The sequence below is a fragment of the Gardnerella nova genome (assembly GCF_049244055.1).
Classification (GTDB): Bacteria; Actinomycetota; Actinomycetes; order Actinomycetales; family Bifidobacteriaceae; genus Bifidobacterium; species Bifidobacterium vaginale_H.
Window position 1 is genome coordinate 1,498,977 of the sequence record NZ_CP058369.1, and the last position, 115,343, is coordinate 1,614,319.

Annotated in this window: 102 protein-coding genes and 1 tRNA gene (2 of these 103 cut by a window edge); 79 read left to right on the top strand and 24 right to left on the bottom strand. The window is 45.1% G+C overall.

What is annotated here, in order from left to right; genetic code table 11:
• On the bottom strand, positions 1-103 hold the 5' end (the start) of the coding sequence (locus HXT56_RS05860) for an RNA degradosome polyphosphate kinase (protein WP_116712432.1). 2,135 nt of this gene lie to the left of the window's left edge; only the first 103 of its 2,238 coding nucleotides appear in the window; its start codon is at positions 101-103; its stop codon lies off the left edge, out of view.
• Between the two features lie 609 nt (positions 104-712).
• Between HXT56_RS05860 and HXT56_RS05865 the strand changes: the two genes are divergently transcribed.
• The 3 genes from HXT56_RS05865 to HXT56_RS05875 all read left to right on the top strand — a co-directional run bounded on the left by HXT56_RS05865 (position 713) and on the right by HXT56_RS05875 (position 3,454).
• Positions 713-1,444 carry an MIP/aquaporin family protein gene (locus HXT56_RS05865; protein WP_116712431.1) on the top strand — a complete coding sequence of 244 codons (732 nt, stop codon included), beginning with the start codon at positions 713-715 and terminating at the stop codon, positions 1,442-1,444.
• A gap of 124 nt (positions 1,445-1,568) precedes the next feature.
• Positions 1,569-2,618, top strand: coding sequence for a glutamyl-Q tRNA(Asp) synthetase (locus HXT56_RS05870; protein WP_116712430.1), 1,050 nt, complete (start codon positions 1,569-1,571; stop codon positions 2,616-2,618).
• Positions 2,619-2,653: 35 nt separating this feature from the next.
• Positions 2,654-3,454 (top strand): YggS family pyridoxal phosphate-dependent enzyme, encoded by an 801-nt coding sequence (locus tag HXT56_RS05875; protein WP_421778019.1) that lies wholly within the window; start codon positions 2,654-2,656, stop codon positions 3,452-3,454.
• A gap of 38 nt (positions 3,455-3,492) precedes the next feature.
• Here HXT56_RS05875 and HXT56_RS05880 read toward each other — a convergent pair whose 3' ends face one another.
• Complete coding sequence (locus tag HXT56_RS05880; RefSeq protein WP_421778020.1) at positions 3,493-4,308, bottom strand: fumarylacetoacetate hydrolase family protein; 816 nt, start codon at positions 4,306-4,308, stop codon at positions 3,493-3,495.
• Positions 4,309-4,623: 315 nt separating this feature from the next.
• Between HXT56_RS05880 and clpB the strand changes: the two genes are divergently transcribed.
• The 10 genes from clpB to HXT56_RS05930 all read left to right on the top strand — a co-directional run bounded on the left by clpB (position 4,624) and on the right by HXT56_RS05930 (position 16,185).
• Entirely contained in the window at positions 4,624-7,218 is a 2,595-nt protein-coding gene (gene clpB, locus HXT56_RS05885) for an ATP-dependent chaperone ClpB (RefSeq protein WP_421778021.1), read from the top strand.
• 296 nt (positions 7,219-7,514) lie between these two features.
• Positions 7,515-7,643: a hypothetical protein gene (locus tag HXT56_RS05890; protein WP_297643900.1), complete on the top strand. Its 129-nt coding sequence runs from the start codon at positions 7,515-7,517 to the stop codon at positions 7,641-7,643.
• Positions 7,644-7,690: 47 nt separating this feature from the next.
• Positions 7,691-8,458 (top strand): ABC transporter ATP-binding protein, encoded by a 768-nt coding sequence (locus HXT56_RS05895; RefSeq protein WP_004133980.1) that lies wholly within the window; start codon positions 7,691-7,693, stop codon positions 8,456-8,458.
• A 71-nt stretch (positions 8,459-8,529) separates the two neighbouring features.
• A complete protein-coding gene (locus HXT56_RS05900) occupies positions 8,530-10,086 on the top strand; it encodes a hypothetical protein (RefSeq protein ID WP_421778022.1) in 1,557 nt (518 codons plus the stop codon).
• The gene (locus HXT56_RS05905) at positions 10,076-10,807 is read left to right on the top strand and encodes a hypothetical protein (RefSeq protein WP_016637870.1); all 732 of its coding nucleotides are present in this window, start codon (positions 10,076-10,078) and stop codon (positions 10,805-10,807) included. Before HXT56_RS05900 ends, HXT56_RS05905 begins: the two co-directional genes overlap by 11 nt.
• A 54-nt stretch (positions 10,808-10,861) precedes the next feature.
• Positions 10,862-12,202, top strand: coding sequence for a DNA recombination protein RmuC (gene rmuC / locus HXT56_RS05910; protein WP_419398816.1), 1,341 nt, complete (start codon positions 10,862-10,864; stop codon positions 12,200-12,202).
• Positions 12,203-12,259: 57 nt separating this feature from the next.
• Positions 12,260-13,270 (top strand): hypothetical protein, encoded by a 1,011-nt coding sequence (locus tag HXT56_RS05915; RefSeq protein ID WP_421778023.1) that lies wholly within the window; start codon positions 12,260-12,262, stop codon positions 13,268-13,270.
• A gap of 64 nt (positions 13,271-13,334) precedes the next feature.
• Positions 13,335-14,141: a TrmH family RNA methyltransferase gene (locus tag HXT56_RS05920; protein ID WP_060785806.1), complete on the top strand. Its 807-nt coding sequence runs from the start codon at positions 13,335-13,337 to the stop codon at positions 14,139-14,141.
• Positions 14,142-14,224: 83 nt separating this feature from the next.
• The gene (locus HXT56_RS05925; protein WP_250309703.1) at positions 14,225-15,217 is read left to right on the top strand and encodes an ATP-binding cassette domain-containing protein; all 993 of its coding nucleotides are present in this window, start codon (positions 14,225-14,227) and stop codon (positions 15,215-15,217) included.
• On the top strand, positions 15,214-16,185 hold the full coding sequence (locus HXT56_RS05930) for an ABC transporter permease subunit (protein ID WP_421778024.1): 972 nt from the start codon (positions 15,214-15,216) through the stop codon (positions 16,183-16,185). The genes HXT56_RS05925 and HXT56_RS05930 overlap by 4 nt, the downstream gene beginning before the upstream one ends.
• Before the next feature lie 260 nt (positions 16,186-16,445).
• Here HXT56_RS05930 and vly read toward each other — a convergent pair whose 3' ends face one another.
• Positions 16,446-17,996 (bottom strand): cholesterol-dependent cytolysin vaginolysin, encoded by a 1,551-nt coding sequence (gene vly / locus HXT56_RS05935; RefSeq protein WP_421778025.1) that lies wholly within the window; start codon positions 17,994-17,996, stop codon positions 16,446-16,448.
• Between the two features lie 548 nt (positions 17,997-18,544).
• Between vly and gatC the strand changes: the two genes are divergently transcribed.
• From gatC to rho, 7 genes are all read left to right on the top strand, one after another.
• Complete coding sequence (gene gatC / locus HXT56_RS05940; RefSeq protein WP_391496148.1) at positions 18,545-18,841, top strand: Asp-tRNA(Asn)/Glu-tRNA(Gln) amidotransferase subunit GatC; 297 nt, start codon at positions 18,545-18,547, stop codon at positions 18,839-18,841.
• A gap of 3 nt (positions 18,842-18,844) precedes the next feature.
• Entirely contained in the window at positions 18,845-20,386 is a 1,542-nt protein-coding gene (gatA, locus tag HXT56_RS05945) for an Asp-tRNA(Asn)/Glu-tRNA(Gln) amidotransferase subunit GatA (RefSeq protein WP_421778026.1), read from the top strand.
• A gap of 33 nt (positions 20,387-20,419) precedes the next feature.
• Positions 20,420-21,919, top strand: coding sequence for an Asp-tRNA(Asn)/Glu-tRNA(Gln) amidotransferase subunit GatB (gene gatB / locus HXT56_RS05950; RefSeq protein ID WP_421778027.1), 1,500 nt, complete (start codon positions 20,420-20,422; stop codon positions 21,917-21,919).
• A gap of 202 nt (positions 21,920-22,121) precedes the next feature.
• Positions 22,122-23,030, top strand: coding sequence for a GNAT family N-acetyltransferase (locus HXT56_RS05955; protein WP_421778028.1), 909 nt, complete (start codon positions 22,122-22,124; stop codon positions 23,028-23,030).
• Entirely contained in the window at positions 23,027-23,341 is a 315-nt protein-coding gene (locus tag HXT56_RS05960; RefSeq protein WP_004105898.1) for a DUF2469 domain-containing protein, read from the top strand. Before HXT56_RS05955 ends, HXT56_RS05960 begins: the two co-directional genes overlap by 4 nt.
• Positions 23,342-23,431: 90 nt before the next feature.
• Positions 23,432-25,051, top strand: a complete 1,620-nt coding sequence (locus tag HXT56_RS05965; protein WP_116712131.1) for an NAD(P)/FAD-dependent oxidoreductase — start codon at positions 23,432-23,434, stop codon at positions 25,049-25,051.
• Between the two features lie 402 nt (positions 25,052-25,453).
• Complete coding sequence (gene rho, locus HXT56_RS05970; protein ID WP_421778029.1) at positions 25,454-27,412, top strand: transcription termination factor Rho; 1,959 nt, start codon at positions 25,454-25,456, stop codon at positions 27,410-27,412.
• Positions 27,413-27,620: 208 nt separating this feature from the next.
• Here rho and HXT56_RS05975 read toward each other — a convergent pair whose 3' ends face one another.
• Entirely contained in the window at positions 27,621-28,823 is a 1,203-nt protein-coding gene (locus HXT56_RS05975; protein WP_421778030.1) for a pyridoxal phosphate-dependent aminotransferase, read from the bottom strand.
• A 334-nt stretch (positions 28,824-29,157) separates the two neighbouring features.
• Here HXT56_RS05975 and HXT56_RS05980 point away from each other — a divergent pair, with 334 nt between their 5' ends.
• The 25 genes from HXT56_RS05980 (at position 29,158) to HXT56_RS06100 (ending at position 56,084) form a co-directional block, all read left to right on the top strand.
• A complete protein-coding gene (locus HXT56_RS05980; RefSeq protein ID WP_116712134.1) occupies positions 29,158-29,622 on the top strand; it encodes an Lrp/AsnC family transcriptional regulator in 465 nt (154 codons plus the stop codon).
• A gap of 21 nt (positions 29,623-29,643) precedes the next feature.
• Complete coding sequence (locus tag HXT56_RS05985) at positions 29,644-29,982, top strand: chorismate mutase (RefSeq protein WP_116712135.1); 339 nt, start codon at positions 29,644-29,646, stop codon at positions 29,980-29,982.
• A 208-nt stretch (positions 29,983-30,190) separates the two neighbouring features.
• Complete coding sequence (gene fbaA / locus HXT56_RS05990) at positions 30,191-31,246, top strand: class II fructose-bisphosphate aldolase (RefSeq protein WP_421778031.1); 1,056 nt, start codon at positions 30,191-30,193, stop codon at positions 31,244-31,246.
• A 117-nt stretch (positions 31,247-31,363) separates the two neighbouring features.
• Positions 31,364-32,665: an adenylosuccinate synthase gene (locus tag HXT56_RS05995; RefSeq protein WP_421778032.1), complete on the top strand. Its 1,302-nt coding sequence runs from the start codon at positions 31,364-31,366 to the stop codon at positions 32,663-32,665.
• A 126-nt stretch (positions 32,666-32,791) separates the two neighbouring features.
• Positions 32,792-33,295, top strand: coding sequence for a fluoride efflux transporter FluC (locus HXT56_RS06000; protein ID WP_116712138.1), 504 nt, complete (start codon positions 32,792-32,794; stop codon positions 33,293-33,295).
• On the top strand, positions 33,295-33,705 hold the full coding sequence (locus tag HXT56_RS06005; protein WP_116712139.1) for a fluoride efflux transporter FluC: 411 nt from the start codon (positions 33,295-33,297) through the stop codon (positions 33,703-33,705). Before HXT56_RS06000 ends, HXT56_RS06005 begins: the two co-directional genes overlap by 1 nt.
• An 18-nt stretch (positions 33,706-33,723) precedes the next feature.
• Positions 33,724-35,064: a ClC family H(+)/Cl(-) exchange transporter gene (locus tag HXT56_RS06010; RefSeq protein ID WP_421778033.1), complete on the top strand. Its 1,341-nt coding sequence runs from the start codon at positions 33,724-33,726 to the stop codon at positions 35,062-35,064.
• Positions 35,065-35,198: 134 nt separating this feature from the next.
• Entirely contained in the window at positions 35,199-36,425 is a 1,227-nt protein-coding gene (locus HXT56_RS06015; RefSeq protein ID WP_421778034.1) for an ATPase, read from the top strand.
• Positions 36,418-37,515, top strand: coding sequence for a CpaF family protein (locus HXT56_RS06020; protein WP_421778035.1), 1,098 nt, complete (start codon positions 36,418-36,420; stop codon positions 37,513-37,515). Before HXT56_RS06015 ends, HXT56_RS06020 begins: the two co-directional genes overlap by 8 nt.
• A 68-nt stretch (positions 37,516-37,583) precedes the next feature.
• Positions 37,584-38,174, top strand: coding sequence for a pilus assembly protein TadB (locus tag HXT56_RS06025; protein WP_421778036.1), 591 nt, complete (start codon positions 37,584-37,586; stop codon positions 38,172-38,174).
• Between the two features lie 48 nt (positions 38,175-38,222).
• Positions 38,223-38,828: a type II secretion system F family protein gene (locus HXT56_RS06030; protein ID WP_421778037.1), complete on the top strand. Its 606-nt coding sequence runs from the start codon at positions 38,223-38,225 to the stop codon at positions 38,826-38,828.
• Positions 38,829-39,024: 196 nt separating this feature from the next.
• A complete protein-coding gene (locus HXT56_RS06035) occupies positions 39,025-39,300 on the top strand; it encodes a DUF4244 domain-containing protein (protein ID WP_421778038.1) in 276 nt (91 codons plus the stop codon).
• Positions 39,301-39,336: 36 nt separating this feature from the next.
• The gene (locus HXT56_RS06040; protein ID WP_421778039.1) at positions 39,337-39,714 is read left to right on the top strand and encodes a TadE/TadG family type IV pilus assembly protein; all 378 of its coding nucleotides are present in this window, start codon (positions 39,337-39,339) and stop codon (positions 39,712-39,714) included.
• The gene (locus HXT56_RS06045; RefSeq protein ID WP_116712146.1) at positions 39,711-40,115 is read left to right on the top strand and encodes an Rv3654c family TadE-like protein; all 405 of its coding nucleotides are present in this window, start codon (positions 39,711-39,713) and stop codon (positions 40,113-40,115) included. The genes HXT56_RS06040 and HXT56_RS06045 overlap by 4 nt, the downstream gene beginning before the upstream one ends.
• Before the next feature lie 120 nt (positions 40,116-40,235).
• Positions 40,236-42,653, top strand: a complete 2,418-nt coding sequence (gene dnaX, locus HXT56_RS06050) for a DNA polymerase III subunit gamma/tau (protein ID WP_421778040.1) — start codon at positions 40,236-40,238, stop codon at positions 42,651-42,653.
• Positions 42,654-42,659: 6 nt separating this feature from the next.
• On the top strand, positions 42,660-43,268 hold the full coding sequence (gene recR / locus HXT56_RS06055) for a recombination mediator RecR (protein ID WP_116712148.1): 609 nt from the start codon (positions 42,660-42,662) through the stop codon (positions 43,266-43,268).
• A 146-nt stretch (positions 43,269-43,414) separates the two neighbouring features.
• Positions 43,415-44,179, top strand: coding sequence for an aspartate kinase (locus HXT56_RS06060; RefSeq protein ID WP_116712149.1), 765 nt, complete (start codon positions 43,415-43,417; stop codon positions 44,177-44,179).
• 110 nt (positions 44,180-44,289) lie between these two features.
• Positions 44,290-44,859 (top strand): ACT domain-containing protein, encoded by a 570-nt coding sequence (locus tag HXT56_RS06065; RefSeq protein ID WP_116712150.1) that lies wholly within the window; start codon positions 44,290-44,292, stop codon positions 44,857-44,859.
• A 93-nt stretch (positions 44,860-44,952) separates the two neighbouring features.
• Positions 44,953-46,020, top strand: coding sequence for an aspartate-semialdehyde dehydrogenase (locus HXT56_RS06070; RefSeq protein WP_116712151.1), 1,068 nt, complete (start codon positions 44,953-44,955; stop codon positions 46,018-46,020).
• Between the two features lie 64 nt (positions 46,021-46,084).
• Complete coding sequence (locus HXT56_RS06075; protein ID WP_116712152.1) at positions 46,085-46,705, top strand: DUF5701 family protein; 621 nt, start codon at positions 46,085-46,087, stop codon at positions 46,703-46,705.
• A gap of 141 nt (positions 46,706-46,846) precedes the next feature.
• Positions 46,847-47,548, top strand: a complete 702-nt coding sequence (locus HXT56_RS06080; protein WP_116712283.1) for an ABC transporter ATP-binding protein — start codon at positions 46,847-46,849, stop codon at positions 47,546-47,548.
• Between the two features lie 22 nt (positions 47,549-47,570).
• Complete coding sequence (locus HXT56_RS06085; RefSeq protein WP_421778506.1) at positions 47,571-50,393, top strand: FtsX-like permease family protein; 2,823 nt, start codon at positions 47,571-47,573, stop codon at positions 50,391-50,393.
• Positions 50,394-50,722: 329 nt separating this feature from the next.
• The gene (locus HXT56_RS06090; RefSeq protein WP_421778507.1) at positions 50,723-52,156 is read left to right on the top strand and encodes an amino acid permease; all 1,434 of its coding nucleotides are present in this window, start codon (positions 50,723-50,725) and stop codon (positions 52,154-52,156) included.
• Between the two features lie 96 nt (positions 52,157-52,252).
• On the top strand, positions 52,253-52,969 hold the full coding sequence (nucS, locus tag HXT56_RS06095; RefSeq protein WP_250309681.1) for an endonuclease NucS: 717 nt from the start codon (positions 52,253-52,255) through the stop codon (positions 52,967-52,969).
• 1,045 nt (positions 52,970-54,014) lie between these two features.
• A complete protein-coding gene (locus HXT56_RS06100) occupies positions 54,015-56,084 on the top strand; it encodes a hypothetical protein (RefSeq protein WP_421778041.1) in 2,070 nt (689 codons plus the stop codon).
• A 778-nt stretch (positions 56,085-56,862) separates the two neighbouring features.
• Here HXT56_RS06100 and HXT56_RS06105 read toward each other — a convergent pair.
• Positions 56,863-57,858, bottom strand: coding sequence for an FKBP-type peptidyl-prolyl cis-trans isomerase (locus tag HXT56_RS06105; protein ID WP_421778042.1), 996 nt, complete (start codon positions 57,856-57,858; stop codon positions 56,863-56,865).
• A gap of 78 nt (positions 57,859-57,936) precedes the next feature.
• Between HXT56_RS06105 and HXT56_RS06110 the strand changes: the two genes are divergently transcribed.
• The 3 genes from HXT56_RS06110 to HXT56_RS06120 all read left to right on the top strand — a co-directional run bounded on the left by HXT56_RS06110 (position 57,937) and on the right by HXT56_RS06120 (position 62,088).
• Positions 57,937-59,856, top strand: coding sequence for a hypothetical protein (locus HXT56_RS06110; protein ID WP_421778043.1), 1,920 nt, complete (start codon positions 57,937-57,939; stop codon positions 59,854-59,856).
• A complete protein-coding gene (locus HXT56_RS06115) occupies positions 59,856-60,911 on the top strand; it encodes a hypothetical protein (RefSeq protein WP_421778044.1) in 1,056 nt (351 codons plus the stop codon). The genes HXT56_RS06110 and HXT56_RS06115 overlap by 1 nt, the downstream gene beginning before the upstream one ends.
• Positions 60,912-61,050: 139 nt before the next feature.
• Positions 61,051-62,088 (top strand): co-chaperone YbbN, encoded by a 1,038-nt coding sequence (locus HXT56_RS06120; protein ID WP_421778045.1) that lies wholly within the window; start codon positions 61,051-61,053, stop codon positions 62,086-62,088.
• A 92-nt stretch (positions 62,089-62,180) separates the two neighbouring features.
• Here the strand turns inward: HXT56_RS06120 and HXT56_RS06125 are convergent.
• Positions 62,181-62,254 (bottom strand) — tRNA-Met (locus HXT56_RS06125).
• A 192-nt stretch (positions 62,255-62,446) separates the two neighbouring features.
• Between HXT56_RS06125 and HXT56_RS06130 the strand changes: the two genes are divergently transcribed.
• From HXT56_RS06130 to HXT56_RS06170, 9 genes are all read left to right on the top strand, one after another.
• Positions 62,447-63,478, top strand: coding sequence for a homoserine O-succinyltransferase (locus HXT56_RS06130; RefSeq protein ID WP_421778046.1), 1,032 nt, complete (start codon positions 62,447-62,449; stop codon positions 63,476-63,478).
• 371 nt (positions 63,479-63,849) lie between these two features.
• Positions 63,850-64,704 carry a F0F1 ATP synthase subunit A gene (gene atpB / locus HXT56_RS06135; RefSeq protein WP_421778047.1) on the top strand — a complete coding sequence of 285 codons (855 nt, stop codon included), beginning with the start codon at positions 63,850-63,852 and terminating at the stop codon, positions 64,702-64,704.
• 76 nt (positions 64,705-64,780) lie between these two features.
• On the top strand, positions 64,781-65,014 hold the full coding sequence (gene atpE, locus HXT56_RS06140; protein WP_004126223.1) for an ATP synthase F0 subunit C: 234 nt from the start codon (positions 64,781-64,783) through the stop codon (positions 65,012-65,014).
• 64 nt (positions 65,015-65,078) lie between these two features.
• Positions 65,079-65,621 carry a F0F1 ATP synthase subunit B gene (locus tag HXT56_RS06145; protein ID WP_116712160.1) on the top strand — a complete coding sequence of 181 codons (543 nt, stop codon included), beginning with the start codon at positions 65,079-65,081 and terminating at the stop codon, positions 65,619-65,621.
• A 108-nt stretch (positions 65,622-65,729) separates the two neighbouring features.
• Positions 65,730-66,311: a F0F1 ATP synthase subunit delta gene (locus HXT56_RS06150; protein WP_116712161.1), complete on the top strand. Its 582-nt coding sequence runs from the start codon at positions 65,730-65,732 to the stop codon at positions 66,309-66,311.
• 16 nt (positions 66,312-66,327) lie between these two features.
• Positions 66,328-67,989: a F0F1 ATP synthase subunit alpha gene (gene atpA / locus HXT56_RS06155; RefSeq protein ID WP_116712162.1), complete on the top strand. Its 1,662-nt coding sequence runs from the start codon at positions 66,328-66,330 to the stop codon at positions 67,987-67,989.
• A gap of 3 nt (positions 67,990-67,992) precedes the next feature.
• Positions 67,993-68,997, top strand: a complete 1,005-nt coding sequence (locus HXT56_RS06160; RefSeq protein WP_116712163.1) for a F0F1 ATP synthase subunit gamma — start codon at positions 67,993-67,995, stop codon at positions 68,995-68,997.
• A 6-nt stretch (positions 68,998-69,003) separates the two neighbouring features.
• Positions 69,004-70,491, top strand: coding sequence for a F0F1 ATP synthase subunit beta (atpD, locus tag HXT56_RS06165; RefSeq protein ID WP_116712164.1), 1,488 nt, complete (start codon positions 69,004-69,006; stop codon positions 70,489-70,491).
• A 2-nt stretch (positions 70,492-70,493) separates the two neighbouring features.
• Positions 70,494-70,808: a F0F1 ATP synthase subunit epsilon gene (locus tag HXT56_RS06170; protein ID WP_116712165.1), complete on the top strand. Its 315-nt coding sequence runs from the start codon at positions 70,494-70,496 to the stop codon at positions 70,806-70,808.
• Positions 70,809-71,077: 269 nt separating this feature from the next.
• On the opposite strand, the gene HXT56_RS06175 is transcribed toward HXT56_RS06170, so the two are convergent.
• Positions 71,078-72,361 (bottom strand): ATP-binding protein, encoded by a 1,284-nt coding sequence (locus HXT56_RS06175; protein ID WP_421778048.1) that lies wholly within the window; start codon positions 72,359-72,361, stop codon positions 71,078-71,080.
• A 333-nt stretch (positions 72,362-72,694) separates the two neighbouring features.
• Here HXT56_RS06175 and HXT56_RS06180 point away from each other — a divergent pair, with 333 nt between their 5' ends.
• The 10 genes from HXT56_RS06180 to HXT56_RS06225 all read left to right on the top strand — a co-directional run bounded on the left by HXT56_RS06180 (position 72,695) and on the right by HXT56_RS06225 (position 85,051).
• Complete coding sequence (locus HXT56_RS06180) at positions 72,695-73,747, top strand: hypothetical protein (protein ID WP_421778049.1); 1,053 nt, start codon at positions 72,695-72,697, stop codon at positions 73,745-73,747.
• A gap of 707 nt (positions 73,748-74,454) precedes the next feature.
• The gene (locus tag HXT56_RS06185; RefSeq protein ID WP_421778050.1) at positions 74,455-75,765 is read left to right on the top strand and encodes a Fic family protein; all 1,311 of its coding nucleotides are present in this window, start codon (positions 74,455-74,457) and stop codon (positions 75,763-75,765) included.
• Between the two features lie 8 nt (positions 75,766-75,773).
• Positions 75,774-76,802, top strand: a complete 1,029-nt coding sequence (locus HXT56_RS06190) for an FAD:protein FMN transferase (protein ID WP_421778051.1) — start codon at positions 75,774-75,776, stop codon at positions 76,800-76,802.
• A 222-nt stretch (positions 76,803-77,024) separates the two neighbouring features.
• The gene (locus HXT56_RS06195; protein ID WP_421778052.1) at positions 77,025-78,743 is read left to right on the top strand and encodes an FTR1 family iron permease; all 1,719 of its coding nucleotides are present in this window, start codon (positions 77,025-77,027) and stop codon (positions 78,741-78,743) included.
• A gap of 106 nt (positions 78,744-78,849) precedes the next feature.
• The gene (locus HXT56_RS06200) at positions 78,850-79,494 is read left to right on the top strand and encodes an iron transporter (RefSeq protein WP_421778053.1); all 645 of its coding nucleotides are present in this window, start codon (positions 78,850-78,852) and stop codon (positions 79,492-79,494) included.
• A gap of 88 nt (positions 79,495-79,582) precedes the next feature.
• The gene (locus HXT56_RS06205; RefSeq protein WP_421778054.1) at positions 79,583-80,854 is read left to right on the top strand and encodes a Fe-S-containing protein; all 1,272 of its coding nucleotides are present in this window, start codon (positions 79,583-79,585) and stop codon (positions 80,852-80,854) included.
• A gap of 12 nt (positions 80,855-80,866) precedes the next feature.
• The gene (locus HXT56_RS06210; protein WP_421778055.1) at positions 80,867-82,201 is read left to right on the top strand and encodes an ABC transporter permease; all 1,335 of its coding nucleotides are present in this window, start codon (positions 80,867-80,869) and stop codon (positions 82,199-82,201) included.
• Positions 82,191-83,474 carry an ABC transporter permease gene (locus HXT56_RS06215; RefSeq protein ID WP_250309858.1) on the top strand — a complete coding sequence of 428 codons (1,284 nt, stop codon included), beginning with the start codon at positions 82,191-82,193 and terminating at the stop codon, positions 83,472-83,474. Before HXT56_RS06210 ends, HXT56_RS06215 begins: the two co-directional genes overlap by 11 nt.
• A 62-nt stretch (positions 83,475-83,536) precedes the next feature.
• Positions 83,537-84,382: an ABC transporter ATP-binding protein gene (locus HXT56_RS06220; protein WP_421778056.1), complete on the top strand. Its 846-nt coding sequence runs from the start codon at positions 83,537-83,539 to the stop codon at positions 84,380-84,382.
• A 57-nt stretch (positions 84,383-84,439) separates the two neighbouring features.
• Entirely contained in the window at positions 84,440-85,051 is a 612-nt protein-coding gene (locus HXT56_RS06225; RefSeq protein ID WP_421778057.1) for an FMN-binding protein, read from the top strand.
• Between the two features lie 24 nt (positions 85,052-85,075).
• Here the strand turns inward: HXT56_RS06225 and HXT56_RS06230 are convergent, their stop codons facing one another.
• The gene (locus HXT56_RS06230; protein WP_421778058.1) at positions 85,076-85,312 is read right to left on the bottom strand and encodes a hypothetical protein; all 237 of its coding nucleotides are present in this window, start codon (positions 85,310-85,312) and stop codon (positions 85,076-85,078) included.
• A 236-nt stretch (positions 85,313-85,548) separates the two neighbouring features.
• Here HXT56_RS06230 and HXT56_RS06235 point away from each other — a divergent pair, with 236 nt between their 5' ends.
• On the top strand, positions 85,549-85,893 hold the full coding sequence (locus HXT56_RS06235; protein WP_250309855.1) for a hypothetical protein: 345 nt from the start codon (positions 85,549-85,551) through the stop codon (positions 85,891-85,893).
• 26 nt (positions 85,894-85,919) lie between these two features.
• Here HXT56_RS06235 and HXT56_RS06240 read toward each other — a convergent pair whose 3' ends face one another.
• Positions 85,920-86,423: a hypothetical protein gene (locus tag HXT56_RS06240; protein ID WP_421778059.1), complete on the bottom strand. Its 504-nt coding sequence runs from the start codon at positions 86,421-86,423 to the stop codon at positions 85,920-85,922.
• Between the two features lie 193 nt (positions 86,424-86,616).
• On the opposite strand from HXT56_RS06240, the gene HXT56_RS06245 reads away from it, so the two are divergent.
• Both HXT56_RS06245 and HXT56_RS06250 read left to right on the top strand, forming a co-directional pair.
• Positions 86,617-87,357, top strand: coding sequence for a response regulator transcription factor (locus tag HXT56_RS06245; RefSeq protein ID WP_421778060.1), 741 nt, complete (start codon positions 86,617-86,619; stop codon positions 87,355-87,357).
• Complete coding sequence (locus HXT56_RS06250) at positions 87,351-88,574, top strand: histidine kinase (protein WP_421778061.1); 1,224 nt, start codon at positions 87,351-87,353, stop codon at positions 88,572-88,574. Before HXT56_RS06245 ends, HXT56_RS06250 begins: the two co-directional genes overlap by 7 nt.
• Before the next feature lie 72 nt (positions 88,575-88,646).
• Here the strand turns inward: HXT56_RS06250 and HXT56_RS06255 are convergent, their stop codons facing one another.
• Both HXT56_RS06255 and HXT56_RS06260 read right to left on the bottom strand, forming a co-directional pair.
• On the bottom strand, positions 88,647-88,934 hold the full coding sequence (locus HXT56_RS06255; protein ID WP_004129679.1) for an addiction module antidote protein: 288 nt from the start codon (positions 88,932-88,934) through the stop codon (positions 88,647-88,649).
• Positions 88,928-89,239, bottom strand: coding sequence for a type II toxin-antitoxin system RelE/ParE family toxin (locus HXT56_RS06260; protein ID WP_060787096.1), 312 nt, complete (start codon positions 89,237-89,239; stop codon positions 88,928-88,930). The genes HXT56_RS06255 and HXT56_RS06260 overlap by 7 nt, the downstream gene beginning before the upstream one ends.
• Positions 89,240-89,556: 317 nt before the next feature.
• Between HXT56_RS06260 and HXT56_RS06265 the strand changes: the two genes are divergently transcribed.
• From HXT56_RS06265 to HXT56_RS06275, 3 genes are read left to right on the top strand one after another with little or no spacing between them, the layout of a single operon-like run.
• The gene (locus HXT56_RS06265; protein ID WP_421778062.1) at positions 89,557-90,018 is read left to right on the top strand and encodes a hypothetical protein; all 462 of its coding nucleotides are present in this window, start codon (positions 89,557-89,559) and stop codon (positions 90,016-90,018) included.
• 34 nt (positions 90,019-90,052) lie between these two features.
• A complete protein-coding gene (locus HXT56_RS06270; RefSeq protein ID WP_250309851.1) occupies positions 90,053-90,706 on the top strand; it encodes a response regulator transcription factor in 654 nt (217 codons plus the stop codon).
• Between the two features lie 34 nt (positions 90,707-90,740).
• Positions 90,741-91,913 (top strand): exodeoxyribonuclease V, encoded by a 1,173-nt coding sequence (locus tag HXT56_RS06275; protein WP_421778063.1) that lies wholly within the window; start codon positions 90,741-90,743, stop codon positions 91,911-91,913.
• A gap of 238 nt (positions 91,914-92,151) precedes the next feature.
• Here HXT56_RS06275 and HXT56_RS06280 read toward each other — a convergent pair whose 3' ends face one another.
• From HXT56_RS06280 to nrdH, 7 genes are all read right to left on the bottom strand, one after another.
• Positions 92,152-92,325, bottom strand: a complete 174-nt coding sequence (locus HXT56_RS06280) for a hypothetical protein (protein WP_004110365.1) — start codon at positions 92,323-92,325, stop codon at positions 92,152-92,154.
• A complete protein-coding gene (locus HXT56_RS06285) occupies positions 92,322-92,615 on the bottom strand; it encodes a DUF2089 family protein (RefSeq protein WP_004134118.1) in 294 nt (97 codons plus the stop codon). Before HXT56_RS06285 ends, HXT56_RS06280 begins: the two co-directional genes overlap by 4 nt.
• Positions 92,616-92,879: 264 nt before the next feature.
• Positions 92,880-94,331 (bottom strand): ATP-binding protein, encoded by a 1,452-nt coding sequence (locus HXT56_RS06290; RefSeq protein ID WP_421778064.1) that lies wholly within the window; start codon positions 94,329-94,331, stop codon positions 92,880-92,882.
• Between the two features lie 341 nt (positions 94,332-94,672).
• Positions 94,673-95,782, bottom strand: a complete 1,110-nt coding sequence (nrdF, locus tag HXT56_RS06295; RefSeq protein WP_081091176.1) for a class 1b ribonucleoside-diphosphate reductase subunit beta — start codon at positions 95,780-95,782, stop codon at positions 94,673-94,675.
• Between the two features lie 97 nt (positions 95,783-95,879).
• Positions 95,880-98,105 carry a class 1b ribonucleoside-diphosphate reductase subunit alpha gene (gene nrdE / locus HXT56_RS06300; RefSeq protein ID WP_421778065.1) on the bottom strand — a complete coding sequence of 742 codons (2,226 nt, stop codon included), beginning with the start codon at positions 98,103-98,105 and terminating at the stop codon, positions 95,880-95,882.
• 76 nt (positions 98,106-98,181) lie between these two features.
• On the bottom strand, positions 98,182-98,682 hold the full coding sequence (nrdI, locus tag HXT56_RS06305; protein ID WP_116712194.1) for a class Ib ribonucleoside-diphosphate reductase assembly flavoprotein NrdI: 501 nt from the start codon (positions 98,680-98,682) through the stop codon (positions 98,182-98,184).
• Complete coding sequence (gene nrdH, locus HXT56_RS06310; protein WP_116712195.1) at positions 98,675-98,947, bottom strand: glutaredoxin-like protein NrdH; 273 nt, start codon at positions 98,945-98,947, stop codon at positions 98,675-98,677. The genes nrdI and nrdH overlap by 8 nt, the downstream gene beginning before the upstream one ends.
• A 432-nt stretch (positions 98,948-99,379) precedes the next feature.
• On the opposite strand from nrdH, the gene gndA reads away from it, so the two are divergent.
• On the top strand, positions 99,380-100,834 hold the full coding sequence (gene gndA, locus HXT56_RS06315; RefSeq protein ID WP_421778066.1) for an NADP-dependent phosphogluconate dehydrogenase: 1,455 nt from the start codon (positions 99,380-99,382) through the stop codon (positions 100,832-100,834).
• 91 nt (positions 100,835-100,925) lie between these two features.
• On the opposite strand, the gene pgl is transcribed toward gndA, so the two are convergent.
• The 4 genes from pgl to HXT56_RS06335 all read right to left on the bottom strand — a co-directional run bounded on the left by pgl (position 100,926) and on the right by HXT56_RS06335 (position 107,098).
• Positions 100,926-101,759 (bottom strand): 6-phosphogluconolactonase, encoded by an 834-nt coding sequence (pgl, locus tag HXT56_RS06320; RefSeq protein ID WP_116712197.1) that lies wholly within the window; start codon positions 101,757-101,759, stop codon positions 100,926-100,928.
• A 54-nt stretch (positions 101,760-101,813) separates the two neighbouring features.
• Positions 101,814-102,755 (bottom strand): glucose-6-phosphate dehydrogenase assembly protein OpcA, encoded by a 942-nt coding sequence (locus HXT56_RS06325; RefSeq protein WP_116712198.1) that lies wholly within the window; start codon positions 102,753-102,755, stop codon positions 101,814-101,816.
• Positions 102,752-104,344, bottom strand: coding sequence for a glucose-6-phosphate dehydrogenase (gene zwf / locus HXT56_RS06330; protein ID WP_421778067.1), 1,593 nt, complete (start codon positions 104,342-104,344; stop codon positions 102,752-102,754). The genes HXT56_RS06325 and zwf overlap by 4 nt, the downstream gene beginning before the upstream one ends.
• A 264-nt stretch (positions 104,345-104,608) precedes the next feature.
• Positions 104,609-107,098, bottom strand: coding sequence for an acyltransferase family protein (locus HXT56_RS06335; protein ID WP_421778068.1), 2,490 nt, complete (start codon positions 107,096-107,098; stop codon positions 104,609-104,611).
• A 292-nt stretch (positions 107,099-107,390) separates the two neighbouring features.
• On the opposite strand from HXT56_RS06335, the gene HXT56_RS06340 reads away from it, so the two are divergent.
• A complete protein-coding gene (locus HXT56_RS06340) occupies positions 107,391-107,885 on the top strand; it encodes an inorganic diphosphatase (RefSeq protein WP_004105658.1) in 495 nt (164 codons plus the stop codon).
• A gap of 126 nt (positions 107,886-108,011) precedes the next feature.
• Here HXT56_RS06340 and HXT56_RS06345 read toward each other — a convergent pair whose 3' ends face one another.
• Positions 108,012-108,698, bottom strand: coding sequence for a beta-carotene 15,15'-monooxygenase (locus tag HXT56_RS06345; protein ID WP_116712290.1), 687 nt, complete (start codon positions 108,696-108,698; stop codon positions 108,012-108,014).
• 368 nt (positions 108,699-109,066) lie between these two features.
• Between HXT56_RS06345 and HXT56_RS06350 the strand changes: the two genes are divergently transcribed.
• From HXT56_RS06350 to valS, 4 genes are all read left to right on the top strand, one after another.
• Positions 109,067-109,888, top strand: a complete 822-nt coding sequence (locus tag HXT56_RS06350) for a winged helix-turn-helix transcriptional regulator (RefSeq protein WP_250309842.1) — start codon at positions 109,067-109,069, stop codon at positions 109,886-109,888.
• A 4-nt stretch (positions 109,889-109,892) separates the two neighbouring features.
• A complete protein-coding gene (gene nth / locus HXT56_RS06355) occupies positions 109,893-110,576 on the top strand; it encodes an endonuclease III (RefSeq protein ID WP_116712201.1) in 684 nt (227 codons plus the stop codon).
• 194 nt (positions 110,577-110,770) lie between these two features.
• Entirely contained in the window at positions 110,771-112,258 is a 1,488-nt protein-coding gene (locus tag HXT56_RS06360) for an ABC transporter substrate-binding protein (protein ID WP_349815767.1), read from the top strand.
• A gap of 61 nt (positions 112,259-112,319) precedes the next feature.
• Entirely contained in the window at positions 112,320-115,076 is a 2,757-nt protein-coding gene (gene valS, locus HXT56_RS06365) for a valine--tRNA ligase (protein WP_421778069.1), read from the top strand.
• Positions 115,077-115,185: 109 nt separating this feature from the next.
• On the opposite strand, the gene HXT56_RS06370 is transcribed toward valS, so the two are convergent.
• Positions 115,186-115,343, bottom strand: the 3' portion of a protein-coding gene (locus tag HXT56_RS06370; protein ID WP_012913788.1) for a type II toxin-antitoxin system RelE family toxin. The gene runs 109 nt beyond the window's last position; the window shows 158 of its 267 coding nt (coding positions 110-267); its start codon lies beyond the right edge, outside the window; the stop codon is at positions 115,186-115,188.

Below are 115,343 nucleotides of genomic sequence, written 5' to 3' on the forward strand. Positions count from 1 at the left end.
CCTCACGAGCTTCACGCTTTTCTGCCTTTTCATCTTCGGCGATGTGTTCTGCAATTTGACCTCGCAAAATCGCCTTTGAGGGAGCGTCAAAAATTTGTACCATACTCCGTAATTGTATGCGTTGTAAGGGAAGTGCGCGACTGAGTGTCGAAGCTTTCGACACGCCGACAATTATGCAATAAGAACGCAAGTGCACATGACAACCTTTGCATGTTCACAAAATAGTGCAAGAGACTTGATTTTTTGTGTGCAATTGAACAGTAGCAACAATATGTGAACAAAGGCTATTCTGTACTTTACTATTAAGCGAAAAGTGACGATAATAATAAGTACAAAAACAAATAGAGATAGCGGTAACCCACAAAAGTGTATGGATATGAAATCCGTGGACGTTGGACGGGACATTAAAGACTTTAACCGTTGCAACGAGGATGTTGTGCAGATGAATCCGCTGAAGTTGTTTTTGTAAACGAGAGGCTCGCCAAAGTGGCGGGCCTCTTTTGATGTGAGGGCGATTTTACTGCTCGTGCAGACTGTCGCGCGCATAAGGGAAACTATCAAAGAATAATTGTTGGAATTCATTTTCTTAGCTTCTTTGAAAATGAGAATATATTGTGTTCCATGCTGTGCTAATCGCAATTGCGAGTTGTGAATTTATTGACGCGTGATTACGTGTGTGGAGTTTGAAACAGGTAAGAAGGATCGAAGGACCATGCAACATTCGTTTATGGCAACGTTGGCTGCAGAATTTATCGGCACTGCTATTCTTATGATTTTCGGAAACGGTGCTGTAGCAAACGTTGAATTAAAAAATACTAAAGGACACCATGCCGGTTGGCTCAATATTGCCATGGGTTACGGTTTTGGTGTGATGTTCCCGGTGCTCATGTTTGGCGGAATTTCCGGCGCGCATATCAATCCTGCGATGACGATTGCGCAAGCTGTAAACGGCATGTTCCCATGGGAGAATGTAGCTCCTTATATTGTCGCTCAGCTTCTGGGTGCGTTGGTTGGCCAGCTTATTGTGTACGTAACTTATTTGCCGCATTACAACGAAACTGAGGAGCCAGAAGCAATTCTTGGCACTTTCTGCACTACGGATGCGTATAACAACAAAATTAACTACTTCCTTAACGAATTCTTCGGTACTCTTGTGCTTGTTCTGGCTGCACTTTGCTGCCTTACTTCTCCATGGGGTGAGAAGAATTTGGCCGGCGCTTCAATCGTTGTCGGCTTCGTTGTTTGGGGATTGGTGACTTCTATGGGTGGCCCAACTGGTCCTGCTTTGAACCCTGCACGTGATCTTATGCCGCGTTTGCTCCACGCAATTTTGCCAATTCCACACAAGGGTTCTTCTCGCTGGGGTGAAGCGTGGATTCCAGTTGTTGCTCCTACTGCTGGCGCAATCTTGGGCGTGCTTATGTATAAGGTCTTGTTTGCATAAAGCAGTTGCTTTGGATTGTGATTGATTGCGGTTTATTGCGATTGTAAGAAGCGCGTAATGCTAGTATGAATGCGTTACGCGCTTTTTATTTTGTAAGCTTGCGTTTATTAAGAAAGACGAAATCATGTTTTCTAAGTCACTTATTGCAATTGGGCGTTTTGCGCCGACTCCTTCCGGGCGTATGCATATTGGCAATATGGTAGCAATGTTGGCTGCGTGGCTCTCTGCAAAATCACAGGGCGGCCACATGCTTTTGCGTTTGGAAGATCTTGATATTGCGCGCATGCCGAAGGATGCTAGCGCGCGAGTTATTGACGATTTGAAGTGGGCTGGTCTTGATTGGGTTGGTGAGCCGACTTATCAGCATGAACGCACTGCAATTTACCAAGAAGCTCTTGAGACGCTAGAATCTTTGCAAGACGACGACGGAAATTCGTTGATTTACCCTTGCTTTTGCTCGCGTTCCGACATTCGCGCAATCGCAGCTCCGCAGGAAGGCGACGGTTTCATACGTTACCCGGGTACGTGCAGAAATCTTCGTAAAAACGCGCAAGGTTTGGCACAAATCGAAAAGCGTTTGCAAAATAATCAGCAACATTCTTTGCGGCTTGCTGTTCCTTCGGCTGATTCGAGGGAGGCAAATATTGATTTTGAAGACGCGATTTTTGGTGCGCAATCTTTTAATATTGATCGCGACTTGGGTGATATGGTGATTCGTCGCGCGGATGGCGTTTTTTCTTACCAGCTTGCGGTTGTTGTTGACGATGTTTTGAGCGGAGTAAATGATATTGTGCGCGGGCGTGATTTGCTTCGTTCGGCAGCGTTGCAGATTTGGATTGGTGAGCTGCTTGAAAAATCGGGATTTTTTGCGGCTCACGGTGTGCATTATGTGCGTCCGCAATTTGCGCACTTGCCGCTAATTGATAACGCTCAAGGCGAGCGGCTTGCAAAAAGTAAGCACTCGCTAGACGTTGGCGCGCTTCGAGAAGCTGGCTGGAGTGCCGAGCGCATGATCGGCTACTGCATGTATCTTTTGGGATACAAAAAGCCTGGGCAAAATCAGCCTGTAGATATGAGTGCTGCCGACGCGCTCGCGTTATTTAAAAGCCTTGACACGCCGTGGGATTCTGTTCGCGCAAACTTAGCCGACAAATCCGTGCCCTTCCTCGACTAAACTATGTAGTTAGGTTTGATAGATTGGGGCAATAAATGGCATATATGACGCAAAAAGATTTGGCGAATACTGAGGTCGATTGTGTTCGTGCGCGTCAAATTGCCGACGGCGTGCACAGCTTGCAAGACGCCATTGCTCAAGCCGAATCGCATTATGGTCGCAAAGCTGAATCGGTTATGTTGCTTGCCGCAACTAAAACGCGAGATGTTGGCGAAATTATGGCGGCGCTTCGTGCTGGAGTGCGAGTAATTGGGGAAAATCGCCCGCAAGAAATTGTTGCAAAAGCTGAAATTTTACGCGCGCAAGCTGCTAGAGAAGGTTTAAGCGTTGGTGTGAACGGCGAAATTCCACTCTATTTAATTGGTCAGCTGCAAAGCAATAAAATAAACAAAGTCTTGCCGCTTGCAAATGGGATTCAGTCGGTTGATGGCATTGAGCTTGCACAAAAAATATCTGCTCGCGCGCAAAATTTGGGACTTTGCGTAGATGTTATGCTGGAAGTGAACGTTTCGGGAGAAGCTACAAAATCCGGATGTGCGACAGAACGTGCGATTGACGAAGCGCTCGCTATATCTAGTCTTCCGGCGCTTAATTTGCACGGATTTATGACACTTGGAGCGCGTGTGGATGATGAAAAAATAGTGAGAAGCGGTTTTGCAAAATTGCGAGAAATTAGAGATTGTGTAAGTGAACAACTCGCGCAAGATCATGATGGAAACTCTGCAAAATTAGAGCTTTCGATGGGAATGTCCGGCGATTTTGCGTGGGCGATTGCCGAAGGCTCGACGATGGTTCGAATCGGTTCGGCAATCTTTGGCCCACGCGCATTCGTGTAGTTTTAAGTCAAAGTTTTAAGTCAAATTGATGATTTTAGTTACGCATGCACAATCACATTGCGCAGCGAACCGATGCCATCTACGTGTACAATCGCTTCGTCACCAGCGCGCAAAGTTCCAGCTGGGTACGGAGTTCCTGTCAAAATCACATCTCCTGGAAGAAGCGTTGAGAAGCTTGAAATCGCAGCAATTTGCTCAGGAATACTGTGAATAAGTCGAGCTGTAGTGCCGTCAGCTTCTGGCACATTTTCGCCATTAAGCGTAAATGAAATATGTGCATCGCGCCAATTTAGTTCGGTTGTAATCCAAGGTCCAAGTGGGCAAGAAGTGTCGAAGCCCTTTGCGCGCGTCCACATTGGGTCGCTTCCTGCGCAATCTCGTAAAGTTACGTCGTTTACGCACGTAAAACCAAAAACGTAATTCATTGCTGTGTCTGCAGTCACATTTTTGGCGATTTTGCCCATAACAACTGCCACTTCTGGCTCAAAATTCATGTCGTTTGAGCAAGCAGGAATCACAATCGGATCGTCCGGACCAATTACAGAAGTGCTCGGCTTTGTAAAAATCACCATATCTTCGGCAGTATGCGAAGAAGCCGCAGGAGAGGTAGCGCGCTCGTCGTCAGAGCGCGTATCGTAATTTTTTGCCAATCCGTAAACTTTCGAAGGAATAACAGGCACAAGCAAACGCACTCCATCAGCATCCAACGCGTAACGTTTACCAGTTGGCTTAACTCCTTGCGGGCTTAAAGGATGCCCTTCAAGCGCTACTAAATAATCTTTACCGTCGGTTTCGTCTTTTTGAACGAAAGCGTATTGCGGAACTTCATTATACGAAAAACGTGCAATTCTCATGCTTTTAAGATTACGACATATTTGCTACTTAATTAGAGACTATTTGCTACTTAATTAAACTTTGTCTGCTACTTAACTAAATTATTTGCGTAAATTATTTGCGATTGAAAATTCTTGAAAACAAAACTTGAGTCTAGTACACTCAAGTTTTAGGAATAAAGTTATAGGAAAATCTGTTATACGTATCAGATACATGAAAGTGAAAGCTCGTTAGAACTCGAAAGTATCGTCAAAAAGCTTGAAATTGCAATAAAAGTTGCAGTGATTTGACTTAACTGGAATGGTTTCTACAGCTTTCGTGGAAATGAGGTAGATATGGAACAAAAGTTTACAACCCTAGCGCAAGACGCATTAAGTGACGCTGTGCAAAGTGCAGCGGCTGCTGGCAACGCGCAAGTTGACACTTTGCATTTGGCGGATGCCTTACTTCGCCAAGAGCAGGGCGTTGTGCGCGCGCTTATTGCGCAGGCGGGGGCGGATGCGCAACAAATCGGTGCTGAAATTCGTAACGCATTAGTGGCATTGCCTTCATCTACTGGCTCAACTACAACTAAGCCAGACGCAAGTCGTCAGCTTTTGGCTGCGCTAAGCCAGGCAGAAAAAGAAATGCGTGCAATGTCAGACGAATACGTTTCTACGGAGCACATGCTTATCGGCATAGTTGCAAGCGCGCCGAATGCTGTTGCGGATATTTTCAAAAAGCATAATGTTTCTGCAGACGCGTTGCGAAAAGCTGTGCCAACTGTACGCGGAGGTGCGAAAGTGACCAGCCCAGACGCGGAAGGCAACTACAAAGCGCTCGAAAAGTATTCTGTTGATATGACTGCGCGCGCTCGCGAAGGAAAGCTCGACCCAGTAATTGGTCGCGATCAGGAGATTCGCCGCGTGATTCAGATTCTTTCTCGCCGCACGAAGAATAATCCTGTGCTAATTGGCGAGCCGGGCGTTGGTAAAACGGCAGTTGTAGAAGGATTGGCTCAGCGAATCGTTGCAGGGGATGTGCCTACAACTTTGCAAAACAAGCGTCTTATCAGTCTCGATTTGGCTTCGATGGTTGCAGGTTCGAAGTATCGCGGCGAGTTTGAGGAACGCTTAAAAGCAGTGTTGAAGGAAATCCAACAATCAGACGGTCAAATTATTACGTTTATTGACGAAATTCACACTGTTGTTGGCGCAGGATCTGCAGAAGGTTCAATGGATGCTGGCAATATGCTTAAGCCAATGCTTGCGCGCGGTGAGCTGCGTTTGGTTGGTGCAACTACGCTTAACGAGTATCGCGAACATATTGAAAAGGATTCGGCGCTTGAACGCAGATTCCAGCAAGTGTTTGTTGGCGAGCCTTCTGTTGAAGACACGGTGACGATTTTGCGTGGACTTAAGCAACGTTACGAAGCACACCACAAGGTGACGATTAGTGACGATGCAATCGTAGCCGCAGCAACGCTTTCAAACCGCTATATTACTGGCAGGCAGCTTCCAGATAAGGCGATTGATTTGGTGGATGAAGCGGCAGCTCACTTGCGTATGGAGCTTGATTCTCAGCCAGAAGAAATCGACGAATTACAGCGCAAGGTCACGCGTCTTGAAATGGAAGAAATGCAATTAAAGAAGGCGGAAGATGCTGCTGCACGCGAACGCTTAGAAAAGTTGCAGGAAGAATTAGCAAACTCGCGCGAAAAGCTTACTGGATTGAAAGCGCGTTGGGACGCGGAAAAGGCTGGCCATAACAAGGTTGGTGATTTGCGAGCGCAACTCGACGCTAAGCGCGTAGAAGCCGACAAATTCACGCGTGAAGGCAATTTGGAGCAAGCAAGCCGTATTTTGTATGGCGAAATTCCAAGCATTCAAAAAGCTTTGGAAGAAGCGGAATCGCAGGCTGCTAACGCTAAGAGTGAAGCGAAAGAGCCAATGGTTCCGGATCAGGTTGATGCTGATTCTATTGCAGGAGTTGTTAGCGAATGGACGGGCATTCCTGTTGGTCGCTTGATGCAAGGCGAAAATGAGAAGCTACTCAACATGGAAAAGGAGCTTTCTAAGCGTGTGGTTGGTCAAAGCGAAGCAATTCAGGCTATAGCGGATGCTGTACGCAGAAGCCGCGCTGGAATTGCAGACCCGAATCGCCCAACTGGTTCCTTCTTGTTCTTGGGTCCTACTGGCGTTGGTAAGACGGAGCTTGCTAAGGCTCTTGCCGACTTCCTGTTTGACGACGAGCGTGCAATGGTTCGCATTGATATGAGCGAGTACATGGAAAAGGCTTCTGTTTCGCGTCTAATCGGTGCTGCTCCTGGTTACATTGGCTATGAGGAAGGCGGCCAGCTTACTGAAGCTGTGCGTAGACGTCCGTATTCTGTAGTGCTTTTTGACGAAGTTGAGAAGGCGCATCTGGAAGTATTCGACGTTTTGTTGCAGGTTTTGGACGATGGTCGTTTGACTGACGGTCAGGGTAGAACGGTTGATTTTACGAATACGATTTTGATTATGACATCAAACTTGGGTTCGCAATTCCTTGTGCAAGAGGGCTTGGACGATGCTGCTAAACGCAAGGCTGTTATGAACGCTGTTCACGCTGAGTTTAAGCCAGAGTTCATTAACCGTTTGGATGAGCTTGTTATGTTCCATCCGTTGAGCCGCGAAGAGCTTGGTGGAATTGTGGATATTCAAGTTCGTCAAGTGGCTGCACGCTTGAGCGACCGCCGCATTAGCTTGGATGTGAGCGATTCTGCTCGCGCTTGGCTTGCAGAGCATGGCTATGATCCAGTTTATGGTGCTCGTCCGTTGCGTAGATTGGTTCAGACAGAAATTGGCGATCAGCTTGCGCGATTGCTGCTTTCCGGCAAGGTGCATGATGGCGCTCGCGTAGTTGCGGATTGTGCAGAGAGCGACGACCATGTAACTCTCAAGATTGCGTAATATATGCACTATTTAATGTAGTCAAATAATGTAGTCAAATAAAACAAAGCGTGCTGTTTATTGGATTATTTCCCAGTAGACAGCACGCTATTTTTGTATCTAAATAAAAAATATTTGTAGAATGAACTTGAAATAAAAAGGTGGAATTCCCCCTTAATTTTTCGAGTTATTGCTGATAATTGGCATTATAGGATATGCGTATCTTTTAAAATTTTAATTGGTTTTTGTAAAAATCTATTTTTTTTTTATGTTGAATTATTATAAAATACGTGTACGTATTCAAGGCTGAATACGTTATGAAGCAGATTGAAAATGGAGATACTAATTGGATAAAAGATGGCGTTGAATATTCTGGTGGCTGTATTTTTGGGTTTAATGATACTCCTAGTGGCAACCCTGTCACCATGGAAGTTGGAAGTAATTAGTCTAGTTGGTATAAATATCAAATTGCTATAACGTTAAGTGGTGAGATATGCAAGAATCATATACGGGCTCAGATGTGCAACTTGTTAATGTGAATTTTTCGTATGGGAAAAAACAAATTTTGCATAATCTTTCTATAGATTTATCTTTTGGTATATGTGGTCTTTTGGGGCCAAATGGTGCTGGGAAAACTACTCTGCTTAACGTTATAGCGACTATTTATGCTCCCTCTAGTGGGAAACTTTTTGTTCATGGCTTTGACGTAACTGATCGTGCGGAAAGGGCTAAAGCTCGGTCAAATATTGGTTATTTGCCACAATCATTTGAACTTATGAATGCATCGAGTGTGTTAAAAAATGTTCAATATGCCGCATGGGCGCGAGGTTTATCGTGGAGTGCTGCGTATCAAGCTGCTTGGAATGCTCTCAAACAGGTTGGCTTGGAAAAACAAGCACATCGCATAGTTGCAAAAATATCAGGAGGTCAGCGTCAGCGTGCTGGTATTGCTTGTGTGATTGCTAGTCAGCCTGCAGTACTAATACTTGATGAGCCTACTGTTGGTTTAGATCCTGAGCAGCGTATTGATATTCGTAATTTTCTTAAGTCTTATTCGCAAAAGCATACTGTTATTGTCAGTACGCATTTAGTAGAAGATTTAGCAGTAATTGCGGATCGGGTTATAGTTCTTAATGAAGGAATTATATTGCTTGATGGGAAAATGGATAATCTTCTTCAGTATGCTAATCGTGAAGATCTTATGGTAACTCCATGGGAATCAGGGTATAGGCATTTGCTATCTAAATTTCATAAAAATTAGTAGTAGCAGTAACTGGATATGTATAGTTTCTTATTTCGTTAATGTGGTAGTTAGTAGGGATGTGATTAAATATGCGTCAATATTCTAACTTTTTGACTGAATTCGGATTTTTTACGAAAAGTCATAAGAAGTGCACAATTATTTCACGTATTATGTCCCCATTATCTCTAATAAGCAGTTGTATTTTTAGCTTATTTTTGATTGCATATCCTGTTTTTTTGGGTGTGGCAAATTTTTTAGCGCATAATAATAATTATGCGCTTTGGTTAAGAATTGATGTCACGTGGATGCATTGTTTGTCTGATATTGTTGCTTGCATTTTTGGCGCATGGTGTTCATGTAAAGCTTGCTCGCCCAGATGTTTGGTTAATCCTGCGTGGTGTGCAGGAAAATCAGCCAGTCGTTACGCTATTCCTATACTAAAAGGCGCTATACTGTGCAGTTTGTTATATTGCGTAAGTATATTGCCAACAGTAATTCAGAGTGATGTAAATATTACAAATTTCCCGTATTTTCCACTATTATGTGGAGGCGTGACGCCAAGTGCATTTTTTGCAATTGGTTTTACTTTAGGAGTAATTATTGGCAATCGTTGGGCAATTGTATTCTCAGCTTTATTATCTTTTGCAATAATTTGGTGCTGTATTTATGGCGTCATTATAATGCGTAATGGCACCATACCTCAAGGAGATATTTTTCCTAGATATTGGGGTAGTAGTTTATACGCAATACTTCCAGTGTCGGATGCTGGTATTGGTGCTGAGCCTGGTTTGCGCATGAACCCATGGTTGGTGACTTTGCGCATATTCTTTGTGTGTGTTGTTATCGTTTCATGCATTCTTTGTTGCGCGCATATTAGATATTTTTGGCAAAAGGGATCTTATTGGCGCATAAAAGCAATAAGTATTTCTTTAATTATGCCAATAATATGTGCTTGTTGTATAGCTATGTGGGGTCCAAAACCTTGGATTCGCTCTGGACCTTTTGTGCCTCAGTGTACGACGTTTAAAGATACAGCTTTTTCTGTTTGTGTACATCCTGAAGAAGCTTATATTCGTAAACTTCGTGCTGTTAAACATTTGAAAACTGTTGCTTCTTGGTTTCCTAAGAATCAGAGAGATTCGCAAGGCAAAGGAATTGTGCTTGTGCTTGGAAATGCGTTTACTCCAACAAATACTGAAAAATCTTGGAATCTTACTAATAGTGGTTTAATAAAGTTACGTAATCTTAAAGCTACTGTTATTCAACAACAAACAGATACATTTGTTAGGCGTTCTGAGAAATATGGTGATATGACTGGTATCGCTCAAGAAGTGTTACAAAGATTTGTGCCTGCAAAATGTGCATCAAGTGCTATGAAAGAAGTATATGTAAAAAAGAATCTTGATTCAAACGCTTCTGTTACAGCATTTTTGCTTGCTCAGCTTCCTTCTCGTATAAGTAATGATGTGTATGGGGCATACGGATTTATTCCAGGTGAAGCAAACGATAAAGTGGCTATGAGTATTAATAATGCTGATGATGCTAAGCTGAAACAATTTGTAAAAAATCATGTTAAAGAACTTAATCAATGCCTCATAACTCCACAACAAGTCTTATCGGAACTTGGTGATAAGCATGAAAAATAATTTCCGCGCGTGGCTTGAAGGTAGGCATTATATTGTTGCAATCGTTGCAATTTTATTGTCCGTAGTCCTTCCCTCTTTAATGCTTGTTATATTCAGATCATTTGTAACGCAGTTGCCAGTTTATGTTGGTTATATGTGTTTGCCAGATTCTGCTAATGTGCATAATGCGGTAGAAGGTATAACGTTCCAATGTCAATCTGGTAGTAGTGTTGTTAATTTTGTTGTTCCTCTGTATGAAGTTATTGTAGTTGGGTTTATTACCGCGGCATTCGTTTGCCTTGCTCCGATTATGGTATCGTGGGAACGTTTCGTGATGAAAAGGCTGCGAATATATGCATTGAGTGCTGCTTTATTGTGTTTGTTTGTTTCATTCGGCGCTTCAGTGTTAATTGTTCGTATAATTGATTTGCAGTTATTGAGTACATTGCAGATGATTTTAGGTAATGCTTGGATTGATATTGTGCTCATAATGATTGGATTAGCCTGTTTTGGAAGGTTTTACGGCCTTGCATTTGGTGTCTTTTTAGCGGTGATGAATATTGCCACACAAGGTTTGCAAAGTAAAATTGGATTGATTTTGCGATGGTATCCTTCTGGAACTTTGCCTGTAATTCCTGGACAATCCATATTGTTATATGTCGTTGTTGTGCTTACTGTAATTGCAGTTTGCCTGTGGAGCGGCACGTGTGGACGTGGATTGCTTTATTTTGAACGTGCTTAAAAGGCGTGTTTAATTATGTTTTAAAAGTCAACTCAATAGTGTTTAATAGAACGTATGTTCGATAATATTGTGATGCTTGTTTTAATGGTGGTTGCTGTAGCAATAACCGCTGTTATTGTGTTGGCTATTGTTAAGCACAACTCTGGAACGCAAGGCACTAATGGCGTAAACCAGCGCGAATTTAACGAATTACGCTCGCAGTATGAACAAGCGCGCACTCAAGCGCAAGAAAATGGCAATCAGGCTATACGATATCGCACACAAGCAGAGCAGCTTGCTGAACGATTGAAATTTGTGGAGTCTGAGCTGTTAAAAGCACAGCAAGCAGAGCAATTGCGAGTGAATCGCGAAGAACAATTGCGTGCAGAGCGAGAAGAACGCGAACGATTAAATCGTGAAAAAACTTTGAAAGAGCAAGGTAAAGTCTTGGAAGCGCTTGCTCCAGTAAAAGACAATCTCGAAGCATTGAAGAATAAAGTTTCGCAGATTGAAGAAGGGCGTAAGCAAGAAATGGGCGTGCTGAGCACTCAGCTTAAAGGCTTAAGTGAGCAGCAAACAAGGCTTGACCGCGAAACAAGTTCGCTTTCTGCAGCATTGCGAAATAATAAGGTTCGCGGAGCTTGGGGCGAGGCTCAGCTAAAGAATATTGTGGAATCCGCAGGCTTGCTTGAGCATGTTGATTTTGATACGCAGGTTGTTGTAACTGGAGTAAATGGTGAACAGCAGAGGCCAGATATGGTTGTGCATCTGCCAGGAGGCAAAACAATTCCAGTTGATGCAAAAGTTCCGTATGCGGATTATCAGCGTGCTTGCGAAATCCCAGATAACGCAAGCGACGAAGAATTAGCTAGAAGGAGCGAGCTTCTAAAAGCGCACGCTAAGGCTTTGCGAGAACACGTTAGAGTATTAGGGGCTAAAGCATATTGGCAGGCTTTTGAAACAGCACCAGATTTTGTAGTTGCATTTATTCCAAACGAAGCATTGCTTCAGGCGGCTCTTGAAGCGGATCCAACGCTTATGGATGATGCTTTTGCGCAAAAAGTAGCACTTACTTCACCAGTTACTTTGTGGGCTGTGCTTAAGTCTGTTGCGTACGCATGGCAGCAGCAAAGTCTTACAGATGATGCAAAAGAACTTTTCGATTTATCTCGAGAATTGTACGATCGCTTTGCAGTTCTTGGAGAAAATGCTTCAAAACTTGGCGTATCCTTGGCAAGAACAGTTGCAGCTTACAATAAGTTTGCTTCTTCGCTTGAGTCGCGAGTGTTGGTAACAGCGCGTAAACTTCAGAAGTTAGACCAAAGTAAAGTTATTGCTTCAATAGATCTTATAGATTCTGATAAAGCTGATGTTAAAGAGCTGAGCGCTCCGGAAGTATCAGTAGAAGATCGTTAAGCATAAAAACATCAAAGCATCAAAAATTGAACAACTCTAAACGCTAAGGAGTGCAAAATGGCAGAATTACAAGAGGAACGTGCGGAACTTAAGCGCATGCTTTGTGCGGATATGAGTGCGAAACCATTTAGTGAACTGTTTTCTGTTACTTTTAATCAGCGCGGCTCCAAGTTGGTTGGTGATGTTCTTTTTGACGCAATTGAGAAAGCTGGGTATTCGTTAGAGCGCGATGTTGACGCTGTTGGTGCGTTAACTGCTGCTGCAGTTCCAATGGTTTTTGCGCTTATTCATGCTGCAGAACGTAAAGGAATTGCACTCGACGGCTTTGTTATGGATTTTGTTTTTCCTGCAACAAAAGGTCCGTCAGTTAAAGGCAAGCGAGTATTATTGCTTGACTCTTGGCTTTCTGAAAAATCGTATGTTCAAACTTCTTCGCTTGTGACTTTACGACACGGCAATGAATTAAGTCTTGATTTTGGCATTGTTAATCAGCAAGGCGCGCAAATTCTTGCTATAGTTGCATTAATTGGTGGTGTTGACGCCGACGAACAAGGCATGAGGCATCTTCAATTAGTAAATCCAATAAGTGAGGAGAGTACTAAAATGGCATTTGTTCAAGCTTTCGATGAAGAAGAATTACGTGCAGATGCAGATCACGAAGATTGCTGCAACGACAACTGCTGCGGTGGTCATTGTGAGGTTAAATGCACGGGTGATTGTGCTCATGATGGTTGCACTGAGCCTTGCTGCGAGGATAACTGCTGCGGTGGTCATTGTGAGGTTAAATGCACGGGTGATTGTGCTCATGATGGTTGCACTGAGCCTTGCTGCGAGGATAACTGCTGTGGTGGTCACTGCAAGGTAGAGTGCACGGGTGATTGTGCTCATGATGGTTGCACTGAGCCTTGCTGTGAAGATAACTGCTGTGGTGGTCACTGCAAGGTAGAGTGCACGGGTGATTGTGCTCATGATGGTTGCACTGAGCCTTGCTGCGAGGATAACTGCTGTGGTGGCCATTGCAAGTCAGGTTGCACAGGCGATTGCGCAACTGATGGCTGCCAAGACTAGTTGCAAAGACTAGCTGCCAAGCCTCAATCGCAAATTAATACTTTAATTGGAGCAAAACTTATACATGCACGAACCGAATCCAATTACTTTGGCTGCAAAAGCTTCCGATGAGCCAGAATTCCGACCTATAGGAGTTGGCCCATGGGAAGAAGAACATCCAGGTGAGCCTCGTCCAGATAATCCAGAATCGCCAAATTATGATGCGCGGTTTAGCACTGAATTACTAGACGAAGGCGACCAGCGTAACGTCCTAGACCGCTACCGGTACTGGAAAGTAGAAGCCATAAAAGCGGATCTCGATTCTAAAGGCCGTCACGAGTTTGAAGTAGCTGTAGAAAATTGGACTCACGATTTCAACATAGGCTCTATGGTCCGCACTGCAAACGCGTTTACTGCGAAAAAAGTGTATATCGTAGGGCCTCATAAATGGAATCGTAAAGGCTCGTTAATGACCGAGCTATACCAATACGTTGAATGCTGTCCAACTATTGAAACTCTAGTAACTAATTGGCGCGAAAACATGCTTAAAGAAGCAGAAGAAGCGCATCAACTTTTGCTTAAAGCACAAGCAGAAGGCAATAAAGAAGCCGAAAAAATCGCAAATATTAAGGAACAAGACGCTAAAAACGCGCGCGTTATAGCGCTCGACATTATTCCAGGCGCTGTTGCTATGGAAAACTACAAGTTCCCTAAACGTTGCCTTATGCTTTTTGGCGCGGAAGGTCCAGGTCTTTCTAAAAAAGCACTAGAGATGGCGGATGACGTTGTTTATATTTCGCAATTCGGCTCAGTGCGTTCGCTAAATGCAGGAGCTGCTGCGGCTGTTTCCATGCACGCGTGGATTGCGCAACATGCAGCACCAAATTGCTGAATATTAATTAAAATTCAACAGTCTGTACTCATAAACGCTTACATTTAATGTGTATTTTTTTTTATTTGTGATACTGTTAAGCTATGTTAGAATTCCAACATATTACAAAGCGTTTCGGCGCAAAAACAGCGCTTAACGACGTTTCTTTCGTCGCTGAAGACGGTAAAGTCACGGGCTTTTTAGGCCCTAATGGCGCTGGTAAATCTACTACCATGCGTTGCGCGTTAAATCTTATTCATGCCAATAGTGGTACTTCTCTTATTGACGGAAAACCTTACGCAAAAATCGCATCCCCAATGACAGAAGTTGGCGCAGTTCTTGACGCAAAGTCTGCTCACAGAGGTCGAACGGCGTACAATCACTTGTATTCACTCGCTTTAACTCACGGAATATCAAAAAAGCGCGTTGACGAAGTGATTGATATTACTGGTTTAACTAGCGTAAAAACCCGCAAAGCGGGATCCTTCTCGCTCGGTATGAGCCAGCGTCTTTCGATTGCGGCGGCGCTTTTAGCAGATCCGCACAATCTTATTTTGGACGAGCCAATTAACGGCTTGGATCCAGAAGGTGTTAAGTGGGTTCGCGAATTATGCAAGTATTACGCAAGCGAAGGCCGCGCAATACTACTTAGCTCGCACTTAATGAGCGAAGTTGCTCTTACTGCAGATAACCTTGTGATTATTGCGCACGGAGAAATTTTGGAGCGCACAACAGTACAAGATTTTGTTGACGCACATTCTCAACATGCTATACGTTTAGTGACACCTGAAGGTGAAAAACTAAAGTCTGTGCTTGTTCAGAATCATCCGGAATGCAAGATTGTGACTGATAACCGCACTCCTGAAGACGTTCAAGAAGGCGAGCTTTTTAGAATAACAGGTTGCGAACTCAACCAGATTGCGCACGAAATTGCGGATAATCAAATTTTGGTATATCAGCTAAATCAAGAGCACGCTTCGCTTGAGGAAGCATATTTGGCTCTTACGCACGGCCAGGAGCAGTACGTAACAAAAGCATTGCCAAATGCTACTGCTGCGACTGGAACGCAATATGTAGATGGAAGGAGCGCAAAATGAGTGGGCAAATTGAACAAGCTGTTGAATATCCGGCGAGCAATTCTTACAAAACAGGCCGCAGCATGAACGCTCAGCACTTACGCCTTACATTTATGCACACGCTTAAATCTGAAATTGTTAAGCTGCGCGGACTTGCATCAACATGGTGGTGCATGGCATTAACAGTTGTTTTGCCAGTAATTTTTAGTTTTATTATCGCGCTTGTGCAAAAAGCAATGTCTAAAGTTGACATTAAGAATGTGGCAAATCAAAGTAAATCAAGCGCTGCAATTACTGTTGGGCCGAGCAATAAAAGTGACCTTATTGCATCTCAAGAAAGCATTTTCCACTTGGTCATTAGCTTTGCTTCTATATCTTTGATTGTTTTGGCGATTTTTGCAGTGCTTGCTGTAACCGCGGAACATTCTACGACTTCAATTCAGGCTTCTCTTACGGCTGTACCTAAAAGGGGTGTGCTCTTTACGGCTAAGTTTATTGCTGTTGCAATCTACGTTTTTGTAGCCCAACTTATTGCAATGACAGTTTCTTTAGCTGCTGCAGAATTAGCTTTTATGGGAGATAACATTTCCGGATTATCTGGAAGCAACGTGTGGAAATTGCCTCTTACGCTGTTCCTTGGCTCTCCTGCAATTATGGTTGTTGTAGCAGCTATGGCCTACGGTTTTGGCATGATTTGCAAGTCAACTGCTGGCGGAATTATGTGCGTTATTGGAGCCGTGGTGATTCTGCAGACCATTGTTAGCATTATTATGCTTGCAAGCAATTTTGCGAAGTGGACTTCAATACTTATTCAGATTTTGCCAGGCAGTGCTGTAAGCCAATTCTTAGGAGCCTCCGCTAATTCTGGGCTGCAACTTCCACCAAACGCATATGTTTTCACATGGTGGCAGTCCGGTTTAGTGGTTCTTGCTTGGGGTGTAGTCATGTATGCAATTGGCCACGTTATTGAAAAGCACCGCGATATCTAAAATATTTAAAATATCTAAAATATTTAAATATTCTGCAAATAATATTTCGCAAATAAAATAAATAAAACAAATAAGACAAATAAAACAAGGGCTTTATCTCGTAACTGACTACAAGATAAAGCCCTTAATTGTATTCACTTATATTTAATTATCAATTATTTATTAAGTTATCTTTATTAAGTTATCTTTATTAAGTTATTTTTATTAAGTTATTTTATTAAGTTATTTTATTAAGTTATTTTTTGAAATTGTGATAAGTATCAATCGTTCTTCACAGTTTCAGCAACGCGAGGCCACAAGGTTGTGCCCCAGTTGCTAATAGTACGCTGACGAACTAGTGGCAAATCAGAACGGTCATATACTGTGCGCCATGGTTCCCAAACCAAACCAGTCTTTTCAACCAACTTGATTCGTAGATTGCGTACATTACCCTTGAACTGAATAGTTGTGTTGAAGTGAGCGGTGCGATACTTGCCGTTGCCTTCCCAAGCGCGAGAACGCACGTAAGGGGTGCCGTCAATTTCGGTGCCATACTCATCCCAGTAGATGTAGTAACGAGCTACGTAAGCTCCACGGTGATCCAAAGTCAAGTAGCCGTCGCGGTAGGAAGAAACCTTGGTTTCAACGTAATCGCTATTGGTTTGCAAAGTTGCTACTTCGTTATCCTTGACGAAGGAAGTGGTGTAAGCAATTGGAACTGCTGGGCTGGAGGTGCTCAAATTTGCGCCTTCCTGGATCAAAGCCTTCAACGTATCGATGTTGCCGGTAACAACCTTAGCTGCACCGTTTGCGCTGCCGCCGAGAATCACAGCAGTTACAGAAGTGTTCTGCAAAATGCGATGGAACTCGGTGTTTGGCTTGATTTCAACACCCTTGATTGCAGCTTCAACAGCAGCCTGGAAATCAGTGCTCTTGCTGCGGGTGTCGAACTTTACGTACATTGAACGGCCATAGGCTACGTTGGACACATATACTGGCGGACGCTTGCTGTCTATTCCGCGATTCTTCAAGCTTTCTGGCGTAGTGCAAGGTGCGAAGAAGTCGGCTGGGCTATCTGGAGCATCAACACTTACGGTGTAGTAGGTCTGCTTGAAGTTCACAATTTGAGTCTGCTTTTCGCCCTTGTGCACAGCATCGAAATCAATCTTCAGAGGAACGCCAATCTTGGCGAAATCGGCACCAAACTTTGCTTTGAGCTGGTTCATGCTTTGTGCGCTTGCAGAATCGTACTGCATGCGAGCTGCCACATGATGGCTTGAAGCATACTGTGCATTCCACTTAGAAACTAAGCTGTTCACTGCGGAAGTTACAGAGCTCTTAGTTGGGCGCTGAACAGTTACAGCACTTTCGCCGCCGTGGAAGCCTGGCAAATCAACGCTCAAGGTGATTGGGGCGCGGTTTGCGGAAATCAGGCTTGGCATATTGTCCATCAAATTCTGGTCAGCGCGGAACAGTGCACCTGGGTATACGCGATCATTATTGGCGGAAGTAACCGACAAATTTGAAGTTGTATTGGTGATGTTCTTCTTTTGGTGTTCGACGACGACGAATTCGCCGCCTTTGTCGAAGCTGTCGCTGGAGAACTTGTTGTCAATGGTTTCGCCATGACGGGCGAGAATGTTTGTTTTATCGTATTGCAAATCCCACAAATAATTATTCAGAGAATCCTTCTTGACTGCGCAAGATGTGGTTGGCTCAGAATCCTTAGCTGCAGGAGCGGCCATTGCTGGTGCTGCTAAGCATTGTGGGATAATAGTTGCGCCCGCGAGCAACAACATTGCTGCATTACGGTAGAACTTTGTGTTCTTCATATGTGTCCTTCAATTTTATATTTTTATGTTATTTTTTGATTATTATCTTGTAGTGAGATGCTGTATTTTTATGTGCTTCAGTGCATGATATGCTTCGCTGCATTAGGCTTCAGCTTCTCACATCACCCAATTATTACACACTTTCTTATTTTGCGATAATTGCATAAAATAATTTTTCATTTTTCAGACAAATGTTTAAATATCCTTGAAATATCAACAGTTTGTAATTACATCATTTTTAGACTTACGGCGTGTTGCGATGGTATGAAGTGCGAATTTTGTAATTTTATATACGTAATAATTTTGTGAAAGTACATGTAAAATGTATGTAATAATCTTCCTTTGCGTGGCGCGTATGCGGTACGCATTATTTTAACTATTCTTGCGCAAGTAGCGTTATATAAAATTTCCCCCAAAATATAAATTAGCAAACGTACATGCGCATTGTACTTAGTAAAAAATGTTGCTGCAATAATGCGTGTGAAGCTTTTATCCACATTGCTTTTTTCTACTAACGAAGGTCACGCATCACACATATAGTTGAGGTTATGCCTACATTCACACGCGAAGAAATTGAGCATTTGGGTGTTTTGTCCCAGATTGCTTTAAGCGACGAGGAAATTAGTCGCTTGCAAGGCGAATTAAACGTCATTGCAGAATCTATTAATAAGGTGCAGGAAGTCGCTGGCGAAGATGTGCCACCTACTGCAAATCCAGTACCTCTGGAAGCGTATTTGCGTCCAGATGAGCCTGCTACACCGTTGACTCAGGAAGAAGCGCTTTCTGGTGCGCCTAAGAGTGAGTCGGGCATGTTTGTAGCGCCTCGCATTTTGGGGGAGGAATAAAACATGACTAATACTCAGGATTTAGTGAAGCTTTCTGCTGCCGAGATGGCCAAGGCTGTAAAAGCTAAGGAAGTTTCTAGCCGCGAGCTGGTGGAAGCTCATTTGGCTGTAATTGAATCAGCTGAACCAGAAATCAAAGCATTCTTGCACGTTTCTGCAGATATTGCGCTTGAGCAAGCAGATGCTTTTGATAAAAAGAATGCTAATGGCGAGGCTGAAGGTTTACCTGAGCTTGCTGGTGTGCCAATTGCAATCAAGGACATGATTGTTACTAAGGGCATTCCTACTACTGCAGCTTCTAAGATTCTTGAAGGTTGGGTGCCGCCTTACGACGCTACTGTTATTGAAAAGCTCAAGGCAGCTGGCATGCCAATTCTTGGCAAGACTAATTTGGATGAGTTCGCTCAAGGTTCTTCTACTGAACATTCCGCGTACCAAACCACCTGCAATCCTTGGGATACTGAGCGCGTTCCAGGCGGTTCTGGCGGCGGTTCTGCGGCTGCTGTTGCCGCATTCGAAGCTCCTATTGCTTTGGGTACGGATACCGGCGGTTCCATTCGCCAGCCTGGTGCTTTAACTGGTACTGTTGGCGCAAAGCCAACTTACGGTGGTGTTAGCCGCTTTGGTGCAATCGCTATGGCAAGTTCCTTGGATCAGATTGGTCCTGTTTCTCGTACCGTTCTTGACTCTGCGCTTTTGCAGGAGATTATCGGCGGTAACGATAAGCGCGATTCTACTTCTATTCCAGCTCCTGTTCCTCCAATGGCTCAGGCAGCACGCGAAGGCGCTCGCCGTGATTTGAAGGGCGTAAAGGTTGGTCTTGTTAAGGAGCTTAGTGGCGACGGCTTCCAGCCAGGCGTTGAAGCGCGCTTTAATGAAGCTGTGCAGTTGCTTAAGGATATGGGCGCAGAGGTAACGGAAGTTTCCTGCCCTCATTTCCCTTACTCTTTGGCTGCATACTACATTATTATGCCTTCGGAAGTTAGCTCCAACTTGGCTCGCTACGACGGCATGCGCTACGGTTTGCGCGTAATGCCACCAGCAGATAAGCCTCAGACGGCTGCGAACATGATGGCTGCAACTCGTGAAGCTGGATTCGGCGACGAAGTAAAGCGCCGTATTATTCTCGGTACTTATGCTCTTTCCGCCGGCTACTATGACGCGTGGTATGGCTCTGCACAAAAGGTTCGTACGCTTATTATTCGCGACTTTGAAGAAGCGTTTAAGAAGGTAGATGTTCTTGTTTCCCCAACAAGCCCTACAACGGCGTTTAAGTTTGGTGAGAAGATGAACGATCCACTTGCTATGTACATGAACGATATTGCTACGATTCCTGCAAACATGGCTGGCGTTCCAGCTTTGAGCCTCCCAGCTGGCTTAAGCGACGATGGCTTGCCTGTAGGTATGCAGATTATTGCTCCGCAATGCCATGATGAGAAGATGTACAAGCCTGCAGCAGCGTTGGAAGCAGCGCTCGAAGAAAAGTGGGGCGGCCCAATTTGGAAGTCGCTTAAAGCTGGTTGGCTCGATTCATTGGCTAAGTAAAGTGAAGTAAAGCTTTAAGTAAGAAGGATTCTCATGGCTGAAAAACTTATGAAATATGCCGATGCTGTGGAGCAATTTGACCCAGTTTTCGGTTTGGAAACCCACGTTGAGTTGAGCACGCGCACTAAGCTGTTCTGCCCGGCGGAAGTATCGTTTGGTGGCGAACCAAATACGCAGCTAACTCCTGTGAGCCTTGGTTTGCCAGGTTCTTTGCCAGTGTTAAATAAGACTGCAGTTGATTACGCTATTAAGCTCGGTTTGGCGTTGCATTGCGAAATTGCTGAGTGGAGCCAGTTCGCTCGTAAGAACTACTTCTACCCAGATATGCCTCGCGACTACCAGATTTCCCAGTACGACAAGCCTACTAATGGCAACGGTTACTTGGATGTTGAGCTTGAAGATGGCACGGTATTCCGCGTGCCGATTGAACGCGCTCACATTGAGGATGACGCTGGTAAGAATACTCACGTTGGTGGCGCTGACGGCCGAATCGAAGGCGCAAATCACTCTTTGGTTGATTACAATCGCGCAGGTGTACCTTTGATTGAGATTGTAACTAAGCCAATTGAAGGTGCGGGCGCTCGCGCTCCAGAAATTGCCGGCGCTTACATGCGTGCTATTCGCGATATTGTTCGCGCTCTCAACATTTCCCACGCTCGTATGGAGCAGGGCAATATGCGTGCTGACGTGAATGTTTCGCTTCGTCGCAAGTCGACTGATCCATTTGGTACGCGTTCCGAAACCAAGAATGTGAACACGTTCCGTGGTATTGAAAAGACGTTGCAATATGAGATTCGTCGCCAGGCTGCTATTTTGAGCGAAGGCGGCGAGATTTTGCAGGAAACTCGTCACTGGGATGAAGCAACTCAAACCACTGCTGGCGGTCGTGTGAAGTCGGATGCTGACGATTACCGTTACTTCCCAGATCCTGATTTGGTTATGCTTCACATCACGAAAGATCATATTGAGCGCATGAAGGCCGAAATGCCGGAAATGCCTCGTGAACGCCGTAACCGTTTGCAAAGCGAATGGGGTATTAGCAATCTTGAAATGCGCGATATTTTGAACGCAGATGCTCTTGATTTGGTTGAAGAAACCGTTAAGGCTGGTGCAACTGCAGCAGGCGCTAAGAAGTGGTGGCTCGGTGAGCTTGCTCGTGAAGCAAACACTCGTGGCGTGACTTTGGAAGAGTTGCCTATTACTCCGCAAGATGTGGCTGAAGTTGAAAAGCTAATTGCAGACGGCAATCTTAACGATAAGCTCGCTAAGCAAACTGTTGCTTGCGTTTTGGCTGGCGAGGGCAAGCCTGATGAAGTTGTTAAGAAGCACGGATTCAAGGTTATGAACGATGACGGTGCTTTGGAAGCCGCTGTTGACGCTGCTCTTGCGGCCGACCCAGAAGTTGCAGAAAAGCTTAAGGCTGGCAATATGAAGCCAATGGGCGCAATTATTGGTGCTGTTATGCGTGCAACTAAAGGTCAGGCTGATGCTAAAGCCGTTACTAAGATTGTGATGGCAAAAATTAAAGCATAATATGGCACTTATATAGTCTTATATAGTGCTTGTTTTGAGGAAATGAATACTGCGTGCTTGCTGCAAATATGCAATTGATTTTGCTTATTTGTGGTGAGTGCGCAGCATTTACTATGAGTGGGCGTTTTTTGGCAGCACGTAGGTCCAGGTTTCTTCTTTCTGGTATCATATATATTCAGAATCGTGATACAAGTAGGTGAGTATGCAACAAACCAATGACGGTATTAACAACGTTCGCGAGTTACCAAAAGCTATAGTAATTCCTCCAATCCGAGGAGAGATGGCGCATCTTCGTCCAGCAACATACGACGATTTGCGACGCATGGATGAGTTGTGTGCGTTTGAAGGCGCTTCGTTGATTACTGGTAAAGATGTGCAAGCGGAACGTGCCGTAGTTCACGCTTGGGTTGAGCGTTCAGTTCAATGGTCTCATGGTGGTTTCCCGGAAGAGAAGCCGTCGGAATTGTGCCGTTTTGCAGGTGACGCACAGTCTCGTCCTACGATTGCTTGGGCTATTGTTCCTGACGTTTTAGATGATGTTAAGAATACTTCTGGTGCCATTATTGGCATGATTTTCCTCATTGACATTGACGGATGGTCTCGTTCTGCAAGAATTCAGGTAGTGCTTGGTAAAGATTATCGTGGCCGTGGCTATTCTCGCGACGCTATGCCTCGCGTAATGACATACGGTTTTGCCTCGGCTCCTACCGGGCTTGGTCTACACCGCATTTGGGTTGGTGTCCCAGCGACTAATGCGCGTTCGCTTTCCGTATATCAGTCGCTTGGTTTTATGAAAACTGGTACCGCCCGCGACGCTTTATGGGATGATGACCAGCAGAAGTATCAAGATTTTGTTGTTATGGATACGCTTGTTGACGAGTATGATGCTATTCGTTCGCTTGATGCGTTTGGATTGCACGTTATTGAGGATAATCCTGGAGTTGTTGAAGCGTTGAGTGCGCACGAACATTCTGTAGCGATACCGATACAGCAAGATACTGTTGATGCAACGTGGCCGTATAATAACAATACTGAAGAAGCTTCGTCAAAACGAGCTTGGTGGCGTATCATAGGACGCGGCCGTAAGCGCGATACGGAAGGGAAGCAATGAGCGCAGAAGATCTTGATAACTATGAAACCGATGCTGAACTTGCGTTATACAAAGAATATCGCGATGTAATTAAATTGTTTACATACGTGGTAGAGACAGAGCGTCGTTTTTATTTAGCAAACAAGGTTGATTTTAACGTTCGTTCTGCAGGCCAAGATGTGTATTTTGACGTGCAACTTACTGACGCGTGGGTGTGGGACGTGTATCGTCCTTCTCGTTTTGTAAAAAATGTGCGCATCGTAACTTTTAAGGATGTTAATGTTGAGGAAGTTCAGAAAACTGACATTGATATTCCTGAATCTATCGCGTGATACGCGTATGCTCGATAAAGATATATAGAAATTTTGCAGGGCGCGTAAAGGTGTTTTGTAAAAATTGATCTATTAAGGTATGGAGGACAAGTGACGGATACACAATCTCCAAAGGAGTCTGTGGTAATTATCGGCGGCGGGCCGGCAGGGTTGACGGCAGCTTGGGAACTCGTTAAAGATGGCGGCTCTGAGCGTTATGACGTAACGGTGCTCGAAGCTACGCGCGAATTTGGTGGTATTTCACGCACTGTGAAGTACAACGGTAATCGTATGGATATTGGTGGTCACCGTTTCTTCTCGAAAGACGATCGCATTATGCAGTGGTGGCGAGATATGTTGCCGTTGCAGGGTGCGCCGTCGTATGACGATAAGAAGCTTGGTCGTCACCACGATCTGGAAGCTGGGGGTCCTGACCCTGAGGTTGAGGATGAAGTGATGTTGAAGCGCCATCGCGTTTCGCGTATCTTCTGGAATCATCATTTCTTTGATTATCCAATTTCTCTTTCGGCTGCAACCTTGCGTTCTATGGGCTTTATACTGACCATGAAGGTTGGTTTTAGTTACTTGTGGTCAATGATTCATAAGCTTCCAGAAACTAATCTTGAGAACTTCTACATTAATCGCTTTGGTAAGAAGCTGTATTCCATGTTCTTCGAAGGTTATACTGAGAAGCTTTGGGGTAGGCATCCAAGCCAGATTTCTGCGGATTGGGGTGCTCAGCGCGTTAAAGGCTTAAGCATTGTAGAAGTGTTGAAAAACGCATTCTCTAAGTTGATGCCAAAGAAGAATGGCGCTAAGAAAGAAGTTGAAACTTCTCTTATCGAGGAATTCTGGTACCCAAAGCTTGGTCCAGGGCAATTGTGGGAGACTGTTGAACGCCGCTGCCGCGAGCAGGGTGCTCATGTCTTAACGGATGCTAAAGTTGTGGCAATTAAGCAGGCTGACGGTAAGATTTCGAGCGTTACCATTGAAGACACAAACGGTGAACGTTCTGAGTTGCATGCGGATCAGTTTATTTCTTCTATGCCTATTAAAGATTTGGTTGCCGCTCTTGAACAGGGTGCTGCTGGAGATGCAAAGGCAGAGGTTCCGTCTGAAATGCAGCGAGTTGCAAAGGGCTTGCCGTATCGCGACTTTGTGACGGTTGGTTTGTTAGTTAAGCGTATGCGTTTGCGTAATACTACTACTATTCCAACGCTTGGTAACCCGCCGATCGTGCCAGATTGCTGGATTTATGTGCAGGATCCTGGCTATAAGGTTGGTCGTTTGCAAATCTTTAATAACTGGAGTCCGTATCTTGTTAAGGATGTCGACAACACGGTTTGGATTGGTCTTGAATACTTCTGCGAGGAAGGCGACGACTTCTGGAATATGAGCGATGAAGAAGCTCGTAAGTCTGCTATTGAAGAGTTGACGCGCATGCAGGTTATTAACGGTGAAGAAGACGTGCTCGATTCTCATCGTGAGCGTGTGCCAAAGGCTTACCCAGCTTACTTTGATACGTATGCTCAGATGCCTGAACTTATTAAGTACTTGGATGGTTTTGGTAATTTGTATTGCGTTGGTCGAAATGGTCAGCATCGTTATAATAACCAAGACCATTCTATGGCGACGGCAATTGAGGCTGTGAAGGATATTCGCACTGGAGCGTCTTCTAAGGAAAACGTCTGGTCGGTGAATACTGAAAAGTCTTATCACGAAAAGAAGTAAGTAGTTTTCGCACTTGATTAGTGTTGAACGTCAGGTGCGTATGTTTGTAAAGTAACGCCAATAATAGTGAACTTCGACTCACCGTTATTGGCGTTTCTTGTATAGTAGCGCTTGTACTCGCGTTTATTTAGTTATTCTTTATTTGACTTGAGCTTTTTATTTGGTTACGAAACAGTTTTGAAGGTGAAGTTGCGTCGGTGGAGTTGTTTTAATTAGTAAAATAATGGTGAATTATGGCGCGTCGAGTTGTACGGCGTCGCAGAGCTGTAGTAGCATACATACTGTTTGCTGTCATGTGCATGATTATGTATTGATAGCAGGTTCGTGACGGATTTTTCCGTAATCTTCCATACAAAGGCTTACCGGTAGTCTATTCCGTGTGAGTTAAGGAAAGGCAAAATTGTGGCAACAAGCCAAAATCTTGAAAAAATGAAGCTCTCAGAGTTGAAAGATCTTGCGAAGCAAATGGGTTTGCGTGGCACGTCTACCATGCGCAAGCCTGAGTTGTTGGCTACACTTAATGCAGCGCGCAATGGGGGAGAAGCGCCTGCAGGTGTGAGTGTTCGCATACCTCGCAACAATATGAGTGCTAATAAGACAGACGTTCGTACTAATACCGAATACGTTGAATCGTTGGATGATACTAGCGAAGTAGCAGCGTTAGAAGATTTGATTCCGGATGCTTCCTCCGAGCGTCATTATCGTGATGATTCAGATTCTCGTGCTAAGAATCGTCGCCATGATGATAGTCGTAATACTGGGTTCCAGCGTCGTCGCGCAATGGATGAGCGAGATAATGGTCGCGGTATGCGTTCAGACAGTGCAGATTCTCGTGATTTAGACCAAATTTTGGCAACATTGCCGGGTGAAGAAGGTCGTTCTGACGATCGTCGCGCCCGTGGTGGTGCTCGTGATTTCGATCGTGATGATCAAGGTAATCGTTCAGACCGTTTCCAGCGTCGTTTGCGTGGTCGTAGCCGCGATTATGACGATACGCGTTCAGATTATGGCGATCGAGCTGATCGAGCTGATCGAGCCGATCGTTTAGATCGCATGGATCGTGCAGATCGCGACGATAGGGACGACCGTGATGATCGTCGTGCAGATCGTCTTGACCGTGCTTCTCGTCTCGATCGTGATAGTCGCGATGGTCGCGACGAGCGTGACATTCGCGACTCTCATCGTGATGAGCCTCAAGAGGAATCAGTTCCAGTTGCCGGCATTGTTGACGTGTTGGAATCGTACGCGTTTGTGCGCACTTCTGGCTATTTGCCAGGGCCAAACGATGTGTACGTATCTATGAGCCAAATTAAAAAGTATGGTCTGCGCAAGGGAGATGCTGTACAAGGCTACATTCGCGCTCCTCGTGATGGTGATCGTCGTAATCAGCGACAAAAGTTTGTTCCATTGCAGTCTATTGAGAGTATTAACGGCATGAGCGTGGAAGAATCGCAGCAACGTCCGCAATTTGCTAAGCTTACGCCGTTGTATCCTAATGAGCGACTTCAGCAGGAAACTACTGCTAATCGTATGCTTGGTCGCGTAATAGATTTGATTGCTCCTATTGGTAAGGGTCAGCGTGGTTTGATTGTTTCCCCACCTAAGGCCGGTAAGACTATCACGTTGCAGAATATTGCTAACGCTATCACTACCAACAATCCTGAAGTTCATTTGATGGTGGTACTTGTGGATGAACGTCCGGAAGAAGTAACCGATATGGAACGTACGGTTCAAGGTGAGGTTATTTCTTCTACTTTTGATCGCCCTGCAACGGATCACACTACAGTTGCTGAGCTGGCTATTGAGCGCGCTAAGCGTTTGGTGGAACTCGGCCAGGATGTTGTGTTGCTGCTTGATTCTATGACGCGTTTGGCACGTGCCTACAATATTGCTGCTCCTGCTTCAGGCCGTATTCTTTCTGGTGGTGTTGACGCCCAAGCGTTGTATCCGCCAAAGAAGTTCTTTGGTGCTGCACGCAATATTGAAAACGGTGGCTCTTTGACTATTATTTCTTCCGCTTTGGTGGAAACTGGTTCGAAGATGGATGAGGTTATCTTTGAAGAGTTTAAGGGTACCGGCAATATGGAGTTGCGTTTGAGCCGTGATTTGGCGGATAAGCGATTGTTCCCTGCTGTTGATATTAACGCTTCGGGTACGCGCCGCGAAGAGTTGATTACGCCTACTGCAGATTTGCCAGTTATTTATCGTTTGCGTCGTCTCTTTGGCGGTCTCGAGCCAGAACAGGCTTATCAGACTTTGATTCCGCGTTTGAAGAAAACTGCGTCAAATCGCGATTTTTTGGCGGCTATTACGCAACAGACTAACGGAACTACTGGTACTTCTGCGCCAACAGTTGCGTAAGTTTGCAATCGTGCTGTAATACTTGTAAATACATACAGCAAAGCCCTTCTTGATGTTGAAAACCAAGTTGAATATCAACATTGAGAAGGGCTTTTAATTTATTTCGTTGCCGTATATACACTTAGATATACGTTCAGCGACATACTTTTAAACGTTATTTTAGATGTTATTTTTAGACGTTACCTCTAACGTAACGTTCGTTTTTTTTTTACGCGCATGCATCCCTTTGCGCTACAGCAAACGCACGCATACGCGCTACGCCTTCTCGAAGGTCTTCCTCTTTTCCAGCATACGAAAGTCGCACAAAACCGCTTCCTTCTGCGCCAAACGCTTCACCTGGAACTACAGCAACCTTTGCTTCTTCAAGAAGTTTCCTACTAAATTCTTGGGAACTTAAACCTGTTGGACGTACGTCAACAAAAGCGTAGAACGCTCCCTGAGGTTCCACCATCTGCAAAGCGTCGCAATCTGCCAAGCCTTCCATAACTAAGCGTCGTTTCTTGCGATACTCTTCCCTCATTGCTCGCACATGATCTTGCGGTCCTGTAAGTGCTGCCACTGCGCCGTACTGAGCAGTGGAATTTACGGAGGAATGCATCATTTCCGCAATTTTACTTGTCTGCTCAATAACATGACTTGGCGCAAGTATATAGCCTATTCTCCATCCAGTCATTGCGTATGTTTTTGACAAACTTTCCACAATAATAGTGCGATCTTTCATGCCGTCGGCTGCGGCAATAGAAGGTGCTATGGCATCGCCAACGGGTTCAGTTTCAGGACTGCTGGCAAAAACAAACGGGTGGTAAACTTCGTCAGAAATAACCCACAAATCAAATTCGTGGCAAAGTTTTGCAATTTCTGCGAGTTCTTCAGCACTGGTAACAGCGCCCGTTGGATTTCCTGGAGAGTTGATGATGATAGCGCGAGTGCGAGGAGTTATTGCTTTGCGAATTTCCTCGGCGTTCACGTGCATACCATGCTCGGGCTTAAGCGCAACCGTTACTGGAGTTGCGTCGCACATCAATACTTCAGCGTCGTAAGAAGTAAAGTATGGTGAAGGGATAATAACTTCGTCGCCTGGGTCAACTACTGCCTTAATTGCCAGGTATAAGCCGATAGTAGCGCCGTCGACTGCTTGAATTTCCGTGTTTGCGTCGTAGTGCAAGCCTTTTACGCGACTGGTGTAATCAATTGCGGCTTTACGAAATTCTGGTATGCCTAGCACGTCTGTATATTTTGTTTTTCCTGCTTGTAAAGATGCGCAAGCTGCTTCAACAATGTGAGCCGATGCGGTTTCGCCTGGTTCACCTAAGCACAGAGAAATAGCGTCTGGTATTTGTTCTACGCGGTCAAATACGTCTCGAATGCCGGAGCGGGGTATTTCAGTTGCGTGTTTTGCCACTGTTGCCATCGTTAAGTCCTCCTGTATTTTTGTGATTATTGTTTCGTTATATGCAAGTTGCTTGCTAAGAAAAGTTTAATTTTTTATTTTTATAAAACTTTTCGATAAAGTTATAGTTTTTCCTAAGTTTTTTAATAATATAGTACATATTTTCAGTAATGGTGGAAAAATAACGAAATTGAAACACAAAGTTAATGCTTTTAATATATACTTTTTCAAGTTGGTGTAACTTTTTTACATAATCCTGTTCTTTTTCTGTAAAAAATACGGTAACATAAAGGTGGCTGCAAGGTGGCGCAAGAAGAGGATCTCAATTTTGCGTCGGTGGGAGAATGGAGGACTCATGACAGAAACTCCTCATAAAGTTGAAAATAACGCTATGGTTATGGATTCGACTGATGCCGTTATCGTAGATATTCTTGAACATGATGGTCGAGCGACGTTGACGCGTTTGGCAAAAGCTTCAGGTTTATCGGTTTCCGCTGTACAATCGCGCGTTCAAAAGCTTGAGCGCAAAGGTGTTATTACCGGGTATCGAGCTCTTATTGATTATGAGCGTCGTGGTTTGCCGGTGAGTGCATTTGTGTCTGTTACGCCGCTTGATTTCGGTCAGGAAGCAACGATTCCTAATAAATTGCGAGATATTCCAGGCATTGAGGCGTGCTACTCGATTACTGGTAGTCCGAGCTTCATGCTGGTCGTGCGTGTTGCAACTCCTAGCAAGTTGGAGGAGCTTATTAATACGATTCATCGTATTGTACCTGTTAGCACCGAAACTACTATGGTTTTGCAAACGTATTTCGATTAGAAGATTTTCTACGATTTAACTATGCGTAATTTTGCTGATACGACGATTGACGCACACGGTTCTTCTTCTGTTTGTTGCAATGATGCTGCAGAGAAGATTTCTGTGCTGCGTCAATCGATTGATAATATTGACAACGCTGTGATTGCGCTGTTAGCTGAACGTTTTAAGATTACTCAGCGTGTCGGCGAGATTAAAGCTGAGGCTGGTTTTGCGCCTGCGGATATGAAGCGTGAAGAGCAGCAAGTGCAGCGCTTGCTAAAACTCGCAGATGCGGCTGGTTTGGATCCGTCTCTTGCTTTAAAATATCACGAATTTGTGGTTACGGAAGCCAAGAAACGTCACCAACAAATGCAGTCCTGAAGTTATAACTAGGGTAGTTATAACTTATAACTAGGATTGTGGCGTAATATCGCAATAACGCAATGGCATAGTATCGTAACGATTTAGTGACGTAACTTTTCAAATCGCGCCAGCGAAGTAACTATTCGCAGTTAACATACGTAGTGTATATGTAATGTTTTTGTGTAGTTATATAACTAGGTGGCTTACGAAGGCGGATAATAAAAATATGAGTATCGCAACAGTTGAACGTTATGCGCACATGCTTGATTCAGCAAGTCGTGGCGGCTACGCATATCCTGCTATTAATGTTACCAGCACACAAACTCTTAATGCAACGTTGCAAGGTTTCGCTGAAGCTGAGTCCGATGGCATTATTCAAGTGTCAGTTGGCGGGTCAGCATATTTTTCCGGTCAATCAGTGAATAATCGTGTAGTAGGCTCGATTGCTTTTGCTCAGTTTGCGCACGAAGTTGCTGCACAATACCCGAATATTACTGTTGCCTTGCATACGGATCACTGCGCTGAGCCTTACTTGGATGATTGGATGCGTCCGTTGCTTGCTCATGAGGCTGCGCAAGTAAAAAGGGGTGAGGAACCGCTGTTCCAATCGCATATGTGGGACGGTTCTACCGTGAATCTGAAACATAATTTGGATATTGCTCAAGAATTACTTGAGGCTTCGCAGCGGGCGCGCACTATTCTTGAGATTGAAATTGGCGTAGTTGGTGGCGAAGAAGATGGTCATCGTGCGGATATTGACGAACGCCTGTATTCTACTCCTGAAGACGCTATGCAAGTTGTGGAAAGATTGGGCTTAGGCGAGCGTGGTCGATATATGGCTGCGTTTACTTTTGGCAACGTTCATGGAGCGTATAAGCCTGGAGTGGTGAGGTTGCGTCCGCAATTGCTTCAAGAGATTCAACAAGAGGTGTACAAGCGGTACCAGTCTATTTGTGATACGCGTTCTTTTGGTGCGTCTCAGAAGCCATTTTTGCTCGTATTCCATGGTGGTTCGGGTTCGGAACCTGAAGATATTGCGGAAGCTGTACGTTACGGCGTAGTGAAAATGAATATTGACACGGATACGCAATATGCTTTTACGCGTGCAATTGCTGGGCATATATTCCGTAATTATGATGCAGTTTTGAAAATTGACGGCGAAGTTGGAGAAAAGAAGCTGTATGATCCTCGATCTTGGGGTCGTGAAGCCGAAAAAGCTATGGCTCAGCGTGTAGTAGAGGCGTGTGTGCAGTTAGGATCTGCCGGTAAAGCGTTGAAATAATATTTTTTAACGTTTTATGTTTTCTTTGTTGCGTATTCGGTAGGGGCTTAGCGATAGTCTGGTCAGGTAGGAATTGTGCTTATTTGGGCGGCGTTAGCCCAAAAATGGAGGTGCGGCATGCCTGGAATTGTGCTTATCGGCGCTCAATGGGGTGACGAAGGTAAAGGAAAAGCAACAGATTTAATTGGCTCAAAGGTCGATATTGTCGCGCGTTTTAATGGCGGTAATAATGCTGGACATACTGTAGTGGTTGGCGATAAGTCCTACGCATTACATCTGCTTCCTAGCGGCGTGATTAGCCCTAATGTAACTCCTATTATTGGCAACGGTGTAGTTGTCGATCCTGAAGTTCTTTTTGAGGAGATTGACACTTTGGAATCTCGCGGTGTCGATTGCTCGCGCTTGTTGGTAAGTGAGGCTGCACACGTTATTACCCCTTATCATCGCGTAATCGATAAAGTTACCGAGCGTTTCCTCGGAAAGCATAAGATTGGTACTACTGGTCGCGGTATTGGACCTACTTACGCAGATAAAATTAACCGTGTTGGTATTCGTGTGCACGATTTGTTTAATGCTGAACATTTGCGCGATAAGGTTGAGGCTAGCTTGCACCAAAAGAACCAGATGCTAGTGAAGTTGTATAACCAGCATCCGATTGATATTGACGATGTCACTGCTCAGCTTGTAGAACTTGGTAAGCGCTTGAAGCCTTACGTTGCAGACACGTCGTTAGTCTTGAATAAGGCAATGGATGAAGGCAAAACCGTATTGTTCGAAGGCGGCCAAGCAACTATGCTCGACGTCGATCACGGTACTTACCCGTTCGTCACTTCCTCTAATCCTACTGCGGGCGGCGCTTGCACGGGTACCGGTGTAGGACCTACGCGCATTAATCGCGTAATTGGCGTTGCAAAAGCGTATATTACTCGTGTTGGTGAGGGTCCATTCCCAACTGAGCTTTTGGATGAGCAGGGTGATTGGTTGCGTGAGCAAGGTCACGAATATGGCGTAACAACAGGCCGTCCTCGTCGTTGCGGTTGGTTTGATTCCGTAGTAAGCCGTTATGCTACGCGAGTGAACGGTTTGACGGATATTGTGCTTACGAAACTTGACGTACTTACCGGTTTGAAAGAAGTGCCTGTTTGCGTCGCCTATGACGTAACTTCGCCGGACGGTACAGTTCAGCGCGTGGAAGAAATGCCAGTAGATCAAGCGCTATTTTCTTCCGCAAAACCAGTGTACGAAATGTTGCCAGGCTGGAGCGAGGATATTTCGCAAATTCACAAGTTTGAAGATTTGCCTCAAAATACGCAAAGTTACGTGAAACGTTTGGAAGAGCTTTCTCACTGCCGTATTTCTGCCATCGGCACTGGTCCTCAGCGCGATCATATTATTAGCGTTCATTCGTTAATTGGCTGACATTCGTTAATTGACTGACATAGTTGATATGTAGGCGGCATAATTTTGGTGAGATAACGTATCGAAACGACACTTCTTTGCGAGGTGTCGTTTTGGTTTATAGCGAGAGTTTTGAAAAGGGCGAAAATGAGTAAAATAGGCGAAAAAAACCGACAAAATAACCGCCGCTTATATTTGTTAGTTTTTATTGGCGGCACGTGCGGAGCGTTTGTACGTGGAGTAATTTCTTCCTGCACACACGTAATTAGTTCAGTAGACAAGCAATCTTCTATATTCGGGCAGCTTACTTTAGGTACATTTTTGTCCAATATGATTGCGTGCTTCATTTTCGCTCTCGTCACTGCAATATCGGTTAAAGCGCTATCTCAAGAAAAGCAAATTTTGTACAAATATGCGCTAGGAACGGGGTTTTGTGGCGGATTGTCAACGATGTCTACTTTTGCATTTGAAGGTGCGGTATCTTTTATGGCTCCGCGCGCGACGTTTGCTATTGTAGGTATGATTTTTTCTCTGATTTTTGGCGTTGTTATGGCGTTTGTTGGCAATTGGATTGGCTCAGGAATTGCGAAGCATATTAACGGAAAACGAGAGCAAGCTGTTGCAGAAACTAGTACGAAGGTGGTGAAGTGATGAATTCTTTATACATTTTCATTATGTTTGTGTTGCCTTGCTTTTTTGGCGGTTTAGGCGCTGTTTTAAGATGCGCGATGACTAAAAAAATTTCCACTTCACACGTCAGTGAAGTTCCTGTTGCGACTTTGTTTATTAATTGCTTAGCTTCGTTTGTTTTAGGCGTTGTATCTAATGTTTTCATGGTTACGGTAACAATTTTTGGCGCTAATTTTGTTTATTTGATGATTTTGGGTTTTTTGGGCGGATTTTCAACTTTTTCCACCGCTATTTTTGAAGGTGTGCATCTTATTCAATCCAAGCGTATAAAAGAGGGTCTTTTCCTACTTGTTGCGGAGCTGATTGCGCCATTTTTGTCTGCTTCGGTTGGCTATGTTGGCTCTCAAATTTTGCTACTTTCGTTGGTTTAGTATTGGAAAAATAGGGATATGGTTAATGTTGTGCGTGGATTAGTTGCGCGAGTGCGTGGTGCTTTAGCTCAGCTTCGTTGGAAAGTAATAATTTCTGGCATATTTGTTGGCATAGTTTCTGGTTCTCTTGTTGCACTTTACAGGCTTGGTATTGAATGTGGCACAGATTTTGCGCGCTGGTTGTATTTGCAGGTTTGGCACAATATGTGGTGGCTTGTAGCATGCCTGGTTTTTGCTGTTATTTTTGGGCTTGTTATTGGTTGGATGAGTCTTAAAGAAAGCATGGCTTCCGGAAGTGGCATTCCGCAAGTTGTTGGCTATGTTAATCGCGGATTGAATATGCGTTGGCATACTATTTTGCCGGTTCGATTCGTTGCGGGTTTGCTTGGTTCTTTGTTTGGATTGTCTCTTGGACGTGAAGGCCCGTCGATTCAGATTGGTGCTTGCGGCGCGCAAATGTTGTCTAGAATATTCCGCAAGGGTAAGCGTAACGATATTCAAGAGCATTATGTGGTAACTGCTGGAGCTGCGGCTGGGCTTTCTGCAGCATTTTCTGCGCCACTTTCTGGTGTTATGTTTGCGTTGGAAGAAGTTCAGCATGGCATATCTTTTACGGTTTTGATGGGTGCTGCCGTGGCTTCTCTTTTTGCTGATTTTGTTTCTCAAACTTGTTTTGGGTTGCGTCCTGTGCTTGATTTTGGGCAGATTCCAGATTTGCCTATGACTTTGCATTTTTGGCTGATTCCTTTGGGTATTTTTGCTGGTTTTGTAGGTTCTTTAATGAACCGTTCGCTTCTTGGTTTGCAAACTTTGTATGGTTATTTGCCTAAGTGGATGCCTGTTGTTGTTGCTTGTTTAATTGCGATACCTGTGGGTTTGTTCTTGCCGGAAGTGCTTGGTGGTGGTGCTAATCTTGTGCGACTTTCGGAATATGGAAAAATAAGTATAGTTATGCTGTGCTTGCTGTTCGTTGCAAAAATGCTTTTTACTTCAACGAGTTTCGGTTGTGGTGCTCCGGGTGGTATTTTTATGCCGATTCTTGCCGTAGGTGCGCTTGCAGGTGGAGTGGCAGCGCGGAGTATTACAAGTATTCCTGTTTTTGGCGTCGACGCTAGGTTTGTGTCTGTGTTTGCGGTATGCGTAATGGCTGGCACGCTGTCGGCTTCTGTGAAGGCGCCGTTGACTTCTATTCTGCTCACTGTGGAAATGTCTGGAACAATGATTCACACGTTGCCTGTTGCGGCTTCTGCTTTTATTGCGCTGCTTGTGTCGGATATGTTGCATACGAAACCAATTTATGGTGAGTTGCTGGAACGATATATGCAGACACATAGTGATCTTGTGTTACAAAATGCGTGATATGCGTTATGCTTTGCAAACGCGTTATGTGGATAAGTTTTTGTTGAATTTCCAACGTTTCTTAAGCTTTTAACCACAATGGTTGCGTAACCTTGCGCACTTGCCGCTTCGTGCGTTTCAATAGGCGCATGAGTATGAATACGAATAATAAATTTGTTTATGCGGAAAATAGTGCCGATAGTCGTATTGGCAGTTGCGCTAGTGCTTACGCAAGTACTTACGCAGGTACTTACGTAAGCGACGCGCAACTGAGGCAACGGTATGCGTATTCGCCTTCAACTAGTGCGTGTGGCGAACGTAACGCACTGTCTGAAGCAGCTACTTTGCATGAATCTATCTCACGCAAAGAATCTGGTGTGTTGGATGATTGCACCATTATGACAACTGTTTCACCCGCTAGTGCTACGTCGTCGAACGAACGTTCCGAAACGACTGAGCTGTCAGACGAATCATTGCAGCCGTTGCCGTCGAATATTGTGGTGGGAACTGCTGCTACGGATGGCATTGGTCTTAGCACTTCGCTTGCTCTTCTTGCGCGCCATATAAGCGATGCAGGTTATCGAGTTGCTCTTATTGACGCTGATTTGGCGCATGGCGGTTTAGACGTACTGCTGGGATTGGAAGATGATGAGGGCAGACGTCTGCAAGAGGTGGAAGCCCCGCTGGGGCGTTGCGATGGTTATGTGTTGAGCAACGAGTTAATCCACTGGAGTGGGGTTGATGTACTCGCTTTTGCGCCATGGCAAGGTGTGAAGCCGGATCCTTGGGTTGTTGAAGCGGCTATTCGTGCGCTTGCTGAAGTTTACGATGTAGTTGTAGTGGATATTGGTGCTGGGGATTCTGCGAAACAAACGTATCAGGCGATTCCGCAGCTTGTTCGTGCTGCCACGGTAGCTGCTGTTGAGTTGTCGGTACTTGATTTAGCCCGTTTCCGTGCGTACATGAAGACGTTGCGTGATACGTATGGCAGTGACGTGTTCGCCGGCGTTTTTACAATGCTGGGGCTTGCTCCTCGCGGATTAACTCAGCGAGCGTACGTGTTGGATGTCGATGAGGCTGCACAATATTTGTCAACTCCACTACTTGGTGCACTTCCGCACGTTTCTCGTCTGTACACGGATATGATAGGTGGCTACGGTATTCGCAATGTGCCTTCATCTATGGAATCAACAATAAAACAGTTAGAACGTTGGCTTTTGGATAATGCTATGACGCATGCGAGCAATTCGTCTGCTCGATACGGTCGTTCTCAATATAACGGTCGTTCTCAATATAGACGTATGTCGAAAAATGGTGCCCAAGCTCATGCTAGGCGCTCGCAACGTAACACTTCTCAATATAGGGGAGGCAAGTATGCGTGAACAAGTTGTTCGGGATTTGGATTTTGGTATATTGCAAGAATTTGCTAGCGACAAGCGTGTTACCGATATAGTAGTGAGCGAGAGGGGTCGAGTGTGGGTGGATTATGGCAAAGGTTTGCGCGAACGTGCTATGCGAGTGCCGTTAAAAAACCCTGCATTATTGCGAGAATACGCAGTGTGGTTGTGTGCGCAGGTTGGTAAAAGGCTGGATGATGCGTGCCCTATTGCGGATGCTTCAAGCAATTCGGGCATTCGTATTCATGCTGTGCTTGCTCCGGTAGTTGCGCAAGGGGCTGCTCTTTCTATTCGATTTCCGTCACCGCAGCATTACGATTTGCTAGCTTTAAGCAACCAAGGCATGTTTCCTCAGGAACTTATTGCTGTGCTGAGCTCACTCGTGCGGTTAAGAGCCAATATTGTTATTACGGGAAGTACTGGTTCGGGTAAAACTACGTTGATGAAGGCTTTGCTTGCGGATGCCAATAAGGATGATCGTATTGTTTCTGTGGAAGAAACGCGTGAGTTGGGAGAACTTACGGCAAATCATGTGTCGCTCAGCGTTCGCGAGGCGAATGTTGAGGGAGCAGGCGAAATTGGGCTTTCTCAATTAGTAAAAGCAACGTTGAGAATGCGCCCGGATCGTATTATTTTGGGCGAATGTCGAGGAGAAGAAATTGCGGATTTACTTCGCGTTTTTACTTCCGGACATAAAGGTGGTATGACGACGCTTCATGCGGATCAGGTGGAGAAAGTTCCTGCAAGACTTATGGCTTTAGGGTTGCTTGCAAAATTGGAACCTCAGGCATTGTGCGCGTTGGCAGCTGGGGCGTTTGATGTTGTTATTCACGTTGAGCGTGCTAACGATGGCGAGCGTATGATTCGTGAGATTGGTGTATTGCAATCATTGTCGGGTGGCTCTGCTTTACAAGGCATTCCTGTATTACAGCTTAATCGTGATTCGCGTGGGGGCGTTGCTATAAATGTGACGATGGCGTGGGCTGATTTTGCTAAGAAGTGGCAGATTCCGGAAGATATTACTACTGTTCGCCATGCGACGGTGGGTGAGTGTCAACTTGCGGAATATGTGTAGCATGATTCGTGATTATTTCGTAAGTGCAGTGTAAGTGCAGTATAGGCACAGTATAGGTGAGGTGAACTATGGATATTGAAGAAGCACTTGCGTCTCTTGTCGCTTCCCTTAAAGCCGGTTCGACTTTTGAGAATATTATTTGCAACGATGCTGCGGCTCGACGAAGTGGCTCGAATCATGTGGTTGTGAATGTGGATCTTATCTATGCTTGGCTTGCGTCTCGTTGTTTACAGTCGGCGAATAATATGTCGTCTCGTAAACGGAGAAATCTTGAAGAGCATATTCGCCAGGTTGCTGAAAATATTGCGGCTGCTTATGAACTGAGCAACACGCTGGGGTGTGCTATGTCGGAATGTGTGGCAGCAACTGCTGCTTCATATCATGCGAAAAAACGTGGGGAAGATTTGCAATCTGAAGTTGCTGCGATGCCTGAAGCCACTATAAAACTACTTACGGCGTTGCCTCTGTTAGCGTTATTGGCTGGTCAGCTGCTTGGAGGAAATCCTCTCGCTTTACTGGTGACTACAGCTCAAGGTTGGGTGCTGCTTGCCGTTGGTTCTGTTTGTTACGGTTTGGGCTTGGTTTGGGTACGTTCTATGTTGCGTATGTCGCGTCATGCTATGGATTGTGCTGCGATGAGAAGTCAATACGAAAGTTAATACAGAAATTAAATTCACAAAATGATTAATTGAGGGGGTGCTTGAAATATGTGGCAATTGTGGATTGCGATACCAATCGGCATGGTAATGGTATGGCAGCTGTGCAATATGAGACTAAGTTCGCGCGCATTAGATGAGCGATCTGAGATGCTTGCTAATCGCATAGCTGTGAAATACGAATGGCGAGTTAGTACCGTGGAAGATATCGATCCTTTGCTTGGTTTACACATGATTATCGTTGCGCTTAAAAGTGGTGTTGCGATTCCTCGAGCGTTACAGGCTGTTGGTGATGCGCTTCCTGGCGGCAAGGGAATGTGGATGTGTAATGTTTCGCATGCGCTTATTGCCGGTGATACTTGGCGTGAGGCATGGTCTCCCCCCTATTCTCCTTTGGCGAGTGATCACAAACCTGGTGCTTCTGTTACGCTTGCCAGCTGGCTTCAATCAACGTTGCGCGAAGCATGGTGTTTGGGATCTTCTCCAGTGTCGGTGCTGATTGCGCTATCTCAACATTATGAACAGACTATGGCGAATGTTGCGAGAAAAGAAACTTCACGGTTATCGGTGCGATTGTTGCTCCCAGTGGGATTGTGTTTTCTGCCGGCTTTTATATGTATTGGTATTGTGCCGACTGTGGCGTCGATGATGCATTAAATGCGTAGATGATGCGTGCGAGTTGCAGCTTTTGTGAAATGTGTAGTTACGAGTCATATTTTCTTGCAAAATAGCCATTGTTTGGGTTGGGAAGCTTTTATCCACATTGCTTATTTTTGCTTGGGGGCTGAGAAATAAACTGTCACAATGTTGATATCCGAAAAGTTCGGATATTTGAAGGGAAAGGTAAATTTCCATGGTTGGGATGATTCAAACACTTGCAGTCCGATGTGCTACATCGATGATGTGGGTTGATGAACAATTAACAGTAGTAGAAAAAAATTTGCGGGAAAAAGGTACGCAGTATGCTAAAAAGCTGCAGTGTGAAGATGCTGGAGCGGTTACTGCAGAATATGCTGTGGTGCTGATTGCTGCTACAGGTTTTGCCACACTTTTGTTTCTGCTTTTGAAATCAGACGAAGTGCGTAACACATTATCTGAATTAGTGAAAAAAGCTTTGAAAGTTGGCTAATTAAGTGATGTGTTAGGTAAATGAAATGAGCTTATGATGCTGAAAAATATATTGCAGAGACGTATATTTCGTAAGATTATTTCGCGAGATTGTGGAACGGTAACTGCTGAATTTGCTGTAGTACTACCTTGTGCAGTAGTGATTACGCTAGCGCTACTCGGCCTTGGCCGAGCAGTGATATGTACTATGAATTGTCACGATGCTGCAATGCAGGTGGCCTACTATATGGTGACTCATCGTAATGATAGTGCCGCTTCAAGTATTGTTGAGCAGATTGCTGGTCCGGGTGCTTCGGTGCAGATTAGTCGCGGTGGAAATACGGTAAATATTGTGGTGAAATGTCCTCTTATTCCGGATCCTCTTCATATACTGCCCACTATGGTAGAAAGTCATGTAAATCAGGTTCTGGCATGAAACGACAGGTACACTGCATACAACATGCAATACATTGTGCGCATAAGCAAGGCAAGCGAGTGGACTGTGGCTCCGGCACAGCCCTTGGTATTCTGCTGGTGGTTACAGTCTGCTCGATGCTCGTTTTCTTGGCTGTGCTTGGACATGTTTTAAGCGCAAAACATCAAGCCCATGAAATTGCTACGGCGGCGGCGCTATCTGGGGCTTCCGTACTACAGCGTATGGAAACTCACGCTTGTGAAGCGGCTTCTCGCACTGTTACTGCAAGTAAAGCTACTGTTCAATCGTGTTCGGAGACTCGCGACGAAGTTACGGTTCGAGTTGAAGTAGCTTTGAATATTCCTTTTGCAAAAAGCGTATCTGCTGCTGCACGTGCCGGGTTGGAAGCGTGCGAAAAGTAACGTTCAGTATTATCGTTGCGCGATGTTGACGTGATATAAACGCGAATGACGGGTGGCAGTTGCTGCTAATCTGAAATAAGATGTATTGGGGAAATAGTTAGGTAGCGGTAGGTTAAAATCATGGCACTTGCACTGTATCGTAGGTATCGTCCTGACACGTTTGATGGTGTTATTGGGCAGGATCAGGTTACTATACCTTTGTCGAGAGCATTGGATCAAGGCAAGATTACTCACGCGTACTTGTTTTCGGGTCCTCGCGGCTGTGGCAAGACGAGTTCCGCTCGCATTTTGGCGCGTTGTATCAACTGTGAAAAGGGGCCAACTTCACACCCGTGCGGTCAATGCCAGAGTTGTAAGGATTTAGCTACTGGTGGGGCTGGTTCTATTGATGTGGTAGAAATCGACGCGGCGAGTCACAACGGTGTTGATGATGCTCGCGAATTGCGCGAACGTGCTGGTTTTGCTCCAGCTCGTGACCGCTATAAGATTTTTATTCTCGACGAAGCACACATGGTAACGCCTCAAGGTTTTAACGCATTGTTAAAAATTGTGGAAGAGCCTCCTGAGCATGTGATGTTTATTTTTGCTACGACTGAACCGGATAAAGTGATTGGTACCATTCGTTCGCGCACTCATCATTATCCGTTCCGTTTGGTTCCTCCGGAAGTGATGGGACCGTATCTTGAAGATGTCTGCAAGAAAGAAAATATCGTTCCTGCTCCCGGCGTGCTGCGTCTTGCGATGCGTGCTGGCTCAGGTTCGGTGAGAGACACACTTTCGGTACTCGATCAGCTTATGGTTGGTGCGATTGATGGCGCTATTTCGTTAGATTCTGCCGTTGCTTTGCTTGGTTTCACTCCAAGTGCGTTAATTGGTGAAGCTATTGATGCGCTTATTGAGTACAATGGTGCTGTTTTATACGACGTAGTGCGTCGCGTAGTAGTTGGTGGTTACGATACGCGCAAGTTTGTGGAAGATTTGCTTGGGCGGGTGCGAGATTTGCTGCTTATGGTGTCTGCTGGGCAACAGGCAGCTTTGGAACTTCTTAACGATATAGCTCCTGAAGATCTGGAATCGTTACAAAAGCAGGCCACTAAACTTACGTTACCTGATTTGGCTAGTATGGCTCAAACTATTAATGCCGCTTTAAGTGGCATGGCTGCCGCTTCTTCTCCGCGCATGAATTTGGAAATTTTGATGGCTCGACTTCTCGCTGACGCTGAAACTAAAGTTGCAGTTAGTGGCGATCGTTTTGTTAGTAGCCAATCTACTCAACATAATCATGCTGAAAATAAGCAAGCAAGCGCGCCTGCTACTAGAGGAAGTCATTTTATTGGCTCTCAACGCAACCAAACTACTAGCCGTACTGAGCCAACGTCCCCAGTAGTAACGAATTCTTCGGCAACGGTTGCGCAAGTTCCTGCAGAGCAGCTTACGCAACATAACGTATCGGAAAGTTCTCCTGAACCTGTTCAACCTGTTCAACCTGCTCAACCGGCGCGTAGTGTTGACGAAATGTGGGATGCTGTAGTAGCAAAGCTTCCGGAAGATTCGCGCGAATACGTAACGAGACAGCACGTGCCAACAGTGCAGCTTAGTGATCCTCAGGCGGGCCGTCAGCGTTTGGTGCTTACTTTTAACGAGCCAATGAGCCAGCATGCTTTTGCGCTCGCTGTGTGTACGACTGCGCCGTACGACGGCCAAAAAGTGCCGAAGGTGGTTATGAATGTTGTGCGCGAAATATTTGGAGCCAACGTCATGATTGCTCCAGCTCCTATGGCGGCAAATGGTGAAGCGGTGGAGTCGGTTGCGCGTATGGATCCGCAAAAGTTGGCCCAGGTAAAGCGTGATATTTTGCTTCGTAAAACCGGCATAACTGCTGGTTTTGGCGGGAAGACAGCTTCCGATAGCGGCGGGGATGAAAAAGCTCAGGCTAAAGAAGCCCAGGCTAAAGAAACACAAGCTAAGGAAACCCAAGCTAAGGAAACACAAGCTAAGGAAAGTCAAACTGAAGAAAGTCAAACTGAAGAAAGTCAAAACGAAAAGGATTCTTCGGATTTTCACGCAGCTGATGGCTCCGCAGCATCAGTAGTATCCGACAACACTGCGGAAGCTGAGCTTAGTGTTGACGATGACGCTTGGGCGGACATGTCTTCTACGCCAATTGCTGACGTTATGGCTGTGCCTGTTCAGCGTCAAACGCAAGTGAATACGCCTCAGGAACAACAAACCCAAGCACCTGCACAAAACCAAGCACCTGCACAAAACCAAGGTTACGTTCGTGCGCAATCGTCTTCGGCGCCTCAGCGCTCGCAAAATTTACCTGACGCTCCAATAGTTGCGCCAACTACGCCTAAAAATGGAGCGTCTGCTGACGAATGTTCTATGGACGATGCCTCACTTGAAGCGTCTAACTCGGTAAGCGTAGATGATCTTAAGCAAATGTTTGAAGTGAAAACCGTTGAAGAATTTGCTGCTACGGATCCTAAAAATCCAAAAAATGCAAGCAACAATGCAAAGAAAAAACAAGAGGAGTAGTGAACTGTGCACAACGCATCGTCGTATGATGGGGCTATCGGTCGGCTCATTGACGCATTCGCCAAACTCCCGGGAATTGGCCCTAAAGGTGCTCAGCGCATCGCTTTTTACATACTTTCTGCACCTGACGCAGAGGCTCAATCTTTAATTGAGGCTATTAATAATATGAAAGAAAGTGTGCGATTTTGCGATATTTGCGGCAACGTGTGCGAACAAAGCCCATGTAAAGTATGTGCCGATCCGCGTCGAGATCATAGCAAAATTTGTGTCGTTGAAGAACCTAAAGACATTATGAGTATTGAGCGCACTCACGAGTACACCGGTGTTTACCATGTTCTTGGAGGCGCTATAAACCCAATGGCGAACGTCGGACCGGGGGATTTGGCAATTACGCAACTACTTGAGCGTCTCAAAAATCCGCAAGTAAAAGAAATTATTCTCGCTCTCGATCCTAATATTGAAGGTGAGGCGACGGTTACCTACTTGGCTCGTTTGCTTGATCCTCTTGGGATTAAAGTAACGCGCTTGGCGAGCGGTTTGCCGGTTGGTGGAGATTTGGAATATGCGGATGAAATAACACTTGGACGCGCGTTTACTGGCCGCCAATCTGTGTAGCGCTTCAACGCAATGGTTTGGAAACGTAATAAAACCTAATAAAACCTAATAAATAGAGCATGGTTGGTACGCTAATAACAAAACCGAAGATTTTGCACACTTTCTGTGAGTTTGTTTGCAACAACATGAGCTTTAAGGGGTAAAAATTGGCGCTTATCGTACAGAAATATGGTGGCTCTTCTGTAGCTGATACCGATGCCATACAGCGTGTTGCTAAGCGAATTCTTGCTACAAAAGCAGCGGGCAATGATGTCGCGGTTGTGGTTTCGGCAATGGGCGACACTACCGACGATTTAATCGACCAAGCTATGAGCGTTAATGCGCATCCGCCGGCTCGTGAAATGGACATGCTCATGACCGCTGGCGAGCGAATCTCCATGAGTTTGCTTGCTATGGCGATTCATGCTCAAGGTTCGCACGCTTATTCTTTCACCGGTTCGCAAGCTGGTTTTATGACGGATACGAAATTTGGTGCGGCGCATATTCGCGCTGTTAAGCCGGATCGCGTTCGTCTTGCTTTAAGCAAGGGGAGCGTGGCAATTGTGGCTGGATTCCAGGGTATTAGCGAAATCGGTGACGATACTACTTTGGGCCGTGGTGGTTCCGATACGTCAGCAGTAGCGCTCGCGGTTGCGTTAGGTGCGGACGTTTGCGAAATTTATACGGATGTTGACGGCGTTTTCACTGCGGACCCGCGTATTGTGCCTACGGCTAAGCGTATTCCGGTTATTGATTATGATTCGATGCTGGAAATGTCGTCTTGTGGTTCTCGTGTGCTTGCGTTGCGTTGCGTAGAGTATGCTCAGCGTTTTGGCATGCCGTTGCATGTGCGTAGTTCGTTTTCGCGCAGGAACGGTACGCTTATTGTTCCGCGTGACGTAGATCCGCATAGTTTACCTAATTTGAGTTAATTTTAAGTATTAGTAGATAAGCAAGTATAGTCGGTAAATAAGTTGGTAAATTCGTTACATATAGTTAGCGAGTAGATATAGTTAGCAAGTAGAAATTAAGGGCGGTAATAATGGTAAATCAGGATATTCGTTCTACCATGGGTGATTTGTTCCCGGATTTAGGAGCTGAAACGCCTATTATTTCGGGTGTTGCGCACGACCGCAGCGAATCCATGATTACAGTTCGTGGAATTCCCGACATACCTGGAATGGCTGCGAAAGTGTTCACTACTCTCGCAAAAGCTAATGCAAATATAGATATGATTGCTCAAGCAAGTGCGTCTACCGGTACTGCGGATATTTCCATTACTGCACCTAGCTCGTCGACTGAAGCGGTGCGTAGTGTTCTTGAAGCTGCTCGCGACGAGTTGAAGTTCACTTCTATGGATGTTGATCCTACGGTTGGCAAGGTTGCAGTTGTGGGCGTCGGTATGAAAACGCATTCTGGTTTGGCTGCAACGTTCTTCACTGCATTAAGTGAGCATGGTATTAATACGCTAATGATTTCTACTTCTGAAATTCGTATTGCTGCTTTGGTCCCGGTTGATCAGCTCGACGAGGCGGTTCGCGCGTTGCATACGGCTTACGGTTTGGACGCAAATCAAATTGAAGCCGTTGTTTATGGGGGAAGCGGCCGCTAAATTCGCCTAAATTATTTGCCTAATATTTATTAAGGCACATATTAAGGTACTTATCAAGTTACTTATTAAGGTACTTACCAAGGGAGAAATAAAATGACGATTATCAATGAAACTGGCGTGAACGTGGCGATTTTAGGAGCTACGGGCCAGGTTGGTATGGTAATGCGCCGTGTGCTTGACGAGCGCGATTTTCCAGTTCGTAACTTGCGTTTTATGGCTTCTGCTCATTCTGCGGGTACAGTTTTGCAATATCGTGGCAAAGACGTGGTTGTGGAAGACGTTGAAAAAGCGGATTTAAGCGGGATTGATATCGCTATTTTTTCTGCCGGCGGCGGAACCTCAAAAATTTGGGCGCCAAAATTTGCTGAAGCTGGCGCAATTGTAGTAGACAATTCTTCGCAATGGCGTATGCACGACGACGTGCCGCTGGTGGTTGCGGAAGTAAATCCGGAAGATTTAGACAATATTCCAAGCGGAATCGTTGCCAATCCTAATTGCACTACGATGGCTTGCATGCCAGTATTGAAGCCACTCGCTGACGCTTTTGGTTTGAAGCGTCTTATTGTGTCCTCTTATCAGGCTGTTTCGGGTGCGGGCCGCGCTGGTGCTTTGCAACTTATGAACGAAGCTAAGGCGGCGCTAGATCAGGGTGCGGATAAGCTGGTGTTTGATGGTAGTGCTATTGATTTTCCAGAGCCTACTAAAGTTGTGCGCACGATTGCTTTTAATGCGGTACCGTTTATTGGTTCGCTTGTAGATGATGGTTCCGAAGAAACTGACGAAGAGCAGAAGCTGCGTAACGAAAGTCGTAAAATTTTGCACTTGCCAAATCTTGCAGCGTCTTGCACGTGCGTGCGCGTGGGCGTTTTTACTGGCCATGGTATGAGTGTTAATGCCGAGTTTGAGCGCGATGTTACACCAAATATGGCTCGTGACGTATTGCGCAATGCTGCAGGAGTGGCGCTTGATGATATTCCTACTCCGCAGCTTGCTGCTGGTAAATCTGCAAGTTACGTAGGTCGTATTCGTCAAGACCAGGCTGTGGAAGCTAAGCGCGGTTTGGCAATGTTTATTGCTAACGATAATTTGCGTAAGGGTGCTGCGCTAAACGCTGTTCAGTTGGCGGAAATTATAGCCAAAAAGCGACATTTTGCTGGCTGATTTTGCCGATTTATTACGTATTGTAGCGCTCGCAATTGTAAGATTTTTTGCGTAAACTGGAAGTATGTCAATAGCATCGGAAGAAATTCGGCGACAACTTGATCGCATTGTAGCGCTCGGGTATCCGGATGTGGCGGATATGAGCGCTGATGCTTTTCGTGCGCTTGCGCGTCCGCTGTTGCGCGCGCTTGAACGGAGCGATTTGGGAACTAATATTGTGCTGGTTCCTACGCGCGAATTAGTGTCGCCTGAATCTTTGATTGCGCGCACGAGTATTGATCGTATGGCTGGTTTTACCACTATGCCTCCGCGAGATATAGCGAGTTTTCTTCCACAAGATGGTTTTGAACCTCCAGAAGGCCCGTTTTACTTGGTTGTTGACCCGCATGCTGGAGGCTCGTATTTGAATCGTGAGCCGGACGTAGCTCGTAAGCTTATTGATTCCGACGAGCGTTTGCCGTTGACTTTGGAAGAAGGCTTAGCGGTAGTGACTCAGCATACTGATTGGTTGCAGAACAAGAACGGCTTCAATCTTCTCGGCTCTCAGAGTGCTGACGGGCGCGTTCCTAGCATTTGGATGAGTCAGAATGCTCCACGTTTGGGTGCAGTTTGGCCAAATTCTCGTCACACTTGGCTAGGCAATGCGTACTGTATGGCTCGCAGGGGAGTGTCGCTACTTAAGTAACGAATAAAATTAAGTAGTAAATTGCAAATAGCGAAAAGTTAAGTAGCAACAAGTTAAGTGACGAATAAAAGTAATAAATAAATTAAGTAATAAATAAATTAAGTAATACTAAATTACGTAAAAAAGTAGCGAAGGTGCATGGTGGCATATATAACATTTGATCACGTAGTAAAAGAGTATCCTTCCGGTTCGGAAGTTGTGCGTGCGCTAGACGATGCCAGTTTTACCGCGGAACGTGGCCAGCTTACGGTTATTTTAGGAGCTTCGGGCGCTGGAAAAACTACGGCGTTAAATATCCTCGGCGGCATGGACACTGCCACAAGTGGCCGTGTGGTAGTGGGAGATTGTGACGTGAGTAAGCTGAAGGGGAAGGGCCTAGTTCGTTACCGTCGCGAAGATATTGGTTTCGTTTTTCAGTTTTATAATCTCGTGCCAAATTTAACAGCTTTAGAAAACGTTGAGTTGGCTTCTCAGATTTGTGCAGACCATTTTGATCCGGCGCAAACGCTTGCAGATGTTGGTTTGAAAGATCGTCTTCACAATTTTCCGGCGCAACTTTCCGGCGGCGAGCAGCAGCGCGTGTCTATTGCGCGTGCGTTAGCAAAGAAACCGAAGCTGCTGCTGTGCGACGAACCTACGGGTGCTTTGGATTACGAAACTGGTAAGGCTGTGTTGCAACTTTTGCAAGATATTTGCCGCACGGAAGGTATGACAGTACTCATTATTACGCACAATGCAGCAATCGCACCGATGGCGCATAAAGTGGTGCGATTCCGTTCGGGCAAAGTAGTGAGCGAAACCGTGCAGGAGCATCCTGCGTCAATTGCGGATATTGAGTGGTGACTAGGATTGAGTGGTGACTAGGATGAGCGTCGGCAATAAAACTAAGCATACAAAATCGTTAGGTACGAAACGTTCTCGCTCATTATTTCCGGCACTATTTATAAGTGCCGTACGAATGTGGTGTAAAGAATGGCGACGTTTCTGCGTTTTAGCAGTTATCGCTATGCTAGGCGTTGCTGTGCTCACCGGCATTTATGCAGGCTGTAACGACATGCTGTTGGGCGCGAATAACATGTACGCTAAGTTGCGCTCGTATGATTTACAAGTCGCTTCTACGCTGGGGCTTACGCGTGACGACGTAACCGCGTTGAAATCTTTGCCAGCCGTAAGCGAAGTGGAAGCTGAATATTCCAGAAAAGCAACCGCTCTCCCCGCAAGTGACTCAACTTCCTCATACGCAGTGAACTTAGTCCACTATGTCAGCGCACGCAAACAACTTAACCAGCTGCACTTATTGCGCGGCACAATGCCTTCTAATACTCGCGAAGTCGCTGTAACGCAACGCTTCCTGCACGATAGCGGCCTGCATATTGGTGACACTGTAGTAATTACAGTGCAACAGCGTAAGGAATCGTCCAATAAGGAATCGTCCAATAAGGAATCGTCTAATAAGGAATCGTCTCATAAAGAAACTCCAGCAAAAACTGAGAAAAAGAACGAAACTTACCGTTTGCGCATAACAGCTAGCGTGCTCGATAGCAACGATTTGAACAATCCTGACGGCTACCAGTCGAAAGCCTTCCGCAATTCCGTCACCTCACGTTACCCTATGTTCACTTTTGCTGACTTTCGTAGCGTTAAAAAGTTACCTTATACCGTTATATCGGTGAGACTGAAGTCAGCGCAAAACGTTAACACATTCTCCCAAGCCTACAGAAATATAGTTGACGAAGCTTCGAAACAGATTCACGAGCGTGTGCAAGTTACACGCGAAAAGGCGAGACGTAACCAACTCGTTGACAATCTTACCAATCTTGAAGCGCGGCGCATTGTTGCTTCCTCGAAGAAGCTCAAAGGCGCCCCAGAGCAAGTAGTAAAGCAAGCGTACGAAAAGGTTCGCGAGCGCATAAAGCCAGCTATAGAACGGCGCGTTCCACAAGCTCGATGGCACGTTATTACGCGAATTGCAAACGAAAGTTATGCCAGCTTGCGTTCAGATATAGCTTCGATTCAGTCGCTCGGCTACGCGTTTCCTGCAATATTTCTTATCGTCGCCATGATGATGAGTCTTACTGCCATGGCCCGCATGGTTGAGGAGGAACGTGGGCTTATTGGAACTTACTTAAGTTTGGGGTATGGTCGTTCAGCAGCCGTTACCAGACACGCGTTCTTTGCTATTCTTGCCTGCATTATTGGCGGTGGTATTGGCGATATTGTTGGTTTTTTGGCGATTCCTTCGCTGCTTTTGAAGATTTTGCACGGATTGTACTCCGTGCCGGACGTAACTTTGCGATACGACTGGCTTTACGGATCGTTGTGCGTGCTCGCCTTTGTTATACCAGTGGCGGTGTGCACTATTGTGGTGAGTTGGCGTGAAACAAGGCAAGTTCCGGCGTTATTGCTTCGTCCAAAAGCTCCTCGCGCCGGCGCTCGCGTATTGCTGGAACGTTTGCCTTGGATTTGGAATCGCATGAGTTTCCTCAATAAGGTGACGGTTCGTAATCTTGCGCGATTTAAGGGCAGACTGTGCATGACTATTGGTGGCGTGGCCGGGTGCACTGCGCTTATTGTGTGCGCGTTGGCGTTGAACGACACTGTTGCCACCTTGGGTATCCGTCAATATGAGGGAATTTACCGTTACGATATGATTGCCGTTTCTGCGCCTGAATCTTTTAAGCGTATGCAGAGCAGTGTTGAAAATGATAAGTCTAAGCATCGTATAGAAACGGTGCTTGCTTCATACGTAAGTTCTGGGGAGATTGCAAAGTATCAATCTGACGGTAGCGATAAGTCTCAGCACCACGCAACTGAAGATGCTGAAAGTGTGCAGCTTATTGTGGTAAAGGATGCTGCTACGTTGGCTCGTTTGGTGCGTTTGTGCGATGTCGACGATAATTTGCGTCAGGTTCCGCTTAATGATGAAGGGCCGTTACTTTCGCAAAGTGCTGCGGCTTCTTTGAATATTGGTCGCGGCGACAAAATTGCGATTACGAACGTAAGTTTCAAGCGGGCCGTTGTTAAGGTGCGTGCTATTGTTCGCAATCTTATCGGTTCTAATATGTATATGACTGCGCGTTGTTACGAGCGTTTGTTTGGTGCGAAAGGTTCAAAAGACGCAACCGCTGCAAAGCAAGGGCAAAGCGTGAAGGAAAACGCGTTGATTATGCGTTTGCGTGGTAGTGACAACGCGAGGATACGGTACGCTGATGCGTTTGCTGAGCGCGATGGCGTGCTGCGAGTTATTAATATTACGCGCATGAAGCACGCTTTTAGTTTTGACCTTATGAACGCTGTGGTTGCGTTGATTATTGCGCTTGCTGCGGGTTTGGCTTTGGCTGTGCTATTTACGTTGGCGAGTACGAATATTTCGGAGCGCGCTCGCGAAATAGCTACGCTTAAAGTGCTTGGTTTTTACCGGCGTGAAGTGCATGCTTACGTGCATAAGGAGATGCTGATACTTACGTTGATTGGTATTGCAGTCGGATTGCCGTTGGGTAGGTTTATTGCTGGGCTGCTGACGAGCGCGTTGCGTATGCCATCGTTGTATTTTGAGGTGGAAGTTGCGCCGTTGAGTTACGGTATCGCTGGTTGCATAACGCTTATCTTTGCCTTGATTGTGCAATGGTCTACGAATCCTGCGCTTGATCGTATCGATCCGGTTAGCTCGCTGAAAAGTGTGGAATAATGTGCGAAAGTGCGAAAAGTGCGGAAGTATAAAGGTGCGAAATAAGCGCGGATTGTGGTGAAAATTTGTAAGTTTGCCGGCGAATAGTTACGGGTTCCTATAAAATGGGAATTTCGTAATCACTAGGAAACGGAGTTATGATAATGAGCAAGACGGCAAATAGCGGTATCGGGGCAGGTTCTCAGCATGCTGAATCCCCTGCAACAGCTGATGATTCGTCTTCTCATATTCAATCTCATATTCAAGCTGGTGTTCAATCCGATATCTCAACCGCTATTAAGTCAGCTGACGATTCCGCGCAGGAAGCGCTAGGCGACCACACGAATCAGATGGAACGCAGTCTTACCAAGCGTCATGTGCAATTTATTGCTATCGGCGGCACGATTGGTACGGGCTTATTCCTTGGTTCCGGAAAATCTATTAGTTTAACCGGCCCGAGCATTGTGTTCGTGTACATTATTGTTGGTTTGATTATGTTTTTGCTGATGCGTGGCATTGGCGAACTTATGTATAAGGATCCGAACCAGCATACGTTTATTAGTTTTATTACGCGTTACCTTGGTAGAGGTTGGGGTAATTTCGCCGGCTGGTCGTACTGGTTTGTGCTTGTGCTGATTGGTATGAGTGAGATTACGGCCGTGAGTACGTATTGCGTCACGTTTTTCCAAACGTTTGATATTGACGTAAGTCATTGGAAATGGCTTATAGAAGTAGTGTTCTTGGTTGCTTTAGTGTGCATTAATTTGGTTGCGGTGAAGCTGTTTGGAGAAACAGAGTTCTGGTTCTCTATGATTAAGATCACGCTTATTGTGGCGCTTATTGCGACTGCTGCCGTAATGGTGGTGATTGGCTACCATTATCCTGCAACGCCTCTGCATGGTGGCGTGGTAAGTCCGGCTGGTCACGCTGGTTTCGACAATATTTTCAATAATTTTTCGTTGATGCCTAACGGTTGGCTCGCTTTCTTGATGAGCTTCCAAATGGTGTTTTATGCGTATCAGCTTATTGAGTTTGTGGGCGTAACGGTTTCGGAGACGAAGAATCCTCGCCAAGTGTTGCCGAAGGCTGTGAACGAAATTATTATGCGCATTTTGATTTTCTACGTTGGCGCTCTTGTGGCTATTATGCTTATTGTGCCGTGGCAGCGGTTTAAGGCGACGAATGCTGAGGGTGTATTTATGTCACCATTTATTATGGTGTTCCAATACGCTGGTTTGCATTGGGCTTCGGCTTTGGTGTTCTTCGTGGTTATTACGGCTGCTTCTTCTGCGCTTAATTCTTTGCTGTATTCTGCAGGCCGCCACATGTATCAGATTGCGCTTGAGTCGCCTTCGCCGCTGTTGGGTAAGTTGCGTAAGGTGTCGCGTACGAAGGTTCCTGCTCGCGCTATTGTATTTTCGTCTGCTTTGATTCTTCTTTCTCCGGTGGTTAATTCGATTCCTGGCGTGCATGGAGCGTTTATTCTGTTTGCTTCGGCTTCTTCTGCAGTGATTATCATGATTTATATTTTGATTATGGTGACTCACCGTAAGTATCGTAAGTCGGCTGATTTTATGCCGGACGGTTTTGTGATGCCGCATTATAAGCTGCTGAATTCGCTTACGATTGCGTTCTTTGTGTTTGTGTATATTACATTGTTTATTAGCGACGATACTCGCGCCGCCGCAATTGGTGGTTTGGTTTGGCTTGTGTTGTTTGGCGGTTACTGCGCGTTGCATGAGCATTGGCAGAATCGTGATTTGGCTGAAGCGCTAGGTAAGTAGGCAAGTAGGCAAGTAGGTAAGTGACTAAGTAGCGTTTTTCGTTATGTAATTGCAATTACGTAATTGCTGTTACGTAATTGCTGTTATGCTTGCTGTGTGCGAATTATTGTTGCGGATTGTAGTGCCGAGTATACAGGCCGATTAAATGCCACGCTTCCTCAAGCGAAGCGCGTGCTGCTTATTAAGGCTGATGGTAGTGTGCTGATTTTTTCGGAACTTGGCGCGTATAAGCCGCTTAATTGGATGGTAGCTCCTTGCACTATGCGCGTGCTGCGTAAGGAAGATGGCGAGGGTTGCGCTGATACCGATTCTGGAGTTGTGGCGGACGGTTGCGTGCTTCGCGTTGCTGCGGATAAAACTGATGATTTGCTTGTGATTTCGCTTGAGCATGTTTATAGCGACAGTACGTACGATTTGGGTGAGGATCCTGGCTTGGTGAAGGATGGTGTTGAGGACCATTTGCAGCGCTACTTAGCTGAGCAGATTGAGCGTATCGGTGAAGGTGCTACTTTGGTGCGTCGCGAATATCCGACTGCTATTGGCCCGGTGGATATTATGGCCCAGGACGCGGATGGTGTGCATGTGGCGATTGAGATTAAGCGTCATGGTGGTATTGATGGCGTGGAGCAGCTTACGCGTTACTGTGATTTGCTGAATCGTGATCCGTTGCTTAAGCCGGTGCGTGGTATTTTTGCGGCGCAGACGATTAGTCCGCAGGCGCGCGTGTTGGCGGAGGATCGTGGCTTTACTTGTTTAATTCTTGACTATGACGATATGCGTGGCGTAGAGTCCACGGACCTCCGTCTTTTTTGAACGCTTTGACTTGCCTTCGCGCTTAAAGCGCTGCGCGAGCGTCCTGAGCGTTTTTTTGGAACATTTGCCGGAGTTTTTTCTCCGGCGTTTGTTGTTGTTTTGACCGTTTTTTGGAACATTTGCCGGAAAATTCCCGGCGTTTGTTGTTGTTTTTGCGTTTTTGTGGAACATTCTCCGGAGTTTTTTCTCCGGCAAATGTTCAAAATCACTAAACTGACATTTCCTTTACAGCCACGTAAAGAAAAAATCGAAATCTCGCCAGAAAGCGATTAAAACTTTACAGCCACGTAAAGGAAATGTCGAAATCCCGCCAAAAAGCGACAAAAACTTTACAGTCATGTAAAGGAAAAATCGCGCGCTAAATCGCAGCGCTCAAGCAGGCGCTTTGACCGAGCTTGAAATCATTGGGATTTCAAGCTCCTTCAAAGCGGAAACTCGCTTAGGTTGAAAGCACGGGGTGCTTTCAACGCGAGTTTCGTAAGCGAGCGTGTTACCCACGCGAGCGTCCTGACCGAGCTTGAAATCATTGGGATTTCAAGCTCCTTCAAAGCGGAAACTCGCTTAGGTTGGAAGCACGGGGTGCTTTCAACGCGAGTTTCGTAAGCGAGCGTGTTACCCACGCGAGCGTCCTGACCGAGCTTGAAATTATTGGGGTTTATGCGTCGGTGTGTCGCGCTGAAAGTGGTGGTTTTGCAAGGGTTTTGGTGGTTGGTAGGGGTTTAGCGCGGCGTTACCTTAAAGTTTTCTGGGAAAAATCTTTGAAAATGTTGAAACTATTGTTTTTTACGGTATAAAGCCGAAAGTTTAGTATTTTTTAAGGCGTTTTTGGCTTGCGCAGTATTTTTTAATGCGTTTTAGCGTGTTTTTTATGGTTTCTTGAGCTGGTGTGGGTCTTGACTTTTGCGAACGGGGGGGGGGGTATGTTAATAACAAACGCCGGTGGATCCTAGTTTGCTGGCGTTGAGATACGACCCACCCTATTGAGTCGTATAGCAAATTTTTCTTCGCGTACCTAGCGCGAAGGAGAAGAAGAAAGGAAAATATTATGTTGAATAAGAAGGCTATCGCCGCATTCGCTGCTGGCGCAACTCTTCTTTCTGGTTTGGCTGTAGCCGCTCCAGCTTTGGCTGAGAACACTCCTGCTAAGGCTGCTGCCACTCAGGCTGCTCCTAAGGCTGATGATGCGAAGATTAAGGCTGCTCAGAAGGCTCTTAATCTTGCTAATTACAACGAGGATAAGGCTGAGGATACTCTTGCTGAAGCTCAGAAGAAACTTAATGATGCTAAGACTAAGCATGATACTGCTGAAGCTCTTGTAAACGCTTACAAGGAAAAGGCTAAGGCGTATGACGATGCAAAGAAGGCTTCTGACGGTGAGCAGGATGCTGTTAAGAAAGCTCAGCTTGAAGTGACTACTACGCAGACCAAGGTTGCTTTAGAGGCTGCTATTACCGCTGCTCAGGGAAACGCTGATTTGAAGCTTGATACTGCCCCAACTGCTGAAAAGCATGAGGCTGATGCTTATAAGGATAAGCTCACTGCTCTTAAGCCAGCTGAGAATTTGCAGACTGCTGTTTATACTGCGCAGGGTAAGTTGACTGAGGCTCAGGCTGCTGTGAAGACTGCTCAGGATACTCTTAATGCTCTTCTTAAGCCAGCTCCAGTTAACCCAGCTCCGGTTAACCCAGCTCCGGTTAACCCAGCTCCGGTTAACCCAGCTCCTAAGGTTGATCCTTATAAGAATGTGAAGCCTGCTGATCTTGAGCATGCTAAGGCTCTTATGGGTCAGCTTGAGGGTGAGCAGAAGCATTTTGCTGATGCTCAGGCTGCTGCTGATACTGCTGCGAAGGCTGTTGATACTGCTAAGGCTGCTTTCGAGAAGGCTGCTGGCGCTGCTCTTTCCGCAGGCGCTGTGAAGCCTGGTTATGATAGCATCAATGGTGTTAATTTCAACTATGATTTCTTGAGCGATTTCCAGTATGGTAAGCTTACTCCTGAGCAGAAGGCTGCTTATGATCCATTCTTGGCTGCTGCTAAGGATTATGCTAATAAGGTGAATGCTTCTAATGCTGCTGCTGGTGCTAAGAAGTCTGCTGATGAGAAGGTTCGTTCTTTGAAGCTTGAGTTGAAGAAGCTTGGTGTTGCTGTTGATGGTGAGACTCCAGCTCCAAAGCCACCAGTTACCCCACCAGCTCCAAAGCCAACTCCAAACCCAGAACCAAAGCCAGGTAAGGTTGTTGCTCCTAAGACTAAGGAAGAGTTGAAGGCTTATGTGGAGCAGGTTAAGGCTTATGTGAAGTCTGAGAAGGATGCTAAGAAGGCTGAGGCTGCTAAGAAGGCTCTTGAAGAGTTTGTTAAGGCTGCTAAGGCTAAGGATAAGGCTGCTGTTGCTGCTGCTATGAAGAAGCTTCTTGGTTTGGTTCCTTACACTAAGCCAGCTTCAAAGCCAGAACCAAAGCCAACTGAGCCTTCGCTTGTTGATCCTAAGGCTACGGATCTTCTTTACAAGAATTATCAGGGCTTGTTTGCTGATCTTGCTGCTCGTGGTGTGACCAATGTTGCTGCTTATGATGCTTTGCTTGATAAGCTCCAGTTTGGTTTGAAGCAGACTGGCTGGGAGAACATTTTGAAGAACTTCGGTGGCAATAACTGCGCTTACTTGAATGGTCTTCGTCGTCAGCTTCAGAAGGCTGTGCTTCACTATGGTCATGTTGAGGCTGCTGTGAAGGATATGGTTGCTGAGCTTAATGAGGACTTCAAGGATGCTCAGGCTCATCATGATTGGGATGCTGCTAAGGTGATTGATCAGAAGCTTGGTAAGGCTGATGGTTTGTTGAAGATTGCTGATAACAACCGTACTCGTGCTGCTGCTTTGCTTGATTCTGCTAATGATCATGCTAAGGATTTGAGCTGCGATACTGGTGCTAAGGAAGTTCGCGATGCTATGGATAAGGAGCCTAACTCCCCATTCAAGCCAGCTCCTGCTCCAAAGCCAGCTCCTAAGACTCCTAAGGCTCCTAAGCTTCCTAACACGGGTGCTGTGGTAGCTTTGGCTGCTGTTGCTGCTTCTGTGCTTGCTGGTATGGGTGCTGCTCTTCGTAAGATCCGCCACTAAGCTGCTTAGCAGGCCTGGTGTTTAATACTGGGTTTGGTGTTTGACTGCTTAGTCTAGTGCGTTGTTTGGCGTGCTAGGCTAAGCGGTTTTTATTGATTATTCTTGTGCTCGGCGTGTGACGGCTTGTTTGGGTTTGTTGCCTCTGCTGGTGTTGTTTCTGCTGGTTGATGTGGTTTGCCGTTTTTTCTTTCTTACCATTGATGCTGGTAGGGGTGGTGCTGGTGGATGCTGAGTGCTGGGTGAGTGTTGTCTTCCGCTAGGGACGGGTGATGATGCTTGTAGTGTGAAAGGCTCGCGGTTTTTCCGTGGGCCTTTCTGCGTATTGACCTGCCGAAGCGCTTAAAGCGTAGTGCGCGTAGGCACTTCAATGCGGAAACTCGCTTAGGTTGGAAGGACTGGGCGCGACGATCTGCTTGAGCGCTTAAAGCGTAGCGCGCGAAAGCAACTCGGAGCGCCGAGCTTGCTCAAGTTGAAAGCACGGTGTGCTTTCAACGCAAGCGAGGTCTGCCTTCGTCTCGATTGACGAAGGCAGGACAGAGTCGTGTGGCTATTCGCTCCGCGCGAGCGTTTTGGCTCGCGTTTGTGGACTTAAGTCATGTGTAAGTCCCCAAAAGCGCGTAAATAAACAGCAATGCCTCAGCCTTGAGCACTTTGGGGCATAAAAAAGCCCCTCCTATTGCGTAGGAGAGGCTTGTGTGTGAAAGCAGCAAACAGCACGCAGCAAGCAGCAAACACAAACAGTAACGTGTCTACTTTCTACAGCGCTTTGGTCTTACTGCTACTGCGCTTTGGAAGCGTAAAGAATATCCACTACGAAGTACAGCGTGGAGTTCGCAGGAATCGTTACGTTTCCTTTAGCGTCCTTCTTGTCTTCGCTGCCGTAGCCATCGTTTGGCGGAATCACCAGCAGAACCTGCGAGCCAACCTTCTTACCTGTTAAGCCCTTAGTCCAGCCCTGAATTACCTGTCCAGCGAGCGAGAAGTCCGCAGGCATGCCGCGCAACCATGACGAATCGAACTGATGCAGTTTGCCATCTTTATCGGTAGTCCACCCAGCGTAATGAGCGGTGACGGTGCTTTTCGCGGTCACCTTTTTGCCGGTTCCTTCAATCAAAGTCTGGGAAACCAGCTTCCCATCTGGCACGTAGTTATTCTTATCTAAGGATGGTACTCCAGATTTATCAAGCGTTACTTTCGGCAGATTTGCAGGAATATCGGTTACTGCTTTGCCGGTGGCGCGAGTTAATGCCTTGGCGCGGGAAATTAACGTAAGAACCATCACGTACGACGGGCCGGTTTTGCCGCTTACACCAAACGCTATGGTCGTATTTACTTTCTTACCCTTAATAAGCGCGTAATACGGGCGGCTGGTCACGTTCTTGCCAATAGAAATTGAGCAGTCAATATTACCCTTATCCCAAGTATTCATAAGTTCTTTGCCGTCTTTGGCATTGAAAACTATGCCCTGCGAGCATACGCGATCGCCTTCTTCAATAGTTGGACCGTTGCCTCGCTGCAAAATGGCATACGTGTTCCTCTTCACCTTTAGTGGAGTCTGCAATTTAACGTCAGGCTTTTGGCCGAGCTTGCCGGAAGCACTAATGCCCTCGAGTAGCTGCATGCCCGCTTTCTGAGCGTTTTCGTCGGCTGCGCCATTCGTATTATCAGCGTTGCCGCTGCAGGAAGCCAATCCTGCACACAATGCTATGGCACTTACAGCCGCAAAAGTGCGCGCCAAGAAGGACTTTTGTTTCAATATTGTGGTTTTTTGCATAAGTTCACACTACCGCTTGATATTGATTTTTATTGATAATAAGCGCTTGGTAAGGAAAGATTGTAGAATAGTAGCGTTATGACAAATATCAACAATGCTTCTGATGCAGAAAGATTACCGATGAAACAGCCAACCATGCGCATCAAAATTATGCGTGGTATCGTAGCGCCATTTTTTGCGGTTCTTGCGGTGTTGAGTTTTGTTTTTGGTATAGTGAACGCAACCCTATGGAAGCCGAATGAAGTGGTGATTGCGCATGCTCGCGTAGATGGCACTCGCTATATTGTCACCGATCCTGGTGTGTTGGATTTAGTTGATAGCAAAGTGCGTATTAGCGTAGCTGCGTTGCGTACGCGTAAGCCTATTTGTGTTGCCGTTGGTTTAGTAAAAGATGTTCGTGGTTGGGTTGCTGGCTCTCCTGTTAAACGTATTACTGGCTTGCTGGATTGGGAGCGTCTGGACGTGTCGGAAACGTCTGGTAAAAATTCGCTGCAATCGGATTCTTCTGTGGATACTGGCGATCCTGACGTGCCGTTTAAGCAATCTAACTTGTGGTCGAACGTCACCTGTCAACTTGGTTTAGCAAAGTTTGCGATTAATACTAATGATTTCGTGCAGACTACCGGTTCGGCTTCGTACGATCGTGCGGTGGAGTCCGGCAGTATTACTCAAACGAATACTCGTTCTACTAATAATTCGTCTCACCGTGATTCTCATTTGCCGAGTGTTCGTTCGCAGGCTGCTAGTCGTGTTTTGCTGATTGATTTGGGGAGTAATGCGCCTAGTGCGATGGTCGAGTTGCGTTGGCGTCGACATCATGTGCCTGATTTTGCTACGCCGCTTTACTTTGTTGGTATTCTTTTTGCAGCGTTGGCTGTGCTCGCTGCAACTATTTTTGCTATGGCTCCGCACCGTCGTAGGAATAGGCAGTTGGTTGCAAGTCGTTCTGGCGTGTTAACGGTGGAGCCTGCTCGTAGTGAGGAAGTTGGTTTTGTTGAAGCGCTTATGGGTACGTTGAAGCTGCTTGCGTATAAGCGGCACCATAAGAGGGCTGTTGCGGGTCACGGTCGTCATGGTTGCCATGCTCGACGTAGGGGCGCTTTGCAGGCTGTTGGTGGCAGTGCGGAAGGTTTGCAGCCCACTGCGCGTATTGCTGTGGCTTCGTCTGCGAAGGATTCTGCTGATTCGTTAGCGGAAACTACTGTGATTTCTAAAGATGAGTTGCTCGCTTTTGCCGCGCGCTTTGCTCAGCAGCATGATTCAGATAGTTCTGATGGTTTGGGTTCGTATGAATCTTCTGCTGATTATACGACGGACGGGTATGCTCAGGAGGAGTCTGCCGGTGCTCAAGCTGATCAAGTTGAGGTTTCTCACGATAATCGACGCGATGCTGCTGAGTCTCACGGTGAGCGTGCTGCGAATAGTCGTGTGGCAAATGCTGATGGCGAGTCGGATGAAGATTTGAGCAAAGTTGCGGCAAAAGCTTCTGATAAAGCAACTCACAAGCATAATGCTGCTCGCACTGCTGGTGACGCTGGTTCTTCAGGCAACTCTGGCAACTCTGGCAACTCTAGTAAACGTGGCAATTCTGGAAATTCTGGCAATTCTGGCAATTCTGGCGAGCGCAATAATTCCAATGCAAAGCGCACCAGGCGGCAAAAGTCGGATGCAAAGAATTGTCGAAACCGCGATTTGCGCAATAATAAAGCAAAATCTGCCGGTGCCGGCACGAAGCCAGCTGGTGCGTCAAATTCGTCAAATTCGTCAAATTCGTCAAATTCGTCAGGTACGAAATCTGGTGGTGTTAAGTCTGAAAATACGAAGTCTGAAAATACTAAATCGGAAAGCGCAAAGTCTGAAAATACTAAACCGTATCGCGCGAATCGTCGAGGGTATCGTAGCGACAGAAACGATGCTCGTTATAGAAAAGGCGGTAAAAATTGGCGAGGCAATTCGTCGTCAAACGGACGAAACGCTGAGCGGGGGAGTGAAAAGTAATGCGTAATAATACCAGAATATGCAATCGCAAGTTTGGTAGCAGCATGAAAGCTGCCCTACACTCCGCGCGCGTTTGTGTAGCGAGTGCAGTATCCGCAATGATTGTGATGAGCTTAGCGGCTTGCGACGGGCAAGTGCCGAAACCTACAGAAGTGCGCAGTAGTCGGGAAATGCCAAACGTAACGATTTTGCAAGAAAAAGATATTCGACTTGGCGTATTGCGTGTTTTGGAACGTGCTAACGAAGAAAAAGACGTGAGTGCGCTTTTCAAAGCTGTTTCCGGCCCTGCGCTTGACGTTCGTACCAGCGAGCTTACTATTGCAAGCAAAACCGGCAAGTTGGACCCTAAAACCACTATCCCGCGCGCTTCGGCGCAAACTATTGTTCCTACTAACTCTGGTTGGCCTCGCGATTTGGTAACTATTACTACGACTACTCAAGACCAACAATCTAAGCGTTTGTTAGTGTTGCGTCAGCGACGTGCGCGCTCAAACTACAAACTGTGGGCTGTGGCGCGACTTTTCCCGGGCGTACATCTTCCTAAATTTGCTGTACCAAGTATCGGATCTTCTATGGGAAAGATTAACGATACCGGCCTTGTAATGACTCCAGAAGTTGCAGTAACAGCGTATGCAGACGTGTTACAGCATGGCGAAAACAGCAAGTACGCAAAGTATTTTGAAAAAGACTATTTACGCGGAAAGCTGGCTGAACTTTCCAAAGTTGTACAAGCCGGCATGGAACGCAACAAAGGCTCGCAAGAGCAAGTTTTTACGCCGCAAATGAAGCAGATAAGCGTTATGCGTTCAACGGATGGTAGTGATTTAGTGGTTGCTCGCATAGATTCTGTGTGGACGCGCGTGGCTGGTGAAGGTCGCGAGTCGAGGCCTGCTTCCGACGAAGAGAAGGCTTTATTTGGTGACGGTAGGGCGACGGGTACTATGCGCGTAACGTACGTTAACGTCGTTGCTTTGGTGATTCCATCCGCGGGTTCGCATATGAAAATTACTCCGGTTGGTGCCGAGCGTCAGCCTATTAAAGTAGAAGCTTTATAAAGAAACTTTATAAAGAAGATTTATAAAGAAGATTTATAAAGAAGATTTGTAAGGAATCTTTATACATTGGTGCTTGTGTGCGCGTTGAATTTTTAACGCGTTGGTTAATGAATAAGAAAAATAAGAAAACGAGGCAAACATGGTCAATGGACAGTCGCAGAGCATGAACCCTGGTGTTTTTTCGCTTGCAGGAGCTGTGGATTTGGAGGGTGTGAAGCGTCGAGTTGAAGCGCAGGCTAAGCAGGCGGCTCGTGCGTCTGCTGCTGGCGATCAAGGTGCTCAGTCTTCTGCTCCAAAAGCTGGCGGCTACGTTACTGATGTTAACGAGCAGTCGTTCCAGGCGATGGTGCAAACGTCGGTAAGTTTTCCTATTATTCTGCTGCTTTGGCAGTCGCACGATGAGGCTTCTTTTGAGCTTGCTTCTCAGCTTGCGGATGCTGTGACTGCTCTTGACGGCCGCATGCAGCTTGCGCGTATTGATGCTGACGAAAGTCCTAGTATTGCTCAGGCTTTGCGCGCGCAGCAGCTTCCTGCAATATACGGTTTGATTGGTGGAAGGCCTATGCCGATTTCGCAAGGTTTGCCAAGTGATGATGAGTTGCAGCAGATTTGTAGCACGATTATGCCGCAGTTGGTTCAGGTTGCTGAACGTTCCGGGGTGGCTGGGACTGCTCCTTTTGTGGAGCCTGCGAACGACGCTCAGTCTGATGCTTCTGGTGACGGTGCTAGCGATGGCGATAGTTCTAGCTCTTCTGCGGAGCAAGTTCCTCCTGCTCATGAGCAAGCTCATGCGCTGGCGATGCAGGGTGATTATGCTGCTGCCGCTGCCGAGTATGCGAAGGTCCTTGAAGCGGATCCTCATGATGTACTTGCTGCTCGCGAGCGCGCTAAGGCGCTACTTCTTGCGCGCAATGCGCATGCGGACGTTGCTGCAGTGCGTAAGGCTGCGGGGGATAATCCTGACGATGTTGAAGCGCAGCTTGCAGTTGCGGATGTCGATATGATCGATGGGCATATCGATGATGCGTTTGGACGTTTGCTTGATTTTCTGGCTGGAGGGCATCGTGCGGATGCTGAGAGTATTCGTGCGCGTATGCTTGAGTATTTTGCTATGCTTCCTACTGACGACCCTCGTTTGGCGCGCGCTCGCCGACGTCTTGCGATTCTGCTGTATTGAGTTGCGTTACTCGCTTGCTGGCATATAATCCGAAAAATAAAAAAGCCAAGAACCACACAATCGTGAGAATGTCGTGTGATTCTTGGCTTTAGTAGCGGGGCATGGATTTGAACCATGGACCTCTGGGTTATGAGCCCAGCGAGCTACCGAGCTGCTCCACCCCGCGTCGGCCACTTTTAGCAGCTCTATCTACGATAGGTGCAAATTCAGATTTGTCAACTTTCGGGCGTGTCTCGCCGTTTTGTTTTACAATTCCCTGCGCAAGTTGCGTCCCTTATTGTGTCCCTTATTGCGTTTGTAGCTAACTATTCGTAGTGTAGTCAACTATTACTAAACAAGTGTGGGGTATAATAAACACATGCCTATTAAGATTCCAGAAGGATTACCAGCACGAGATATTCTTGACGCCGAACGCATCTTTGCGCTTGAACGTCCAGAAGCGGAACAGCAGCGGGTTCGACCGTTAAGACTGCTTATCCTAAACCTTATGCCGAAGAAAATAGAAACAGAAACGCAACTGTTGCGTCTTATTTCTAAATCTCCTTTGCAAGTTGACATTGATTTTATGAAAACTTCTACGCATGTATCGACTCACGTAAGTGCCGATCATTTAGTGAAGTTTTACGAAAATCTTGATGCCCTTCGTAATAATTATTACGACGGTTTTGTAGTGACAGGTGCTCCGGTTGAGCATATGGAATTTGAAAAAGTAGACTATTGGCATGAGTTTACGCAGATTCTCGACTGGGCAGCCACGCACGTTTTTTCTACCATGTACTTGTGCTGGGGTGCGATGGGCGCGCTCTACTATCGTTACGGCGTAAAAAAGCATGTTCTCAGCGAAAAAGTTTTTGGCGTATTCCCGCAATATTTGCAGGATGAGTACTGCTTCCTTACCAACGGGTTCGACGAAATAGCATTGCAGCCACACTCTCGTATAGCAAGCGTTGACGTTGACGATATTGCGCGTAATAAGCGTTTACAAATTCTTACGTGTGGACCGCAATCAGGCCCGGGTTTGGTAGCAAGTCGCGATTTTTCGGAAGTTTTTGCGCTAGGACACTGGGAGTACGGCAAAATGACGCTTGCTCAAGAATACGAGCGCGACATGGCGAAAGGCTTAAGTAACGTGCCGTTCCCTCGCAACTATTTTCCGCATGATGACGCAAGTTTGGAACCGCTTTTTGCTTGGCGTGCTCATGCCAACTTATTGTGGCGCAACTGGCTTAATTGGGTGTATGAAACTACGCCTTACGATCTTTGTGATATTCCTAAGCTTCGCGCTACGGGAAAGTTGGGTACGGATCGTGCGATACGTCACGAGCCAGCTTCTCCGCGTTCCGATGACTTCCGTCCGTTTGTGAATGGTGGATATGGGGTGCAGGATTAAAGGTGCAGGATTAAAAATTGCGGTGCGTAGGGTGATAATATCGCTTTGCGAGTGTCGAACTTTTTTCAGTATTTTATTTCTTTTTTACAGAAAAAGGTGAGTTATCCTCTAAATTTTATGAAATTTATGACATTTTTTAGAAAAATTAACAGCTTTCGCGAGTTAAGTTTGCAATAAGCTACGTTAGTCATAAATTATGTACATACACAGAGTAGAATCAGCTTTTAGATGTATTTTTCGTTTCGTGCCCCGCGCTTTGCGAAATAGATAGTCTAGTTGATATGTAATGCCGTGAGATGAATGAATTGCATGTGTGAGAATAAACGGCATTGTTGTGAAGGCGTGTGAACGAATTGCTTAAGGAGGCACTTATGGATGGAATGGTTGATGTTTTACTGAGGACTACCAATGTAGCTTCAGCAGTGGCTTCGTCTGGACCAGAATTGCCTAATATTGGCGAGTTTTTGCCTCCAGAGATTTTGTTCCAGGGCACACCGTTTGCCATGAACCGCATTATTTTGGTGCGTGTGCTTATGGCTGTAGTCGTTATGATTATTTTCGGCATTGGTGCCGCTCGTGCGAAGTTAGTTCCAGGAAGATTCCAAAGTGTGCTGGAAATCTTAATGGACTTTGTGCGCTACAACATCGTTTACGAAATGATTGGCGAGGAACGCGGCAAGCGTTACGTGCCAATGATGTCTACACTTTTCATCACGATTTTCTTCTTTAATCTTTGTTCTGTGATTCCAGGATTAAATATGGCTGCAACCGCAACCATTACTGGTCCGTTGGTATTTGCTTTGTGGGTTGTGTGTCAATATCTTCTTGCTGGCATTCGTGAAAAAGGTTTTTTGCGATTCTTCCGTGAAGCGTTGTTCCCAGCGGGCGTGCCATGGCCGATTTACTTCATTCTTTCGCCATTGCAGCTCATAGAATTAATAATTGTGCGACCACTTTCGCTTACAATCCGTTTGTTTGCGAATATGATTGCTGGCCATTTGCTGGTGGCCACTTGCTTAGTATTCACCAATTTCTTTGTGGTGGATTCCAGCAATAAACTCCTTGCCTTCGGCGGTGCTTTGTGGCTGCTTGGTGGCATTCTGTTTACCCTATTCGAAATTATGGTAGCTGGTTTGCAGGCGTTTATTTTCACTGTGCTTGCTTCTGTCTACATTTCGGAAAGTTACCCGGAGGAAGAAGAAAAGTCTGCTGTTGCTGTTGCTTGATAGCATAGCTTAAATCTTCAGATTTTACCCATCTTACGGGTTTATACTGGTTACTGTTTTAACAGAAAGGAAACCAATGAATAATATCATCGCTCTCGCAGGTTTGGTCGGCAACCTCAGCATTCTTGGCTTTGCTGTCGCAACAATTTCTCCTGCACTTGGTATGGCAATAGTCGTTGCTAAAGCTATGGAATCTACTGCACGTCAGCCAGAAGTTGGCAACCGTATTCAGTTGTTCATGTTTGTTGGCTTGGCATTTATTGAGGTTCTGGGCTTGCTCGGATTCGTTGCCTACATTATGGGAAAGTGAACCGAACGAAACAACTCGTTCCAGCACAAATATAAAAGTGTTGAGGGAATAGAAAGGACAAGCCATGGCACATGCATCTGAGAGTAATGGTTTGGCGTTGTTCTTGCCTGAGCCTTATGACTTAGTGTGGTCGTTAGTTGTTTTGGTAGTTCTTGCAGCGTTTTTCTACAAGTTCGTTATGCCTAAATTCCAGGCAATTCTTGATGAGCGTGCAGAAAAAATCGAAGGCGGAATGGCTAAAGCAGCGAACATGCAGCATGAAGCTGACGAATTAAAAAGTCAGATGGAAGAAGAGCTTGCTCAAGCTCAAGCTGATGCTGCAAAAACTCGCGAAGAGGCTCGTGCGGAAGCTTCAAAAATTATTGGCGAAGCTAGACAACGCGCTGAAAAGGATGCTGCAAAAATCATTAGTGAAGCGCAGCATTCCATTGAGGCTCAGCATAAGCATGCCATGTCCAGCCTCCAAGGAGAGGTATCGGTTCTTGCAGCAGCATTGGCTGGCAAGATTCTTGCATCCAAGCTGGATGACGATACTGTAAGCTCCAAAATTATTGATCATGTGATTGATGAAGTTGGAGAAACTAAAAATTCGGATCAAGTTAAGTAAGGCTTAATATACAAAACTTAATAATTGCAAAATAAAAAATAATTTGCGCTTTTATTGGTTTTGTATATTAATTGCATTACTTCGTTTTACAGAAATGAGGAGGTAAGAATGCCAGAAAAGGCATCGCGTGCAAACGAAAGTTTGTCGCGTTCTTCTCTTGCGCAGGCCATCTCAGATGCACATGATGAAGCGCAGCGCATCGCTGACGAGCTTTCGTCAATGATGAGCATGATTGATCAGTATCCTGAGCTTTCTGATGCGATTACCGATCCGAATAGGTCTTCGGAAGATAAGTCTCGCCTTATTGACGAGCTTATTGGAGGTAAAGCGCACCCTGTTGTATTGCGCATAATGCACTATCTTGTCGGGACATGGCACGGTGGTGCGGAAAGTGGCAAGACTGGTAGCTTTGGTGGCGCTTGGTCAGGCTTCGAGCGTGAAGCTGGCGAAACGTTGGTTACTGTCACTACTGCTCAGCCGCTTACCGATAAGCAAATCAAGCGTTTGATTGAAATCTACAGCAATAAGTTGGGTCATCGCGCATACATTAACCCAATTGTGGATCCAAACGTGCTTGGTGGCATGCGTATACAAATCGGCGATCAAATAACCGATCGTACCATGTTAATGCAGCTGAAGCAGTTGCAGCGTTCTGCGCGCAATGGTGCTTGGACACAGGCAGTGAAGTAATAAATTAAGGAGAATTATGGCGGAACTATCTATTGATCCCGCCCTTATACGCAAGGCGCTCGACGGTTTTGTCGACTCGTATAAGCCTACAGACATGCCAACGCAAGAAGTTGGCTATGTTGTTACGGCTGGTGACGGCATTGCGCACGTGGCTGGTTTGTCCGGCTGCATGGCGAACGAGCTGCTCACTTTCGAGAACGATACCTTGGGTCTTGCGTTCAACCTTGATGCTCATGAAATCGGCGTGGTTATTCTCGGTGATTTCACTGGTATTGAGGAAGGGCAGGAAGTTTACCGCACTGGCGAAGTGTTGTCAGTGCCGGTTGGTGACGCTTATCTTGGTCGTACCGTGGATCCTTTGGGTAATCCAATCGATGGCTTAGGCGCGATTGAGTGCAATGAGCGTCGTATTCTTGAAGCCCAGGCTCCAGACGTTATTCACCGTCATCCAGTTGACGAACCTTTGTCTACTGGTTTGAAGGCTATTGACGCAATGACGCCAATTGGTCGCGGTCAGCGTCAGTTGATTATTGGTGACCGCCAAACGGGTAAGACGGCAATCGCAATCGATACGATTATTAACCAGCGTACGAACTGGGAGAGTGGAGACCCGAAGAAGCAGGTGCGTTGCATCTATGTAGCAATCGGTCAGAAGGGTTCTACTATTGCTGCAGTGCGTCAAAGCCTTGAAGAGGCGGGCGCTATGAAGTACACCACGATTGTGGCAAGCCCAGCTTCTGATTCTGCAGGTTTTAAGTACATTGCACCTTACACCGGTTCTGCAATCGGTCAGCATTGGATGTACAACGGCAAGCATGTTTTGATTGTTTTCGACGATTTGTCGAAGCAAGCAGAAGCGTACCGTTCGATTTCTTTGCTTTTGCGTCGTCCACCTGGGCGTGAAGCTTACCCAGGCGACGTGTTCTACCTGCACTCTCGTCTACTCGAACGTTGTGCTAAGCTTTCCGACGATTTGGGCGGCGGCTCTATGACCGGTCTTCCAATTATCGAAACTAAAGCAAACGACGTTTCTGCATACATTCCAACCAACGTGATTTCTATCACCGATGGTCAGATCTTCTTGCAGTCTGATTTGTTCAACGCAGGCCAGCGTCCAGCAGTTGATGTCGGTATTTCCGTGTCTCGTGTTGGTGGTGCTGCTCAGGCTAAGGCCTTGAAGAAGGTCTCTGGCATGTTGAAGATTTCCTTGGCTCGTTATAAGTCTTTGGAATCTTTCGCCATGTTTGCTTCCGATTTGGATGCGGCTTCGAAGGCTCAGCTGACTCGTGGCGCTCGCTTAACAGAGTTGCTTAAGCAGAAGCAGTTCTCGCCTCGCGCAATGGAGCAGGAAGTAGTTTCTGTGTGGGCTGGTACGCATGGCAAGCTTGACGATATTCCAGTGAAGGACGTTTTGCGTTTTGAAAGCGAATTGTTGGATTACCTGGATAAAGGCACCGACATTTTGCAGGTGATTCGCGATACTGAAGACTTCACTAAGGAAACTGAATCTAAGCTTGATGCTGCTATTGATGATTTCCGTAGGACGTTTAAGACTTCTGCTGGCAAGCCTTTGATTGTAAAGGATTCGTTGCCACCGGCTGAGAACCCTGCCCCTGTTGAGAAGGAGCAGCTTATTGCAAAGCCGAAGTCAGATAGTCGCGAGCCTGAGGGGAAGTAGCGTATGTCCTCCCAACTTGCATTGAAATCGAGAATTGTTTCCACTCAGTCTTTGGGTAAGATCTTTAAGGCTCAGGAAATGATTGCGTCTTCGCACATTGCTAAAGCGCGAGATATTGCGCTTAACGCTAAGCCTTATAGTGACGCAATTTTCGATGCTGTGCAGGCGTTGGTAGCTCATCACGAAGCGAATATTAAGCATCCTATATTTGGTAAGGAGCATGCTGGCAATCGTGTAGCAGTGCTTGCACTTACTTCTGATCGTGGTATGGCAGGTGCGTTTACGTCTTCGATTATTCGCGAGACGGAAGCGCTTCTTGCCAAGCTCGATGCGGAAGGTAAGCATGCGGAACTGTACGTGTACGGTCGTCGTGGTGCTACTTACTACAAGTATCGTAATCGAGACGTTGCAGGCACTTGGGAAGGTTCTACGGATCATCCTGATGTCACTATTGCAGAAAAGATTTCTGATACGTTGATGGATGCTTATATGGCGCCGGAAGCAGAAGGCGGAGTTTCGGAACTGTATATTGTTTTCACTGAATTTATCAATATGGTGAGGCAAAAAGTTCGTACGTTGCGCATGCTACCAGTTGAGTTAGTTCCGTTGAAGGATGGCGAGGAGTTTGCTATGCACCGTCCTGATTACGAAGCGGCTTCTGGTCCTTCAGCTTCGCTGTCGTCTACGAGCGCAGTTTCAGCTCGTGAGGAGGCGGTGAGCCGCAGCAATCCTGATGCTGTTGAATATTGCTTCGAGCCAAGCCCAGATGAGGTGCTGGATGCTGTTTTGCCGAAGTATATTCAGTCGCGTATTCACGAGTGCTTGCTTACTTCTGCTGCTTCTGAAACGGCAAGTAGGCAGAACGCTATGCATACGGCTACAGATAACGCCCGCAATTTGGTGGATGATTTGACACGAAAGCTTAATGCTTCGCGTCAGGCATCTATCACTCAAGAACTTACCGAGATTATCGGCAGCGCTGATGCGCTGAATAATGAGGAGGATTAGGAGCATATGGCTGAAAATCAGACCACAGCGCCTCCAGAAGCCGAAAAGGAAGTCGATCCGACGGCTGGTCGCGTAACCCGCGTTCAGGGTTCCGTGATTGACGTTGAATTCCCGGTCGGCTATCTGCCGGATATTTACAATGCTCTCAAAGTCGATATCAACACCGTTGGAAACACGGAAGGTGATACCGTCCACGAAATTACGCTGGAAGTTGAGCAGCACCTTGGTGACTCAACCGTGCGAGCAGTCGCTTTGAAGCCTACGGATGGCTTGGTTCGTGGTGCTTTAGTTAGGGACACTGGCGGCCCAATTTCGGTTCCTGTTGGCGATGTTACTAAAGGTCACGTGTTTGATGTTACCGGCAACATTTTGAATGCTAAGCCGGGCGAACATATTGAAGTAACTGAGCGCTGGCCAATTCACCGTAACCCACCTGCTTTCGATCAGCTCGAGTCTAAGACTCAGATGTTCGAAACCGGCATTAAGGTTATCGATTTGCTTACCCCTTACGTTCAGGGCGGCAAGATTGGTCTGTTCGGTGGCGCAGGCGTTGGTAAAACCGTGTTGATTCAGGAAATGATTCAGCGCGTTGCACAGAATCACGGTGGTGTGTCTGTGTTTGCTGGCGTTGGCGAACGTACCCGTGAAGGTAACGATTTGATTGGCGAAATGGCTGAGGCTGGCGTTTTGGAGAAAACGGCGCTTGTCTTTGGTCAGATGGATGAGCCTCCTGGGACTCGTCTTCGTGTGCCTCTTACCGCTTTGACCATGGCTGAGTACTTCCGCGATGTGCAGAATCAGGATGTGTTGCTGTTCATCGACAACATATTCCGCTTTACTCAGGCTGGTTCTGAGGTGTCTACTTTGCTGGGTCGTATGCCTTCCGCAGTTGGTTACCAGCCAAACTTGGCAGATGAAATGGGTGCGTTGCAGGAGCGTATTACTTCTACGCGCGGCCATTCCATTACGTCGCTTCAGGCTATTTACGTGCCTGCAGATGATTACACTGATCCTGCACCTGCAACAACCTTTACGCACTTGGATGCTACTACTGAGCTTTCGCGTGATATTGCAGCTAAGGGTATTTACCCAGCTGTGGATCCATTAACTTCTACTTCTAGAATTTTGGATCCTCGTTACGTTGGCCAGGCTCACTACGATTGCGCAAACCGCGTTAAGGCTATTTTGCAGCGTAACAAGGAGCTTCAGGACATCATCGCCTTGATTGGTATTGATGAACTTGGTGAGGAAGATAAGACTACAGTGAGCCGCGCTCGTAAGATTGAGCAGTTCCTTGGTCAGAACTTCTACGTGGCTGAAAAGTTCACGGGCCGTCCAGGTTCTTATGTGCCAGCAGATGAAACCATTGAGGCGTTCACGCGTATTTGCAATGGTACTTATGATGACATTCCTGAGCAGGCGTTCTCGGGCATTGGTGGCATTGACGATCTTGAGCGTCGTTGGCACGATATGCAGCAAGAGTTTGGTGCGTGATCATGGCAGAGAAGCAAGTAAAATCGCTGCACGTGAGTGTGGTGGCAGCCAGGCATCCTGTGTGGGAAGGCGACGCCAAGTTTGTGGTTATTCCTTCTGTGAATGGCTTAATGGGTGTGCTTCCTGGGCATGAGGCTGTGCTTGCGTTGATTGATCACGGTTTTGTGAAGGTTGACGATTTGAAGGGTGTGCGTCACGTGTTTAAAGTGACAGACGGCTTCTTCTCTGTTGATTCTGATCACATTACGATTGCTGTTGAGCATAGTTGCAATGTCGATAAAGACGGCAACGTGTTGCCTAACGCTAAGGTGATTTAGGCTTACGTATAAGTGAAGTAAGCGAAAAGGCAGGAGTTTGAGGTATTCTCAAGCTCCTGTCTTTTTGTTTTTTTTTATTGCGCGCTTGTGTGAATATCGTTTCACTTCGCAAAATTAAAAAATTTTCAAATTTGCGAAGTGGGATTTGCTCGACTTTGCTAAGTGGGATTTGCTCGGCATTAAAACTCGTAAATCGTGCTACGCCGAAACGAGTGGTGTTATGCGTGTTGTGATGCTGTTTTTGGTTGTTTTGTGTCTGCGTGTTGTGCTTAGTTCGCGCTGAGTAGCCATTGTGCTATGTCTATTACGCGTATTCCTTCAATATCGTAAGAATCGTGGCGAGTGTTTGCTAGAAGGATTTTAGGGTAAGAATCTTTTATGGCTTTGAGTGGTGAAAGTTCGCGCTCCAATGTGGAATCATCGCTAATATTGTCTGAAACTTGAATATAAAGCTTTTCACTCGCTTTTATTGCAACAAAATCTACTTCTTTTTGATAAAGTTTACCAACATAAATCGAGTATCCTCTTCGCATAAGCTCAAGTGCCACAATATTCTCGTACGCTCTTCCGTAATCCATGTTGCGCGTTCCTAGAATTGCGTAGCGTAGCGCAGTATCTGCTAAATAGTATTTTTCGTTTGTTTCTAAATATTTTTTGCCGCGAATATCGTAGCGTTTTACTTTATAAAACATGAACGCATTGCATAAATATTTTAGATAATTGCCAACAGTTATGTGTGTTGTTTCAATATGATTCTGCTTAAGTATTGAGCTTACATTGTTTGCGGTTGTGAGATTTGCAATATTATCCATTAAGAATTCGCATATTGAGTCAAGAAGTGATACCTCTGATATTGCGTATTTGTCTACTAAATCGCGTTTAACAAGAGTTGTATACACGTTTTTTATGTACGCTTTTGCATCGTCTTGGTTAGCGTAAACGTATGAGCCGGCAAGTCCTCCCTGTTGTAAATATCTTTGCAATGCATCGTTAAAGTTGCTTGTTATTTCAAAGTATTCGCAATATTCTGCAAAACTAAATGGGAATACTGGTATCTCAATAAATCTTCCACTAAATAGTGTTGCAAGATCCGAGCTAAGTAAGAATGCGTTGGATCCCGTTAAGTAAATATCGTATTTATTGCTATTGTGAAGGCTATTAATTGCAAGCTCAAATTTTGGGCACAATTGCACTTCGTCAATCATGAGCACGTTGTAAGCGCCTGGTATATAACGGCTTTCAACGTATTTAAAAAGGCTTTTGTAATTTTTCAGATTTTCATAATTTAGGTTATTAAAGTCGATGCTGATTATGTTAAGTTGCTGATTATTTAGGTTATTTTGCTGTTGTAGCGTGTTTGGAAGTTGCGCGTGCTTTGCTGACGCGTAAAGTTTGCTACTTTGATTACTGTAGGTGTTTTCTAAATGCGTGCGGTAAGCGCGTAGTAGTTCCGATTTTCCACTGCGTCGAATGCCGGTGATGATTTTTATATCTGGCGTGCCTTTAAGTCGCTTTAGGCGATTTAGGTAATCTGTTCTCTCGATGAGTTTCATGCAATCGCCTTTCGTCTTCAGAATCGTAGTATTTTTTACTTTTGAAAGCAGATTCGTATTTTCACTTTCAAAACTTTAATTTTATTTTACTTTTGAAAGTATTATATCATTTTCACTTTCAAAACTGTAATATTTTTTAAGTTTTGAAAGTGAGTGCCTATTTGTGTTCGCACGCGAATGCCCTTTTCTTTTTGATTAATGTCGTTTATTTTTTGCAACGGGTGGTATTCTTGTATGTGATTGTTGATGAATTTCTGGCTTTACTTTTATCAATCTGCCAGTTGTGTCAACATGTAATATTTGCGCTTTTGCGCGAGAGAAGAAAGGATAATTATGCTAAAGAAAAAAGCAATAGGTGCTTTTGTAGCTGCTGCTACTTTGCTTAGTGGTTTTGCTTTTGCATCGTTTGCTCCAGTTGCCTTTGCAAATGATGGCAACAGTGGTAGTGATATAGAGAAAAATTGCGAAGTTCGCGAGAAATATGATGAAGAATTTCACGTAGGTCTTTACACCCGCACGCTATATTGCAAAGATTCCAGCAGTTCAGAATATCATGAGGCATCACTCCCAGAAAAAAAGGAATGGAGCATAGCTGTTGCAAAGAGACTTAATGTTCCAGGAGGAGAATTTAAATTTATTGGTGGTGCGCAAGATTGGTGTGATAATAATTTTTGCCCTTTTGTTGATTATGATCGTGTGGACAAGTATGTTGGAGAAAAACTGAAGAATAGTGACGTATTTTGCTATTATGCAAGAAGGGGCGGATTCTTGCATAGCATGGACGAAACAGGCAGAAGGAGAGATGTTGTAACAAGTGGTGGTCCTGAATACTGCGATAAAAATGGATGTAAAGACGCCAGTAGAGGTACCAATGAATTTAAAGTATGCCAAGCGCATGGATATTTCAATGATGGCGAAGATCATAAGTCTGGTTCAGACCAAACTCCTGCACCTGCACCAGCACCTAAACCAGCTCCTGCACCTAAGCCAGCTCCTGCTCCTGCACCTGAGCATCATGGTATGACTCCTGCTCCTGCTCCTTCGGCGCTTGACTCGCTTACTCCTGCGCTCGACGACAATATTGATTTTAGCGAGATGCTAGATATGGCTGATTTTGATGTTGATGCGTTGGGTGATTTGTCTGATTCTGGCAACATGAACGTCGGGGATTTCACCGGCACTGATAGTGCTGATAACTCTGGTGACGCTGGTATTCCTAGTGGTGTAGATGATTTCAACATTGGTGATTTCGATCTGTCTGATTTCGATTTTGCTGATTTGTTGGATGATCTTGGTGATTTGGATCTTGATGATTTAGCCCCTGCTGATGTCGCTGATGCTGATTCTTCTGTTCCAGCTGTGCCTGTTGGTGTTGTAGCTCGCTAGGTTAGCTGACATAGTGTAGTTGCTATAAGTGAAAAGATTAAGGGTCTTCGTTTGCGTTCGCTTGGCTTGCTTTTCTGCTTGCTTGCATTCACACTCGAAGGCCCTTTTTGTATTGGCTGCGCGTTCTGTTTATTGGGCTCCTAGTCTTGTGTGAATATTGTCTCACTTCGCAAAATTAAAAAATTTTCAAATTTGCAAAGTGGGATTTGCTCGACTTTGCGAAATTTATTTTGCTCGGCATTAAAGCGTGTAAACCATGCTACGCCGAAACAAGTGGCGTTATGTTGATGTTGCCTACGCTGCCGATGCTTCTATAGTACGTTTTTGCCAAAATGTCGGTATAGATGAATATTTTTTGCGCGTTATACCGCTGTTTTGCAAAAATGTCGGTATAGACGAATATTTTTTACGCGCATGCCTTCATTTTGCGAAAATGTCGGTATAGGCGAATATTTTTTGCGCGCTATACCGCTGTTTTACGAAAATGTAGGTATAGGTGAATGTTTTTTACGCGCTATGCCTTCATTTTGCGAAAATGTCGGTATAGAATAGATTTTTACGTTAGCTATGCAATCATTTTGCAATAAATACGCTATTTGCATATAAGCAAAATGTTGAAAGCAAAAATATTGCAAACTTAATATCGCAAAATATTAAATAACGTAAACGCAATAATGTAAACGCAATAACGTAAATGGAGTCGCATTATGGATTACAAAACAATACGCAAGATAGTTGCAATGTCTAAAAGTAATGCAAAACCTTGTGATATTGCGGAAGAAGAATATCGATTGCGCATTGATAATCCTGCTACGTATCGTTCCGGAATCGTATTTGATAGTCATGAAATTTTTGCAACGTGCGTAACGGATCTTGTAATGCACATGAATGATATTGCGTATGCTGAAAAAGCGGTTGAAAAAGCGTGGGGCAGATTACCACGGTTTGCTCAGCGCGAGTATTTAATGCAACTTATTGCAAAAGAAGTGCAAAATACCAACATTATTGAAGGCGTTCATAGTACAAGAAAAGAGCTTTCCAAAGCTCTTGATGCTGCGAGTGAGCAGAATAAGCATACGCGTTTTAGTGAATTTACTAAACTTTTTCTTGAGCTTGCAGATTCTAAAGAAAAGTCTGTTGCGGAATCTGTTGTGGATTTGAATGTAGAGTCAGTTGCGGATTCAAAGGAGAGTAGCACTTCAATTCCGCAAACATTGCAAGATATACGAAAAATCTACAACAGTATTATGCAGGGTGAATTAGAATCAGGCTATATTCCAGATGGTGAGATTTTTAGGAAGGGAAAAGTAAGTATTCGTGATGGTGCAAATAATGTAGTGCACGATGGCGATGCAACGGAAGCGGAAATTCAAGATCATTTAACGCAGATGTTGAGTTTGATGAATAGCAACAAAGTCCCAACGCTTATTAAAGCGTGCATGTGCCACTATGCTTTTGAGAGCGTGCACCCATTTTATGATGGGAACGGCAGAACTGGGCGGTTTTTGCTTGCTTTGCAATTGCACGAGCAGCTTTCGATGCCAACAATTTTGAGCCTAAGCTCTATAATTTATGCAGAAAAATCTGGATACTATGCTGCTTTTTCCAAAGCGCAGGAACTGTTTAATTGCAATGATTTAACTATGTTTTGCTGCACAATGTTGCAATATATTAAAAAAGCACAGAACGAAGTATTAAACAATATTATTTTGCAATTAAAACAGACCCTTTACTGTTTGAATAAGATATCCGAGTTTTCCAAAAAAACAGCGATTTCTAAAGTGCAGCGCGAAGTTCTTTCTATTTCGTTGCAAAATAAGCTTTTTTCGTATAATCCATCTCCGATGACTCGCAAGCAATTAAGCGAATACGTTGGAAACGCGATTGGTGAGCAGGTTGGTGAACGAAAGATCGTGAGTGCGCTTAACGGTTTGATTGAGGTTGGAATGATTGACTCGGTGGGCGAACGCCCTCTTCGGTATGAGCTTTCTAAAAAAGCGAATGAAATGTTTGAGTGAAGCAAGCGATGTTTAGGAATGTAATGGCGATTGAGCGCGCGCTTGGGACGGGGATTATTATCTCCAGCAGCGTGCCGATTTCGCAGCGCGTTGAGAAGCGGATTCGCGCGTTTGTTGACGAGTATGAATCGGTGCTTTCGCGATTTCGTGCGGATTCGCTAGTTTCGCGCATGGTTCGTGCGGAGGCTGGCGGCGATTTTGAGTTTCCAACGTGGGCTGAGCCGCTTTTTGTGCTCTACGACGAGTTTTACGCTGCCACTTGCGGAGCTTTTGATGCATGCGTTGGCGCGGATTTGATTGCGCTTGGCTACGATAATTCTGTGCAATTCGTTCCGGAATCGGCAGCTAGCGCGAGTGATGATAGTGACAGTTGGGCTAATTATCGCCGCGCTCTTCCAGTTAAGTGGGGTGATATTTCGCGAGATGATGGCAGCACAACGCTTCATGCAAATCAGCCAGTGCAGCTTGATTTTGGGGCAGCTGGGAAGGGCTATTTTGTAGATCTCGTAACGCAGATTATTAAAGACGAGCTGGGTGGCGAGATGTCTGCGGATTGCGATTTTTTGGTGAACGCAGGCGGCGATATGCGCGCTTGTTTTAGCGATGAAAATTGCCAGATAAAAGTTGCGCTGGAAAATCCTTTTGACACAACGCAAGCGGTTGGTGTGGTATCAATTGCAAGTGGAGCGTTGTGTGCTTCGTCTACTGCAAGAAGGCGATGGAAAGTAAAAGGCGCAAATTGCCTTGCAGACAACGCTTTTGAATCTAATCTAATTGCAACTCACTTAATCAACGCTTTGGATGGGACTCCTGCGCAAAAACTTGCTGCGAGCTGGACTTACGTTCCTGCGAAAACTTGCGATTTTCCAACTGCTTACGCCGACGCACTCGCAACTGCGTTGTTTGTATCGCAAGAAAACAATTTGCAAAAAATCGTGCAAACTGCCCGCGCTGAGTTTGCTGTAATGCTGCCCAATCGTACGGATTGCCAAGTTCGCGCAACGTCTGCCTTCCCAGCGCACTTTTTTGCCGAATAATTGCAAAAACGAAAGATAATTCTCGTTATCAATATCATTTTCGCAATATTTGCGTGTTTTTTGCGATGGACTATATCAATCTAGTTGATATATCGATATTATGTACCTGTGGGGCCTTTGTAATGGCAAGTTTTAGTTGGGAGTGCTCGATTGGGGTAGAGCACATGGGAATACAGAAGCGCGAGAAGCGTGAGAAGACGCAAAAGAACGCGAGGAGATGTTATGCGCGCGTGTGTGAAAGTGCGCCAAATTCGTGGATTGGCCGCACTGATGCTGGCTGTGTGCGTGTTGGTAAGTTGCATGGTGGGGTCGTTTGTTGTAACCACGCCGGCTTTGGCAACAGATGCAGATCGTTCGTATGCTAGCTGGTCGGCCGTTTCTAAAGCAATAGACGACGAATTTCAGCAAGGTCAAAGCGAATATAAAAACGGGAATAATTCCGGTGCTGCCACCAGATTCCAGGCAGCATACAATTCCGTTTACGTCGCTTCAAACATGATTACCGTTGTGCGAGATACCTTTGGTCAGAACAAAGTTCAGTCGCAACAAGACCAATTCCAGCAGCTACAAACGTTGGTATATCAACAAAATCAAGCTTCACAAATTGATTCCGTAGTGACTACTTTGCAAGCAGATATTGCACAAACTGCAGCTCAACTCGACGCAAACGTTCAACTAGACAAACCTGACGTTTACGCACAAAAATTGCGTGCGCAAATCAAAGCAGAACGCAAAAAACTAGACGCTGCAAAAAAGAAGAATCTTGGACGTAACGGTCGCACGTGGAGCCAAGTTGCACGAGAAATGAACGTTATTCTCGACAAATCCGTTGCAACCTACAAATCTGCGAAAGGAAACAAGTCACAAGTCGCAGCGGCAGTTGATTTAATTAATGAAGCATACTACCAGTATTACGAAAAGCTCGGTTTTGAAAAAAACGTAATGAACGCAATAAGCGGAAGTCGTGTTTCAACTGTCGAATATCAGTTCAAAGAGTGCCGTCAAGCAATGAACAATGGCCAAACAATTGAGCAAGCTAAAAAGTTCGTAACGGATCTTAAAGCAATGCTTATTGAAGATGCTGCGAAACTTGATGGAGGCGCATCTTCAAACGCAAATCCGTTTATGCAGTTTATAACAAGCTCTTTTGGACAGGCTTTTGTAATTTTGCTTCGCGAAGGCTTGGAAGCTCTGCTTGTTGTTGCAGCAATTATTGCGTACCTGATTAAATCCGGCCACAAAAACATGGTTAAGTACATTTACTTAGGACTTGTGGCAGGCATTGTGGCTTCGTTGATTGTTGCAGCTCTGTTCGGCTTACTTTTCAACGGTTCTGGACCTCAGCAAGAGATTACAGAAGGCGTGGTTGCGTTGTTTGCAATGCTTATGCTTCTGTACACAAGTAACTGGATGATTTCGCGTTCTTCCGTACAAGCGTGGAACAAGTATATTAGCGAGCAAACTACAGCTGCTGTGTCTAAAGGTAGTTTAATTTCGCTTGCGTTGCTCAGTTTCCTTGCGGTGTTCCGTGAAGGTGCGGAAACTGTAATCTTCTACCAAGCTATTTTTGCGGTTTCAAGCGGAGCTGACTCCATGATTTGGGGAGGTTTTGTTGCTGCGGCTGCAGTTCTGGTAGTGATATTCCTACTTATTCGCTTTGCTTCCGTTCGCATACCAATTCGCCCATTCTTTACTGGCACAAGCGCTCTTATGTCGGTGCTTGTGGTGATTTTTGCCGGCGGCGGCGTGCACGCTCTTATCGAGGGCGATGCGCTCGCGGGTATGTATATTCAAGGCTTGCCAACTAACGATTGGCTTGGATTCTATCCGTACGTGGAAACAATTGTGGCTCAAATTTTGGCTGCAATTGTTGTGATTTCGCTACTGTGCGTATCCATTGTGCGCAGCCGCGCAAAACGTGCGGATATCAAACAAAATTAAAAATCAAAACTAAAAATCAGACTAATAATCAACCAAAATTAAAAACCAAAACTAAAAATAAATAATAAAAAACAAGTCAATAATCAACCAATAGAAAAGGTTAGATATGAAGAATAATAAGATGATGGCACTTGCTGCCTTGACGCTCGCAGGCTTGCTTGCACTTGCCGGCTGCGGTTCCAATGGAAACTCGGCAAAAAATGATGCCAAGCCACAATCAACCGAGCAGAAGGCCGATGACAAGGGTGATGACAAAGGCGGCGACAAGGGCTTCGAAGAGGTGCCAGTTGGCCCTCACCAAGATCAAAACATTGGACCTCTTACTATCGGTGCCGTGTACTTCCAGCCAGTGGACATGGTCCCAGCTGGCATGGGTTTGAAGGCAAGCGAGGCTAGCTTCCACCTCGAGGCGGATATTCACGCAAATAAGGCAGGCACTAAGCTTGGCTACGGCAAGGGCGAGTTCATTCCAGATTTGACTGTGAACTACGAGATTGTTGACAAGGCAAGCGGCGAATCCGTTGGCAAGGGCACTTTCATGCAGATGAACGCTTCCGACGGCCCACACTACGGCGCAAACGTTAAGCTCGACAAGGCTGGAAACTACAAGCTCGTGCTTTCAATCGAATCCCCAGAAAAGAAGGGCTGGATGCTTCACGTCGATCCGGCTACCGGCGTAGACGGACGCTTCTGGACTGAGCCAATCAAGGCTACTTTCGACGACTGGAAGTACACTCCTCGCCAGTGGTAGTAATAATTAGTAATAGTTGATACTAATTATTAGTAGTTATTAGTAATTATTGAATAATAGATGATAGTTGATAGCAAAGGAGGGAGTTATGCTCAGACTGTTCGTAGCAGTGCTTCCTGGGCTGCTCCCTCTTACGCTACTTACCATGGGCTTAAGCGCATCGCTTACGGTTGGTGAGGGGCGCGATAAGCCGTTAAGTGCGCGCTGGAGACTGTACGGATTGTCGTTTGGCACAGTCGCGGCACTTATTTTTGCAATTCTTCGCGCATCGGTAGTAATTAACCAACGCAACTTTGTTAATATGCCGGCGTTGTGCGTTGCTATTCCCCTTGATATTGCGGCGATTGTGGCAGTAATTCGTTCTCGTAAAACTGTTGAAAATTGGCGCGAACACCCGCTTCCAATGCACATAAGCAACGCAATTGGCGCGTGCGCGCTAGCGTTTACCGTATTTTATGCGCTTCCGGACGTTATTTTACAGCTTACGATTTTTGTAGATTCAAGCACGCCTCCTTTTACATCCGACATGCTGCTTCGTGCGCTTGGATTCGTGCTTGGCGTTATTGCTGCAATTTGCCTGAGTCTTATGGTTCGTTCATTGCGGGCCACATCTAACGCAATTTCCTTCAAAATTGCGATTGTGCTCAGCATGATTATTCTGCTCGTACAGCACGTAACTTCACTTTTGCAGATTATGCAAGGAAGCATTCTGCTTTATATTGACGACTTTTCTTTCAGTGTGCTTGTTTGGCTGATTAACAATAATCCGCTAATGATTATGGCGCAAATTAGCGTATTTTTGATTCCTGCAGTTGCTTCTCTCGTAATCGGTTTTAAGACGGCAGTAGTTGGTGAAAATGCTGCAGAAATCCGCACGAAGCGAGCATTTAAGCGGAAATCTCGAAAGTCTGCGCTCGCAGCACTTTTGGCTGCGGTTACGGTAATACTTACGCTTACTGTAGGCGTATCTGTTATGAATATTAAGCCAACTTTAACACCGCCTGAACCGTACGAATTGCACGACGGTTTGGCAACTATCAACTTTGTGCAAATTTCAGATGGCCACCTTCACCGCTTCCAATATAAAGCAAAAGATGGCACTGTGATGCGCTTTATAATCATTAAAAAGAATGGTGGAGCGTACGGCGTTGGCTTGGATGCTTGCGAAAACTGTGGAGACGCAGGCTACTACGAAAAGGACGGTAAGATTATTTGCCGCAAATGTGACGTAGCAATTAATTTGGCAACTATTGGTTTTAAGGGTGGTTGCAATCCGATTCCGTTCCCGTACAAGGCTGGGCATGGCAAAATCACCATTCATACTGCTGATTTAGACGTGCTCAGTTCGCACTTTAAGTAAGGAGCAACGCAAATGTTTATGATGCGCATGGTTGCTCGATCGCTTGTGCGGCAAATAAAAAAGCGTCTTCTGATTGCGCTTGTAGTGTGCTTAAGTGCGTGCGTAAGCGTTGCAATGCTTAGCGTTGTGTACGACGTTGGAGACAAGATTAACGCCGAGCTTAGTTCGTACGGTTCGAATATTGTGGTTCAGCCAAAATCTAGCGCTGTGGTAAATGATTTGTACGCTTCTCGTGAGCAAACGAATTCCGCTACTTTGCATAGTTTAGCTGCTGCAGAAAGCCAAGAGTCTACTGCTTTTTTGAAGGAATCGGATGCTGCGAAAATCAAAATGATTTTCTGGGCTTTTAATATTACGAATTTTGCGCCAAAAATAACGGTTCACGCAAATCTTAAGGCAAATTCTTCCGCAAATTTAGTGGTGCCTATTGTTGGAACTTGGTTTAATCGTAAGCTTGCGCTGGCCTCAGGGGAGACAACTGTTGTTGGCGTTCAAGGATTGCGTTCTTGGTGGAAAATTCGTTCAGGTCGTTGGGCAAAAGATAATCAATCCGAGGCAATGGTTGGTTCGCAGCTAGCTGAGCGTTTGCACTTAAAACTTGGTCAGCGTTTGCGTTTGCTTCGCGACGGGCGCGAGGTTTCGTTGCGCTTGGTTGGCGTATACGATTCTGGCGACGACGACAATAACGCAATTTACGCAGATTCTAGTAATGCTCAAAGCCTTGCAAATAAGCCAAATATGGCTGATTTGATTGAGGTAAAAGCGCTTACGACTCCGGAAAATGATTTAGCGCGTAAGGCCGCTAAAAATCCAGCAGCGCTCAGCCAAGAAGAGTGGGAGACTTGGTATTGCACGGCTTACCCGAGTTCGATTACTTACCAAATTGAGGAGGTAATTCCGGGAGCTGTTGCGAAGCAGGTTCGTCAAGTTGCGGCGTTGCAGGGTAACGTATTGAATAAGACGCGCGCTGTGATGGTTTTGATGACTGCGTTGAGTTTGATTGCTGCTGCTGTTGCTGTAGCAAATCTTATGGCTGCTTCGATTTCGGAGCGTTCCGGCGAACTTGCCTTGCTAAAGGCTTTGGGAGCGCGAGATGGTGCTGTTGCTCGTCTTATGCTTATGGAAACTGCGGTTATTGCGTTTGCAGGAGCGTTGCTTGGCATGGTTTTGGGCTTTGCAATGGCGCAGATTATTGGTTTTACGGTGTTTGGATCCGCGATTTTGTTCCGCCCAATGGTGTTTGTGCTGGTGTTTGTGCTGCTTGCGTTGACCGTGCTTGCGGCTGCAGGTTCGTCGATTCGTTCGATTTTGAGTGTGCGTCCTGCGGAGGTGCTTCATGGCAGGTAAATCTTATATGACGTCGAATAATACGATGTTTATAACAATGCTATTTAGCGCGGTATTTCGTCGTAAGTCGCGCGCTGTGATGGCTGTTATTGCAACGCTTGTTGGTGCTGCTACGCTGTTTTGTTTGGCTGCGATTTGCATTGTTGTGCCTCAACAGATGAGCGATGAAATGCGCGCGTACGGAGCGAATATTATCGTAACGCCAATTGAAGGCGAGTGGAAAAACGGTATTGATCGAGCAATGGTTTTGCATACTAACGATATGGTTATTGCAAAAGGTGCTATGCGCTCTGCTACGTATCGTTACGAAAACGTGCGTATTAACGCAGCTCCGTATGTTTTAGCAGGCATTGATGTTCGTTCTGTAAAGTCGCTTAACAAGCATTGGAATGTGGATGGTTCATGGCCGAGCAGCGGAAATGTGATGGTTGGTAGAGATGTTGCTTCGGCAATGGGCTTAAAAATAGGTTCTCGTATTGCGATTGCGTATCGTTCTTCGGATAATACTGACGGTTCGCATAAGCCGGCAGAAAAGTCTGCAAGTAAGTCTGCAAATCAGTCTGCAAATCAGTCTGCGCAAAATTCCTCTCAACAAAAGCTTGTTGAAGGCCGTGTTTCAACGGATATTATGGATACTCACGGCACAACTTTCCGCGTTTGCGGCATTTTGGACACTGGTGGTGCGGAAGATTCTATGCTTTATGCTCTTAACGCGGATGTGAATACTCTTACTGGTGTTAAGCGCGGAGCAGACGTGATTGCTTACTCATCTTCTGCGCCTAGCGTCGATGCGGTTGTTAGAAGCATTAACGATATGACTTCTATGCGTGTGCGCGCTCAGCAGGTTACTAAAGTTACTGCTGCAGATACCGGTATTGTTACAATGCTTCGCAGCCTGTTTTGGATTGTGTCGCTTGTTGTGTTAGTGCTGATGATGGTTGGTGTTAGCACTACGATTTCTTCGATTGTGCAGCAGCGTCGAAACGAAATTGGCTTGCGCAAAGCTTTGGGTGCAAGTGCCAAGAGTATTGGCGTGGAATTTACTGCGGAAGCTGGATTATACGGTTTCGTTGGCGGTATTGCTGGTACGGCAGTAGGGTATGTGTTTGCTCGTTTGCTTGCAGCAATGGTGTTTGCTAGAGATTTGGGCGTGAATTGGTGGCTTGTTGCGTTTTCTGTGGCGTTTAGCATTATTGCGTCTTGCGTTGCTGCGTTGCCGCCTGTTTTGCGCGCTTCAAAAATTGACCCTGCGATTGTGCTTCGAGAAGAATAATTTTAAGCGTAAATTTAGAGATTATTTAAGATTTGAGTTAAGGTTTGAGTTAAGGATTTAATATGACAGAGAATAAAGAAACTAAGCCGGAGAACGCGGAATCTGCGCCGAAAATGCTGTTGACTTTGGACCATATTTCCAAGATTTACGGCTCTCTTCGCGCGGTTGACGATTTGTCGCTTACTGTGCCAGAAGGTGAGTGGCTTTCAATTGTTGGTTCGAGTGGCTCTGGCAAGACTACGCTTATGAACATTATTGGCTGCATGGATTCTCCGTCTAAAGGTTCTGTGTCTTTGCAAGGTCGCAAACTTGAGGATTTGAACGCGGGTCAGCTTGCAGACGTTCGTAAAAACGTAATAGGTTTAGTTTTTCAAAAGTTTTATCTTGTGCCGCATTTAACGGCTGTTGAAAACGTTATGGTTGCGCAATACTATCATTCTGTTGTTGACGAAGCTCAAGCGATGGATGCTTTGGATCGAGTCGGCTTGAAGGATCGCGCTCACCATTTGCCAAGCCAGCTTTCTGGTGGTGAGCAGCAGCGTGTTTGCGTTGCTCGTGCACTTATCAACTGCCCGAAGTTGCTTCTTGCGGATGAGCCGACTGGTAATTTGGATGAAAAAAATGAGCAGATTGTGCTCGACTTGTTTAAGCAGCTGCACAATCAAGGAACGACGATTATTGTTGTAACTCACGATTCTCTGGTTGCTCAATGCGCGGATCGCGAAATTATGCTTAATCATGGTGTGCTTGTTGGTGAGCGTTGGAATAATGAGGATGCTCGCAAAGCGTACGAGGCGATTGGTGGAAAGCCTGCGTTTACGAGTGCTCACGTTGATGAAAGCGTTGCGGAAGCTTTACAAGACCATGATCCTACTAAATCGCCTAAATTAGCGAATTTAGATGATTAATTTTTTAGATGATTAGTTGCGTATAGTTTTAATTTAAGATTTAAAGGCGATGATTTTATGGTTTCGGATAATATGTTTCACGATGTTTCACGTTGCAATAATTTGCGTGATGATTTGAAATCTAAAAAAGTTGCAAAAACCGTTGCTACGCTTGCGATTGTAGCCGCATCGTCAACTATGTTTTCTGCTTGTGGTGAGCCGAGTGCTGTGCCGATGAACGATGAGTTTGCTGGAAACTCTGGTCAAAGCGAAAACGATAGTGGCAATGCTTCGAAGTCTTACGATTCTGGTGCTCAACAATCGCACGCTTCCGCGCAAAGTGAGGATTCACAAAATCAGCAAAATCAGCAAAATTCGCCTAAAACAGACACTGGCAATTATAAAGATGGCGATTACAAAATCAAAGCTACGTATGGTCCGGTTGCGGAAGATAGCATTGACGTGAATTTAAGCGTTGCAAATGGAAATATTAGCAGTGTGCAAATAACGTCTCATCCGTTTACGCCAATCTCCAAAAAACACATGAGCGCTTTCAGTGAGGCTATTCCAGGAAAAATCGTTGGAAAACCGTTAAAAGATTTGCATATTTCGGTTGTTGCTGGAGCAAGTTGGACTAGTGATGCCTTCAACAAAGCGCTTGACGTTGCTCGTCAAGAGGCTTCAATTTAATCCGCAAAATAATCTTGAACTACCTTAATCTTTGACTTCAAAAATAGTTCCTTCGTTGCGAATCATTGTTGCCATCATGACTCCGAGTGATGCCATAAATGGAATAATAGCATTACTGTATTCGTGCATGAACTGTACAAAATCATGATTACAAGAAATAATCGCAACGAACAAAATAAAGAATTCGAATGCTGTAAATATTGCCCACTTAAGAATCCAAATAAGCGTTTCTTTAATAAGTTTTATATAGTCCTTGCTCATGAGTTGTTTCCCTTCCAATTTGCTGTTTTGTTTGTGAGCATTGTAGCTAATTCGCGTACATTGCTTCTCGTTCATACGTATTTTGTATTTCTAGTATAAATATTGCAATTTTTTGCAGCAATATGATGTACTCAAAACTCAGTACTCAAGATTGCGCGGAAAATGTTTGTAATTAGACTTAAAGCAACGCACAAATGTGTTGCGCAAATACGTTACAAATACAAGGAGATACAAACATGAACAGCGCAAATATGGGTAGTGTAAGCAGTGATTTTGGTATAAACTCTTGGCTGCCAGAAGATAACGTAAACAAAATAGGAAACGCTAGTGAAAATAGCATTAATCAAATTCAAAAGCAGGAAGATGACTTTGCGGAAAATAGTAGCGAAGAGCTTTCACAAGATGAAATTGATGAATTAGCTAAGCAATTAGAAGAATTCTTTACAAAATATATTGTGCTAGAAAATGGCTCTTTTGTTGTAAAAGAGGATGCTATTATTGCAGACGGTTATGGCGATCACATAGAATATTTTCGCAATGCTGCAAAAGGATTAAATCTTTCAATGGAAGATCAACAATAAGCCTAAATCCTTAAAGTCTTAAATCTTTAAAAATCGCTTTCATCAATAGGGTGACCTTGTGGGCGCTTTATTACTCGCCACAAAATCACCAATGTTAAAACGCCATTTGCAATTCCGTAATAATAAATCCAAGGAACGTGAATAAGCCCACAAATAAAGCATGAAATAATATTTATTAAATTATTTGAGTAATTGTTGAGTATTTGCTTATTTTGTGATTCGACTTTTTTGCGTTCTTGCTCAAGAGTAATTATGTAATCTTTGTTGTTCTCTATATTCTCAACATCACTACTTATGCTGTTATCACCCGCGCCGCTAAGCTTAGATATATTATTTTCTATATACGCATTTTTTGCTTTAATAACGCTGTTGAGCAAGAAAAAATATGCACAAGAATACATTGCAACAGAAAGAAGTCCTAGAACAAGCCACAAAGCGAAAAGGTCAAAGCTACGCATAAAAGCAGCTGCTGAGGCGAACGCCATCGCAGCTACTTCTGCGGAGTGCAATACTACTAGTCGTTTTGTCATATAATCCTGCTGCAATCATTATTAAAAATGAATTTTCAACGCAACCGAAAGTCACATATTGTTACTTATTATAATCACATTTGACTTACATGCATTACTTGTAATCATTTATTACTACACGATTTGCTCTACTTTGCGCATGCTTATAAAGTAGAATATAAGAAAAGTAGCATAAGATTGCAAGAAAGCCATTATGCAAAAAACGTATGCAATAGTAGATAACGACCCATTAGTTTTAGCGGTTATGCGAAACGTGCTCAGCAAGCTTTTGCCAAGCGAGTACGCGTGCAAATGGTGCGTAAAATCAGGCGTGCAAGCTTTGAAATATTGCCAAGTAGCAAAAACTACTCCAGATTATATTTTGATTGATATGTCAATGAAAGACATGTCTGGAGTAGACGTAATACGCGCAATTCGTGAGCAAAACAACAGCATTATTTTAATTGGTATGACTTCTTACGATTGTAGATCCTACGCTTCTATGGTTTCGCAAGTTGGTGGGCAAGCGATGGTTGCTAAAGACAATTTCAAAGGGCTAGCAGAAGCTTTGCAATATTGCGATAAGCAGAATGTGTATGGCTGCCGTTGCGTTAAAGACGTTGTTTACGATTTTGCTACTCCGCAAGAATCTTTTATTAGGCTTTCTAAATCAAGATCGCGCAGCGTTTTGCCGCCTCAAGAACTAAAAATTATGGATCTGCTTACTAAAGGTTACACAACGAATCAGATTGCGGCTCAACTTGGTCTTATGCCGAACACTATTAACACGCATATTCATAGAATTTACAAAAAATTGCATGTTTCTAATCGCGTGCAAGCAATATCCGCGTTTGCTGCAATGCAAAATCGTGAGCAAGATAGCAATATACAATATTTTAATGATTCGCCGCAGAATCATCCGAATTTTTTGCAAGAAACGGATAATGCATGTTAATGAAAACATTTTCGCGCGTTATTGAGTTGGTTAAAAGCTGGAAAATTCAACGAACTTTATTCATAATATTGGCGATTCTTGTAGTGTCAATGGATGTGCAATCTTGTAATACAGCTGGTCTGTGGCATAACCCACAGCAATCTGTATGTCAATACGTTTGGATGTTCACAATATTTCTTTTGATTGCTTTTTCGCGTCAAATATCCCTAGTAACTCCGATTTTGTATTGCGTAACGTTAGCAGTACCAGGCGTAAATGCAACTTGCTTTCTTTTTTCATTGATTGCTAGCATGTTTGTTGCAGGCTTTTACGATTCGTGGAAGTATTTGTTTTGTGCGTACATAGTTTCGCTGAATATTATGTACTTTGCAAAGATGGCGTACATTCCGCTTACTTTTCCTTGTTTTATTCTTATTTCCATGATTTGCGGTTACGCTTTGCGAAAGTATTTGACCATGTTGGAGGAAAATAATCGCGCAAAAATGGATATTGTACGCAGCGAATTCCAGTCTTATATTGCGTCGGTTGCGTTGCAATTGCATGACGATGTGAACAATGAGATTACGGATATTACGCTGCTTGCAACGGATGCTTTATACGCTGAGAACAGTGGGCATACAAAAGAGTCGCTAGAGCAGATTGTTGAGCATTCTCGTAATGCGCTTTCTAAAACGCGACTTGTTATTAATCTACTCGAGCAAGCTGAGCATAAGTATGATGATTCTTTAGATTCAAATATTGCCAGCACGCAGTTCGTTTATGGTTCTAATAGCAATGATCGTATAAGTTTGACTGATTTCTTATGCAATATTCGTGCACGATTGCAATCTGAGCGTAAGATTTGCGAGCAGCTTGGGTATTATGGCTCTTTAATAGTGGTTGATAAAAGTTCGGGGAGTGGTGATTTTACTGCATCTGCAACTGTTAGTACTGAAAAAGCTCAATGTGCTATTCGCATGTGCAGCGAGCTTCTTACTAATATTCGCAAGCATTGCAATACTAGCGTTGATTTTTCTATGAATGTTACGGTTGATGAGCGAGAATGCAAAATAATGTGTATGAATTCGATTTCAATGTTGAACAAGTTTGGCGAAAGGCTTGTTTTTGGCAAAGGGCTACTGTTCCACAAAAAATCTGTGGAACGTTTAGGTGGATCTTTAAACGCGCAAAAAGATGATGATGCGTGGCTGGTCAATGTTGTTATTCCGTTAAACTAACATCACTCAAATCGCGCATTATCGTGGCAAAAATTGCAAAATTAGCAAAAACTGCCACGATAACTGTGTGCGTCACGCATTTGCTGGTTCTATTGCAATACGTCCACCTAATGCTTGAACAACCTTCGCAATAGTTTGGAAGCTGGGATTGCCGTCTCGTCTTAAGCTTTTGTAAAGGCTTTCCCTTCCAACCTCGGCTTTTTGAGCAATTTCTTTCATTCCTCTAGCTTTTGCAATATCGCCTATAGCGGCTTGCAGTAAACAAGGATCATTTAGTTCTGCTGCTGCATTGAGATACGCAATAACATCATCATCGTTCTCAAGATACTCACTCGCATCCCATTTACTTATATTTACCATTTCTTCTCCTCAATTAACTGTGCAAGGAGTATCTTTGCTTGTTTAATATCTTTACTTTGACTACTTTTATCTCCACCAGCGAGTAACAGCATTAGTTTTGAGCCTTTTTGCGCAAAATACACACGATATCCTGGTCCAAAAGCGAAACGCAGTTCACTAATACCATTGCAAACTGGATGTAAATCACCTACTGGCTTACCTGCAATTTCACATAATCTCAGCCTCGCATTAATTCGAGCTTTAGATTGCGTATCGCGAAGTTTTTTCATCCAATTGCGATACTCATCTGTTTTAAGTATCTCCATAAAAATATTTTATCCTGTAGGATACAGTTTTGCAATAATAAGTAAACAGTCATATCGGTTATCGTGGCAGTTTTTGCTAATTTTGCATTTTCTGCCACGATAACTCCATAAGTACGCTTCTATTTAAGAATAGTTACAAAACGGAAATATTCTTAAATACTGATTGTTGGAAACATACAAACTGCTAATAGTAAAAGTTTTTTAAAGTTTTCTAAAAGCACTATCGTTAAAAATAGGTACGCCTATTTGTGTAGATAAAATCTGCACGTTAGTATGTTGGTAATTTACAAAACGAGAATCACAAGGAGGTGCTTATTATGACTAATCCTTTGCGCGGTATACGAGAAGAAGATATCGCCAAGTACTTTAAAGATCACAATCTTTCAGTTGATAAGACGTATGTGCTTACTATGAAATACGACCCTTGGTGGAAAGATTTAATCAAACTATTTTTGTTACCTAAATTATTCTATGTAGCGCAAAGCGTTGTTGCGCGTATTATTGCTGCCACTAATAATGAGTTTATTATTGTTAATCCGAATGTCATTTTAGGCTCGGGTAATCTAGCTAAATTAGACGATAAGTATCTTCGTCGTATTGCGTGGAATCAACTCACTAATTTTGAAGTTATAAGTAAGCCAACAACTCAAATAATTCGTTTTACTGCGAATGGCAAAACCGAAGAATGGAGTGTGCCAACGGAAAGTGCTAGCGTATGGCACTTTAATGTGTACAATCTTGATAATTTGAGAAAAACAATACAATCGCACATCTCTTGATAAGCAAATTCCGAAACAAGATACCATATATTGTATGAACACTACTTACGCAATTGTTGATAATGACACGCTTGTATTGCGATATATGCAACTTCTTCTGAAAAGTCGTTTGCCTGAAAACTTTGTTTGTGCATGGATGTGTTCTTCTGCAAAACAAGCTATTCATCGTTGCATTACAGAAAATACTCCTGACGTACTTTTAGTAGATATGTCAATGAGAGAAATGAGTGGTGTTGATGTAATTAAAGCAATTCGCGAGCGCAATAGCAATATTGTTTTAATTGGCATTACTTCCTACATGTTAGATGAATACGTATTGCAAGTTGCTAAGTCGGGTGGTCAAGCGTTAATACATAAAGACAATTTATCAGACGTAGTTGCAGCTATCCAATCGCGCGCAACAAGCTACGGGTGTCCAGAATTGCCACAATATATTGACTATTTTCACACTCCGCAAGAATCATTTAATATGATTTCTCAACTTCCGAAGACTTCAGTTTTGTCTCCTCAAGAATCGGAAATTATGCGCTTGTGCAAACAGGGATCTTCTACGAAAGAGATTGCAGATCAGCTTAATGTGAAAGTTTCAACAGTCAACACGCATTTACGGCGTATTTATGGAAAACTTCAAGTTAAAAGTCGAATGCAGGCGCTTGCTGCGCTCGCAAAATACTCGCATGACATATAACGTGTAAGAAATTAACGTGTAAAAGTAGGTAGTTATGAAATTATTAACGCGTATGATCAATTTTTTGCCGCATGATGCTTGGCAGAAAATTGGAATTGGTGCAATCATAAGTTGTACTTTGATTCTTGAAATTTGTTCCTATAATAATCTTCATTACTACTCTAATTGGCATGCAATTACGGTTGAAATAGTATGGATTGTAATCTGCTTATGTATTGCAATCTGGCCTCGTAAAGCATCTTTTATTGTGCTTATTTGGATGCCGTTGGTAATTATTGCGCCAAATATCAACTACTCATCTATGATGCTTACCATATTGATTTGTTTGGCAATTGCTGTAATTACTCAACCTTGGTACACAGTGCTTTCTTCTTGCGGGGTATCTTCATGGTTCTTTATTATCTGCGATTTTCAAAACGCTTATGTGTTAGCGTGGTGGCTTCTTATCACTCTTATTTCTAGCGCAATCGTAAAATACTATATTTCTACTATTCACCAACAGCAGGAACAGTTATTTGCACAGCGTTACAACGTTTTTCAAAAATATACCACTATTGCAGCAATTCGCATGCACGATGAAGTAACTAATGAGCTTTCCAGTATTATGATGATGGCTCAACAATCTATTGAACCTCAAACAACTCATGAGCAAGAGCATGAAAATTCGCGAGAGATTCTTCAACGTGCTACTACAACTGTTCATAGAGCACGTAATATCATTTCTCTTCTTGACAATGCTACAACTGCAAGCACTGGCGATGTTATGCAATCTACTACATGTTATAAAGATTTTTGCACAGGCTTACGCGTTCTATTTGACTGTGAACAAAAGTCATTTGAAAAGCTTGGCTATATTGGTTCCATTGATTTGAGTAGTGATTTAACTGCCGAAGATTCTCGGTCAATCCATTTGCCTTTTGAAGAATGTGCTCAAATTGAATATATTTGCAGAGAACTGCTTGCGAACGTAAAAAAGCATGCTGCAAAGCCTAAAGAATACGCCATGAATGTCATGCTTAATGACCATGAATGTCATATTACGTGTATAAATAGTGCGCAACGCGGTATTCTTGCTAACTTGCAATTAGGATATGGACTGCGTTTTCATAAGATGCTTGCGGAACGAGTTGGTGGAACTTTTAAAGTTATTGAAGATGGCGATTCGTGGATTATTAATGTATACGTTCCGCTTCATGCAGAGAAATAGCCATTGTGCAAGAATAAATTATTGTGCTTTCTTGCGCTTTAATCGAGTACTTGGATCTATTTCAATCTAGTATTTGGACACTTTTCGACCGAGTATTTGGACACGCCTTTGCGCAGCAGATGCAAGTAAGCGGTTAATCTGTGACACATAATGCTGTTTCGTTGCTATTTTATACGAGTTATCGTGGCAGATTTTGCTAATTTTGCAATTTTTGCCACGATAACTCGGTTTTTGTGTTTTATAAGTCCTGTAACGCAATTCTTTTATCTTCTGCAGACTGTTTAGATGACTTATCGTCTTTCTTAAGAGAATGCGCATAGCGAATAAGACTTCTTGCAATAAAGAACACTAAAGCACATATAGCAAGTGCAATAAGAATGTCAATTATTGGACCAAATAATGCATAGCTCATGATTCATCCTTTCTTTTTCTATATTCGTTTATGAGTGTTCGAGCTGTGTCAACATCGTATTTATCGTCAATAGCAAGACTCTTTACTAAAAGAACGAACGGGTCTTCTGGTTCATTGTCGCTTATTCGAATTTTTTCAATGAGCCTGTTAAGCCTGATTCTCATCGTTGGGTAAGAGACTTGATACATTTGCGACATTTCTTTTAACGATCCAGACGATAATACAAAGTTCTTTATAAACGACATGTCTTCGTCTGTGAGATTAGCCATCCATCTTGGAATATGATCCATATCACCCTTTTCTTCAGCCTATAAACTTTAATTAAATTAAACTTTTATTAAAAATATTAAAGTTGCTGTATGAGTTTGTCAAGAATAAACATGAGAGATATGGCACAAAGCGACATTTTTATGTCGCCAAAATAATAAAGATATATATTTACGTAACATATGAGAACATGGAGTTATCGTGGCAGAAAATGCAAAATTAGCAAAAACTGCCACGATAACACGCGATTTCGGCTGCACGATATGGTCGTAACTATTGTTGCGCAATCAGTTAAAAAACATTGTTTGTGCGTCTACGAAGTTGATGCTTGTTTTAGCATGACGAGGATTGTAAGAAGTTGGATGTTTTGTAAACAGCATAAATATTTTCTTGTAATCGCGATTTTTTGCATTCTCAACTAAAGTTGCGCGCTGCAACAACTTGCTCACCGCTTCAGCTTCGTTAAGATTATTACGCCACTTACATTCTGCAATAAGAAGCTGCTTGTTAATATCGTCTTCTGCAACAATATCAATATCGGTTTGCTCACGAGCAATAGGGTCCGCACCCCACCATTTGCCTAACTTAGTTGGTAAAAAGTCCATTCCGCCAACTTTGCATTGGTGCACAATCCACTGTTCGCACATTTTCTCGAACTGTTGACCTACAAAAGTACTAAACGCTTCATGCTCGCCACCAAGAACACTACTTGCGGCAGCGTGTGAAAGTCCGCGTTCAATCAATCCTTTATTAGGAGCTACAAACCTATACCAATACGCAAAAAATGGGTCACAAATCTGCCATAATCCTTTTTTACAATGAAGTGGATTCATGCCGAATGGAATATTTCTTTCAATTAATCCAAGGCCTTCTAATCTTTTCAAATACACGTTCACTGATGTAGCTGGCAATCCAATACGATCCGATATTAAAGTCGGAGTATTGCAGCCCGTTGCAAGAGCGTTTAGCACACTATTGTATGTTGAAGGATCACGCAATTCTTGACGCATAAGCATGTCTGGTTCAGCGTACAAAATTCCCGAAATGTTAAAGCATAATTGCTCAAGATTTTTCGCAAACGAAGACTTATTATCTAACTGCTCTATATAGTATGGCGTTCCTCCAAGAGATGCAAAATAGTTGATTTTATCTTCCCAGGTAGCATTATTTGGCATAAGCTCAGATGCTTCAAAAAGATTAAATGGTCGCAGGCGAATCTGCGCGGTGCGTCTTCCGTAAAGTGGACTCTTTTTACCAAGCACTTCACTTTCCATGAATCCTTCGTTACTACCGCACAAAATAAGAGTCATGTTCGTGTTCTTAAATTTATGATCTATTGCGACTTGGAATGTTGACGCTAAAGACTTATCCGCTTGAGCTGCGTACGGAAATTCGTCGAAAACTAGAATAAGTGGAGATTTAGGAGCATTCTGGTCTACGGCGTTAGATTGTTGCGCGACAAAATCGAGAGCATCGTTCCAATTATTAAACGATCCTGTAGTTGATGGAAGATTGAAGAAATCGTACACAGTGCGTGAGAAATCACGCAAATTCTCGATATTAGTTTGCTCGCGAGCAGTAAAAAGTATTGCGCGCTTATTTTTACAAAATTGTGAAATAAGCGAAGTTTTTCCTATTCGTCTTCGACCATAAACTATTGCCATCTGGAACGAGTGATTGCTGTTTTCATACAGTTTTTCAAGTACTTGTAACTCGTCTTGTCTGCCAACAAAAACCATATTCCACCTGTCGCTACGCCAATAATTGCAATATTTTTCAGTGCATCTTATTGCTGCTGAATATACGCTCTATTTAATATAATCGCGATTATTATAATCGTAATTATAATAATCTAAATTATATTATTTTGCAATATGCTCAACGCAATCACGCGTTATCGTGGCAAAAATCGCAAATCTAGCAAAATTTGCCACGATAACTCCATAAATACGCTTCTATTTAAAAATAGTTCCAAAACGGAAATATTCTTAAATAATTAAATAAAAAAGGTTGCTTATGAAAAGTACATAAGCAACCTGACTGATTAACTAATTAACGAAGCAATGAAGCAACTGTGCGATTAGAAGTCCCAATCATCGTCGTCAGTTTCAACAGACTTGCCCATAATGTAACTGGAACCAGAGCCGGAGAAGAAGTCGTGATTTTCGTCGGCTGCAGGAGAAAGAGCCGCAAGAATCTCTGGGCTTACATGAGTTTCTTCTTCGCTGTACTTAGCAGGGTAGCCAAGGTTCATCAAAGCCTTGTTAGCGTTGTAACGAACGAAATCAAAAACGTCATCGTGGAAGTCAAATCCTTCATAAATCTGACCAGAATACTCAACTTCCAAATCGTACAAAGTGTCGAGCAAGTTCATAGTGAACTTTTCAAGATTCTTCTTATCGTTCTCGCTTCTAAGCTCCAAACCGCGCTGGAACTTGTAGCCAGAATAATAACCGTGAATCGCCTTATCACGCAAAATCAAGCGAATCATGTCGGCAGTGTTCATCATCTTGCCGCGAGAAGCAAAGTAAAGTGGCAAATAGAAACCCGCGTAAAGAAGCAACGAAGAAAGCATAGTTGCAGCAATCTTGCGCTTAAGTGGATCTTCGCTCTCATACTCGCAAAGCACTGTGGTAACGCGCTGCTGCAAAACGTCGTTACCAACAGCCCAACGGTAAGCCTCATCAATCTCCTCGCTAGAGCAAAGAGTGGAGAAAATAGAGGAGTAGGAGCGAGCGTGAATCGACTGCATAAAAGCAATATTCGTGTAAATAGCCTGCTCATGCTCAGTGCGCGCGTGCTCAATCTGGCAAAGCTCGCCAATAGTTGCCTGGCTGGTATCAAGCAAAGTCAAGCCTGTAAAAACGCGAGTAGTGGTCTTGCGCTCAAGGTCGGTGAGGGAACGCCAAGAAGGAATATCGTTGCTCAGCGGCACCTTTTCTGGAAGCCAGAAGTTAGCAATAAGACGATTCCAAACGTCCAAATCCTTGTCATCAACAATATTATTCCAATTAACTGGGCGCACGCGCGAACCGTGATGGTAGCGATACTGAGCTGGGGTGATAGAAGCTGCCATCATCTCGTCGCTTGCGATTACGCGGTTCGTGCCGAAAGGCTTATCGAGGCTACTGCGCAGTGCCGTTGGGTCGAGCGCTGTTGGGTCGAGCTCGGTTGGGCTGAGTTCTGTCATAATTACTCCTGATTTTGTGTTTACGTTTTATAAAATTTTTAAGTTTTTGATTTAATCTGTGAAAGATTTACAGCGCTAAGATTTTCAGCGCTACGGCTTACAGTGTGCAGCTTACGCAACCCTCGATTTCCGTACCTTCCAAAGCCTTCTGGCGAATACGAATGTAGTAAAGAGTTTTAATGCCCTTACGCCATGCGTAAATCTGAGCTTTGTTCAAATCGCGAGTAGTCGTAGTGTCTGGGAAGAACAAAGTAAGAGACAATCCCTGATCCACATGCTGAGTTGCTTCAGCGTAAGTGTCAATAATCGCCTTCCAGCCAATCTCGTAAGCATCCTTAAAGTACTGCATATTGTCATTCGTCATATAAGCGGCAGGGTAGTAGACGCGGCCAACTTTGCCTTCTTTACGAATCTCAATGCGCGAAGCAATCGGGTGAATCGAACTCGTGGAATGGTTGATGTACGAAATTGAACCAGTTGGAGGAACAGCTTGCAAATACTCGTTGTAAATACCATCGCGCAAAATCTCGTCGCGCAACTGCTCCCAGTCCGAAACGGTTGGAATAGCAACGTTAAAACGAGCAAACAAATCGCGAACCTTTTGAGTGCGAGGTTCCAACGAACGGCTTCCATCCGTATACTTATCGAAATAGTTGCCTTTGCCCGCAGGCTTAGCGTAAGCGCTCGTCTTAAAGCTTGCAAAAGCGTGGCCGCGCTCTACAGCCAAAGCGTGAGAAGCTTTATAAGCGTGGTAGGCAACCGTCATAAAGTACATGTCTGTAAAGTCAAGAGCTTCCTCGCTTCCGTACTGCATATGCTCGCGCGCAAGGAAACCATGCAAATTCATTTGACCCAAGCCAATAGCATGGCCTTCTGCGTTTCCGCGACGAATCGAAGGCACAGAATCAATCGAAGTGTGCTCGGATACAGAAGTGAGCGCGCGCACAGCCAAATCAACGCTTGCACCCAAGTTTCCATCCATTGCCTTAGCAATATTAAGCGAGCCAAGATTGCAAGAAATATCGCGACCAACGTGGCTATAAGACAAGTCAGCGTTATAAGTGCTTGCTTCTTGAGTTTGCAAAATCTCGGAGCACAAGTTGCTCATAGTAATGCGGCCCTCAATAGGATTCGTGCGATTTACAGTATCTTCAAACAAAATGTAAGGGTAGCCAGACTCAAACTGAATCTCCGCAAGCGTCATAAAGAATTCGCGAGCATCAATGTACTTCTTGTGAATACGAGGATTTGCAACCATCTCATCGTAATGTTCGGTAACAGAAATGTCTGCAAAAGGCTTGCCATATTCACGCTCAACGTCGTAAGGGCTAAACAAAGCCATCTTTTCCTTACGCTTAGCAAGCTCAAAAGTAATATCTGGAATCACAACGCCCAAAGAAAGCGACTTAATACGAATCTTCTCGTCCGCGTTCTCGCGCTTAGTGTCAAGGAAACGCATAATATCTGGGTGGTGAGCGCTAATATACACAGCCCCAGCGCCCTGACGAGCGCCAAGCTGATTAGCGTAAGAGAATGAATCTTCCAAAAGCTTCATAACAGGCACAACGCCACTCGACTGATTCTCGATTCGCTTAATAGGAGCGCCAAGTTCACGCAAATTCGTAAGCAAAAGTGCCACGCCGCCGCCGCGCTTAGAAAGTTGCAAAGCGGAATTAATTCCGCGCGCAATAGACTCCATGTTATCTTCCAAACGCACGAGGAAACAGCTCACAGCCTCTCCGCGCTGAGCTTTACCAAGATTTAAGAACGTTGGGGTTGCTGGCTGGAAGCGTCCTGCAAGCATCTCGTCCAAATAGTTAAGGGCTGCCTTTTCGTCGCCGTCTGCGAGTTCCAAAGCTACAGCTGCTGCGCGCTGAGCGAAGTTTTCCAAATACTGCTTGCCGTCGAATGTCTTCAAAGCGTAAGAAGTGTAGAACTTAAAAGCGCCCAAGAAAGTACCAAAAGTGTGGTGAGCGGCTTCTGCATGCTCGTAGAATTTATCGAGAAACTCGTCGCTGTACTTTCCGAACACGTTGCCGTTGTAGTAGTAGTTGTCAATCAAATACTTCAAGCGCTCGCGAGTAGAAGCAAACTTCATGCTGTGCTCTTGCACGTAACCCGAAACGTAAAGCTTTTCTGCTTCCTGATCTTTATCAAACTGAATGCCTTTTTCTGGGTCGAAAAGACCGAGCATGGCGTTGAGAACGTGGTAGTCGCGGCTGTTGCGAATGCGTTCTGCCGTGCTGCCGGCGGTTGTGCTAATAGTGTCAGTGTGATCAAGATTAAGCGAAGTGGATTCGCTCATCGGATCCGTGCTATTCATGGGTTTTATTCCTTTCCTCGTGCGTTATTTTTGCTTTTCAAACGCTGGTTTTTTTTGTTACTTTTGTACTTTTTGCTTATTTAGTTTCTTTTGCTTCTTTTAGTTGCTTTAAAAATTTCGGTATTCCCTGCGCTACTTTTTCAATATCTTCCGCTGTTCCTGTCAACTCAAACGAATACATATTTGGGATTCCGCACTTTCCGGCAATCTGACCGCCTGCAGCGCAATAAGCGTCACCAAAATTCGTATTTCCGGAAGAAATTACGCCTCGAATAAAGGAGCGATTTTCGCGATTATTCAAGAATTTGCGCACCTGTATTGGTATTGCTTTTGAAATATTTCCGCCGCCGTAAGTTGGTACGATTAGCACGTACGGTTCGCGCACGTTTAATTCCGGATCTTTCGGACGAAGCGGTATTCGGTACACGTTCACGTTACTGCTTGGAAAGTCGCAGTTTTGTACAAATCGTAACGTGTTTTCGGAAACTGAGGAAAAGTAGACTACAGCTCCGATTGATTCGCCTTGTGCTCGCGCTTCAGGCTCGCTTGGTTGTGCGATATTTTCTTGTTCACTCATTGTTTTCAGCTTCTTTTGCTGGCTCTGTGGAAGTTCCGAGCCTATCTGCAATTTGTGCAATTAAATCTGGGCGATATCCACTCCAGGATGCGTCTGGCGCAATTACTACAGGTGCCTGACGGTAGCCTGCATTGCGTAGCTGATCTAATGCTTCGGGACTTTTGGATAAATCAACAGTTTCAAAATTCACGCCGAGTTTGGTGAACTGTCGCTTGGTGGCATCACACTGTGGGCAATGAGGCTTAGTAAACACTGTAATAGTCATTTTTATCTCCTCTGGTGATGGGGAATTTGGTAATTCCGGGTTGTATCAACAAAAGCCAAATAGTTAGCTTACTCCAAATAAGTACTATTTATAGTAGTGTGTCGATTGCGTAAACACTACATATAGTTATTGTTGGGATTCGTTAAAAATAGCGTGTTTGTAAGCGTGTCGTGTTTTGTTACCAATATAAAAGCGTATTTGTACAGCTTAAAGATGTAATTTATATCACAAAATTTATCGTGCAACTTTCGTATTTTGTGTATTAAAAATCTTGTGCATATCGGCTTATAAAATTAAAGGTGCGTTTCTTGAAGGGGCGTAACGCAAAATTATGTACTTTCTTATGCGTGCTTTTTTAAGATTGTGCAGATTGCTTAAGTGCGCTATGTGCGTGCGGAAAATATAACAATATACAAGATAAGAGGTGTCATTATGGCGGAAGCCCAGGCAAATATTGGTGTTGTTGGTTTGGCGGCCATGGGGTCTAATTTAGCGCGCAATCTTGCGCATCACGGCAATACGGTAGCTGTTTACAATCGCCATTATTCTCGCACAGAAACCTTGATGAACGAGCACGGTAGCGAAGGCGCTTTCGTTCCTGCAAAAACCGTTGAAGAATTTGTGTCTTCCTTGAAGCGTCCGCGTACTGCAATCATTATGGTTAAGGCTGGCGCTCCTACGGATGCTGTTATCGAGGAACTTGCGAACGCTATGGAGCCGGGAGATATTATTGTCGACGGCGGAAACTCCTACTTTGAAGATACGATTCGTCGAGAGCGTGATATCCGCGCTCGCGGTCTTCATTACGTTGGTTGCGGTGTTTCTGGCGGTGAGGAAGGCGCTCTCCGTGGTCCTTCTATGATGCCTGGTGGTACTGAGGAATCTTGGAAGACTCTTGGCCCTATTTTGAAGTCGATTGCAGCCGTTGCGGAAGGCGAGCCTTGCGTAACGCATATTGGTACCGACGGTGCTGGTCACTTTGTAAAGATGGTTCACAACGGCATTGAATATTCGGATATGCAGCTTATTGCCGAAAGCTACGATTTAATGCTTCGCGGCTTGGGTATGAAGTCCGACGAAATTGCGGACGTGTTTAGCGAATGGAATAAGGGCGAGCTTGATTCTTATTTGATTGAGATTACTGCGGATGTGCTTCGCCAAAAGGACGCTAAGACCGGTAAGCCTTTGGTTGAGATGATGGTGGATCACGCTGGCATGAAGGGCACTGGCACTTGGACTGTGCAGTCTGCTCTTTCGCTTGGAATACCAGTTACGGGTATTGCTGAAGCTGTGTTTGCTCGCGGACTTTCCAGCCAAGTTGCTTTGCGTGAAGCTGCTGAAAGCCAAGGCTTAACTGGTCCGGAAGTGCATTTTGATTTGAACGATGATGAGCGTAAGGCGTTTATTGAGGATATTCGTCAAGCTTTGTACGCTTCTAAGATTGTTTCTTACGCTCAGGGCTTCGATGAGATTGCGGCTGCTGCAATTGAGCATGATTGGAAGATTGACCAGGCTGCTGTTGCTCGCATTTGGCGAGGCGGATGCATTATTCGCGCTCAGTTCTTGAACCGCGTTTCCGAGGCTTTTGAGTCCGGTGAAGCGAGCGTTTCGTTGCTTTTCGCACCGTACTTTAAGGCTGCTATTGAAAAGTCGCAGGCTGCTTGGCGTCGTGTTATTGCGCGAGCAGTTGAGCATGGTGTGCCTGTGCCAGCATTCTCCAGCTTGCTTGCGTACTACGATGGCTTGCGTTCCAAGCGTTTGCCAGCTTCTCTTATTCAGGCTCAGCGCGATTTCTTCGGTGCACACACCTACGGTCGCATTGACGAACCGGGAGTATTCCACACTCTGTGGGCAGACCCTAATCGCCCAGAAGTGAAGCAAGATTAAAACAAATAATATTTATAGATAACAGGCTTCTGTATTTGTTATGCAGAAGCCTGTATTTTATTGTGCTGAATTAATGTGCATTTCGCGAAATCTAGTCAATACACTCAATAGCAGCTTGCAATGTGCCTGCGGTGGTTAGCCAAGAGATTTCGTCAGTTCCGTTTGCAAAAGACGCAGGATATTCAGGATTGTTAGCTCCCGAAAGTGAATTCATTAAAGCAGCGCCCTTTTCTGCGCCGGCAGTCAAGAACCAGGTGCGACTGCTGTGAGCTAGCACGGGAACTGTAAGTGACAATCGCATTGGAGGAAGTTTAGGGGAGTGGTTTACGCCAACAACAATGCGCTCGCGATTGTTGACATGCGGTAATCCTGGGAAAAGCGAAGCCATGTGTGCATCCGGGCCCATGCCAAGAATTGCCAAATCAAATACTGGCTCTTTGCCAAGCAATCCTACGATTTCTTCCTCATAGTCGCGCGCTGCAGCATCCAAAATAGCGTCATTTTTAGCGTCGCTGGCCGCTGCAATTTCCTCCGCACTACGCTCATCTGCAGGCATCTCGTGAATATGAGATTCTGCCAAAGCTTTGTGAGAAGTAAGTAAGTCGAGCAGCGCTTCGCGAGTTTTGCGTGCGTTACGATCCTCGCTATCATAAGCTACAAAACGCTCATCTGCCCACCAAATATGCACTAAATCCCAATCAATCACAGTCAAAAGTGGGTTGCTAGCAAGCATTTGGAACATGCGAATTGAATCCGTGCCGCCAGTAATAAGTAAATGGAATGGTTTGTCGAGATTTTGCACATTAGCTTGTGACTCCATAATAAGAATTGCCAAGCGTTGAGCTGCAACGGCTGAAAGCACATCGGGATTATTGTAGCCGTAAACGCTTGCGTTGTGTGCAAAAGTAACTTCATTATCCGCCATAGTTATTCCTTTTATGCCATTAAAAATGTTTCACGCGTTGTTTCACGTAATGATTCACGCATTTTCTGCAGGGTTATCTCGCACCAGCTGCGCATAAATTTCGTCAGGATCAATGCGTCGCAATTCCTCGCTTAGGCAATCATCCAAAGTTCGTATAGGAAGCGCAATAGGCTGAGCGGTCTGACCAGGAAGACTAATCAAAGCTTGATCTCCTCCAGCAGGGCGAGTAAGCGACAACGTACCATCCTCGCGCTCTAAAGTTACGGAAGTAATAGCTTGAGCATCAGGATTTTCAACTATTTCAACCGGTACGCGCAAACTACTCTTGAGCCAAGCCGCAAGCAAATGCAAAGAAACATAGTGAGCGGGGCCAACAACTTTCGCGCTCGTGATTGGCAAATGTGGCGGCTGGTCGAGCATAGAAGCCAACAGTGCTCGCCACGGAGTAAGGCGAGTCCAAGATAAGTCTGCGTCTTGCGGAGACCAGTTTTTGCGTAAGTTTTGAACAGTTTTAAGCGTATCGTCAGCGCGCTGGGCGTCGGTAATTCGACTGCTTGCCATCGCTCCAAGCAAATCGTGAGCAGGATCTTCCGGAGCGTTCGTCGGCCACCACGCAACAATCGGCGCATCTGGCACAAGTAGCGGAATAACAAGCGTATCCGGGTGACGAACTAAACCGTTATGCGGGTACAAAATAATAATCTCGCCAGCTCCAGCATCCGCACCAAAACGCACTTGAGCATCAAGATTTGGCACAATTTCTCCACGCTCGGCAGCATGCTCACTAGACCAATCGCGAACCATAGCAATTACGCGGCAAGGATGTTCGCGGCTGGCAGCATTCGCAGCTTCAAGCGCGTGCTCTAGTTCTTGAAGAGTTGTGTCGATAAGTAACGTAAGTACACGGCCAGTTGCAGATTCTCCGCGTTCTTCGTGCAATTCGTCGATTTTAGCCGCAATCTTACTTGTGTTGGTATCAGGAAGGTTGATAATCATGGCAGCCTCCAATGGCGGTTATTGCGAGCAAGCATGTCGTCTGCTTCCTTAGGGCCCCAAGTTCCAGCGCGGTACGGCTGCGGCTTAGTGCCGAGTGTGCTCCAGAAATCTTCAATAGGATCGAGAATTTTCCAACTTAAATCGACTTCTTCAGTAGTTGGGAACAACGGAGGCTCACCAAGAAGTACGTCAAGAATTAAACGTTCGTAAGCTTCAGGGGAACTTTCAGTAAAGGAACGTCCGTAACTAAAGTCCATTGATACGTCGCGAACTTCCATAGCAGTTCCACCAGGAACTTTTGCGCCGAAACGCATAGTAACACCCTCGTCAGGCTGCACACGAATCACAATCGCATTGCTACCAAGCTCTCGAACCGCAGTCGATTCAAACGGCAAGTGTGGAGCGCGCTTAAAAATAACGGCAATTTCCGTAACGCGCTTGCCTAAACGTTTGCCAGTACGCAAGTAGAACGGCACTCCGGCCCAACGGCGAGTGTCAACGTCTAATCGCACTGCAGCATACGTTTCTGTAGTGCTTTCAGGATTGATTCCCTGCTCTTCCAAGTAACCAACTGCTTTATACGATCCTTGCCAACCGGCTGCGTACTGTCCGCGAGCAGTATTAGCCGCTAAATCGTGAGGCAAGCGGATAGCAGATAAAACTTTCGTTTTTTCTGCAGTTAAATCGCTGGCACGGAAGCTTACAGGTTCTTCCATAGCAGTGAGCGCCATAAGCTGAAGCAAATGGTTCTGAATCACGTCTCTAGCGGCGCCGATGCCGTCGTAATAACCTGCGCGTCCGCCAATGCCGATGTCTTCCGCCATGGTAATTTGCACGTGATCAACATAATTCGCATTCCAAATCGGCTCGTACATGGCGTTAGCAAAGCGGAAAGCAAGCAGATTTTGCACTGTTTCCTTGCCTAAGTAATGATCAATTCGGAATACGGAATTAGGATCGAAAACTTCCGAAACAACCCGGTCTAATTCGCGCGCGCTCGCTAAATCGTGACCAAAAGGCTTTTCGATAATTACGCGACGCCACGCGTGTTCGGAAGAGTGCGAAAGGCCGGAAGCTGCTAGTTGTTTAGCAACTACAGGGAAACTCGAAGGCGGAATAGACATGTAAAATGCGTGGTTTCCGCGAGTTCCACGGTCTCGATCCAGCTCATTTACTGTATTACTTAAACGTTCAAAGGCAGCAGAATCGTCGAAAGTTCCGCGTACGAAACGGATACCTTTGGCGAGGTTCGTCCATGTTGACTCGCGAAATGGTGTGCGACAATGCTCCTGAATGTTTTCACGCACAAAATTAACGAAATGCTCATCGGTCCAGTCTCGTCTTGCGAAGCCAGTCAAACCGAATCCTGGGGGAAGTAGCCCTCGATTTGCTAAATCGTATACGGCAGGCATGAGTTTTTTCCTTGCCAAATCGCCTGTAATGCCGAAAATTACCAGGCTGCACGGGCCTGCAATACGAGCTAAACGTAAATCTCTGGGGTCTCGTAATGGGTTATGCCATATTTGGTTTGTGTCGCCTATACCACGGTTGTTGCCGCAATAATCACATGGGTTCCTCAACTCAGTCATACATACTATCGTAATGTTCGGTTACTATTTTTCACACTCGAGTCGTCATTTTTCTTGCATTTTTGTTATAGGCTTTTCTTGTAACAACTGCAAAGTAAGCCTATAAAGTAAGCCTATAAAGTAAGCCTATAAAGTAAGCCTATAAAGTAAGCCTATAAAGTAAGCCTATAAAGTAAGCCCGCAAAGTAAGCTTATATTCTATACAATAATCCCGCAAAGTTGTAATAAAACTTTCGCTTATTGCGCTAGTTTATTGCGCTAGTTTCAGCCTCCACAAACGGCAAGACGAATCATTTTAGCGTACTGTGGGCCGCCAACTGGTGTTAAATGAACGCCGTCATCCGTCAAATATTCGGAGTGACCTTCGCTCAAACCATGCCAGTTAATTATGCCAACGTTAGGGTGTGTTGCTGCAAAGTTGCGTAATCTTTCGTTGGTAGTGTCTTGCCATGGCTGCGGAACGCGAGTGGTAACAAAGTAGACCGGCTTGCCTTTGGCGACGTCAACCATGTGTTGAAGTACGCTATCGTCTCGCGGTGGGCCATTAGTTCCCAAAGCGTAAATAACAATATCTCCGGCATGTTTGCCCGAAATATCTTGCTCGTATTCGTCAGCTCCATGGAAAATTTGCCGACTTACTTTGCCGTCAATATAGGCGTTAGGCATTGCCTGCATTAAGTACGGTTTTGCGCCTTCTGTAATGGAATCACCAACCATGGTGAGATTTACTGAGCATGTACCAGTGCGTTGATCGATACGCGTGTGAGAAGTTTTCAGATTGTTTGGTACTTTTTCCGCAATAGGGAACAGTACGCGGTATCGCGATGGCGTTGGAGGGAGGGCTTGTTTTGCAACGTTTTTATGCAGGCCCCGCAGTGTGCGATGATACTTTGTTGAAGTGTTGTCGCCGCTGGCATCTTTTGCATGTTGTGGCTGATCGGTTTTTTGCTTCGCATTTTGTTGTGTATCCGCAACAGTTAATTCTGGGCGAAGTTGCACTGCTCGTTGCTGCGCGATTGCTTGCCAGCTTACTGGGAGTGACACAATCGCTAGCGTAACAATAAAGCATAGCGTTATAGCAACATAATGAATCGTGGCGAGCAGACGATTACCGGTCACTTGTTTTTCGAATATTTGGTAGAAACATTCTGCGATTACTACTATTGCTAGAGCTTGAAGTAGCTGTTCCCAGAAGGAAGCTGAGGTCGTGCGAGTTGCAGGGTTGCACAATTCCAGCAGTGGGAAGTGCACCAGGTAGATCGAGAAGGATCGGCGACCAAGGTACGCTAGTGGCGCCCAGGAAAATATGCGTGCGCAAATGTTGGTGCCGCTGATACATGACCACAACAATAACGTGCAGAATACTGCCGTGAGAGTGTACCCGCCGAAAACTAGTAGTGGTGAAGCGCCGTCGGCGTAAATAAAACAGCAGCACAATACTACGGCACAAGCAGCTCCGATTGCGGAATGTTGCCACGAAGTAAGTGGAGTGCAGACTACATTTTTTGGCTTCTTGAATACGTCGTCGGGAAGCTCGCTTATGTCAGTTGAATTAGTTACTCGTTGCGATGAAGATTGTGCCGAAGACGCTGTTGAAGTCGTGTCGAAGGTATCGTTATCTTCCGAAAGGTCGATTTGCAAGCCTGCGCGTAAATCTTCAGGAATACCATCGTCTTCGTGTGAGTGCATTCCATCCGCGCCTAAGATTTCAGACGAGTTGCTAACGTTGCGAGAGGTATTCTCTTGGGCAACGTTGTGTGAATCATCTTTAGTGATACCATCTTGCGTGCTACTCAAGGTGACTATCACGTGTTTGTTGCCGCGCAACCAATTGACTACGCGAACAATCCAGATATGAAGCGAATGCTTACTAAACCACGCGTTATACATTGCTAGCATAGCGCCCAGCAAAAATTCTGATGCTCGAGTATCGAGCGAGTAGTACACGCGTGCTGGTGTTTCGTAGTTTCCGGAAGCATAAGCAAAAGCAAAGGTGAGTGCTGCAGAAAGTACCACTAATCCTGCGGTAATGTACATGCGGAGTGCGGGTTTCCGCACTGCTGTAACGAGGGCCGTAAGAATGAGCGGCCACACGATAAAAGCTTGCATTACCAAGCCTAAATACCACAAGTGTTTAATAGGTGAAGGCAATCCCGATTGCTCAAAGTAAGAAAGCTTACGCACAACGTACGTGATATTGCTGAAAAATCCTGCGCCGGGAAGCGCGTCGGCTTGTAGTTTTGGCAGCAGGCTCGGCGAACAAAGCCACATTATTGGTGCTGTTATCGCAATAACCCCAATTGTTGGAGGCCAGATTCGTTTAATTCTATGCCATAGGTATTGCCAGTAGTGTCGAATTTTACTGGTGTTACTGGTGTTATCCGGATGTGTTGTGTTTTTTCGAGCAGCGATATATTTCAATACTGAAGCAGTGCAAAAATAGCCAGAAAGCACGAGGAACAGTGTTACTCCTAGGAAACCGCCTGGCAGCAAACTTGGGCGCATGTGGAAGCAGACTATGCCGATAATTGCTAAGGCTCGCAAACCATCTATAGCTGGATTGCGTTTTGCTGCGTTTGCTGAACTTGAGTATTGTTGTTGCGTATCAACTTTTGTTGGTGAAGTATTGTTTGCTGACACGAGCCCTTCATAAACTTGTTTATCACTAGCATTACCCGCCGTTGCTTTACTGCTGACTATGGTTTGTTCGACCGGTGAGACAGCGGAAGTGGTCATGCTTTTCTTTCTTGTCATCGTGCCTGCACTTCATCAACTATGCCGATATATGTACGGCATATTGTGTGTAAAACAGAGTTATGATAACTGCGTCTTGAGACACCGTTGCCCCTTAAAGCGTGTCTAAAAATAATGCTAAATATGCCCAAAAAATGTGAGGTTTTTTGTGGTATTTTTGTGGTATTTTTGTGAATTTTACGGCTTTTATTATTGTTTTTCTTTGTTGCGTAGGCGTACCGTATTTTCGCCGTTCGTTGGTGCGCGGTAGAGTGAGAAAGAACAGTTTATGACTTGTTATAAAGGAGCCAAAATGGCAGAAACTTTTAATGTTGTGGTTGAGATTCCACGCGGTTCTAAGAATAAGTATGAAGTGGATCACGAAACCGGTCGCGTCTTCTTGGATCGTACCCTTTTCACCGCAATGGGTTATCCAGACGATTACGGCTATATTGATGGCACTTTGGGCGAAGATGGCGACCCGCTTGACGCTCTCGTCATGATTCCAAATTCTGTGTTCCCAGGCTGCGTAGTTGAATGCCGCGCTGTTGGCCTTTATCACATGGTTGATGAAGCCGGCGGTGACGATAAGGTTCTTTGCGTTCCAGCTGACGTTCGTTTCGACGACATCAAGGATATTGATGACGTTAACGAGTATCACAAAGCAGAAATCAAGCATTTCTTTGAGCAGTACAAGGCTTTGGAACCAGGTAAGGAAGTGCTTCCTGGCGACTTCTGGGCTGGCGTTGAGCAGGCAGAGAAGGAAATCGTTGCAGCTCGCAAGCGTTTGGAAGAAAGCGAAAAGTAAGTTTCGTTTTTAATTAAAACAATCAGACATAAAACAAGCGTCGGAAGCACTATTCGCGTTTCCGGCGCTTGTTATATTCTCGACTTTTTGCGTATCTGACGCTTATGTCGTTTAGTACGCTTTTATTTATGCAGCTACCAACATGCCAATTCCAGCAATGTAAATCAACATGCCGGAAAACATTATCGGCAGCAGCGCAATAGCAGCGTCGCGTACGGCACTTCTTTTGTAATATTCGTTACTATTATTGCGAACCCACACATACGATAATCCAGCTAACGCAATAACCATTACCGTACACAGCGCTGCCACAAGCAACCCGCCATCAATATTGCGCAACGATGGCATAAATCGAATAATCGAAGGCAAAAACAGCCAGCCAGGAAGAGAAGCGCAAGCAATACTTGCGGTTAACGTGTGAGAAAGATTACGCACTACATTAGTGCGGTGTTCGCGAAGCATTTGTCGTATAAAAGTCACGAATGTTGCTGCTACAAGAATAAGCGCAAACGATACTGCCCAGCGTTCGTAAGGGTGGATTGCTGCAATAAATTTACTCATCGACACAGTTTCATCGTCAATAATAACGCTTTGTGGCAGCCAGCCTTTTAGCGCGAGCGTAGCGCACCACGCGGAAGCAATACCTGCACATAAAGCAATGGCGCGGTCAATAATAGTGCCGTGCAAAGGCCAAAAAGCAAGGAATGTGAGCAGTATTATCATGCACAAAACAAGCGTCAGTTTCGCCGTCGCTATAGGAAGTGCGGCGGCTGCGGCGAGGAATAATACTGAAAATATTTGGCTCGCTGCCATAATAAGCAGGTGCGTGGTAGGTATGCGAGCTTGAGCCGTTGTGTTGAGGGGAGTTGTTTGGCTGTTTGTGCTGCCGTAGCTACCGTGTGTTTCGGTTTCGTTGCTCATACTCGCTCCTGAGTGCTAGTAAATTGGCTACTGTAATGTAAGTATTCGCAACGGCTCACAAGCAGTGTGCGGCGCGCGTATACTCAATCCCTTATTACTAATGTAGTCTACAACCTGCACTATGTCGTTTTAGTAATGACACCTGTATTTACACGTGGGAATGGTCATTCTTCGTAAGCATGGTTTACAATGCCTGTAAAGGCGTGATTTTGTACTGCAAACTTACATGGCAAACTTACACTTGCTGGCTGGAGGCATCTATGACCGATATTACATTGATGACTTCTTGCGCTTCCCCTGCCTCTGTTTTGCCTTCTCTCACTTTGCTTTCTCACCGTGTGCGTGTGTTAGATATGGACGTTTCAAGTTTTACTAAACTTCCTGCGCAAACTATTCTTTTACTCGACGCGCGTGAGGATTTAGCTTTAGCAAAGTCATTGTGCGCGTCTTTGCGTTCGGCAAATATTACTGTTCCCGTGATATTGGTGCTTACAGAGGGCGGTTTTACCGTTGTGAACGCATCGTGGAATATTATGGACGTCGTGCTTACCAGTGCTTCTCCAGCGGAAGTAGAGGGTCGCTTACGTTTAGCTGCTCAGCATAGTGATGTGGACGGTGTTGTTTCTCAATCTACAGGTATGACAGTGGGGGATTCCGCGGTTGTTGACAATGGCACTATGCGTTCCGGTGATCTCGTTGTTGATATGCGTAGTTACACGGTGAGTTTGCATGGGCACCCTGTTGATTTGGCTTATAAAGAATTTGAGCTGCTGAAATATTTTGTGCAACATCCGCGTCGAGTATTTACGCGTGCGCATCTTTTGCAAGAAGTGTGGGGATACGATTACTACGGTGGTACGCGTACGGTTGATGTGCATATTCGACGTCTTCGTGCGAAGCTTGGCGTTGAGTATGAGCAGCTGATTGGTACGGTTCGCAATGTTGGCTATCGTTTTGATCCGTCCGAATCCGAAGGTAACAGTGCGATTGAGGAAGATCCTGACGATTTAGTAGATGAATCTTCAGAAGATGCCGTTTCTGCTGCTGACAATTCAACAAGTCAGAAAACTAGTCAGAACTAGTGATATGCGAGAATCGAAAAAAGCGAAGCTTGCGCGTATTCACGCGGAGTATGCGTTACTTTGTGAAGAAATTCCCTCTCCACAGTGTGCTCTTCATTTTTCTAATCCTTTTGAACTTCTTATTGCGACTGTCTTAAGCGCGCAAACAACTGATAAGCGCGTGAATATGGTGACTCCAGAGCTTTTCGCTACCTTCCCAAATTCGCGTGCACTTGCTCAAGCTTCACTTGCGCAAGTCGAATCTATTATCCGGACACTTGGTTTTTATCGGGTAAAAGCGCAGCATATTATTGCGTTGTCGGCACGTTTGGAAAGTAATTTTCACGGTGTAGTCCCATCAAGTATGGAAGATTTAACGTCGCTACCGGGGGTAGGACGCAAAACTGCGAACGTTGTGCGAGGAAATGCGTTTGGGCTTCCGGGATTTCCGGTTGATACTCACGTAATGCGTGTAACTGGCCGTCTTGGTTGGTATGACCATGGCAGCAGTTGCCATAAACGCCAGAATACTCAGATTAAGCCCGATCCTACAGCTATTGAACGCGAAATAACTGCTTACTTTCCGCCGAATGAATGGACTAATCTCTCGCACCGACTCATTGCGCACGGAAGAACTGTGTGCACTGCTAAAAACCCTAAGTGTGCGTTATGTCCATTGCGAGCCACGTGTCCGTACGCAGCTTCCTGAATACAAGCGTGTAAGTGTGTAAATGTGTAAGCGTGTAAGTGTGCGCACAAAAGTGTGTCCAAGCGTGTGTTGGTTGTCAATGCAGGTGTTGATATAAACTGTAAATTATGTCAAGAACAGGAAAGTATGCGTATAACGCTTATGGGGCATCTCATCGTCGTGCCAGCGCAGGCTGGATTCCGTGGGTTGTTTTTATGGTTGTTTCCGTAGTAATGGTAGTGATTTTGTGGTGCGGTTGGCAGTTATATCAAGGGCACTCGCCAATCGACGCTATTGCGCGTCCTGCAGGAAACTCCACGTTAACTGTCGGTTTGCGCACTGCTCCTGAAACTCTTGATATGCGAACTCACGACAGCGACGCAGCGCAGCAGGCTCTTTTAGACAACGTGTATGAGACTTTAGTAAGACGCGGGGATGACAATTCTTTGCAACCTGGATTAGCAAAGTCTTGGGAGATTTCAAAAGATGGTCTCACTTATCGTTTCAACTTGCGTCAAGGCGTGCGTTTTTCTAATGGTGACGTTATGGATTCGCAATCCGTTCTTCAATCGTTAAAGCAAGGCATTACCCAAGGTTACGTCGGTTACGCTGCGTTGACGGATATTAAAACTGTCACTAATCCTGACGATCACACCTTGGTTATTACGCTGAAAATGCCAAATGTTTTGCTGCTTAGGCGTCTTGCTGGCCCTGCTGGCATCGTATATGACACCAAAGCTAGTGTAGATTATGCGAATAACGCTCTTGGAACTGGTCCTTTCGTAGTAAGTAGTTACCGCAAAGGTGATTCGCTAGTTTTGGCAAGAAACGACAAGTATTGGGGGACTCCTGCTGCTTGCGCGAGCATCACTTTGCAATATTTTGCCCAAGATAGTGCCATGGCAGAAGCGATGGAGCAAGGTAAAATACAAATAGCAGTGCCGCTGGAAGGTAAGGAAAATAAGCGTTTTGCCGCTATTGCTCACACAAATATGGTAGAAGGACAGAGTACCCGCGTGCGGATGATTGCGTTTAATAGTACAATTGCTTCTATTTTCTGCGATAAGCAAGCACGTAGAGCGGCGCGATACTCTATGAATATGCAAACCGTATTGGAAGCCGATCCTAATGGTGGCGTTCCTGTCAGTGGGCCTATTGATCCGCTTTCTCCCGGTTATGAAGACTTAACTAATATGTTCCCGTTTGATCCGGCAAAAGCTCGCTCTTTGTTCCGTTACTTTAGTGCTGGCTACTTAGGCAATATTACGTTCCTGGTTCCGCAAGGAGAGGGTGATGTTGGGCGCGAATTGTCGAACCAAATCAGCTCAGTGAGTGGTTTTAAAGTTCATCTTGAAGAACTTGATCAAAATGCGTTACGTCAGCGCGTGAAGGAAGGTAAGTATGATATAGCGCTTACTTCGCTTGATCACACGTTGGATGAAGGTACTTTTGCTGAGGCTGGATCGCAATTTGTGTTGCAGGACGAGTTGTCACAGCAAGCTTGGTCTAAAGCGGTTCACTCGAAGGATATTAAAGATTATGAGGCGAATGCTCGTGCTTATGCGCGAGAAGTAAGCGATAAAGCTGCAGCTCACTGGTTGTATGCTCGTAAAAGTGTGATGGCTGTGAAATCTAACGTAAGCGGTTACACCAAGAATATGACTGATCAGCTATTGCCTTTGCGTGACATAGTAGTGAAGTAAATTTGTGCCTGCGAAGTAACAGTGGGATAAGTTGTCGTACTGAGTTTCTAATATTCAGTTCATGAGTGAACAGGATAACACAGTAAAGCATGCTCATTTAACGCCGCTGCCTAATAAAGTTGGCGTTGATGGCCTCGAAGACAAATGGCGTAATAATTGGGAAGAAGCCAAGACTTACGCTTTCCATAATTCCCGCGACCGCAAGGCCGTATATTCTATTGATACTCCACCTCCAACCGTGAGTGGCCACTTGCACGTGGGCCACGTATTCTCTTACACGCATACGGATGTTATTGCGCGCTACAAGCGTATGAAGGGTTTTGATGTGTTCTACCCAATGGGTTGGGACGATAATGGCCTTCCAACAGAGCGTCGTGTGCAGAATTATTACGGTGTGCGCGTAGACACTTCGCTTAAATATGACCCTGATTTTAAGCCACCTTTTGAAGGTACTGAAGGCAAGAAGATTGAAGCAAAAGATCAGGTTCCTGTAAGCCGTCAGAACTTTATTGAGCTTTGCGAGCGCTTAACTTCCCAGGATGAGAAGCTTTTTGAAGCGTTGTGGCGTAGGCTTGGTCTTTCTGTGGATTGGTCTCAGACCTACCACACGATTGGTGAGCAGCCTCGTCGAGTTGCGCAAAAAGCATTCCTTCGCAATCTCGCCCGCGGAGAAGCCTACCAAAAGGATGCTCCAGGCTTGTGGGATGTGACTTTCCAGACAGCAGTTGCGCAAGCTGAGCTTGAAGCTCGCGAATATCCGGGCTTCTATCATAAGATTGCGTTCCGTTTTGAAGATGGTACGCCAATTTATATTGAAACTACGCGTCCAGAATTGCTTGCCGCTTGCACTTCTTTGATTGCTCACCCAGACGATGAGCGTTACAAGAAGTACTTCGGGCAGGAAGTTTATTCGCCACTGTTTAAGGTGAAAGTGCCGATTTTGGCTCATCCTGCAGCTCAAATGGACAAGGGTGCCGGCATCGCAATGTGCTGCACTTTTGGTGACGTAACCGACGTTGAGTGGTGGCGCGACTTGAGCTTGCCAACTCGACCGATTATTCAGCGCAACGGACGTATCGTGATGACCACTCCTGATTGGATTACGGACGAATCCGGACGCGAAATGTTCGAGAAAATTGCTGGTAAAACCACGTTCTCTGCTCGCAAGGAAGTTGTTGAGGCTTTGCAAGCAGCTGGAGATATGGATGGTGAACCAAAGCCAACAAAGCGTATGACGAACTTCTACGAAAAAGGCGACAAGCCTTTGGAAATCGTCACTTCTCGTCAGTGGTACTTAAAGAATGGTGGTACGGACGAAAAGCTGAACGCTGAGCTTATTGAGCGCGGCAAGGAACTTAACTTCCACCCAGACTTTATGCGCGTGCGTTACGAGAATTGGGTTCACGGTTTGAATGGTGACTGGCTTATTTCTCGCCAGCGCTTCTTTGGCGTACCGTTCCCACTGTGGTACCCAGTAAACGAAAATGGGGAAGTGGATTACGCAAATCCTTTGACACCTAGCGAAGACCGTTTGCCAATCGACCCAACTATTGACGTTCCAGAAGGATTCGACGAATCTCAGCGCGACCAGCCAAACGGCTTTACAGCTGAGCAAGACATTATGGATACTTGGGCCACATCTTCCTTAACTCCACAAATTGTGACTCGTTGGGAAGAGTCAGGCGAGGAAAATCAGGCTTTGTTTAAGGCTACTTTCCCAATGGATTTGCGTCCACAAGGCCAGGATATTATTCGTACTTGGCTGTTTAGTACGGTTGACCGTGCACATCTTGAAAACGGCTGCTTGCCTTGGAAGCATGCTGCACTTTCCGGATGGATCTTGGACCCAGATCACAAGAAGATGTCAAAGTCCAAAGGCAACGTGGTCGTGCCAAACAAGCCAATCGAAGAGTTTGGTGCGGACGCAGTGCGTTACTGGGCAACTTCCGCAAAACTTGGCTTGGATGCAACTTACGACGAAGGCCAGATGAAAATTGGCCGACGCTTGGCAATTAAGCTTTTGAATGCTACGAAGTTTGCGCTCGCGATTGGCCGCGAAGACGAGGAACATCAGGTTCTTGAGCCTGCTAATGCGGACTGGAATTTTGCAGACGTTACGGAAGTTTTGGATCGTTCCGTTATGGCAAAGCTTGCATCCGTTATTCGTACTGCAACTGATGCGCTTGAGTCTTACGAGCATTCTAAGGCTTTGGAAGCAATCGAAACCTTCTTCTGGGAGTTCTGCGACGATTATATTGAGCTTGCAAAGAATCGTGCTTACGGCACTGCAGAATCCACTGGACGCACTCCAAGTGAAGCTGCTGTAAAGTCTGCTCGCACAACGCTTGGTCTTGCTCTCGACGCTTTGGCTCGTTTGCTTGCTCCTTATTTGCCTTACGCTACGGAAGAAGTGTGGAGCTGGATGCATGACGGTGAAGGTTCTGTGCATCGCGCAAGCTGGCCATGTGCTAAGGCTTACGAGGCCGCTGCAAACGGAGTTTCTGCTGACACTTTGGCTTACGCTGGTGAAGCTTTGGCTACTTTGCGCAAGATTAAGTCCGAGGCAAAAGTTTCTATGAAGACTCCTATTTTGCAAGTGACTTTGAACGTTGCGGAAAACGCTTACAAGGCTGTTGAGGAGACTTTGGATGACGTTGCTGAAGCTGGTCGCGTTACCGGAGAAGTAAAGCTTAACGCTGTCAAGGCTGCTGATTCTGCTGATGGCGATTCTTCTGCTGATGCAAATTCTGATGCAGCTAACGTAAACGTTTCGGTTGCTCAAAGCGAACTTGGCGAAGCTCCTGCAAAAAAGAAGTAGTTGCAAGTAATAGCAAATAATTAATCTCAAATAATTAATTGCAAAACAAAAGCGCTGGAAGTCAATCTTCGACTCCAGCGCTTTTGCGTATTTAAATACTTAAGCATAATCACTTATTGTAGATTCTACTGCGATGATCAATATCCACAACAAAAACAGTCAGCACATTATTTTCAATTGCACAAATTATTCTGTAATCCCTTACTCTATATCTCCAAAACCCTGAATAGTTACCAGTTAGTGCCTTGCCTCTGATTCGAGGATTGT

Excerpts from the sequence above, each read along its gene's own strand:
- HXT56_RS05865 (WP_116712431.1), top strand. The coding sequence starts at position 713 with ATGCAACATTCGTTTATGGCAACGTTGGCTGCAGAATTTATCGGCACT.
- HXT56_RS05870 (WP_116712430.1), top strand. The coding sequence starts at position 1,569 with ATGTTTTCTAAGTCACTTATTGCAATTGGGCGTTTTGCGCCGACTCCT.
- HXT56_RS05875 (WP_421778019.1), top strand. The coding sequence starts at position 2,654 with ATGGCATATATGACGCAAAAAGATTTGGCGAATACTGAGGTCGATTGT.
- HXT56_RS05880 (WP_421778020.1), bottom strand. The coding sequence starts at position 4,308 with ATGAGAATTGCACGTTTTTCGTATAATGAAGTTCCGCAATACGCTTTC.
- clpB (WP_421778021.1), top strand. The coding sequence starts at position 4,624 with ATGGAACAAAAGTTTACAACCCTAGCGCAAGACGCATTAAGTGACGCT.
- HXT56_RS05890 (WP_297643900.1), top strand. The coding sequence starts at position 7,515 with ATGAAGCAGATTGAAAATGGAGATACTAATTGGATAAAAGATGGCGTT.
- HXT56_RS05895 (WP_004133980.1), top strand. The coding sequence starts at position 7,691 with ATGCAAGAATCATATACGGGCTCAGATGTGCAACTTGTTAATGTGAAT.
- HXT56_RS05900 (WP_421778022.1), top strand. The coding sequence starts at position 8,530 with ATGCGTCAATATTCTAACTTTTTGACTGAATTCGGATTTTTTACGAAA.
- HXT56_RS05905 (WP_016637870.1), top strand. The coding sequence starts at position 10,076 with ATGAAAAATAATTTCCGCGCGTGGCTTGAAGGTAGGCATTATATTGTT.
- rmuC (WP_419398816.1), top strand. The coding sequence starts at position 10,862 with ATGTTCGATAATATTGTGATGCTTGTTTTAATGGTGGTTGCTGTAGCA.
- HXT56_RS05915 (WP_421778023.1), top strand. The coding sequence starts at position 12,260 with ATGGCAGAATTACAAGAGGAACGTGCGGAACTTAAGCGCATGCTTTGT.
- HXT56_RS05920 (WP_060785806.1), top strand. The coding sequence starts at position 13,335 with ATGCACGAACCGAATCCAATTACTTTGGCTGCAAAAGCTTCCGATGAG.
- HXT56_RS05925 (WP_250309703.1), top strand. The coding sequence starts at position 14,225 with ATGTTAGAATTCCAACATATTACAAAGCGTTTCGGCGCAAAAACAGCG.
- HXT56_RS05930 (WP_421778024.1), top strand. The coding sequence starts at position 15,214 with ATGAGTGGGCAAATTGAACAAGCTGTTGAATATCCGGCGAGCAATTCT.
- vly (WP_421778025.1), bottom strand. The coding sequence starts at position 17,996 with ATGAAGAACACAAAGTTCTACCGTAATGCAGCAATGTTGTTGCTCGCG.
- gatC (WP_391496148.1), top strand. The coding sequence starts at position 18,545 with ATGCCTACATTCACACGCGAAGAAATTGAGCATTTGGGTGTTTTGTCC.
- gatA (WP_421778026.1), top strand. The coding sequence starts at position 18,845 with ATGACTAATACTCAGGATTTAGTGAAGCTTTCTGCTGCCGAGATGGCC.
- gatB (WP_421778027.1), top strand. The coding sequence starts at position 20,420 with ATGGCTGAAAAACTTATGAAATATGCCGATGCTGTGGAGCAATTTGAC.
- HXT56_RS05955 (WP_421778028.1), top strand. The coding sequence starts at position 22,122 with ATGCAACAAACCAATGACGGTATTAACAACGTTCGCGAGTTACCAAAA.
- HXT56_RS05960 (WP_004105898.1), top strand. The coding sequence starts at position 23,027 with ATGAGCGCAGAAGATCTTGATAACTATGAAACCGATGCTGAACTTGCG.
- HXT56_RS05975 (WP_421778030.1), bottom strand. The coding sequence starts at position 28,823 with ATGGCAACAGTGGCAAAACACGCAACTGAAATACCCCGCTCCGGCATT.
- HXT56_RS05980 (WP_116712134.1), top strand. The coding sequence starts at position 29,158 with ATGACAGAAACTCCTCATAAAGTTGAAAATAACGCTATGGTTATGGAT.
- HXT56_RS05985 (WP_116712135.1), top strand. The coding sequence starts at position 29,644 with ATGCGTAATTTTGCTGATACGACGATTGACGCACACGGTTCTTCTTCT.
- fbaA (WP_421778031.1), top strand. The coding sequence starts at position 30,191 with ATGAGTATCGCAACAGTTGAACGTTATGCGCACATGCTTGATTCAGCA.
- HXT56_RS05995 (WP_421778032.1), top strand. The coding sequence starts at position 31,364 with ATGCCTGGAATTGTGCTTATCGGCGCTCAATGGGGTGACGAAGGTAAA.
- HXT56_RS06000 (WP_116712138.1), top strand. The coding sequence starts at position 32,792 with ATGAGTAAAATAGGCGAAAAAAACCGACAAAATAACCGCCGCTTATAT.
- HXT56_RS06005 (WP_116712139.1), top strand. The coding sequence starts at position 33,295 with ATGAATTCTTTATACATTTTCATTATGTTTGTGTTGCCTTGCTTTTTT.
- HXT56_RS06010 (WP_421778033.1), top strand. The coding sequence starts at position 33,724 with ATGGTTAATGTTGTGCGTGGATTAGTTGCGCGAGTGCGTGGTGCTTTA.
- HXT56_RS06015 (WP_421778034.1), top strand. The coding sequence starts at position 35,199 with ATGAATACGAATAATAAATTTGTTTATGCGGAAAATAGTGCCGATAGT.
- HXT56_RS06020 (WP_421778035.1), top strand. The coding sequence starts at position 36,418 with ATGCGTGAACAAGTTGTTCGGGATTTGGATTTTGGTATATTGCAAGAA.
- HXT56_RS06025 (WP_421778036.1), top strand. The coding sequence starts at position 37,584 with ATGGATATTGAAGAAGCACTTGCGTCTCTTGTCGCTTCCCTTAAAGCC.
- HXT56_RS06030 (WP_421778037.1), top strand. The coding sequence starts at position 38,223 with ATGTGGCAATTGTGGATTGCGATACCAATCGGCATGGTAATGGTATGG.
- HXT56_RS06035 (WP_421778038.1), top strand. The coding sequence starts at position 39,025 with ATGGTTGGGATGATTCAAACACTTGCAGTCCGATGTGCTACATCGATG.
- HXT56_RS06040 (WP_421778039.1), top strand. The coding sequence starts at position 39,337 with ATGCTGAAAAATATATTGCAGAGACGTATATTTCGTAAGATTATTTCG.
- HXT56_RS06045 (WP_116712146.1), top strand. The coding sequence starts at position 39,711 with ATGAAACGACAGGTACACTGCATACAACATGCAATACATTGTGCGCAT.
- dnaX (WP_421778040.1), top strand. The coding sequence starts at position 40,236 with ATGGCACTTGCACTGTATCGTAGGTATCGTCCTGACACGTTTGATGGT.
- HXT56_RS06065 (WP_116712150.1), top strand. The coding sequence starts at position 44,290 with ATGGTAAATCAGGATATTCGTTCTACCATGGGTGATTTGTTCCCGGAT.
- HXT56_RS06070 (WP_116712151.1), top strand. The coding sequence starts at position 44,953 with ATGACGATTATCAATGAAACTGGCGTGAACGTGGCGATTTTAGGAGCT.
- HXT56_RS06075 (WP_116712152.1), top strand. The coding sequence starts at position 46,085 with ATGTCAATAGCATCGGAAGAAATTCGGCGACAACTTGATCGCATTGTA.
- HXT56_RS06085 (WP_421778506.1), top strand. The coding sequence starts at position 47,571 with ATGAGCGTCGGCAATAAAACTAAGCATACAAAATCGTTAGGTACGAAA.
- HXT56_RS06090 (WP_421778507.1), top strand. The coding sequence starts at position 50,723 with ATGGAACGCAGTCTTACCAAGCGTCATGTGCAATTTATTGCTATCGGC.
- HXT56_RS06100 (WP_421778041.1), top strand. The coding sequence starts at position 54,015 with ATGTTGAATAAGAAGGCTATCGCCGCATTCGCTGCTGGCGCAACTCTT.
- HXT56_RS06105 (WP_421778042.1), bottom strand. The coding sequence starts at position 57,858 with ATGCAAAAAACCACAATATTGAAACAAAAGTCCTTCTTGGCGCGCACT.
- HXT56_RS06110 (WP_421778043.1), top strand. The coding sequence starts at position 57,937 with ATGACAAATATCAACAATGCTTCTGATGCAGAAAGATTACCGATGAAA.
- HXT56_RS06115 (WP_421778044.1), top strand. The coding sequence starts at position 59,856 with ATGCGTAATAATACCAGAATATGCAATCGCAAGTTTGGTAGCAGCATG.
- HXT56_RS06120 (WP_421778045.1), top strand. The coding sequence starts at position 61,051 with ATGGTCAATGGACAGTCGCAGAGCATGAACCCTGGTGTTTTTTCGCTT.
- HXT56_RS06130 (WP_421778046.1), top strand. The coding sequence starts at position 62,447 with ATGCCTATTAAGATTCCAGAAGGATTACCAGCACGAGATATTCTTGAC.
- atpB (WP_421778047.1), top strand. The coding sequence starts at position 63,850 with ATGGATGGAATGGTTGATGTTTTACTGAGGACTACCAATGTAGCTTCA.
- atpE (WP_004126223.1), top strand. The coding sequence starts at position 64,781 with ATGAATAATATCATCGCTCTCGCAGGTTTGGTCGGCAACCTCAGCATT.
- HXT56_RS06145 (WP_116712160.1), top strand. The coding sequence starts at position 65,079 with ATGGCACATGCATCTGAGAGTAATGGTTTGGCGTTGTTCTTGCCTGAG.
- HXT56_RS06150 (WP_116712161.1), top strand. The coding sequence starts at position 65,730 with ATGCCAGAAAAGGCATCGCGTGCAAACGAAAGTTTGTCGCGTTCTTCT.
- atpA (WP_116712162.1), top strand. The coding sequence starts at position 66,328 with ATGGCGGAACTATCTATTGATCCCGCCCTTATACGCAAGGCGCTCGAC.
- HXT56_RS06160 (WP_116712163.1), top strand. The coding sequence starts at position 67,993 with ATGTCCTCCCAACTTGCATTGAAATCGAGAATTGTTTCCACTCAGTCT.
- atpD (WP_116712164.1), top strand. The coding sequence starts at position 69,004 with ATGGCTGAAAATCAGACCACAGCGCCTCCAGAAGCCGAAAAGGAAGTC.
- HXT56_RS06170 (WP_116712165.1), top strand. The coding sequence starts at position 70,494 with ATGGCAGAGAAGCAAGTAAAATCGCTGCACGTGAGTGTGGTGGCAGCC.
- HXT56_RS06175 (WP_421778048.1), bottom strand. The coding sequence starts at position 72,361 with ATGAAACTCATCGAGAGAACAGATTACCTAAATCGCCTAAAGCGACTT.
- HXT56_RS06180 (WP_421778049.1), top strand. The coding sequence starts at position 72,695 with ATGCTAAAGAAAAAAGCAATAGGTGCTTTTGTAGCTGCTGCTACTTTG.
- HXT56_RS06185 (WP_421778050.1), top strand. The coding sequence starts at position 74,455 with ATGGATTACAAAACAATACGCAAGATAGTTGCAATGTCTAAAAGTAAT.
- HXT56_RS06190 (WP_421778051.1), top strand. The coding sequence starts at position 75,774 with ATGTTTAGGAATGTAATGGCGATTGAGCGCGCGCTTGGGACGGGGATT.
- HXT56_RS06195 (WP_421778052.1), top strand. The coding sequence starts at position 77,025 with ATGCGCGCGTGTGTGAAAGTGCGCCAAATTCGTGGATTGGCCGCACTG.
- HXT56_RS06200 (WP_421778053.1), top strand. The coding sequence starts at position 78,850 with ATGAAGAATAATAAGATGATGGCACTTGCTGCCTTGACGCTCGCAGGC.
- HXT56_RS06205 (WP_421778054.1), top strand. The coding sequence starts at position 79,583 with ATGCTCAGACTGTTCGTAGCAGTGCTTCCTGGGCTGCTCCCTCTTACG.
- HXT56_RS06210 (WP_421778055.1), top strand. The coding sequence starts at position 80,867 with ATGTTTATGATGCGCATGGTTGCTCGATCGCTTGTGCGGCAAATAAAA.
- HXT56_RS06215 (WP_250309858.1), top strand. The coding sequence starts at position 82,191 with ATGGCAGGTAAATCTTATATGACGTCGAATAATACGATGTTTATAACA.
- HXT56_RS06220 (WP_421778056.1), top strand. The coding sequence starts at position 83,537 with ATGACAGAGAATAAAGAAACTAAGCCGGAGAACGCGGAATCTGCGCCG.
- HXT56_RS06225 (WP_421778057.1), top strand. The coding sequence starts at position 84,440 with ATGGTTTCGGATAATATGTTTCACGATGTTTCACGTTGCAATAATTTG.
- HXT56_RS06230 (WP_421778058.1), bottom strand. The coding sequence starts at position 85,312 with ATGAGCAAGGACTATATAAAACTTATTAAAGAAACGCTTATTTGGATT.
- HXT56_RS06235 (WP_250309855.1), top strand. The coding sequence starts at position 85,549 with ATGAACAGCGCAAATATGGGTAGTGTAAGCAGTGATTTTGGTATAAAC.
- HXT56_RS06240 (WP_421778059.1), bottom strand. The coding sequence starts at position 86,423 with ATGACAAAACGACTAGTAGTATTGCACTCCGCAGAAGTAGCTGCGATG.
- HXT56_RS06245 (WP_421778060.1), top strand. The coding sequence starts at position 86,617 with ATGCAAAAAACGTATGCAATAGTAGATAACGACCCATTAGTTTTAGCG.
- HXT56_RS06250 (WP_421778061.1), top strand. The coding sequence starts at position 87,351 with ATGTTAATGAAAACATTTTCGCGCGTTATTGAGTTGGTTAAAAGCTGG.
- HXT56_RS06255 (WP_004129679.1), bottom strand. The coding sequence starts at position 88,934 with ATGGTAAATATAAGTAAATGGGATGCGAGTGAGTATCTTGAGAACGAT.
- HXT56_RS06260 (WP_060787096.1), bottom strand. The coding sequence starts at position 89,239 with ATGGAGATACTTAAAACAGATGAGTATCGCAATTGGATGAAAAAACTT.
- HXT56_RS06265 (WP_421778062.1), top strand. The coding sequence starts at position 89,557 with ATGACTAATCCTTTGCGCGGTATACGAGAAGAAGATATCGCCAAGTAC.
- HXT56_RS06270 (WP_250309851.1), top strand. The coding sequence starts at position 90,053 with ATGAACACTACTTACGCAATTGTTGATAATGACACGCTTGTATTGCGA.
- HXT56_RS06275 (WP_421778063.1), top strand. The coding sequence starts at position 90,741 with ATGAAATTATTAACGCGTATGATCAATTTTTTGCCGCATGATGCTTGG.
- HXT56_RS06280 (WP_004110365.1), bottom strand. The coding sequence starts at position 92,325 with ATGAGCTATGCATTATTTGGTCCAATAATTGACATTCTTATTGCACTT.
- HXT56_RS06285 (WP_004134118.1), bottom strand. The coding sequence starts at position 92,615 with ATGGATCATATTCCAAGATGGATGGCTAATCTCACAGACGAAGACATG.
- HXT56_RS06290 (WP_421778064.1), bottom strand. The coding sequence starts at position 94,331 with ATGGTTTTTGTTGGCAGACAAGACGAGTTACAAGTACTTGAAAAACTG.
- nrdF (WP_081091176.1), bottom strand. The coding sequence starts at position 95,782 with ATGACAGAACTCAGCCCAACCGAGCTCGACCCAACAGCGCTCGACCCA.
- nrdE (WP_421778065.1), bottom strand. The coding sequence starts at position 98,105 with ATGAATAGCACGGATCCGATGAGCGAATCCACTTCGCTTAATCTTGAT.
- nrdI (WP_116712194.1), bottom strand. The coding sequence starts at position 98,682 with ATGAGTGAACAAGAAAATATCGCACAACCAAGCGAGCCTGAAGCGCGA.
- nrdH (WP_116712195.1), bottom strand. The coding sequence starts at position 98,947 with ATGACTATTACAGTGTTTACTAAGCCTCATTGCCCACAGTGTGATGCC.
- gndA (WP_421778066.1), top strand. The coding sequence starts at position 99,380 with ATGGCGGAAGCCCAGGCAAATATTGGTGTTGTTGGTTTGGCGGCCATG.
- pgl (WP_116712197.1), bottom strand. The coding sequence starts at position 101,759 with ATGGCGGATAATGAAGTTACTTTTGCACACAACGCAAGCGTTTACGGC.
- HXT56_RS06325 (WP_116712198.1), bottom strand. The coding sequence starts at position 102,755 with ATGATTATCAACCTTCCTGATACCAACACAAGTAAGATTGCGGCTAAA.
- zwf (WP_421778067.1), bottom strand. The coding sequence starts at position 104,344 with ATGACTGAGTTGAGGAACCCATGTGATTATTGCGGCAACAACCGTGGT.
- HXT56_RS06335 (WP_421778068.1), bottom strand. The coding sequence starts at position 107,098 with ATGACAAGAAAGAAAAGCATGACCACTTCCGCTGTCTCACCGGTCGAA.
- HXT56_RS06340 (WP_004105658.1), top strand. The coding sequence starts at position 107,391 with ATGGCAGAAACTTTTAATGTTGTGGTTGAGATTCCACGCGGTTCTAAG.
- HXT56_RS06345 (WP_116712290.1), bottom strand. The coding sequence starts at position 108,698 with ATGGCAGCGAGCCAAATATTTTCAGTATTATTCCTCGCCGCAGCCGCC.
- HXT56_RS06350 (WP_250309842.1), top strand. The coding sequence starts at position 109,067 with ATGACCGATATTACATTGATGACTTCTTGCGCTTCCCCTGCCTCTGTT.
- nth (WP_116712201.1), top strand. The coding sequence starts at position 109,893 with ATGCGAGAATCGAAAAAAGCGAAGCTTGCGCGTATTCACGCGGAGTAT.
- HXT56_RS06360 (WP_349815767.1), top strand. The coding sequence starts at position 110,771 with ATGGTTGTTTCCGTAGTAATGGTAGTGATTTTGTGGTGCGGTTGGCAG.
- valS (WP_421778069.1), top strand. The coding sequence starts at position 112,320 with ATGAGTGAACAGGATAACACAGTAAAGCATGCTCATTTAACGCCGCTG.